This is a genomic window from Klebsiella spallanzanii (assembly GCF_902158555.1).
Taxonomy (GTDB): Bacteria; Pseudomonadota; Gammaproteobacteria; order Enterobacterales; family Enterobacteriaceae; genus Klebsiella; species Klebsiella spallanzanii.
In genome coordinates this window covers 288,358-403,700 of the sequence record NZ_CABGGS010000023.1, presented here as the reverse complement: position 1 = coordinate 403,700, position 115,343 = coordinate 288,358, and the positions used below count along the sequence as shown (strand labels likewise).

General features: G+C 54.0%; 101 protein-coding genes, 1 tRNA gene, 1 pseudogene and 1 riboswitch (2 of these 104 only partly in view). Of the genes and pseudogenes, 38 read left to right on the top strand and 65 right to left on the bottom strand.

Annotated elements, in window-relative coordinates; all coding sequences use genetic code 11:
- From FN082_RS16960 to fruB, 22 genes and pseudogenes are all read right to left on the bottom strand, one after another.
- Nucleotides 1–620, bottom strand: the beginning of a protein-coding gene (locus tag FN082_RS16960; protein WP_139536624.1) for a NupC/NupG family nucleoside CNT transporter. It extends 631 nt beyond the left edge of the window; 620 of the gene's 1,251 nt are visible here — the first part of the coding sequence; it begins with the start codon at nt 618–620; its stop codon lies beyond the left edge, outside the window.
- Between the two features lie 96 nt (nt 621–716).
- The gene (locus tag FN082_RS16955) at nt 717–1,652 is read right to left on the bottom strand and encodes a pseudouridine-5'-phosphate glycosidase (protein ID WP_139536625.1); all 936 of its coding nucleotides are present in this window, start codon (nt 1,650–1,652) and stop codon (nt 717–719) included.
- Nucleotides 1,645–2,580 (bottom strand): pseudouridine kinase, encoded by a 936-nt coding sequence (locus FN082_RS16950; protein ID WP_142981970.1) that lies wholly within the window; start codon nt 2,578–2,580, stop codon nt 1,645–1,647. The genes FN082_RS16955 and FN082_RS16950 overlap by 8 nt, the downstream gene beginning before the upstream one ends.
- A gap of 337 nt (nt 2,581–2,917) precedes the next feature.
- A pseudogene (locus FN082_RS16945) lies at nt 2,918–3,757 on the bottom strand (cytochrome c-type biogenesis protein CcmH); the annotation flags it as partial.
- Nucleotides 3,754–4,311 (bottom strand): DsbE family thiol:disulfide interchange protein, encoded by a 558-nt coding sequence (locus FN082_RS16940; RefSeq protein ID WP_142981968.1) that lies wholly within the window; start codon nt 4,309–4,311, stop codon nt 3,754–3,756. The gene FN082_RS16940 and the pseudogene FN082_RS16945, both read right to left, overlap by 4 nt.
- Nucleotides 4,308–6,233 carry a heme lyase CcmF/NrfE family subunit gene (locus FN082_RS16935; protein ID WP_142981967.1) on the bottom strand — a complete coding sequence of 642 codons (1,926 nt, stop codon included), beginning with the start codon at nt 6,231–6,233 and terminating at the stop codon, nt 4,308–4,310. The genes FN082_RS16940 and FN082_RS16935 overlap by 4 nt, the downstream gene beginning before the upstream one ends.
- Nucleotides 6,230–6,697, bottom strand: a complete 468-nt coding sequence (gene ccmE, locus FN082_RS16930; protein ID WP_142981966.1) for a cytochrome c maturation protein CcmE — start codon at nt 6,695–6,697, stop codon at nt 6,230–6,232. The genes FN082_RS16935 and ccmE overlap by 4 nt, the downstream gene beginning before the upstream one ends.
- Nucleotides 6,694–6,897, bottom strand: coding sequence for a heme exporter protein CcmD (gene ccmD / locus FN082_RS16925; RefSeq protein ID WP_142981965.1), 204 nt, complete (start codon nt 6,895–6,897; stop codon nt 6,694–6,696). The genes ccmE and ccmD overlap by 4 nt, the downstream gene beginning before the upstream one ends.
- Nucleotides 6,894–7,631: a heme ABC transporter permease gene (locus tag FN082_RS16920; RefSeq protein WP_139536632.1), complete on the bottom strand. Its 738-nt coding sequence runs from the start codon at nt 7,629–7,631 to the stop codon at nt 6,894–6,896. Before FN082_RS16920 ends, ccmD begins: the two co-directional genes overlap by 4 nt.
- A gap of 70 nt (nt 7,632–7,701) precedes the next feature.
- Nucleotides 7,702–8,370 carry a heme exporter protein CcmB gene (ccmB, locus tag FN082_RS16915; protein ID WP_142981964.1) on the bottom strand — a complete coding sequence of 223 codons (669 nt, stop codon included), beginning with the start codon at nt 8,368–8,370 and terminating at the stop codon, nt 7,702–7,704.
- Nucleotides 8,367–8,984: a cytochrome c biogenesis heme-transporting ATPase CcmA gene (gene ccmA / locus FN082_RS16910; protein WP_139536633.1), complete on the bottom strand. Its 618-nt coding sequence runs from the start codon at nt 8,982–8,984 to the stop codon at nt 8,367–8,369. The genes ccmB and ccmA overlap by 4 nt, the downstream gene beginning before the upstream one ends.
- A 19-nt stretch (nt 8,985–9,003) precedes the next feature.
- A complete protein-coding gene (locus FN082_RS16905; RefSeq protein ID WP_139536634.1) occupies nt 9,004–9,807 on the bottom strand; it encodes a cytochrome c1 in 804 nt (267 codons plus the stop codon).
- 2 nt (nt 9,808–9,809) lie between these two features.
- On the bottom strand, nt 9,810–10,970 hold the full coding sequence (locus tag FN082_RS16900; RefSeq protein WP_142981963.1) for a cytochrome b: 1,161 nt from the start codon (nt 10,968–10,970) through the stop codon (nt 9,810–9,812).
- A gap of 1 nt (nt 10,971) precedes the next feature.
- Nucleotides 10,972–11,523 carry a ubiquinol-cytochrome c reductase iron-sulfur subunit gene (gene petA, locus FN082_RS16895; protein ID WP_110272367.1) on the bottom strand — a complete coding sequence of 184 codons (552 nt, stop codon included), beginning with the start codon at nt 11,521–11,523 and terminating at the stop codon, nt 10,972–10,974.
- Between the two features lie 27 nt (nt 11,524–11,550).
- Entirely contained in the window at nt 11,551–11,991 is a 441-nt protein-coding gene (locus FN082_RS16890) for a pseudoazurin (RefSeq protein WP_139536636.1), read from the bottom strand.
- A 10-nt stretch (nt 11,992–12,001) separates the two neighbouring features.
- A complete protein-coding gene (locus FN082_RS16885) occupies nt 12,002–12,817 on the bottom strand; it encodes an ABC transporter ATP-binding protein (protein ID WP_139536637.1) in 816 nt (271 codons plus the stop codon).
- Nucleotides 12,814–13,881 (bottom strand): FecCD family ABC transporter permease, encoded by a 1,068-nt coding sequence (locus tag FN082_RS16880; RefSeq protein WP_110272364.1) that lies wholly within the window; start codon nt 13,879–13,881, stop codon nt 12,814–12,816. The genes FN082_RS16885 and FN082_RS16880 overlap by 4 nt, the downstream gene beginning before the upstream one ends.
- Nucleotides 13,882–13,949: 68 nt before the next feature.
- Nucleotides 13,950–15,002: an ABC transporter substrate-binding protein gene (locus tag FN082_RS16875; RefSeq protein WP_139536638.1), complete on the bottom strand. Its 1,053-nt coding sequence runs from the start codon at nt 15,000–15,002 to the stop codon at nt 13,950–13,952.
- Nucleotides 15,003–15,225: 223 nt separating this feature from the next.
- A riboswitch (cobalamin riboswitch) is annotated at nt 15,226–15,449 on the bottom strand.
- A 245-nt stretch (nt 15,450–15,694) separates the two neighbouring features.
- Nucleotides 15,695–16,201 carry a GNAT family N-acetyltransferase gene (locus tag FN082_RS16870; protein WP_371335933.1) on the bottom strand — a complete coding sequence of 169 codons (507 nt, stop codon included), beginning with the start codon at nt 16,199–16,201 and terminating at the stop codon, nt 15,695–15,697.
- Nucleotides 16,202–16,330: 129 nt separating this feature from the next.
- On the bottom strand, nt 16,331–18,019 hold the full coding sequence (gene fruA, locus FN082_RS16865) for a PTS fructose transporter subunit IIBC (protein ID WP_142981962.1): 1,689 nt from the start codon (nt 18,017–18,019) through the stop codon (nt 16,331–16,333).
- Nucleotides 18,020–18,035: 16 nt separating this feature from the next.
- Nucleotides 18,036–18,974, bottom strand: coding sequence for a 1-phosphofructokinase (gene fruK, locus FN082_RS16860; protein ID WP_004103928.1), 939 nt, complete (start codon nt 18,972–18,974; stop codon nt 18,036–18,038).
- Nucleotides 18,975–20,105 carry a fused PTS fructose transporter subunit IIA/HPr protein gene (gene fruB / locus FN082_RS16855; protein WP_139536640.1) on the bottom strand — a complete coding sequence of 377 codons (1,131 nt, stop codon included), beginning with the start codon at nt 20,103–20,105 and terminating at the stop codon, nt 18,975–18,977. It abuts the gene before it with no gap.
- A 332-nt stretch (nt 20,106–20,437) separates the two neighbouring features.
- On the opposite strand from fruB, the gene setB reads away from it, so the two are divergent.
- Nucleotides 20,438–21,619, top strand: coding sequence for a sugar efflux transporter SetB (gene setB, locus FN082_RS16850; RefSeq protein ID WP_139536641.1), 1,182 nt, complete (start codon nt 20,438–20,440; stop codon nt 21,617–21,619).
- 37 nt (nt 21,620–21,656) lie between these two features.
- Here setB and FN082_RS16845 read toward each other — a convergent pair whose 3' ends face one another.
- Together FN082_RS16845 and rihB are read right to left on the bottom strand one after the other, a co-directional pair.
- Nucleotides 21,657–22,907, bottom strand: coding sequence for a NupC/NupG family nucleoside CNT transporter (locus FN082_RS16845; protein WP_139536642.1), 1,251 nt, complete (start codon nt 22,905–22,907; stop codon nt 21,657–21,659).
- Between the two features lie 140 nt (nt 22,908–23,047).
- Nucleotides 23,048–23,980, bottom strand: a complete 933-nt coding sequence (gene rihB, locus FN082_RS16840) for a ribosylpyrimidine nucleosidase (RefSeq protein ID WP_139536643.1) — start codon at nt 23,978–23,980, stop codon at nt 23,048–23,050.
- Between the two features lie 127 nt (nt 23,981–24,107).
- Between rihB and FN082_RS16835 the strand changes: the two genes are divergently transcribed.
- Entirely contained in the window at nt 24,108–24,806 is a 699-nt protein-coding gene (locus tag FN082_RS16835; protein WP_139536644.1) for a transcriptional regulator YeiL, read from the top strand.
- 13 nt (nt 24,807–24,819) lie between these two features.
- Here the strand turns inward: FN082_RS16835 and FN082_RS16830 are convergent, their stop codons facing one another.
- Complete coding sequence (locus FN082_RS16830; RefSeq protein ID WP_142981961.1) at nt 24,820–25,071, bottom strand: YkgJ family cysteine cluster protein; 252 nt, start codon at nt 25,069–25,071, stop codon at nt 24,820–24,822.
- A 148-nt stretch (nt 25,072–25,219) separates the two neighbouring features.
- Between FN082_RS16830 and yeiP the strand changes: the two genes are divergently transcribed.
- The gene (gene yeiP / locus FN082_RS16825; RefSeq protein WP_139536646.1) at nt 25,220–25,792 is read left to right on the top strand and encodes an elongation factor P-like protein YeiP; all 573 of its coding nucleotides are present in this window, start codon (nt 25,220–25,222) and stop codon (nt 25,790–25,792) included.
- A 75-nt stretch (nt 25,793–25,867) separates the two neighbouring features.
- Here the strand turns inward: yeiP and uxuA are convergent, their stop codons facing one another.
- Nucleotides 25,868–27,058 carry a mannonate dehydratase gene (gene uxuA, locus FN082_RS16820; RefSeq protein ID WP_142981960.1) on the bottom strand — a complete coding sequence of 397 codons (1,191 nt, stop codon included), beginning with the start codon at nt 27,056–27,058 and terminating at the stop codon, nt 25,868–25,870.
- 207 nt (nt 27,059–27,265) lie between these two features.
- On the opposite strand from uxuA, the gene FN082_RS16815 reads away from it, so the two are divergent.
- From FN082_RS16815 to yejF, 9 genes are all read left to right on the top strand, one after another.
- Complete coding sequence (locus FN082_RS16815) at nt 27,266–28,732, top strand: mannitol dehydrogenase family protein (RefSeq protein ID WP_139536648.1); 1,467 nt, start codon at nt 27,266–27,268, stop codon at nt 28,730–28,732.
- Between the two features lie 120 nt (nt 28,733–28,852).
- Nucleotides 28,853–29,830, top strand: a complete 978-nt coding sequence (locus FN082_RS16810; RefSeq protein ID WP_142981959.1) for a CobW family GTP-binding protein — start codon at nt 28,853–28,855, stop codon at nt 29,828–29,830.
- A 36-nt stretch (nt 29,831–29,866) separates the two neighbouring features.
- Nucleotides 29,867–30,580, top strand: a complete 714-nt coding sequence (locus tag FN082_RS16805) for a phosphatase PAP2 family protein (RefSeq protein WP_185932127.1) — start codon at nt 29,867–29,869, stop codon at nt 30,578–30,580.
- 426 nt (nt 30,581–31,006) lie between these two features.
- On the top strand, nt 31,007–31,576 hold the full coding sequence (mepS, locus tag FN082_RS16800; protein WP_004103943.1) for a bifunctional murein DD-endopeptidase/murein LD-carboxypeptidase: 570 nt from the start codon (nt 31,007–31,009) through the stop codon (nt 31,574–31,576).
- A 185-nt stretch (nt 31,577–31,761) separates the two neighbouring features.
- Nucleotides 31,762–33,324 carry a cyclic di-GMP phosphodiesterase gene (locus tag FN082_RS16795; protein WP_142981957.1) on the top strand — a complete coding sequence of 521 codons (1,563 nt, stop codon included), beginning with the start codon at nt 31,762–31,764 and terminating at the stop codon, nt 33,322–33,324.
- A 70-nt stretch (nt 33,325–33,394) separates the two neighbouring features.
- On the top strand, nt 33,395–35,200 hold the full coding sequence (locus FN082_RS16790) for an extracellular solute-binding protein (protein ID WP_142981956.1): 1,806 nt from the start codon (nt 33,395–33,397) through the stop codon (nt 35,198–35,200).
- Between the two features lie 9 nt (nt 35,201–35,209).
- A complete protein-coding gene (locus FN082_RS16785) occupies nt 35,210–36,304 on the top strand; it encodes a microcin C ABC transporter permease YejB (protein WP_139536653.1) in 1,095 nt (364 codons plus the stop codon).
- Nucleotides 36,304–37,329 (top strand): ABC transporter permease, encoded by a 1,026-nt coding sequence (locus FN082_RS16780; RefSeq protein ID WP_142981955.1) that lies wholly within the window; start codon nt 36,304–36,306, stop codon nt 37,327–37,329. Before FN082_RS16785 ends, FN082_RS16780 begins: the two co-directional genes overlap by 1 nt.
- 1 nt (nt 37,330) lies before the next feature.
- The gene (gene yejF, locus FN082_RS16775) at nt 37,331–38,920 is read left to right on the top strand and encodes a microcin C ABC transporter ATP-binding protein YejF (RefSeq protein WP_142981954.1); all 1,590 of its coding nucleotides are present in this window, start codon (nt 37,331–37,333) and stop codon (nt 38,918–38,920) included.
- 3 nt (nt 38,921–38,923) lie between these two features.
- Here the strand turns inward: yejF and FN082_RS16770 are convergent, their stop codons facing one another.
- The 3 genes from FN082_RS16770 to rsuA all read right to left on the bottom strand — a co-directional run bounded on the left by FN082_RS16770 (nt 38,924) and on the right by rsuA (nt 41,511).
- Nucleotides 38,924–39,268, bottom strand: coding sequence for a YejG family protein (locus tag FN082_RS16770; protein WP_139536656.1), 345 nt, complete (start codon nt 39,266–39,268; stop codon nt 38,924–38,926).
- 330 nt (nt 39,269–39,598) lie between these two features.
- Nucleotides 39,599–40,795: a Bcr/CflA family multidrug efflux MFS transporter gene (locus tag FN082_RS16765; RefSeq protein WP_142981953.1), complete on the bottom strand. Its 1,197-nt coding sequence runs from the start codon at nt 40,793–40,795 to the stop codon at nt 39,599–39,601.
- The gene (rsuA, locus tag FN082_RS16760; RefSeq protein WP_139536658.1) at nt 40,792–41,511 is read right to left on the bottom strand and encodes a 16S rRNA pseudouridine(516) synthase RsuA; all 720 of its coding nucleotides are present in this window, start codon (nt 41,509–41,511) and stop codon (nt 40,792–40,794) included. Before rsuA ends, FN082_RS16765 begins: the two co-directional genes overlap by 4 nt.
- A gap of 149 nt (nt 41,512–41,660) precedes the next feature.
- Here rsuA and FN082_RS16755 point away from each other — a divergent pair, with 149 nt between their 5' ends.
- Together FN082_RS16755 and rplY are read left to right on the top strand one after the other, a co-directional pair.
- Complete coding sequence (locus FN082_RS16755; protein WP_139536659.1) at nt 41,661–43,418, top strand: DEAD/DEAH box helicase; 1,758 nt, start codon at nt 41,661–41,663, stop codon at nt 43,416–43,418.
- 137 nt (nt 43,419–43,555) lie between these two features.
- Nucleotides 43,556–43,840 carry a 50S ribosomal protein L25 gene (gene rplY / locus FN082_RS16750; RefSeq protein WP_139536660.1) on the top strand — a complete coding sequence of 95 codons (285 nt, stop codon included), beginning with the start codon at nt 43,556–43,558 and terminating at the stop codon, nt 43,838–43,840.
- A gap of 57 nt (nt 43,841–43,897) precedes the next feature.
- Here rplY and FN082_RS16745 read toward each other — a convergent pair whose 3' ends face one another.
- The gene (locus FN082_RS16745) at nt 43,898–44,494 is read right to left on the bottom strand and encodes an NUDIX domain-containing protein (protein WP_139536661.1); all 597 of its coding nucleotides are present in this window, start codon (nt 44,492–44,494) and stop codon (nt 43,898–43,900) included.
- Nucleotides 44,495–44,575: 81 nt separating this feature from the next.
- Here FN082_RS16745 and FN082_RS16740 point away from each other — a divergent pair, with 81 nt between their 5' ends.
- A complete protein-coding gene (locus FN082_RS16740) occupies nt 44,576–45,334 on the top strand; it encodes a DeoR/GlpR family DNA-binding transcription regulator (RefSeq protein ID WP_142981952.1) in 759 nt (252 codons plus the stop codon).
- A 64-nt stretch (nt 45,335–45,398) separates the two neighbouring features.
- On the opposite strand, the gene yejK is transcribed toward FN082_RS16740, so the two are convergent.
- Nucleotides 45,399–46,406 (bottom strand): nucleoid-associated protein YejK, encoded by a 1,008-nt coding sequence (gene yejK / locus FN082_RS16735; protein WP_139536663.1) that lies wholly within the window; start codon nt 46,404–46,406, stop codon nt 45,399–45,401.
- Nucleotides 46,407–46,584: 178 nt separating this feature from the next.
- Here yejK and FN082_RS16730 point away from each other — a divergent pair, with 178 nt between their 5' ends.
- The 5 genes from FN082_RS16730 to eco all read left to right on the top strand — a co-directional run bounded on the left by FN082_RS16730 (nt 46,585) and on the right by eco (nt 50,832).
- On the top strand, nt 46,585–46,812 hold the full coding sequence (locus FN082_RS16730; protein ID WP_139536674.1) for a YejL family protein: 228 nt from the start codon (nt 46,585–46,587) through the stop codon (nt 46,810–46,812).
- 19 nt (nt 46,813–46,831) lie between these two features.
- Nucleotides 46,832–48,592 carry an LPS biosynthesis-modulating metalloenzyme YejM gene (gene yejM / locus FN082_RS16725; protein WP_139536664.1) on the top strand — a complete coding sequence of 587 codons (1,761 nt, stop codon included), beginning with the start codon at nt 46,832–46,834 and terminating at the stop codon, nt 48,590–48,592.
- A gap of 77 nt (nt 48,593–48,669) precedes the next feature.
- Nucleotides 48,670–48,746 (top strand) — tRNA-Pro (locus FN082_RS16720).
- A 178-nt stretch (nt 48,747–48,924) separates the two neighbouring features.
- Nucleotides 48,925–50,031 (top strand): AI-2E family transporter, encoded by a 1,107-nt coding sequence (locus FN082_RS16715; RefSeq protein ID WP_139539105.1) that lies wholly within the window; start codon nt 48,925–48,927, stop codon nt 50,029–50,031.
- A gap of 309 nt (nt 50,032–50,340) precedes the next feature.
- Nucleotides 50,341–50,832, top strand: coding sequence for a serine protease inhibitor ecotin (gene eco, locus FN082_RS16710; protein ID WP_139539106.1), 492 nt, complete (start codon nt 50,341–50,343; stop codon nt 50,830–50,832).
- Between the two features lie 44 nt (nt 50,833–50,876).
- Here eco and mqo read toward each other — a convergent pair whose 3' ends face one another.
- Complete coding sequence (gene mqo, locus FN082_RS16705; protein ID WP_139539107.1) at nt 50,877–52,511, bottom strand: malate dehydrogenase (quinone); 1,635 nt, start codon at nt 52,509–52,511, stop codon at nt 50,877–50,879.
- Between the two features lie 278 nt (nt 52,512–52,789).
- Here mqo and FN082_RS16700 point away from each other — a divergent pair, with 278 nt between their 5' ends.
- Complete coding sequence (locus FN082_RS16700; RefSeq protein WP_139539108.1) at nt 52,790–54,037, top strand: SulP family inorganic anion transporter; 1,248 nt, start codon at nt 52,790–52,792, stop codon at nt 54,035–54,037.
- On the opposite strand, the gene mgtE is transcribed toward FN082_RS16700, so the two are convergent.
- The 6 genes from mgtE to FN082_RS16670 all read right to left on the bottom strand — a co-directional run bounded on the left by mgtE (nt 54,000) and on the right by FN082_RS16670 (nt 61,398).
- Nucleotides 54,000–55,436, bottom strand: coding sequence for a magnesium transporter (gene mgtE / locus FN082_RS16695; RefSeq protein WP_142461979.1), 1,437 nt, complete (start codon nt 55,434–55,436; stop codon nt 54,000–54,002). The two genes, FN082_RS16700 and mgtE, sit on opposite strands and share 38 nt — an antisense overlap.
- A gap of 168 nt (nt 55,437–55,604) precedes the next feature.
- A complete protein-coding gene (locus FN082_RS16690; protein ID WP_142981951.1) occupies nt 55,605–57,248 on the bottom strand; it encodes a multidrug ABC transporter permease/ATP-binding protein in 1,644 nt (547 codons plus the stop codon).
- A gap of 76 nt (nt 57,249–57,324) precedes the next feature.
- Complete coding sequence (gene alkB, locus FN082_RS16685) at nt 57,325–57,975, bottom strand: DNA oxidative demethylase AlkB (RefSeq protein WP_142466964.1); 651 nt, start codon at nt 57,973–57,975, stop codon at nt 57,325–57,327.
- Complete coding sequence (gene ada / locus FN082_RS16680) at nt 57,975–59,039, bottom strand: bifunctional DNA-binding transcriptional regulator/O6-methylguanine-DNA methyltransferase Ada (RefSeq protein ID WP_142981950.1); 1,065 nt, start codon at nt 59,037–59,039, stop codon at nt 57,975–57,977. Before ada ends, alkB begins: the two co-directional genes overlap by 1 nt.
- 72 nt (nt 59,040–59,111) lie before the next feature.
- Nucleotides 59,112–60,164, bottom strand: coding sequence for an FAD:protein FMN transferase ApbE (gene apbE / locus FN082_RS16675; protein ID WP_142461983.1), 1,053 nt, complete (start codon nt 60,162–60,164; stop codon nt 59,112–59,114).
- A gap of 103 nt (nt 60,165–60,267) precedes the next feature.
- The gene (locus tag FN082_RS16670) at nt 60,268–61,398 is read right to left on the bottom strand and encodes a porin OmpC (protein WP_142466958.1); all 1,131 of its coding nucleotides are present in this window, start codon (nt 61,396–61,398) and stop codon (nt 60,268–60,270) included.
- A 763-nt stretch (nt 61,399–62,161) separates the two neighbouring features.
- Here FN082_RS16670 and rcsD point away from each other — a divergent pair.
- On the top strand, nt 62,162–64,822 hold the full coding sequence (gene rcsD, locus FN082_RS16665; RefSeq protein WP_142981949.1) for a phosphotransferase RcsD: 2,661 nt from the start codon (nt 62,162–62,164) through the stop codon (nt 64,820–64,822).
- Between the two features lie 16 nt (nt 64,823–64,838).
- Nucleotides 64,839–65,489, top strand: coding sequence for a response regulator transcription factor RcsB (rcsB, locus tag FN082_RS16660; RefSeq protein ID WP_004103995.1), 651 nt, complete (start codon nt 64,839–64,841; stop codon nt 65,487–65,489).
- Nucleotides 65,490–65,531: 42 nt separating this feature from the next.
- On the opposite strand, the gene rcsC is transcribed toward rcsB, so the two are convergent.
- Nucleotides 65,532–68,378 carry a two-component system sensor histidine kinase RcsC gene (rcsC, locus tag FN082_RS16655; protein WP_142981948.1) on the bottom strand — a complete coding sequence of 949 codons (2,847 nt, stop codon included), beginning with the start codon at nt 68,376–68,378 and terminating at the stop codon, nt 65,532–65,534.
- A gap of 129 nt (nt 68,379–68,507) precedes the next feature.
- Nucleotides 68,508–71,141: a DNA topoisomerase (ATP-hydrolyzing) subunit A gene (gyrA, locus tag FN082_RS16650; RefSeq protein ID WP_142461986.1), complete on the bottom strand. Its 2,634-nt coding sequence runs from the start codon at nt 71,139–71,141 to the stop codon at nt 68,508–68,510.
- Nucleotides 71,142–71,325: 184 nt separating this feature from the next.
- Between gyrA and ubiG the strand changes: the two genes are divergently transcribed.
- The 4 genes from ubiG to yfaE all read left to right on the top strand — a co-directional run bounded on the left by ubiG (nt 71,326) and on the right by yfaE (nt 76,171).
- Nucleotides 71,326–72,054: a bifunctional 2-polyprenyl-6-hydroxyphenol methylase/3-demethylubiquinol 3-O-methyltransferase UbiG gene (ubiG, locus tag FN082_RS16645; protein WP_139539118.1), complete on the top strand. Its 729-nt coding sequence runs from the start codon at nt 71,326–71,328 to the stop codon at nt 72,052–72,054.
- Nucleotides 72,055–72,398: 344 nt separating this feature from the next.
- Nucleotides 72,399–74,684, top strand: a complete 2,286-nt coding sequence (gene nrdA, locus FN082_RS16640; RefSeq protein WP_139539119.1) for a class 1a ribonucleoside-diphosphate reductase subunit alpha — start codon at nt 72,399–72,401, stop codon at nt 74,682–74,684.
- A 102-nt stretch (nt 74,685–74,786) separates the two neighbouring features.
- Nucleotides 74,787–75,917, top strand: a complete 1,131-nt coding sequence (gene nrdB / locus FN082_RS16635; RefSeq protein WP_112213027.1) for a class Ia ribonucleoside-diphosphate reductase subunit beta — start codon at nt 74,787–74,789, stop codon at nt 75,915–75,917.
- Nucleotides 75,917–76,171, top strand: a complete 255-nt coding sequence (gene yfaE / locus FN082_RS16630; protein WP_002913017.1) for a class I ribonucleotide reductase maintenance protein YfaE — start codon at nt 75,917–75,919, stop codon at nt 76,169–76,171. The genes nrdB and yfaE overlap by 1 nt, the downstream gene beginning before the upstream one ends.
- A 210-nt stretch (nt 76,172–76,381) precedes the next feature.
- On the opposite strand, the gene FN082_RS16625 is transcribed toward yfaE, so the two are convergent.
- Nucleotides 76,382–77,572: an MFS transporter gene (locus FN082_RS16625; RefSeq protein ID WP_142981947.1), complete on the bottom strand. Its 1,191-nt coding sequence runs from the start codon at nt 77,570–77,572 to the stop codon at nt 76,382–76,384.
- A gap of 184 nt (nt 77,573–77,756) precedes the next feature.
- Between FN082_RS16625 and FN082_RS16620 the strand changes: the two genes are divergently transcribed.
- The 4 genes from FN082_RS16620 (at nt 77,757) to glpC (ending at nt 82,805) form a co-directional block, all read left to right on the top strand.
- On the top strand, nt 77,757–78,635 hold the full coding sequence (locus FN082_RS16620) for a LysR family transcriptional regulator (RefSeq protein ID WP_142981946.1): 879 nt from the start codon (nt 77,757–77,759) through the stop codon (nt 78,633–78,635).
- A 120-nt stretch (nt 78,636–78,755) separates the two neighbouring features.
- A complete protein-coding gene (glpA, locus tag FN082_RS16615) occupies nt 78,756–80,381 on the top strand; it encodes an anaerobic glycerol-3-phosphate dehydrogenase subunit A (RefSeq protein ID WP_142981945.1) in 1,626 nt (541 codons plus the stop codon).
- On the top strand, nt 80,371–81,630 hold the full coding sequence (gene glpB / locus FN082_RS16610) for a glycerol-3-phosphate dehydrogenase subunit GlpB (protein ID WP_142981944.1): 1,260 nt from the start codon (nt 80,371–80,373) through the stop codon (nt 81,628–81,630). Before glpA ends, glpB begins: the two co-directional genes overlap by 11 nt.
- On the top strand, nt 81,627–82,805 hold the full coding sequence (gene glpC / locus FN082_RS16605; RefSeq protein WP_139539124.1) for an anaerobic glycerol-3-phosphate dehydrogenase subunit GlpC: 1,179 nt from the start codon (nt 81,627–81,629) through the stop codon (nt 82,803–82,805). The genes glpB and glpC overlap by 4 nt, the downstream gene beginning before the upstream one ends.
- A 23-nt stretch (nt 82,806–82,828) precedes the next feature.
- Here glpC and yfaU read toward each other — a convergent pair whose 3' ends face one another.
- From yfaU to FN082_RS16575, 6 genes are all read right to left on the bottom strand, one after another.
- Nucleotides 82,829–83,632 carry a 2-keto-3-deoxy-L-rhamnonate aldolase gene (gene yfaU / locus FN082_RS16600; protein WP_142981943.1) on the bottom strand — a complete coding sequence of 268 codons (804 nt, stop codon included), beginning with the start codon at nt 83,630–83,632 and terminating at the stop codon, nt 82,829–82,831.
- A 14-nt stretch (nt 83,633–83,646) separates the two neighbouring features.
- Entirely contained in the window at nt 83,647–84,936 is a 1,290-nt protein-coding gene (locus FN082_RS16595; RefSeq protein WP_139539126.1) for an MFS transporter, read from the bottom strand.
- Between the two features lie 53 nt (nt 84,937–84,989).
- Entirely contained in the window at nt 84,990–86,195 is a 1,206-nt protein-coding gene (gene rhmD, locus FN082_RS16590; protein ID WP_139539127.1) for an L-rhamnonate dehydratase, read from the bottom strand.
- A 14-nt stretch (nt 86,196–86,209) separates the two neighbouring features.
- Nucleotides 86,210–86,992 carry an IclR family transcriptional regulator gene (locus FN082_RS16585; RefSeq protein WP_139539128.1) on the bottom strand — a complete coding sequence of 261 codons (783 nt, stop codon included), beginning with the start codon at nt 86,990–86,992 and terminating at the stop codon, nt 86,210–86,212.
- Between the two features lie 205 nt (nt 86,993–87,197).
- Nucleotides 87,198–88,394 (bottom strand): nicotinamide mononucleotide deamidase-related protein YfaY, encoded by a 1,197-nt coding sequence (locus FN082_RS16580; protein WP_139539129.1) that lies wholly within the window; start codon nt 88,392–88,394, stop codon nt 87,198–87,200.
- 86 nt (nt 88,395–88,480) lie between these two features.
- Nucleotides 88,481–89,023, bottom strand: a complete 543-nt coding sequence (locus FN082_RS16575; protein ID WP_139539130.1) for a YfaZ family outer membrane protein — start codon at nt 89,021–89,023, stop codon at nt 88,481–88,483.
- 269 nt (nt 89,024–89,292) lie between these two features.
- On the opposite strand from FN082_RS16575, the gene FN082_RS16570 reads away from it, so the two are divergent.
- Both FN082_RS16570 and nudI read left to right on the top strand, forming a co-directional pair.
- On the top strand, nt 89,293–90,741 hold the full coding sequence (locus FN082_RS16570) for a catalase (RefSeq protein WP_142981942.1): 1,449 nt from the start codon (nt 89,293–89,295) through the stop codon (nt 90,739–90,741).
- A gap of 393 nt (nt 90,742–91,134) precedes the next feature.
- Entirely contained in the window at nt 91,135–91,560 is a 426-nt protein-coding gene (gene nudI / locus FN082_RS16565) for a nucleoside triphosphatase NudI (protein WP_139539132.1), read from the top strand.
- Here nudI and FN082_RS16560 read toward each other — a convergent pair.
- Together FN082_RS16560 and tctD are read right to left on the bottom strand one after the other, a co-directional pair.
- On the bottom strand, nt 91,552–92,967 hold the full coding sequence (locus FN082_RS16560; RefSeq protein WP_142981941.1) for a sensor histidine kinase: 1,416 nt from the start codon (nt 92,965–92,967) through the stop codon (nt 91,552–91,554). The genes nudI and FN082_RS16560 overlap by 9 nt on opposite strands.
- Entirely contained in the window at nt 92,954–93,628 is a 675-nt protein-coding gene (gene tctD / locus FN082_RS16555) for a transcriptional regulator TctD (RefSeq protein ID WP_112213015.1), read from the bottom strand. The genes FN082_RS16560 and tctD overlap by 14 nt, the downstream gene beginning before the upstream one ends.
- A 135-nt stretch (nt 93,629–93,763) precedes the next feature.
- Between tctD and FN082_RS16550 the strand changes: the two genes are divergently transcribed.
- From FN082_RS16550 to FN082_RS16535, 4 genes are all read left to right on the top strand, one after another.
- Entirely contained in the window at nt 93,764–94,744 is a 981-nt protein-coding gene (locus FN082_RS16550) for a Bug family tripartite tricarboxylate transporter substrate binding protein (RefSeq protein WP_142981940.1), read from the top strand.
- Nucleotides 94,745–94,759: 15 nt separating this feature from the next.
- Nucleotides 94,760–95,191, top strand: coding sequence for a tripartite tricarboxylate transporter TctB family protein (locus tag FN082_RS16545; RefSeq protein WP_142981939.1), 432 nt, complete (start codon nt 94,760–94,762; stop codon nt 95,189–95,191).
- 11 nt (nt 95,192–95,202) lie between these two features.
- Complete coding sequence (locus FN082_RS16540) at nt 95,203–96,723, top strand: tripartite tricarboxylate transporter permease (protein WP_142466942.1); 1,521 nt, start codon at nt 95,203–95,205, stop codon at nt 96,721–96,723.
- Between the two features lie 204 nt (nt 96,724–96,927).
- On the top strand, nt 96,928–97,551 hold the full coding sequence (locus tag FN082_RS16535) for a DUF2238 domain-containing protein (RefSeq protein ID WP_139539138.1): 624 nt from the start codon (nt 96,928–96,930) through the stop codon (nt 97,549–97,551).
- A 1-nt stretch (nt 97,552) separates the two neighbouring features.
- Here FN082_RS16535 and menE read toward each other — a convergent pair whose 3' ends face one another.
- The 7 genes from menE to FN082_RS16500 all read right to left on the bottom strand — a co-directional run bounded on the left by menE (nt 97,553) and on the right by FN082_RS16500 (nt 105,109).
- On the bottom strand, nt 97,553–98,920 hold the full coding sequence (menE, locus tag FN082_RS16530) for an o-succinylbenzoate--CoA ligase (RefSeq protein WP_142981938.1): 1,368 nt from the start codon (nt 98,918–98,920) through the stop codon (nt 97,553–97,555).
- Nucleotides 98,917–99,882, bottom strand: a complete 966-nt coding sequence (gene menC, locus FN082_RS16525) for an o-succinylbenzoate synthase (RefSeq protein ID WP_139539140.1) — start codon at nt 99,880–99,882, stop codon at nt 98,917–98,919. Before menC ends, menE begins: the two co-directional genes overlap by 4 nt.
- On the bottom strand, nt 99,882–100,739 hold the full coding sequence (gene menB / locus FN082_RS16520) for a 1,4-dihydroxy-2-naphthoyl-CoA synthase (RefSeq protein ID WP_112213007.1): 858 nt from the start codon (nt 100,737–100,739) through the stop codon (nt 99,882–99,884). Before menB ends, menC begins: the two co-directional genes overlap by 1 nt.
- A 14-nt stretch (nt 100,740–100,753) precedes the next feature.
- Nucleotides 100,754–101,512, bottom strand: a complete 759-nt coding sequence (gene menH / locus FN082_RS16515; protein WP_142981937.1) for a 2-succinyl-6-hydroxy-2,4-cyclohexadiene-1-carboxylate synthase — start codon at nt 101,510–101,512, stop codon at nt 100,754–100,756.
- Nucleotides 101,509–103,179, bottom strand: coding sequence for a 2-succinyl-5-enolpyruvyl-6-hydroxy-3-cyclohexene-1-carboxylic-acid synthase (gene menD / locus FN082_RS16510; protein ID WP_142981936.1), 1,671 nt, complete (start codon nt 103,177–103,179; stop codon nt 101,509–101,511). The genes menH and menD overlap by 4 nt, the downstream gene beginning before the upstream one ends.
- Nucleotides 103,180–103,252: 73 nt before the next feature.
- Nucleotides 103,253–104,551, bottom strand: coding sequence for an isochorismate synthase MenF (menF, locus tag FN082_RS16505; RefSeq protein ID WP_142981935.1), 1,299 nt, complete (start codon nt 104,549–104,551; stop codon nt 103,253–103,255).
- Between the two features lie 96 nt (nt 104,552–104,647).
- Entirely contained in the window at nt 104,648–105,109 is a 462-nt protein-coding gene (locus tag FN082_RS16500; protein WP_139539144.1) for a GNAT family N-acetyltransferase, read from the bottom strand.
- 59 nt (nt 105,110–105,168) lie between these two features.
- Between FN082_RS16500 and rnz the strand changes: the two genes are divergently transcribed.
- Nucleotides 105,169–106,089: a ribonuclease Z gene (gene rnz, locus FN082_RS16495; RefSeq protein WP_142462006.1), complete on the top strand. Its 921-nt coding sequence runs from the start codon at nt 105,169–105,171 to the stop codon at nt 106,087–106,089.
- A gap of 48 nt (nt 106,090–106,137) precedes the next feature.
- Here rnz and FN082_RS16490 read toward each other — a convergent pair whose 3' ends face one another.
- From FN082_RS16490 to nuoM, 9 genes are all read right to left on the bottom strand, one after another.
- Nucleotides 106,138–106,668 carry a tyrosine-type recombinase/integrase gene (locus FN082_RS16490; protein ID WP_139539146.1) on the bottom strand — a complete coding sequence of 177 codons (531 nt, stop codon included), beginning with the start codon at nt 106,666–106,668 and terminating at the stop codon, nt 106,138–106,140.
- Between the two features lie 34 nt (nt 106,669–106,702).
- Entirely contained in the window at nt 106,703–107,212 is a 510-nt protein-coding gene (locus tag FN082_RS16485; RefSeq protein WP_139539147.1) for a fimbrial protein, read from the bottom strand.
- 12 nt (nt 107,213–107,224) lie between these two features.
- Nucleotides 107,225–108,268 (bottom strand): fimbrial protein, encoded by a 1,044-nt coding sequence (locus FN082_RS16480; protein WP_142981934.1) that lies wholly within the window; start codon nt 108,266–108,268, stop codon nt 107,225–107,227.
- 19 nt (nt 108,269–108,287) lie between these two features.
- Complete coding sequence (locus FN082_RS16475; protein WP_142981933.1) at nt 108,288–110,837, bottom strand: fimbria/pilus outer membrane usher protein; 2,550 nt, start codon at nt 110,835–110,837, stop codon at nt 108,288–108,290.
- A gap of 30 nt (nt 110,838–110,867) precedes the next feature.
- A complete protein-coding gene (locus FN082_RS16470; RefSeq protein ID WP_142462009.1) occupies nt 110,868–111,530 on the bottom strand; it encodes a fimbrial biogenesis chaperone in 663 nt (220 codons plus the stop codon).
- Nucleotides 111,531–111,592: 62 nt separating this feature from the next.
- Nucleotides 111,593–112,129, bottom strand: coding sequence for a fimbrial protein (locus tag FN082_RS16465; protein WP_139539151.1), 537 nt, complete (start codon nt 112,127–112,129; stop codon nt 111,593–111,595).
- 426 nt (nt 112,130–112,555) lie between these two features.
- Entirely contained in the window at nt 112,556–113,107 is a 552-nt protein-coding gene (locus FN082_RS16460) for a tyrosine-type DNA invertase (RefSeq protein ID WP_139539152.1), read from the bottom strand.
- A gap of 197 nt (nt 113,108–113,304) precedes the next feature.
- On the bottom strand, nt 113,305–114,762 hold the full coding sequence (gene nuoN / locus FN082_RS16455; protein WP_142981932.1) for an NADH-quinone oxidoreductase subunit NuoN: 1,458 nt from the start codon (nt 114,760–114,762) through the stop codon (nt 113,305–113,307).
- Nucleotides 114,763–114,768: 6 nt separating this feature from the next.
- Nucleotides 114,769–115,343, bottom strand: the 3' portion of a protein-coding gene (gene nuoM / locus FN082_RS16450) for an NADH-quinone oxidoreductase subunit M (protein WP_139539154.1). The gene runs 955 nt beyond the window's last position; the window shows 575 of its 1,530 coding nt (coding positions 956–1,530); the start codon falls outside the window, past its right edge; the stop codon is at nt 114,769–114,771.

Genomic DNA, 115,343 nt, shown 5'->3' with positions numbered 1-115,343 from the left:
AGCGAAGCAGCCAGCAGGTAGTCAATCGGTACGCCCATTCCGGCATAGCCGATCATCATCGACCCGGCGATTGACGCCATCCCGCTACAGATAGCGGTAAATAGCTCATTGCGGTTGAGCTTATCGATAAACGGTTTGACGATCGCCGGGATCTCGTTCTGCCCTAGAAAAATGGTCGTCACGGCGACAAACGACTCAATTTTGCTGATATTCAGCGCCTTCTGGAAGATTCCTCCAAGAATACGGATCAACAGCCCCATTACGCCGAGATAGTAAAGCAGGCTTATCAGCGCTGTGACAAAGATGATAGCGGGAAGAACGCGGAAGGCGAAAACAAAGCCCGCGCCGTCAAACAGCACATCCATCTTCGGGCCAACCAGCGAGCCAAAAATGAACGCGCTCCCGGCGTCGCTATAGGACATGACTTTATGCACCCCCAGCGCCGCCTGTTCGACCAGCCATTTGCCCGGCGGGAAATAGAGCATTATCCCGCCAATCACGATTTGCAGCAACAGCGCTGCCCCTACCGTTCTGATACTAATGCGTTTTTTATTCACTGACAGCACAAAAGCGATGGCCAGTAGTACCACCATCCCCAAAAGACTTCTCATGATGTCCATAATGATATCCTTACCTGGTGGAAAACCCGGCGTCAGGCCAGGCTTTCGGTATATTTGATATCGGGGCGGGCAACCGCAAACAGCCCGCAACTGTCGTCAGGCGATCTGCTGATACTCTTTGGCAATCTCGCAGGCCAGAATGGCGTTGTTAAAGACCAACTGAATATTGGACTTCAGACTGTCTCCGCCGGTGAGTTCAGCCACGCGGGCCAGCAGGAATGGCGTACTCTCTTTGCCCACCACGCCCTGCTCTTCCGCTTCCCTCACCGCCTGATCAATGGCGGCATTGATTTTCGCTTCCGGCATCGCGAACTGCTCAGGGATAGGATTCGCCACCACCATGCCCCCCTTCAGGCCAGACTGCCATTTCACTGCCATGGCTTTAGCGATGTCTTTCGCGCTATTAAGACGAATGCTCACATCAAATGGGCTGGTCCGGCAGAAAAATGCCGGTAGCGCTGAAGTTTGATAACCAATAAGCGGCACGCCGAACGTTTCTAAATATTCGGTGGTTAATCCAAGATCGAGAATAGATTTAGCACCGGCGCATACTACGGTAACATTCGTATTTGCCAGCTCCTGTAAATCCGCAGAAATATCGAAAGTGTGCTCTGCGCCACGGTGTACTCCGCCGATCCCACCGGTAGCGAAGACTTTAATTCCGGCCATTGCGGCAATAATCATGGTAGAGGCAACGGTAGTGGCACCATTTAATCCCGCAGCAACAACAAAAGGTAAATCCCGGCGGCTAACTTTGGTAACGTTATGTCCTTCACGGCCGAGCAGTTCAATTTCTTCACGGCTTAAACCGACTTTCATTACGCCATGAATAATCGCAATCGTTGCCGGTACGGCCCCCTGGCGACGAATGGTTTCTTCGACTTCCAGCGCGGTCTGCGCATTCTCAGGGAAAGGCATACCGTGAGAAATAATGGTCGACTCCAGCGCGACTACCGGTTGATTATTTTTTAATGCCTGCTGAACTTCCGCAGAAACCTGTAATAATTCAGAGGAAATATTTAATTCAGACATATTCTTTCTCCACTAACTTTTTTACGTTTGCGTAAGATAATTCAGGGTTATTGGTGAATTCCGATGAGAGCGCCAGGGAGGAACATCCCTGAGCAAACTTCACCGCTTGCGAAAATGAGCAGCCGTCAAGCCAACAGCAGGCAAGACCAGCCATCATCGCGTCACCGGCGCCGGTGACATTAACAACCTGAGTTTTTAGCGGTGCAGACCAGCCGCGTTCACCATCCTTTTCGCTGTAGTAAACGCCGTCGCCGCCCATGCTCAGCACCAGGCGCTTCAGGCCATGCTGGTGAAACCAATCGGCAACGCAGGCCACATCGTCGGTACCAGAAAGCGAGATTCCGCTCAGCGTTTCAGCCTCAATTCTGTTCGGTTTCAGCGTGTGAATACGCCCCAGGTGCTGGCTGATTTTTACACACTTCCAGGCCGAGACCGGGTCGACGAAAATGGGCGTTGAGCCGGTGTTTTCCATCAACCAGGAGAGTGCCAGTTCGCTAATATTACAATCAACGACAATGACCGCCGCATTGCAGATAAAATCCTGATGCTGCCTTAAAAACTCCGGCGTAATATGTTCAGTGATGCTCATATCATTAATCGCCACCAGCATTTCCCCGGTGTTATCAAGCAGCGACAAATAGCTCGACGTTCCCTCCCCCTGGATAACCTGACATTTATCAACATGCACCCCGGACTGGGCCGTTTGTTTTAATAGCGAATGACCATAAAAGTCATCACCGACAACGGATAATAGCCAGGCTGGTTTATTCAGCAAGGCAATATTCTGCGCAATATTCCGCCCTACTCCGCCTGGCGTGTATTTTATCTTTCCGGGATTAGAATCAGCATAGTTCAACGACACATTAGAATAGCCAGCAACATCCATATTGGCCGAACCAATAATCACAACATAATCATTTTCAGGCATATAAATACCTCCAGCACAGGATGCTGTAAAAATAGAATTATTTAATACAAAGAAATAAGTCTTCCTCTATTCAGATCAACAAAAGAAACATATGTTTGATTATGAACATGTGTTTATAATAAGCAATGAACTTTCAAAGTAAAGGGGATGTAAATAGGATTTTCATATGAACATGAACCCAATCACAGATTTCGGCCAGTATGGTTTTTAAACAGTTTAAAAATGCGAAGGAGAGCACATATGACGAGATTGATGCAAGGTCCCGGCTGTATACAGGAACGCTAACCGCTCACGCTATGAGGGGATTTTCTGATGAGAAAGGACCTGAGCTTAATCATTCTGCGCTCCAAAGGTTATCATTCGTTCCTGATGAGCGAGTAATCGCTTGCTTATAGCCCTGCGCCGCATCGCTATTATTTGGATCCAGCCGCCAGGCGTTGGCATATGACTGAGTCGCCATATCGACATTTCCTGATGCCATCCCGAGTCGACCAAGCATAACCCAGCCTTCTACACTACCAGGATCGCTATGCAAACGCGTACGTAAACCCAGCGCCAGGCGCGCCATCTCCTCTTGATTGAGCGGTTTTTCTTTCGGATACAGGACTCGTTTCAATAGAGTTGGCAGCTGCGCGGTCGCCTGCTGCCAGATTTTTACTTGCTTGTAACTACCGGTCTGGTAATAGCTGAGGGTCGCGACGATCAGCGCAATAGCGATCCCCGGAATATAAAAGGCAAATCCACCCTGTTTACTCTCCGCGTGAATGTCGTCAGGAAATGCTTCCTGCTTCAGCCGCACACGGCGGCGCGAACGGGCAAAAATAATCCAGCAACCAGTGGCGACAGCGGCAATCGGTAGCACCCACAGCAGAATAGTCAGCGGGGTTAATGGCGGATCGTAGGTGACGAAGTTGCCGTAGCGCACCACCATATAATCGATGATCTCCTGCTTACTTTTTCCCTCCTGCATCAGCTCATAAACCTTCTGCCGCAGGTCGGTGGCAATCATCGAGTTGGAATCGGCGATACTGTTGTTCTGGCATTTCGGGCAGCGCAACTGCTCAGTAAGCTGGCGGAACTGCTGCTCCTGAGCTTCATCCTTAAACGGCATGACGTCGATGGCGGCCAGCGCCGACCCGGAAACGATCAGCATCAGCACGCCCAGTAACACCCTCATTGCGCAGCCTCCCTGCTGTATTGCTCCCAAAGTGACCTGAATTCACACTCCCACACCCGCTCGTTGAGATCGCCCGCATGGCGATAACGAATAAATCCTTTTCCGTCGATCAGGAAGGTTTCCGGTGCGCCGGAAACCCCCAGATCCAGTCCCATCCTCCCATCGCCATCAAACAGGCTCAACGCGTAAGGATTTCCCAATACTTTCAGCCAGGTCATCGCTTTCTGCCGCTCGTCTTTATAGTTCATCCCCACCACGCGGATCCCCTGCACCGCGAGCTGATTCAGATACTGATGCTCGGCGCGGCAGGTCGGGCACCAGGTCGCCCAGACGTTGAGCAGCAGCGGTTTGCCTTGGATTAGCGCATCTGCCTGATAGTACTGCCCGGGATTCTCCAGCGACTCAAGACGAAAGGTCGGCACCGGTTTACCAATCAACGCCGACTCCAGGATGATCGGATCATCCCCTTCTGCATTGCGCGCCAGCTGCCACAGCATCAGCGCGGCGATGACCACAAAGATCATCAACGGGATCAACCGTAAACTGTGCTTCATGCGGCCTCCGGCACGGGCTGGCGATAGCGTGGATCGCACAGACACAACAGCCCGCCCAGCGCCATTAATAAACCACCCGCCCAAATCCAGCGAATAAACGGTTTGTAATACAGCCGCACGGCCCACGCGCCGTTGTCCAGCTCTTCGCCAAGGGCAGCATATAGATCTCGAGTGAATCCACCGTCAACCGCCGCTTCGGTCATCACTGAGCGGGTACTGTTATAAATACGTTTTTCTGCATGCAGTACCGCTTCCGTTTTGCCATTTCGCGTGACGCCAATCATGGCCACGCCGCCGCGATAGTTCGGCCCGGTCACCTCTTTGACTTCACGGAAGATGAAGCGATAATTATGAATTTCGATACTATCGCCAGCCTTCATTCGCACATTGCGCTCCACGCTGTAGTTCTGGCTGAAAGCAATACCGACAACCATCACTGCCACACCAACATGACCGGCGACCATCCCCCAGTAGCTGAGGGTCATCTTTGCGCCGCATGAAATACGCAAAGCCACTTCCGCCATCGCCAGTCCAAAGACCCAGCAGGCCATCGCCAACCCGACCACCGTCATGGCGACAATCTTGCTTTCAAATAGCCACGGCAGGAGCAGAGACAGCGCCAGGGTGCTCCCCATGGCGATAATCAGTAGACGCTGCAGCTTGCGTGGACGATCGCGTCCCCAGCGCACCAACGGACCGATGCCCAGCAGTAGCGCAAACGGAGCCATCAGCCAGCTGAACATGATGTTAAAAAACGGCATGCCGATGGAAATGCTACCCATCCCCAACTGTTTATGCACCAGCGGCAGCAGCGTCCCCAACAGCACCACCAGCATGGCGGTAACCAACAGGACGTTGTTACCAAGCAGCAGCGACTCCCGTGACCAGAGAGCGTTATTCACTCGCGCTCGCACCCTGTGCCCACGGATAGCGAACAGCAGCAGCGAGCCGCCGATAACTAACACCATAAACGCAAGAATAAACATCCCGCGCGACGGGTCAGAAGCAAAAGCGTGAACCGAAACCAGCACGCCGGAACGCACGAGGAAGGTTCCCAGCAGGCATAGCGAAAACGCGCAAATAGCGAGCAGTAGCGTCCAGGCTTTAAAACTGGCACGCTGCTCCGTTACAGCCAACGAATGCACCAGCGCGGTACCAACCAGCCACGGCATCAACGAGGCATTTTCCACAGGATCCCAGAACCACCAGCCGCCCCAGCCCAGCTCGTAATAGGCCCAAACCGAGCCCAACACAATGCCCAGCGTCAGAAAGGCCCATGCCGCCAGCGTCCAGGGACGAGAAAAACGCACAAAGGTGCTGTCCAGCCGCCCGCTCAGTAGGGCGGCAATCGCAAAGGCAAAAGCCACCGAGAAGCCGACATAGCCCATATACAGCAGCGGCGGATGGAAAATCAGTCCCGGATCTTGCAACAGCGGATTCAGGTCGCGTCCTTCAATCGGGAACTCCGGTAGCGTGCGGGTAAACGGGTTGGAGGTAAACAGGATAAACAGCAGGAAGCCGACGCTTATCATCCCCATTATCGCCAGCACGCGGGCGACGATATCGAGCGGCATGCGCTGACTGAACAGCGCCACGGCAAACGTCCAGCCGCTCATCAACAGCATCCACAGCAGTAACGACCCTTCATGTGCGCCCCAGGTTGCCGCCACGCGATACCACACCGGTAACTGGGTGTGAGAATTGCTGGTAACGTAATTCAGCGTAAAGTCGTTCACCACGAAGGCGTTGATCAGCACCATAAAAGCGCCCATTACGAGGAAAAACAACAGCCAGGCGAAGAGCCGGGAAGATGCCATCATTCGCCTATCGCCACGCACAACGCCCCACAGCGGGTAGATGGAGAGCAATAGCGCGATGCCGAGCGCCATGCACAGCAGTCCGTTACCGATTTCAGGCATCATGATGACTTGCTCTCCGGGCAACGATGGTGCTCCTGAATCGCTTTTTTCACTTCCGGCGGGGTGTAGTTTTCATCATGCTTAGCGAGTACTTCTTTCGCCAGCAGATGATTTTTCTCGCCCAGTTCCCCCTGCACCACCACGCCCTGCCCTTCGCGGAACAGATCCGGCAGAATGCCTTCATAACTGACGTCCACCGAGCCTTCAGCGTCGTAGATGCTGAAATTAACCTTCAGTGAATTTTGGTCGCGTCTAACGCTGCCGGGCATCACCATTCCACCAACGCGCAGGCGCTGGCCCACCATCGGCCGTTGCTGTGTTTCGCGCTTGCCATAAAGGATTTCACCTGGCGTATAAAACAGGTCGATGCTAGAGCGCAGCGCGTAGAGCACCAGCGTGATGGTCAGCGTTAACCCCGCCAGTACCGCGAGGGCCACCCACAGACGGTTGTTAAGCCGAATATTCATACCGCCTCCCGAGCCACGCGCATGCGGGCTTCGCGGGCTTGCTGTTGCGCCACGCTACGTAAAATCGAACGATGTTGTCTCGTCGTGTGTAGAACCAGCACCGCCAGCGGGATAACAGTCATCACTACCGCCAGCCAGATGTAAAAGGCATAACCACCCATGGCGAAGAAATCACCCCAGGTTGCAAATGCATTGCTCATCGGCGGCCTCTTTTTAAAATCAGCTCACTCACCCACGGGCGACGTTTTTCCATTAGCAAAATCAGGTTGCACATGCGCATCAGCGCCAGCGAAATAAACAGCAGCAGGTAGCCGATAATCGCCAGGCGCAGCGGCGTACGCATCGCCGGGGCAATGCTTTGCTGCATGTTGGTTGATCCCTGATGCAGAGTGTTCCACCACTCCACCGAGTAGTGAATAATCGGCAGGTTAACCACACCTATCAGTACCAGAATGCCCACCGCACGCCCGGCCAGACACCGATTGTTAAAGCCGTGCCACAGGGCAATCACGCCGACGTAAAGAAACAGCAGCACCAGTTCAGAAGTCAGCCTGGCGTCCCACACCCACCAGGTACCCCACATCGGTTTCCCCCACGCGGAACCGGTCGCCAGCGCAATAAAGGTAAAAACCGCGCCAACCGGTGCCATCGCCATCAGTGCCAGGTTGGCCATTTTCATCTGCCAGACCAGGCCTATAAACGCCGCAATTGCCATCAGCGCATAAATCCCCATCGACCACATCGCAGCCGGTACGTGCAGATAGATAATGCGGTAGCTGTCTCCCTGCTGGTAATCCGCAGGCGCAAAGCCGAATCCCCAGACCCAGCCCACAGTCAGCAACAGCGCACTGGCAATGCCCAGCCACGGGACCAGCCTGCCGCAGAGCAGATAAAGCTGCGGGGGATTCGCTAGTTGATAGAGTGTTTTCCACATAATTGAGTCACCAGAGCAGAAAATAATGAGTGCGTTGATAAAACTTTTACCGGATGGCGGCGCAAACGCCTTATCCGGCCTGCAAGCTAATACGTAGCGCAGCCGCCGTCGCAAAGGGGCTCAACGTTGCGCTGCCCGCCAGCAACGCGCCCAGAATCGCCATGTAATCCTTAACAGGCAGATGCATAGCAGCCGCCTCCATCGCGGCGGTCGCAAAAATCAGTAACGGAATGGTCAGCGGCAGCACCAGCACGCTCAGTAGCTCGCCTCCGCGCTTTAGCCCGATGGTCAACCCAACGCCCGGCGCGCCGAGAAAGCTCAGCGTCGGCGTTCCCAGCAGCAGGGTCAGTGCCATGATTTGCCAGCCGTAAACGTCCATTCCTAACAGCAGCGCCACCAGTGGTGAGAGGATAAGCAGCGGCAGGCCGGTCACCACCCAGTGGGCCATTACCTTCGCCAGTACCACCGCTGATAACGGCAGCGGCAGCAGCATCAGTTGTTCGAGGCTCCCGTCCTGTAAGTCGTCGCGAAACAGGCGCTCCAGCGCCAGCAGCGAGGAAAGCAGCGCAGCGACCCAGATAATCCCGGGGGCAATGCGTGCCAAAAGCTGCGGCTCAGAGCCAACACTCAGTGGAAACAACGTAATAACAATCAGGAAGAACCACAGCGGATTGGCGATTTCTGCACGATGGCGAAACGCCACCCTTAGCTCAAGACGAAAAATCCGCCACATCATCACCCAGCCTCCTCGCCGCTCAGCGCAATGCGGCGAATCTTATCGGTCGCCACGTTTATGGGCTGATGGGTGGTGAGAATGACAATGCCGCCCTGCTCGGTGTACTGCGCCATTCGTTGCGTCAGGCGCTCCACGCCGTTCACATCAATGGCGGTAAAAGGTTCGTCGAGGATCCAGAGCGTAGCGCGCGTCAGCCAGAGTCGCGCCAGGGCAACCCGGCGCTGCTGCCCGGCGGAGAGTTGATTAACGGGAATATCTTCGTATCCACCAAGACCCGCCTGAGCCAGCGCATTCATACATTGAGCTGCGTTACAGTCATGATGGAAAAAACGCAGGTTCTCTAGCGCCGAAAGCCGGGTTTTAATCCCTGGCTGATGGCCAATCCACAGCAGGTTTTGTTGATAGCTGTCGCGCACACGGTGCAGCGGCTGCGCCTGCCAGTACACTCCCCCGACGTCAGGGCGAGCCAGTCCGCTGAGCAACCGTAGCAGAGTCGTTTTCCCTACGCCGTTGCCCCCGGTAATTTGTATCCACTCCCCCGCTTTCACCTGGAATGATAAATCGCTAAACAAGATTCGTTCATCTCGCTCGCAGCGGAGCTGTCTGGCTTCAAGCATATTACCCACTCTCTCTCGCTTATTTCGGCGAACGTCTCTTCATTCGTCGTAAAACCCATAGCAATCCCAGCATCACGGTGAGGTAGCCCATGACGTAAATTCCCTGCTGTTTTCGCGCCCAGAGATCCGGATCCGCAGCCCATGCCAGAAAGGCGGTGACATCCCGGGCATACTGCTTTTCTGTTTCGGCTATTTGAGACGCCGTTTGCCAATGAATTTCGCCATCCGTAAGCGGCTTTGGCATATTAATCACGCCACCAGGAAAGTAGCGATTAGCCTTCATTTCAGGATCGTCGGGCCGGTAACCGGTTAATAGTGCGAAGACATAATCCGCCCCCTGATCCGTGTAGGGTAAAAAGGCATCAAACAGGAATTGCGGGAATCCGCGATCATATGATCGGGCCCGGACGATATAGCTCAGGTCAACGGGTTCAGTACCATTGTTAAGGTATCGCGCTTCCTGAACGTTAAGATATGGCGATATAAAACTGTCATTTAGCGTACCGTCCCGCTCGCCAACTTGGCCGTCATCCTGTATGTCAGGGAACTGATAGCCACTGGCGATACTTTTTGCTTCTTCGAGCGTGAGTTCCGGGCCGCCGGGTCTGGTCAGGGTGCGAAAAGTGAGGTATTTCATACCGTGACAGGCGCGACACTTCTCTTCATAAACCTGCATGCCGCGCCGAAGCTGATCTTTATCATACTGGCCCGTGATGCCGCTAAAGCTCCAGTCCTGCCGCACAGGCGTGGGCTCTTTCGCCCAAGTAGAACCCAGCTCTAAAAGTGACAGACACAAAACGCTGAATTTCAATAATCGCGTCATCTTCAGTCCTGTTTTTCCAGAAAACGGCGGCAGGGCAGCACGATTAAAAACCAGGCAAACCAGATCAGCGTTGAAAGCTGCGACGCCGCGCGGATCCAGCCCTCTTGATTGCGGAAACCGTCAATAAGGTCAGGTCCCACCAGCGCTTTTGTTCCCAGCCAGCCTAAAAAGCAGGCATTGATAACCCACAGCCAAAAGCCGCACTTAACCAGCTTGCTGTAGTGGCGAAAACGGGCCCGAGAGGAATCAAGCCAGGGCAAGAAATAGAAAATCAATACCGAGCCGCACATCGCGACTAACCCGGCGAATTCATTCGGAAAACATCGAAGCATCGAGAAGAAAGGAAGAAAGTACCATTCAGGTGCCACAATCGCTGGCGTAACCGTTGGATCAGCTGGGATAAAGTTATCTGCGCTGCTCAGGTAGTGCGGCGCGAAGAATAAAAACCAGGCGAAGAGCATCAAAAACAAGGTGATTTTGATGGCATCAAGATCGGTGATTTTATAATCAAACAAAAGCTTTCTGGACTCTTTCTCACTAAAGGTCTTCTTCATCGCCTGCGCAAAAGCAGACTGGACACTACGAACGTGGAAGATCGTCGCGACAACAATTGCGAAGGGAAGCATAAAGTGCAGAACAAAAAAACGGCCAAGCATCGGGGTACCTGGCGTATAGCCGCCGACCAGAAACGCATACAACGTATCGCCCACCAGCGGGATGGCCTGTGCAAAACGAGTAATGACGGTTGCCGCCCAGTAGCTTTTTTGCCCCCAGATGAGGCTATAGCCAAGAAGTGCGGTAATCATCAGCAAAATGTATAGCGTTACGCTAATCATCCACATTGCAACCCACGGCTTGCGATATACGTTGTAGTACATGCCGCGAAAAATATGTAGATAGCAGGCGAAGAAAAAAAGCGATGCGCCAGTGGCATGCAGATTACGCAGCAGTTCTCCGTGGCTTACCGTGCGCATAATATGCATGATGGAATCAAATGCCAGCTCAGCCGTCGGCACGTAAAACATCGCCAGTACGATACCGGTAAGGATCTGCACGCCGAGCATGACCAGCAGAATAGCGCCGATAGCAAATACCCAGAGTCCAGCAACCGATCGGGGAAAAGGGATACGCCAGCGGAGCGAATAAGCACGCGCGGTCGTCATCTCAGACTTCCTTAGCGCCGATGCGCACGGTCAGACCATCGGGATGAAAAGTAAAGTCGGGAACGGCCAGATTCGCGGTCGCCGGTCCGCGGGTAACGCGTCCGGAGGCATCGAATTCTGACCCGTGGCACGGACAAACCCAGCCCTGTCCGCCAGCTCTGGCATTTGGCACGCACCCGGCATGAGGGCAATATCCCTGAACAACAAGCCATTGGGGATAATCGGCATTAACCCTTTCGTTGTCTGCCTGTGGGTCAATGAGTTTATGGCTTTCGACATCCCGGGCAGCAGCTATCTCATCTGCAGTCCGATGGTGAATAAGAATGAGCTTGCCTTGCCAGACACGCCTAACGGTTTGACCGACAGCCACACCAGCAAGGGAGACATCGATCGGTTCATTTTCTCCGGCCGTCTTTTCATCCGGGCCCAGAGCGGATACCAGCGGCCAAACGGCAGCGGCAACGCCTGCTGCGCCAACGAATTTTGTCAGCCTGCACAAGCAGTCGCGGCGCTGCTCCTGAATTTCATCACCGGTATGTTTGTTATCCGCCACAGCGCAATTCTCCCTGAGTGTCGCGAGCTACTGCTTGTCGATACGTGAGTAGATATCCTGGAAGCGTTTATCGGCAATTCCCGGTGCTTTAAACGCGCGATAGCTGTCCGGCAGAGTGGCATCACCAACCTTAATCAACATCACCATGCCCTGCGCGTAGTGTGGCGTGCATTTGACGCCGTAAAATCCGGCATTGTCATATTTCACTTCGATCTCTTCATCGATTTTGCCCATAAATCCCGGATAATCCGCCGGAGACAGTTCCGGGATGGAGGCCGCGTTATGGCTTTTATGCTTACGGATAAACTTCACTGTATCACCAGGTTGGATCTCCAGGTAATCCGGCTCATAGATCATTGGCCCTGCCGTCCCGCGATTTTTCATTAACACTTCATGAGTTTGCGCGAAGACTGAAGAAGTGAAGGCCAGTAAACATAAAACTTTCAGACTCTGTTTGAGGTATTTCATCGATTCTTCCTTAGAATTCATCAGGTCTCTGATAACGAATAAAGCAGCTTGTACCGCCTGGTTCGCGTTCAACAATGGCGTCAATGCCAAACCAGGTGCTGAGGTGTTCCCGGGTAAAAATGGTGCCCGGAGCGCCCTGCATCACCATGCGTCCAGACTTCATCACGATGATGCGATCGCAAAACATCGCGGCATGATTCAGGTCGTGCAGGGCAGCAATTACCGTGAGCTTTTCACGTTTAACCAGGCTAAGCAGGCCAATCTGATGTTGAATGTCGAGGTGGTTGGTAGGTTCATCCATTAGCAACAACTGAGGCTGCTGTGCCAGCGCCCGGGCGATATGCAGGCGCTGTTTCTCTCCCCCAGAAAAGGTATGCCAGCAACGGTGCTGTAATTCGCGGAGATCGACCTTCCTCAGCATCTTTTGCACGATATCGTCATCTTTAGCGGACCAGGGAGAGAGCAGGCTAAGCCAGGGGGTCCGTCCCAGCGAAACGGCCTGCAAAGCGGTAATACGTTCACCTGTCTCAGCCTGTTGTTCGACCAGCGCCACCTGCTGTGCAAGATGGCGACGTGAGTAATGATGGAGTGCTTTGTGCTGTAGCGTGATGCGTCCAGACGTGGGTTTCAACAAACCTGCTAACAACGAAATGAGTGATGTTTTACCCGACCCGTTGGGGCCAATAATTCCGACAAACTCGCCGGGAGCCACCCTGAGCGAGACATCATCAACGATCGCTTTGCCTTTTACCTTCCAGCGCAGGTTACACGCCTCGATAACGACTTCAGCCGAGGCTAAAGGAGGCAGTACAGGATTGACGGTCATTTGGCCTTATTTCCTCTGATCAGGATGATTGAAAACGCGGGCGCGCCGACCAGAGCCGTGATCACACCTATAGGTAATACCTGTCCGGGCAGTAATGTGCGGGAGATAACATCGGCAATGATGAGAAAAATCGCCCCAATCAGTGCGCTAACTGGCAACAGGCGATGGTGTTGGTTACCAACCAACATACGGGCAGCGTGGGGGATAACCAGACCAACAAAGCCAATGGCACCGACGATGGAGACCATAATCGCCGTCATACCGGTGACAGCGGCAATAAGTACCGCACGGGTGCGTTTGACAGGAATTCCTAACGATGCCGCAGACTCAGCGCCAAAGGAAAAAGCATCGAGATGGCGGGCATAACAGAAGCACAGCGCGACACCGACCAGGGCAGTAGGAATGGCTAATACAACATCGGGCCAGCGCACGCCGCTCAGGTTACCCAACAGCCAGAACATAATACCGCGCGCCTGTTCGGCGTTTGCTGAGCGGGTGATGATCAGTGAAGTAATAGCGTTGAATAGCTGCGAACTGGCGATCCCAGCAAGAATGATTTGGGTTGTGATGCCACCACCTTGCCTGCCGCCTGCAGCCATCGCCAGCAGAGCGACGAACAGAAATGCCGTCAGCGCACCAATGAAAGCGCCAAATGACATACTGATGATCCCGGCCCCCAGACCGGTGAGCGCAACCAGTACTGCACCGGTGGAAGCCCCGGCGGAAATGCCCAGCAGATAGGGCTCAGCAAGCGCATTACGCAGTATCGATTGTAGCACTACCCCGGACACCGCGAGGCACGCGCCGCAGCAGGCAGAAACCAGGGCTCGCGTCAGGCGATAGTTCCAGATGATCCCGGCATCCAGCGCATCGACTGGATAGTCAGTATCAAGCAGACGATTTGCCAGCGTACTGAGTACATGCTGCCAGGGGATAAGCGTTTCGCCAATGGAGATCCCCGCCAGCAGTACGCAGCACATCAGCACACTAACCCAAATGGCATGTCCACCAACTCTTACCGCAAGCTGACCAACAGCGCGACGCATCCTGCGAGAATCACTCATGATTATATCTGCGTTCCTGAGTAACGGAGATGCGCTATGCCGGGCAAGGACATAGCGCAAAATGTAGATTAATGAGAGGCCTGCGGATGCGCTAAGCCATATTCAACCAGGGCATCAGCCAGTTTTTCTAGCCCATCAATAGTTCTGATGCCGGCGTTCATTGTTTGTACGTCAATGACAGGCAGGTGATTTTCCTTCACTGCAGGAAGTAGTTTGGCGACTGGGTCGGACTTGAGGTAATCCATCTTGACCTGCCAGTCATCGGCCGGGAAGCGGCGACGACTCATCTCACCGAGTACAATGACCGAAGGATTGGCTTTGGCAATGGTCTCCCAGCCTACCGTTGGCCACTCTTCGGCTGAATCAATAACGTTTTTCACGCCTAGCTTCTGAGCAATCCATGCGGCTGGACCAAACTTCCCTGCCACGTATGGATCAAGCTGCAGGTCGGCGCTGGAGAACCAGAATACTGCTGAGACATTTTTATCCATGCCGGAAATTTTATTTATCGCTGCTGCTTCACGCGCTTTAAGACTGGCAATCAGCGCATCGCCTTTATCCTGAACGTCGAAGATTTTTGCCAGATCAGCGACTTCCTGATACACCATGGCAATATCAAACATACCTTTACGGACGCCATCACCGCCATCTTCGTTATCTTTCGCGCAGTCGGCAGGCGCGGTGTAGACCGGAACGTTCAGTTCACTAAACTGCTCGTAAGAGGCAACCGTACCCGCAGGACCGATTTGCCACTCAAACTGGCTGGCAACCAGCTCCGGTTTTTTAGCAATAATCCCTTCAAAGCTGGGAATATTTTGCGCAATGACGTCCACCTTCTCGTTTGCCGCTTTATACGCATCAGGTACAGGGCCAAACCACAGCGAAGTTCCCACGACGCGATCGGCAAGCCCGAGCGAATAGAGAATTTCAGTGCTGTTCTGACCCACCGTCGCCACACGTTTAGGGGCCTGATTGAAGGTGATGTCGCGGCCGCAGTTTTTAATCGTTAAGGGATATTCAGTTTTTGCCGCACTGGCGACACTGGAGTTGAGTAGAAGAGTTACGCCTGCAATAATCAGAAGCGTTTTTTTAGAAGTGAAAGAAGTAAAATTAGCGTGCATTATCATCGTCCCGTTGATGCCAGATCTGAAGGTCTGGTCATGGCTCATTTCGTTCCATATATCGGGAGGAGACATGAAGATAGATGACATTGAATCGTGAAATTTAAGAATAAAGATATGCAAAAAATGCAAATAAGCCTTACTTAGCCAAAATTTTATTCATAAATACACTACTGCCTGCGTCAAATAATTCATCCCATGGACCATCCCGTCCACTAAATGGTATACAACCTTGTTGACAGCAGGTCTCCTGACTCACGGTAACCAGAATATCAGCCTTCCCATAAAGACAAACTTTACAGTGACCAGCGGTTAATTAACCGCACAAGGATATTCTGCATCCGCCTACAGTTGCGGGGGCAGTTATGGCATTGAATTTAACAATTCGCACCATATTCCTATTCAAATACAAAAATGTAATGAAATGCTGTCGAAAGCGACTCTAGCGGCAATTGTTAACAAGGTCAACCGTATGACGAAACAATCAAAACGTCACACCAACAGAAAAATAGCAATGAAATATAACAAGTTACAACAAAATCACTTATCAGAAAGTTATGCTTGAAAATAATCATAAAAAGCTAAATGAGAATTAATTGACACTGATCAAACTATATACTCGGTTTACTTACCTCAAATTAAATATATTGATCGCTATCAACAATGCGGCCAATTAGCGTTGGGTTCATTTATTAATGTGATCTTTCCATATGAACCAACTGCCATTTATCCTGCATATCCATCACAACGCTAAAATGATTACGCAACCAGAAATGATAGCCTCCAGGCAAAAAATGATGCGTGTGAAGATATAAGGTTTTGTATTGTTGCTGTCGACAGAATTCCTCAGCAAAAGCGATCAACTGACTACCAATACCCTGTCTGCGATAACGCTTATCCACATAACAGCGGCAAATTTCTGCGGTTTCAGACAAATTATAACGCCCGCGCAACTCAGCGAGCCTGTCATCATATTGACATACTGCCAGTGTAGCGATTAACTCCTGTTTTTCATCCCATGCGCAAAGCAGCAAATTCCTTTCCTGCGAAATATACTGCTGTTCGAGATTGAAAATATCCTCACCGGCAGAAGGTATTGATCTACCAGCGTTGAAGAACAGATTGAGGTGCTGAACAAGGAACGACTGAACTGCGGGAATATCAGCGTGAGTCATTTCACGAAGCGTAAATGGAAACATAGTATGGCTGGCTCAAACTAGACAAGGAAAAAGAATAATAACAATTCAGGCAGGGAAAACCACTAGCGTCAGAAACAATAAAAAAGGGCAGAGAAAACTCTGCCCTTAATGAAGGTATTACAAGGTCTATCAGGCTGCTTTTTCTTCCACCTGAACTTCAGGACGTTTCAGCACCGCGTAGGAGATACCTGCAACCAGCGTACCGACCACAATCGCCATCAGGTAACCGAGGACCGGTGTAATCGCGCCAGGGATCAACAGAACGAACAGACCGCCGTGCGGAGCCATCAGTTTCGCGCCAACCCACATGGACATCGCACCGGTTACCGCGCCGCCAACGATACAGCAAGGCAGGACGCGCATCGGGTCACGAGCAGCGAACGGAATCGCCCCTTCGGTGATAAAGCACAGGCCAAGAACCAGTGCCGCCTTGCCGCCTTCCTGCTGCGCTTTGTCAAACTTTTTACGCGCAATCAGCGTCGCCAGACCCAGCGCCAGCGGTGGCACCATACCCGCAGCCATAATAGCCGCCATCGGTGCATAAGTTTGCGTACTCAGCAGGCCAACACCAAACGCATAGGCTGCTTTATTCACCGGGCCGCCCATATCGGTACACATCATACCGCCAAGGATTGCGCCAAGCAGAACCGCGTTCGCTGTACCCATAGTTTGCAGCCAGTGGGTCAGACCTTCGAGGATCCCGGCAACAGGTTTACCAATCAGGTAAATCATCGCCAGACCCACGATCAGGCTGGAAACCAGCGGAATGATCAGAATCGGTTTCAGCGCTTCCATACTTTGCGGCAATTTCAGCTTCGTACTAATCGCTTTCGCCACATAACCAGCAAGGAAACCAGCGATAATACCGCCGATAAACCCAGACCCGGTGCTCACTGCCAGCATACCGCCGATAAGACCTGGGGTCAGGCCTGGACGGTCAGCAATAGAGAAGGCAATGAAGCCCGCCAGTACCGGGACCATCAGCGCAAAGGCTGAACCACCGCCGATTTGCATCAGCGCTGCGGCCAAGGTGTCTTTCACTTCAAAGGCTTTAATACCAAAAGCGAAGGAGAGCGCGATACACAGACCGCCCGCAACCACCATCGGCAGCATGTATGACACGCCGGTCAGCAGGTGACGATAGGCGCCCGCGGACTCTTTTTTGCCTTCAGCAGCGGCCTGGGATTTACCTGCTGGCTGATACGGTTTCGCTTCAACGACGGCTTTATCCAGCTCCTGAGCGGTTTTCTTCAGCGCCAGACCGGTTGTTGTGCGATACATCGGCTTACCGGCAAATTTCGCCAGATCCACTTCGATATCAGCAGCCACCACCACCAGATCCGCCTGTTCGACCTCTTCCGGGGTGATCGCGTTGCCCGCGCCGACAGAGCCACGAGTTTCAACCTTCACCCACCAGCCGCGTTTTTTGGCTTCGGTTTCAATCGCTTCCGCTGCCATAAACGTATGCGCGACGCCAGTCGGACAAGCAGTTACCGCGACAATACGTTTTGGACCGTTAGTTGCTGCCGGTAACGCAGCTGCAACCGGGGCGGTATAAGGCGTTGCATGGCTTTTGGCTTCACCGAGAAACAGTTCCGGGTGAGCAACGGCGCGATTAATATCGCCGAGATAAACCTTTTTGCCGTTCAGCGCGCTGTCAGCCGGCAGCGCCGTGCCCAGCACAATCGCCAGCTCAGCGTCGTTCGGGTTATCAATCAGTTCGAGTTGCGCTTTTTGCGCCGCAGTGCTTAACAGAGTCTTCGCCATATAGGCGCGAGCCTGTCCAAGCCCGGCATCAATAATCAGCAGCGTTTTCATTATGCCTCTCCTGCTGTTAATTAAAGGGTTGTAAGTCGACGCGCGCCATCATTGCGGCCAACTGGGTACGATCGGTAATACCGACATTGCTCTGACTCACCGCCAGCGCGGCAACCGCCGTTGCCAGGCGCAGCGTGTGCTCGCTGGACTCACGCATCAGCAGGCCGTAAATCAGGCCGCCAACCATGGAGTCACCGGCACCAACGGTGCTAACCACTTCAACTGAAGGCGGCTTAGCAATCCATTCTCCGGATGCGTTAACCCATAAAGCGCCTTCTTCACCAAGGGAGATAACCACGTGGGCAATCCCCTGCTCACGCAGCGCATGAGCGGCTTCAATCACGTCTTTCATTTCAGGCAGCTTACGGCCCGCCCAGATTTCCAGCTCGCGGCGGTTAGGTTTAACCAGCCATGGCGCCGCTTTCAGACCGGCAACCAGCGCTTCGCGGCTGCTATCAAAAATGATGCACGGGCACTGGCTACGCAGACGAGTCATCCAGTCAGTAAACGCTTCCGGGCTAACGCCGGATGGCAAGCTACCGCTCACGCAAACCATATCAAACTGACCCAGCCAGCTCAGGGAATCGTTAACAAAACGCTCCCAGTCGCCCGGCGTCACTTCAAAGCCGGAGAAGTTGAAGTCGGTGACTTCACCGTCTTTCTCCGTCAGCTTGACGTTGATACGGGTACGGCCCTGAACGACCTGAAAACGGTTAGCGATGCCCAGTTCACTGAACAGCTGCTGAAAACCATCCTGATTGTCTTTACCGAGAAAACCGCCAACGGTGACATCGATACCGAGATCTTTCAGCACTTTTGCAACGTTGATCCCCTTCCCTGCAGCATGCAAACCGGTCGTACGAACAAGGTTGACCTCGCCACGTTCAATTTCTGGGGTAAACCCCACCAGGTCATAAGCCGGGTTTAAGGTAATCGTTGCGACACGTCTGCTCATTTATGCGCCCTCCCCAAGGCCTGCGGCGATCGCTTCGCCAATCGCATCCAGCGCCTGTTGCGCATCCTCACCCTGCGCGGTAAAGCGCAAGCGGTGACCTTTCTTCACGCCCAGCGCCACAACTTTCATCAGGCTACGGCCATTTGCCGGTTTGCCCGAACCATCAAGGTTGGTCACGGTAATGTCGCTGGAGAATTGTTTAATGGTATTAACCAGCATAGTGCCCGGACGCGCATGCAGCCCGTGCTCGTTGCGGATAACGAATTCAGCGCTGAGAACATCTTCAGCAATCGCATCGTCGCTGGTCAGCAGCGCCAGCAGCGTGGCGCCATCAGCTTTCAGCAAGCGGTCAGCTTTTTTGTCTAGCAGCAAATTGCTCAGGCGATTAAGCACCGCTGTCGGCTGGTCATCGGCCATCGCGACGGTGATCAGCAGAGAAACCGGCTGCTCATCGCTGGTAAAGGCGTTTGCTGCACGGCTAACCGCAACGGCGCTGCGCAGGTTCCCTTCAGTACTGTCGTTCAGCCAGATGCCCTGGCCGAGGTTCAGCGGCTTTTCATTAATCGTACGAGTAACAAAGGACGCATCGACGGCACCGGCTTCTTTCAACCGCGCGGCGTTCAGCGCCTGCAGCGTCAGCAGATCGCCTGCGACAACGTCCAGAGTCAGCGTGTCGTTATCCAGCTTCAGCGCTTCGCTCTGCTTTTCACCCATCAGCAGGGCGCGCAGTTCTTCAGCGGTGGTGGCGGACTTAAGCTGTTCAGCAACGGAGTCGTCGCTCAGCACGTGGGTCAGCTGACGCAGTAGCCCAAGGTGTTCATCCGAGCTGGCGGCGATACCAATAGCGACATAAGCGGTCTGCCCTTCGCCCCAGGTCACGCCCTGCGGGAACTGATAAACCTGGACGCCGGTTTTCAGCACCTGATCGCGCGTATCGGTGGTACCGTGCGGAATGGCAATACCGTTACCCAGGAAGGTGGAGGTTTGCTGCTCGCGAGCCAGCATTCCGTTAACGTAGCCTTCAGCCACATTGCCCGCGCTGACTAGCGCAGAAGCAACCTGACGAATAGCCTCTTCTTTATTACCGGCCTGCTGACCGGGATGAATATCCTGCACAGATAACTGGAACATGGTTCTCCTCTCCTGCTGAATTGAATCGTTTCAGCTACTTTGAGAAAAAATGCGTCATCTACCTGCTGGAGAATCTCCCGATGACGCTGAAACGTTTCAATGAGTCTGTACCTTTATTCACCACCGCGCAAGAAAAGTTAGCATCCTGATAACAGAAATTAGAGATACAGCACACTTTTGCTGACAGCGGGCTTACATCATCGGCAAAACTTCAGCTTTTTGCTGAAGCAAAATTTTGAAACGTCTTTTTGATTTATTCGTGCCCTGGCACTGTTCATTTTCTGACTGACGGCGTAAACTCCGCGCGACTCTTGAAACCATTGAAAATCGACATGCAAAACAGTAGCGCCGCCCTGCCACGACGCGGGTTTGACTTAACCTCTTCCGCCTTCCTGATCGTCGCCTTCCTGACGGGCATCGCAGGGGCGTTACAAACGCCAACCCTGAGCTTGTTCCTGACCAACGAAGTTCACGCACGACCGGCGATGGTTGGTTTCTTTTTCACAGGCAGCGCGGTGATAGGCATTCTGGTGAGCCAGTTTCTTGCCGGGCGCTCGGATCGCAAAGGCGACCGCAAGCAGCTGATTGTCTTTTGCTGTTTAATGGGCGTGCTGGCCTGCGCGCTATTCGCCTGGAACCGTAACTACTTTATTTTGCTGTTTATCGGCGTGTTCCTCAGCAGCTTCGGTTCCACCGCGAACCCACAGATGTTCGCCCTTGCCCGCGAACATGCGGATAAAACGGGCCGCGAGGCGGTCATGTTCAGCTCAATTCTGCGCGCACAGGTGTCTCTGGCATGGGTCATCGGCCCACCGCTGTCCTATGCGCTGGCGATGGGTTTCGGATTCACGGTGATGTATCTCTGCGCGGCGGTAGCCTTTGTCGTCTGCGGCGCGATAGTCTGGTTTTTTCTCCCCAGCATGCGCAAGGAGCCAAAAGCAGCTACGGGTCATCTTGAAGCACCGCGAACCAACCGCCGCGATGCGCTGCTGCTGTTTATCATCTGTACGCTAATGTGGGGAATCAACAGTCTGTACATCATTAATATGCCGCTGTTCATTATTAATGAACTGCATTTACCGGAGAAGCTGGCCGGGGTGTTGATGGGAACCGCCGCCGGGCTGGAAATCCCGACGATGCTGCTTGCGGGCTACTACGCCAAACGTTTCGGCAAGCGTTTTCTGATGCAGGTCTCTGCGGTTGCCGGGGTGCTGTTTTACGTCGGTATGCTAACCGTACACACCCCCGGTCTGCTGCTGGCTCTGCAGGCGCTGAACGCCATTTTTATCGGCATTCTGGCCGGTATTGGTATGCTCTATTTTCAGGACCTGATGCCAGGCCAGGCCGGGGCGGCCACGACCCTTTATACCAATACGATTCGCGTGGGCTGGATTATTGCAGGTTCACTGGCGGGCGTGGTTGCGGAAATATGGAGCTATCACGCCGTATTCTGGATTGCGTTAGTCATGGGCGTGGCGACTCAGGTCTGCCTGTGGCGTATTAAGGACGTTTAAGACGCGCGGTGCACCGTTGATACGGTGCACCTTATTACTACGCCAGTCCAATAAAGAACCCGGCAATCGTGGCGCTCATCAGATTTGACAACGTCGCCGCAGCCAATGCCCGCATCCCAAGCTGCGCAATTTCAGACGCCCGCTGGGGCGCAATCGCCGAAAATGCACCAACCACGACCCCAATTGAGCCAAAGTTAGCGAAGCCGCACAGCGCAAACGAGATAATGGCGATGGTTTTCACCTCCAGCGAGCCCGGCGTTTGCAGGAATGGTGAAAAGTTGAGATAAGCCACGAACTCGTTAATCGCCAGCTTCTGGCCAATCAGGCTACCTGCCAGCGTCGCATCGCTCCAGTCAACGCCCATCAGCCACGCCAGCGGCGCAAGAGCGTAGCCAAAGATACCCTCGAGGGTAGCATGACCAAAACCGAACCAGCCGCCAATACCGCCAATCACGCCGTTGATCAGGGCGATAATGGCCACAAACACCATCACTACCGTCGCCACGCCGACGGCAATTTTCACTCCGGCCATGGCCCCGGTTGCAGCGGCTTCAATAACGCTTTTCGGCGGCGTTTCGGTGAATGAAAGGTTCTCAAAAGTGACCTGCGATACTTCCGTTGCCGGGCTAAGAAGGCGAGCGAAGAGGATCCCGCCGGGGATCGCCATCAACGATGCCGCGAGCAAATAATCAATCGGTACGCCAAGCCCGGCATAACCGATCATTGTCGATCCGGCAATCGAAGCCATCCCACTGCAAATCGCGGTAAACAGCTCATTGCGGTTTAAGCGGTCAATAAATGGCTTAATGATGGCCGGGATCTCATTTTGCCCAAGAAAAATAGTCGTCACGGCAACAAAAGATTCAATTTTACTGATGTTGAGTGCTTTCTGGAAAATACCACCAAGAATTCGAATCAGTATTCCCATTACGCCAATATAGTAAAGCAGGCTGACCAGCGCGGTAATAAAAATGATTTCCGGTAATACCCGAAAGGCAAAAATAAACCCGGAACCATCAAACAGGACATCCATTTTCGGCCCAACTAATGAACCAAAAATAAATGCGCTACCCGCATCACTGTAGGTCATGACTTTATGCACGCCGAAAGCTGCCTGCTCTGCCAGCCATTTTCCCGGTGGAAAATAGAGCATAATCCCACCAATGGCAATTTGTAGCACCAGCGCCGCACCAACGGTGCGTAAACTAATTCTTTTTTTATTTACTGACAGGAGAAAAGCAATTGCCAGTAATACCGCCATCCCCAGAACACTTCTCATTATATCCATAATGATTATCTCTTGATGCCAGCAAACCCGGCATTTACGCCAGGTTTTGGTATGTCTGATGTTATTGCGGGCGACACCTTACTTCCCGCCTGTTTTTATCGGGAGATAAAAGATATTCCACACGCCTGGTACAAAGTGAATTAGCGATACATCCGTACACACTCGTCAACTAAGCCCCAAAACCAGTTGGTATCAATAGTGATGCCTACTTTAGTATTTGGCGCTTTGCCGAGAACGCCCAGCTCGTCACATACCGTACGGCCATAGCAGGGACCGCTGTTAACATCGACTTCGACGTACATGTCACGAGTTTTGATACCCTGAGGATTTATCAGATAACCAATACAGGTGGCATCATGCACCGGGCCACCCGCTAAGCCATAATTTTCATACTGCGTTTTAAGGGTAAAATTCATGATATCGCTGAACAACTGCCCCGCCGGGCCGCCGGCTTTTTCCATGCGCGCAATAACATCAGCGGTGCATACGGTCTGGTTAGTCAAATCCAGGCCCATCATCACCAGAGGGACGCCGGAGCTGAATACAACTCTCGCGGCTTCCGGGTCGGCATAAATATTAAACTCCGCCGACGGTGTAAAATTTCCGGTACCGTAAGCGCCGCCCATGAGTACAATTTCACGAATTTTCGGTAAAATCGCCGGTTGCATACGCATGGCTACTGCAATATTGGTCAATGGTCCAACGGGTACCAGCGTAATGTCTCCATCGCTTGCCATTAGCGTATCAATAATATATTTAACTGCATGCGTACTTTCTGCTTTACGTGTCAGTGGAGAGAATACTGGGCCATCAAGCCCGGTTTCACCATGAATATTATCAGCGACAATTTGCTGACGCATAATGGGCTGCGGCATTCCCGCATAGACGGGGACGTTGATATCTAAATGTTGGCAGACGTTTAATCCATTAACCAGCGTTTTATCCAGCGTCTGGTTTCCTGCAACAATTGTTATACCTAATAAATCAATAGCAGGGTGTCTGGCTGCCATCATTATCGCAATAGCATCATCGTGACCAGGATCGCAATCGAGTATAATTTTTCTTTTTTCCATTTTTATTTCCTCTTTTCGCTTTTAAAGCATATTTATGTTATTACAGCAGGATTAACCAGGTAGCGTTTGCAGCATACAAGTGGAAAACCAATACTGAATATGAGAAATCTCATACCGGGAAGCGACCGTGAAAGAAATCCAAAATGAAAATCTCAAGCAGCAATTGATGAGCGATTCTGGCTATCAGGGAAAGTTTTCCGTAGAGGTAGTACGGGATACTCGATTGTTTCACGTGGTAGCCGGGGATTTTATCATCAGGGAAGGTGCCCAACCCGCGTACCTTTTTTACCTCGCGCGCGGTCGGGCAAAACTCTATACCACATCAGCTAACGGTCGGGTCTCACTGATAGACTTCTTTGGCGCGCCATGCTTTATCGGAGAGATAGAACTCATTGATAAACATCACCATCCTCGTGGAGTACAGGCGATTGAGGAGTGCTGGTGCCTGGCGTTGCCGATAGCCTCCTTCCGACCGCTTCTGCTCAACGATGTCGTTTTTCTGCGTAATCTCTGTATGGCGTTAAGCCAGAAAAATTATCGCAACATCGTATCGCTTACCCAGAATCAATCGTTCCCGCTGGTGAATCGTCTGGCGGCATTTATCTTATTAACTCAACACTGTGATATTTATCACGAAAAACATACCCAGGCTGCGGAATATATGGGCGTTTCATATCGCCATTTATTATATGTCATTGCGCAATTCAGTCAGGAAGGCCTGCTGGTTAAACAAAAATCCGGATACGCTCTCGGCAATAAGCAAAAACTTATCGCCCTCGCACGGGAGATGGATCCGGATAATAATTTTGCTGATTTATTGTATTAATCAGTTCGTGGCTTCAGGACGTGCTCTGTTCGAGATGAAGCAGCCAGGTCATCGCGTCATCGCGATTCGTCGCGCACATTTCCACTTCCGGCTTCAGGCTGGCGCACACTTTAGGCCTTAGCGGCGAGCCGAAAATGTTGCACAGGTTGTTTTCCGAGAGCTGTACGCAACGGGTGTTTGCCGGTTTGCCGTACGGCATACCCGGAATAGGGCTGGAGATAGAAGGAGCGATACAGCAAGCTCCGCAGTCAGGGCGGCATTCCATAATCGACTCTTCCGATAACGCTTTTGGCGAATCAGCCTAAACGTTTTACCTGAAGATAGCAAAACACACGAATTCCACTTGCCTGAAAGGCCCGGCGCGAGTAGTTTTACGCGATATTTTTGACCCTTTATGTGACAGGATTACTGCAATGCCAAGAGCAAACGAAATTAAAAAAGGTATGGTGCTGAATTACAACGGCAAACTGCTGATTGTTAAAAATATTGATATTCAGTCACCGAGCGCCCGTGGCGCAGCGACGCTGTACAAAATGCGTTTCTCTGATGTGCGTACCGGCCTGAAAGTGGAAGAGCGCTTCAAAGGCGACGACATCGTCGATACCGTCACCCTGACCCGCCGCTTCGTTGACTTCTCCTATATCGATGGCAACGAATACGTCTTTATGGATAAAGAAGATTACACCCCGTATATCTTCACCAAAGAGCAAATCGAAGAAGAGCTGCTGTATATTCCGGAAGGCGGAATGCCGGACATGCAGGTTCTGACCTGGGATGGTCAGTTGCTGGCCCTTGAACTGCCGCAGACCGTGGACCTGGAAATTGTTGAAACGGCTCCAGGTATCAAAGGCGCGTCCGCGAGCGCACGTAACAAACCGGCGACCCTGAGCACCGGCCTCGTGGTTCAGGTTCCTGAATACCTGAGCGCAGGCGAGCGCATTCGTATCCATATCGAAGAGAGCCGCTATATGGGCCGCGCGGACTAAGCACTGCTTTTCCGGCAATCATAAATAAAAGAGGACAGCCTGGTGACTGTCCTCTTTTTTACCACCGAGCTTGACCTACAGTAGTTCAGGATACTTCGTCATCTTCAACGCCAACTCAACGCCGCGAACCTCCGCCATCCCTTTTAAACGGCCAATCGCCGAATACCCTGGGTTGGTCTTCTTACGCAGATCGTCCAGCATCTGATGCCCGTGGTCCGGGCGGAACGGAATCGGACGCAGATCGCCAGCACGCTTACGGCGTAGCTCTTCGCTCAAAATTGCATTCACTACCGCTACCATATTCACGTCACCGGCCAGATGCGCGGCCTCATGGAACGTCTTCGGATTCGCTTCGCGGCAGGTTGAACGCAGATGCGTGAAGTGAATACGATCGCCAAATGTTTCAACCATTTTCACCAGATCGTTATCCGCGCGGACGCCGTAGGAGCCGGTGCACATGGTGAAGCCGTTATTAATGCTATCTACCGTCTCTTTCAGCCACTGCATATCTTCAATGGTCGATACAATACGCGGCAGGCCAAGGATCGGACGCGGCGGATCGTCCGGGTGAACCGCCAGCCGTACGCCAACCTCTTCACAGACCGGAACAATCGCACGCAGAAAATACGCCATATTTTCCCGCAGCTGTGCCTTATCAATGCTGTCGTATTCCGCCAGGCGAGCGCGAAATTGATCGAGGGTGTAGCCCTCTTCCGCCCCCGGAAGGCCAGCGATAATATTGCGGGTTAGTTTTTCGACTTCCGCTTCGCTCATCGCGGAAAAATAAGCCCGCGCCTGCTGCTGCTCCTCTTCGCTGTAATCCGCTTCTGCACCAGGACGTTTAAGGATATGCAGCTCAAATGCAGCAAAAGCGATTTGGTCAAAGCGCAGCGCTTTAGAGCCATCCGGCAGCTCGTATTCCAGATCGGTACGCGTCCAGTCGAGGATCGGCATAAAGTTGTAGCAAACGGTATCGATGCCGCAGGCCGCCAGATTACGGATGCTTTGCTGATAGTTTGCGATCCAGATGGCAAATTGCCCGCTATGGGTTTTAATCTCTTCGTGAACGGGAATACTCTCCACCACCGACCATATCAGACCTTTCTCCGCCAGCAACGCCTGACGCTTTTTAATCTCACCCACCGGCCAGACTTGCCCGTTAGCAATATGATGCAGCGCCGTCACGACGCCCGTCGCTCCCGCCTGTCGAACATCATCAAGCGATACAGGGTCATTCGGCCCATACCAACGCCAGGTTTGCTCCATCGCGATCCCCTTACAAAAGTTGTTATACCAATATGATGCTAATTACTGACAACTACCATACATCCTTCTCTGTGCCGATCAATTTATGCCGTTGGATTGATTGATCACGCTCACATCAAGCGGATAAATAAGGCTCACCAATTTAATTTGCTGTCATATAACTTTACACTGTCAATGTTAATTGTTGGTTAATCAGGTGTATTGATAATGAATACTATTGCTACAGCCACGCTGCCGGAAGGCGTGCAGCTTCCTCAATATGATCGCAGCCAACTGCGATCGCGTATTGTGCATTTCGGCTTCGGCGCGTTTCATCGCGCGCACCAGGCGCTACTCACCGATCGGGTGCTCAACGCCAGCGGCGGGGACTGGGGGATTTGTGAGATTAGTCTGTTCAGCGGCGACCGGCTGATGAGCCAGCTTCGCCAACAGAACCATCTGTTTACCGTGCTGGAAAAAGGCGCTAAAGGTAGTCAGCCGATCGTTGTCGGCGCCGTGCATGAATGCCTTAACGCGAAACTGGATTCACTGGCCGTCATTATTGAGAAATTTTGCGAACCGCAGGTCGCTATTGTTTCTCTGACCATCACCGAAAAGGGCTACTGCATCGATCCGGCCAGCGGCCTGCTGGACATGACGCAACCGCGTATTATCCACGATCTACAAAACCCGACGCTGCCGCAATCAGCCCCCGGAATTCTGGTCGAAGCGCTGGCGCGTCGCCGCCAGCGTGGGCTACAGCCGTTTACCGTGCTCTCCTGCGATAACATTCCCAACAATGGGCACGTGGTGAAAAACGCCGTACTGGGCATGGCAGAGAAACGCGACCCGGATCTGGCGATGTGGATAGCTGAACACGTCAGCTTTCCCGGCACCATGGTAGACCGCATTGTGCCAGCCGCAACCGATGAGTCGCTGGCGGAAATTAGCGCCACGCTGGGCGTGGAAGACCCCTGCGCAATCAGCTGCGAGCCCTTCATTCAGTGGGTGATTGAAGATAACTTTGTTGCCGGTCGCCCGGACTGGGAAACTGCGGGCGTACAGATGACCGATAACGTTTTGCCGTGGGAACAGATGAAGCTGCGGATGCTCAACGGTAGCCACTCGTTCCTCGCCTGGCTCGGTTACCTGGCCGGCCGCAAACATATTAGCGACTGTATGCAGGACCCGATTTTCCGCAACGCCGCATATCGACTGATGCTTGATGAACAAGCACCGACCTTATCTATCCAGGGGGTCGACCTGACAGCCTACGCTGACAGTCTGATCGAACGCTTCAGCAACCCGGCGCTAAAGCATCGCACCTGGCAAATCGCCATGGACGGTAGCCAGAAGCTGCCGCAGCGTATGCTTGACGGTATCCGTGTCCATCTTGCTCGTGGCAGTCAATGGCCGCTCCTGGCACTCGGCGTCGCGGGCTGGATGCGCTACGTCAGCGGTAGTGACGATGCGGGAAACGCTATCGATATTCGCGACCCATTGGCTGACAAGATACAGAAACTCGTTTCCACCAGCGATGAACAACAGCGGGTGGCTGCTCTGCTCTCGCTTGAAGAGATCTTCGGCCATGACCTGCCGCAAAATCCGCAGTTTGTTGCCCAAATCACCACCGCATGGCGTCAGCTTGCAACCTCAGGCGCTCGCCAGGCGATTGCCGCCGCGCTGAATTCTTAACAATTTCTGCTTTTAAGCGGACAGAGCGTCGTATCTGTCCGCGCTAGTGCTTCTCTTTTCCCCTTTTTTTCGTCAGGATAGTCTCAACTGTTACAACATTACATTTATCCTGGAGAAAAGGTGACCAAAACTAACTTGATCACGGGGTTTCTCGGCAGCGGCAAGACGACGTCGATCCTGCACCTGCTGGCCAATAAGCCCGCGGATGAAAAATGGGCCGTGCTGGTCAATGAGTTTGGCGAAGTGGGCATTGATGGCGCGCTGCTGGCAGAGAGCGGTGCGCTGCTTAAAGAGATCCCCGGTGGTTGTATGTGCTGCGTCAACGGTTTACCGATGCAGGTTGGGCTCAACACGCTGCTGCGTCAGGGTAAACCCGACCGCCTGCTGATAGAACCCACCGGATTGGGGCATCCTAAACAGATCCTCGATATTCTGACCGCTGCAGTATACGAGCCATGGATCGATCTGCGCGCCACCCTTTGCGTGCTGGACCCGCGTCAGCTGCTGGATGAAAAAGTGGTGACCAACGAAAACTTTCGTGACCAGTTGGCCGCCGCAGATGTCATTATCAGTAATAAAGCCGATCGCTCGACCGACGAAAGCCAACGTGCCTTTGCCGCCTGGTGGCAGGCATATGCCGGCGATCGCCAGTTTGTTAGCGCCACGCAGGGTAATATTGACCCGGCATTGCTTGACTTGCCGCGCCGCAATCTTGCGCCGCTCCCCGAAAGCGCCGAGCACGCGCACAGCCACGGACAGAAAAAAGGCCTTGCGGCGCTTAATCTTCCTGCTCACCAACGCTGGCGTCGCAGCCTCAATAGCGGCCAGGGCTATCAGTCCTGTGGCTGGATTTTTGACGCTGAAACCGTATTCGATACCGTAGGTCTGCTTGAATGGGCGCGTCTGGCACCGGTCGGACGAGTGAAAGGCGTCATGCGCATTACGGAAGGTCTGGTACGCATCAACCGCCAACAGCTTGATCTGCATATTGAGACGCAGAACGTCGCACCGCCGGATAGCCGCATCGAGCTCATTGCCGATAGCGAAACGGACTGGAACGCACTGCAGGCCTCCTTGTTGAAGCTTCGTTTAAGTTAAGGCGGCTATGGTTGCCGTCGTTTTACACAACACGCGATAGTTATGATTAAAAATCGAATTCCCCTTATCCTGCTGCTGAACGCGACGGGTATAGCGCTTTTTTGTTCATGGTACCTTCCTGTAAACCATGGTTTCTGGAATCCGCTGGACTCGGCGATCTTCTATTTCTTTAACCACCTGGTTGGCGTGAGCACTGCTTATACCTGGCTGCTGGCGATTATCAATAACCGCGCATTTGACGCCTGTTCGCTGCTGGCAATGGGTAGCCTGATGCTGAGCTTCTGGTTTAAAGAACAGAGCGCAGGACGCCGCCGGGTGATTATCATCGGGCTGGTGATGCTGCTGGCCGCCGTTATCATCAATCAACTGGCCCAGCATCTGATGCCGGTTAAGCGCGCTAGCCCTTCGCTCTCTTTCACCGACATTACCAAAGTGAGTGACGTGATCTCATTCCCGACTAAAGATGCTTCTAAAGATAGCTTTCCGGGCGATCACGGTATGATGCTGCTGATTTTCGCTTCTTTTATGTGGCGTTATTTTGGCCGCCGCGCATTTGCTATTTCACTGGTAATATTTGTGGTGTTCGCCTTCCCTCGGGTGATGATTGGCGCTCACTGGTTTACCGATATTGCCGTTGGCTCATTAACCGCCGTGCTAATTGGCGCGCCATGGGTGTTGATGACCTCGCTGAGTGACAATGTCATTGCTTTATTTGAGCGTCATCTTCCCGGTGGAAAAGTCAAAAATTAAACTCCTCTTTACAATTAATTAATATCATTCATAAGGGATCGTTCTGGGTCCCTTTTTTTATCCGCTCATTTTTTCTCATTCCGTATCATCTTCCTGTCACATTAATCATGATAAAAATGAGTAAATTGCGTATTTTTTGCCCACCATTGTCGCTAATTTGTCCTTTGCCGATGATTCACTTTTTGTCGCAAAAATACTTATAAGAAAATGCGCAAAACCGCTCGCCATCCCCCGTCCGATCGGGTAACCTCGATCTCGTTTTGCCTTTTCAGCAACATCAATTCAGAGAGTGAATAAATTTGTGCGTCAGGCCACAATTTTATGCTTAGGGAATTGTCTCATTGCGACCAGGTATTTAGGCTCTAACACGTTTGGCATTTTTTATAACGACATTGTCGTTAAGGACAACAAGGGATAACACACAGTATGGTCAAATCTCAGCCGATTTTGAGATATATCTTGCGGGTCGCGCCCGCGATTGCAGTTGCGGTTCTGCTTTCCGCGTGTAGTTCAAATAGTACCGCCAGGAATATGCATTCTGAGACGCTTGCTGTGGGTAGTGGAGATTTATCATCACTGCAAGCCTCTCAGGATGAATTTGAAACAATGGTCCGCAATCTGGACGTGAAGTCCCGTTTGATGGATCAATATGCTAGCTGGAAGGGCGTGCGTTACCGCCTCGGCGGCAGCACTCGTAAAGGCATCGATTGTTCTGCCTTTGTGCAACGTACTTTCCGTGAACAGTTTGGTCTGGAACTACCGCGCTCGACTTCAGAGCAGCAGGATTCTGGAAAATCCATCAGCCGTTCACAGCTGCGTACCGGTGATTTAGTCCTGTTCCGTGCAGGTTCCACGGGCCGCCATGTGGGTATCTACATCGGCAACAATCAGTTTGTTCATGCTTCCACCAGCAGCGGTGTGACAATATCCAGCATGGACGAGCCGTACTGGAAAAAGCGCTATAACGAAGCGCGACGCGTTCTGAGCCGCTCGTAATTTCTTCTGACGTTGGTTAATCCCTTGGCCAACGGAAGAAACAGAAAACACTGCCAAGGCAGTGTTTTTTTTTGCTTGTCCGCCAATGAACTTCGCAAAATAAGCTATGTCTTTAAGTGGGGATGGAAAAACGACTTTCTATGAACCCTTTGGCGCTAATCAACAACACGGACTGACTATAGCCTATGCCTACCCGTCACCTCTCTCCCCAGCGTAAAATCTGGCTGACCAGCGTATGCTTCGGGATTGCCGTCGCCCTGCTGGCCGGTAGCATTCAGTTTATGGTGATTTATCATAACCGGGCGGAGCGTTTCGACGTCATCATCAAAAATGTTCATACTTATCTGCAGGACTATTTCCGCGATTTAAATCAGACCATTGACGGCCTGCAGCCGCTGGTAGACCAACCCTGTGAGAACGTTGCTTCAGGCTTAACCGCCCATGCGGCATTCAGCCCAAACGTACGAGCCTTCCTGCTGGTTAAAAATGGCCTCGCGTTTTGCTCCTCTGCTACCGGCGCGATGAGCTCGCCCTTAACCCAGCTCATTCCGCAGCTTGATATCTCTAAAGCGGTCGATATGGCGATTTTGCCGGGAACGCCTATGATGCCAAAAAGCGCCGCGCTGGCAATGTGGGTGCGCAGCCCGCACGGCGGTAAAGACGGTATTTTTGTCTCAATTAATGCCAACCTGACGCCTTATATTCTCTACTCTGCCCGGCAGAATGATTTCAGCGGCCTGGCGCTGGCCATTAAAGACATCGCGATCTCCACCTTCAGCAATCGACTTATCGACCCGCAAACGCTGCTCTCACCGCCGATTCGCCAGACGCAAATTGATGGCCTCCCGCTGAACGTCTATCTCTACGCCAACAGCTGGCTGGGGGAAAATACCCAGTTCGCTCTGCTACTTGGCGTCGTGTGCGGGCTGCTGGCGGGACTTTTGAGCTACTACGTATTGACCATTAAATCTGACCCGCGCAAAGAACTTCTCCTGGCGATCAAAAACGATCGGTTTTACGTGGTCTATCAGCCAGTGGTCAGGTCAGATACGCTACAAATCAGCGGTATTGAGGTGCTGATGCGCTGGCGTCATCCAACGGCCGGGGAGATCCCTCCCGATGTGTTTATTAACCTTGCTGAAACCCAACAGGTGATTATTCCGCTGACCCGCCATCTGTTAAAACTGATCGCCCGTGATGCCCCTACGCTACAAACGCTCCTGCCCGTGGGCAGCAAACTTGGCGTCAATATATCCCCCGCTCATCTGCATTCCAGCAGCTTTCAGCAAGATCTTCAGCAGTTCGCCACCACCATGCCCACGAATCATTTTAGCGTGGTACTGGAAATCACCGAACGCGCAATGATCGACAAGAATCGTTCGCTGGAGAATTTCGACTGGCTGCATGAGCAAGGTTTCGAAATTGCGATCGATGATTTTGGTACCGGCCATAGCGCGCTCATCTATCTGGAGCGCTATAACTTCGATTATCTGAAAATCGACCGCGGTTTTGTCCAGGCCATTGGTACGGAAACCGTGACCTCTCCGGTACTGGATGCCGTCATCACCCTAAGCCGTCGCCTGAAGCTCACCACCGTCGCTGAAGGCGTGGAAACTCAGGAACAAGCTGAATGGCTGCGCGACCATGGGGTAAACTACCTGCAAGGCTACTGGCTCAGTAAGCCGCTTCCCCTGGAAGCGCTGATCGCCGCTCGCGATGAACCAGCGAAATATTTCACAACCCGCTGAGTGTCCTTTATTATTTGCTATCAGAGGTCAGGCCACTTCAGGCCTGTCATTGGAGGACGATATCCTGGTTATGTTTGTACGCATCAGCCTGATACTGCTGGCCTTATTTAGCCTGCAGAGCCGGGCGCAAACCATTAAAGAGAGCGATACGTTCGCCATTATCGGCGAACCGAAGTACGTCGCTGGTTTTGAACACTACGACTATGCCAACCCCGACGCGCCCAAAGGCGGCGCAATTACCCTCGCAGCCATTGGCACCTTTGATAACTTCAACCGCTACGCTATGCGAGGTAATCCCGGCATTCGCACCGAGACGTTATACGACACGCTGTTCACCACCTCTGACGATGAACCCGGCAGCTATTACCCCTTGATCGCCGAACACACGCGTTATGCCGATGATTTTTCGTGGATGGAGATAACCCTCAATCCACGCGCGCGCTATCACGATGGCAGCCCCATTACCGCCAGCGATGTCGCTTTTACCTTCCAGAAGTTTATGACCGAAGGGGTGCCGCAGTTTCGCCTCTATTATAAAGGCACCACCGTTAAAGCGATCGCCCCACTTACCGTACGCATTGATTTAGCCAAACCGGGCAAAGAGAACATGCTCAGCCTGATGACGCTACCCGTCATGCCGGAGACATTCTGGAAAAGCCATAAGCTCAGCGACCCGCTCTCTGCGCCGCCGCTGGCCAGCGGTCCGTATCGCGTGACCGCCTGGCGAATGGGCCAGTACATCACTTATTCACGCGTAAAAAACTACTGGGCAGCCGATTTACCAGTCAATCGTGGACGCTGGAATTTCGACACGCTGCGCTACGATTATTATCTGGATGACAATGTGGCTTTCGAAGCCTTTAAGGCTGGCGCTGTCGATCGCCGCGAAGAAAACGTCGCCAAGAACTGGGCTACCCGCTACGTCGGGCGTAACTTTACCCATGGCTATATTATCAAAGATGAATACACCAACACCTCGGCGCAGAATACGCAGTGGTTGGCTTTTAACATCCAGCGTCCGGTATTTTCCGACCGGCGGGTACGCGAAGCGATAACTCTCGCGTTTGATTTTGAATGGATGAATAAGGCGCTGTTTTATAACTCGTACAGCCGCGCCAATAGCTTCTTTCAGAACACTGAGTATGCGGCGCGCGACTACCCTGATGCCGATGAACTCGCCCTGCTGACGCCGCTGAAAAAAGAGATCCCAGCCGAAGTCTTCACGCAGATTTACCAGCCGCCGGTCTCCCGCGGCGATGGTTTCGAACGCGCCAATTTACTCAAAGCGGATGCCATCCTAAACCAGGCGGGATGGGTAGTGAAAAACCAGCGGCGGGTCAACGCGCAGAGCGGCAAGCCGCTACGCTTTGAGCTACTGCTTCCCTCCGGAAGCAGCGATCGCTGGGTCCTCCCCTTTCAGCACAATCTTCAGCGTCTCGGGATCGTCATGGATATTCGCCAGGTCGACAACTCACAGTACAGCAACCGCAAGCGCAGCCGGGATTACGACATGATGCCAAACGTCTGGCGCGCAACCCCCTGGCCCGGCACCGACCTGCAAATCTCCTGGGACTCCGAATATATTAACTCCAGCTACAACGCCTCGGGGGTACAAAGCCCGGCCGTCGACCAGCTTATCGCGCAGATTATTCGCTGGCAGGGTAATAAGGAAAAGCTGCTGCCGCTGGGCCGGGCTCTCGACCGCGTGCTAACGTGGAACTATTACATGCTGCCAATGTGGTATATGGCACAGGACCGAACCGCATACTGGGACAAATTCTCCTTCCCGCAGACCCGCGCGGTCTACTCTTCCGGTTTTGAAAACTGGTGGTACGACGCAAACAAAGCGGCCAGACTCCCCGCGGACAGACGCTAAGGAATTAAGATGGGTGCATATCTGCTCCGCCGACTACTGCTCATAATCCCTACCCTGTGGGCGATTATCACCATTAATTTTTTTATTGTGCAGATCGCGCCCGGCGGTCCGGTCGATCAGGCTATCGCGGCGATTGAATTTGGCGATCGCGGCGGCTTGCCCGGCGCCGGGGACAGCGGGATGAGCGCCAGCCACGCGCGTACCGGGGTCAGTAATATCAGCGACGGGCACTATCGCGGCGGGCGTGGACTCGACCCGGAGGTTATCGCCGAGATAACCCACCGCTACGGTTTTGATAAGCCAATCCACGTGCGCTATTTTAAAATGCTCGGTGACTATCTGCGCTTTGATTTTGGCGATAGCCTGTTCCGCAGCTCGTCGGTACTGCAGTTGATTAAGGACAGCCTCCCGGTCTCCATCACCCTGGGTTTATGGAGCACGCTCATTATCTATCTGGTGTCGATTCCGCTGGGGATCCGCAAAGCGGTCAGCAACGGTAGTCATTTTGACGTCTGGAGCAGCACGCTGATTATCATCGGCTATGCGATCCCGGCGTTCCTGTTCGCCATCTTGCTGATCGTCATCTTTGCCGGCGGCAGCTATTTCGATCTCTTCCCGCTGCGCGGGCTGGTATCCGCCAACTTCGACAGCCTGCCGTGGTATCAAAAGATCCTCGACTATCTCTGGCATATCACTCTACCGGTGCTGGCAACGGTGATCGGCGGTTTCGCTGCGCTCACCATGCTGACTAAAAACAGCTTTCTCGATGAAATCCGCAAGCAGTACGTCGTTACCGCCCGCGCCAAAGGCGTCAGCGAAAAACAGATCCTCTGGGGCCATGTGTTCCGCAATGCCATGCTGCTGGTGATCGCCGGGTTCCCGGCCACCTTTATCAGTATGTTTTTTACCGGATCGCTGCTGATTGAAGTGATGTTCTCGCTAAACGGATTGGGGCTACTGGGCTACGAAGCCACCGTTTCGCGTGATTACCCGGTGATGTTTGGCACGCTGTATATTTTCACCCTGATTGGCCTGCTGCTGAATATCGTCAGCGATATCAGCTATACGTTGGTCGATCCGCGTATCGATTTTGAGGGTCGCTAATGTCATTTTTTAGTCCCGTCAATCAGGCTCGCTGGGCGCGCTTTCGCCATAACCGTCGCGGCTATTGGTCGTTGTGGCTATTTTTAGCGCTTTTCGCCTGTAGCTTGTGCGCTGAGCTTATCGCTAACGATAAACCGCTGCTGGTACAGTATCGCGGCAGCCTTTACGTTCCGCTATTAAAAAACTACAGCGAGACCACCTTCGGCGGCAGCTTTGCCACCGCCGCCGACTATCAGGACCCGTGGCTAAAAAAACAGCTGGACGATAACGGTTGGGCGCTGTGGGCACCGGTACGTTTTGGCGCAACCACCATTAATTTCGCCACCGACAGTCCCTTTCCTTCATCACCGTCAGCGCTAAACTGGCTGGGTACCGACGCTAACGGCGGAGACGTGCTGGCGCGTATTCTGTACGGCACTCGTATTTCGATACTTTTCGGTCTGCTGCTGACCTTCTTCTCCAGCGTACTGGGCGTGATGGCTGGCGCTGTTCAGGGGTATTACGGCGGAAAAGTTGACCTCTGGGGGCAACGGTTTATCGAAGTATGGTCGGGAATGCCGACGCTATTTCTGATTATTCTGCTCTCCAGCGTAGTACAGGCCAATTTCTGGTGGCTGCTGGCAATTACCGTGTTGTTCGGCTGGATGACGCTGGTAGGCGTCGTCCGCGCTGAGTTCCTGCGCACCCGCAACTATGATTACATTCGGGCCGCTCAGGCGCTCGGCGTTAGCGATCGCGCCATTATTCTGCGGCATATGTTGCCTAATGCGATGGTCGCCACCCTCACCTTCCTGCCGTTTATTCTGTGCAGTTCGATAACCACTCTGACCTCGCTGGACTTTCTCGGTTTTGGCCTGCCGCTGGGTTCCCCTTCGCTGGGCGAGCTACTGTTGCAGGGCAAAAACAACCTCCAGGCACCGTGGCTGGGTATCGCCGCTTTTTTGTCGGTGGCAGTGCTGCTGACATTGTTGATTTTTATTGGTGAAGCGGTTCGCGACGCCTTTGATCCAGGTAAGGCGGTGTAGCATGACGCAACCTCTATTAGATATTGATAATCTCTCCATCGCCTTTCGCCAGCAGGGAGAAACCACCACCGTGGTGAGCGAGCTATCGCTGCAGATCGCCGTTGGCGAAACCCTGGCGCTGGTGGGCGAGTCTGGTTCCGGCAAGAGCGTTTCAGCGCTATCGGTGCTGCGGCTGCTCCCCTCGCCACCGGTCTGCTATCCCAGCGGTGATATCCGTTTTCACGGCCAATCGCTGCTTCACGCTGATGAACGCACCCTGCGCGGCGTGCGCGGTAACCGCATCGCGATGATCTTTCAGGAGCCGATGGTTTCGCTAAACCCGCTACATAACCTCGAAAAACAGCTGTACGAAGTGCTCTCTTTGCACCGTGGTATGCGTAAAGAGGCGGCGCGTGGGGAGATCCTCGACTGTCTGGATCGCGTCGGGATCCGCAATGCGCCCAGACGACTGGCCGACTACCCGCACCAGCTTTCCGGCGGCGAGCGTCAGCGGGTAATGATCGCAATGGCGCTGCTAACCCGTCCGGAGCTGCTCATTGCCGACGAACCTACCACCGCGCTGGACGTGTCGGTGCAGGCGCAAATCCTCGCGCTGCTGCGCGAATTGAAGCAAGAGTTAAATATGGGGTTGTTGTTTATCACCCATAACCTGAGTATCGTTCGTCAGCTCGCCGACCGCGTCGCGGTCATGCAAAGCGGCCACTGCGTGGAACAAAACGGCTGCCGGGAGCTGTTTTCCTCCCCCGAACACCCTTATACCCAGCGCCTGCTGGATAGCGAGCCGTCGGGCGACCCCGTACCGCTCGCTCCTGATGCGCCTGAATTACTGCGGGCTGAGAGCTTAAGTATCGCCTTCCCGATACGTAAAGGGATCCTGCGGCGGGTCGTCGATCATAATCGGGTGGTTAACGCCCTCAGCTTTCATTTACGTGCCGGTGAAACCCTGGGTCTGGTCGGTGAGTCAGGATCGGGCAAAAGCACCACCGGGCTGGCGCTTTTGCGCCTGATTCATTCCGATGGGGCCATCACTTTTGACGGAGAGGCTCTTCAGGGACGCAATCGTCGGCAAATGCTGCCGCTGCGCCGTCGTATGCAGGTTGTCTTTCAGGATCCTAACTCCTCGTTAAACCCACGGCTCAACGTGCTGCAAATCATTGAAGAGGGATTGCGCGTCCATCAACCGGCGCTTACTGCGGCCGAACGAGAGCGGGCGGTGATTCAGGTCATGCAGGAGGTCGGACTCGACCCGCAAACGCGCCACCGCTACCCCGCTGCCTTTTCTGGCGGTCAGCGCCAGCGTATCGCTATCGCCAGGGCGCTTGTCGTCAAGCCGCAGCTTATCGTGCTGGATGAACCGACGTCATCACTGGACAAAACCGTGCAGGCGCAAATCCTGACCTTGCTAAAGGCGTTACAGCAAAAACATCAGTTGGCCTATATTTTTATCAGCCATGACTTACGCGTTGTACGGGCGCTGTGTCATCAGGTCATGGTGCTGCGGCAGGGAGAAGTCGTTGAGCAGGGAGAGTGCGAGCGCGTATTTACCGCTCCGCAACAAGAGTATACCCGTCAGCTGCTGGCGCTGAGCTGACGGTTAAAATGGGTTGTTACCCGAGAAAGGCTCAGCAATCGCCACGCCGAAATTTTTCAGGCGACAGGTTGCGGCAAACTCGTCCTGACGATTAACAAACAGGCACGGTTCCCCTTCGCATTCAACAATAGAACAGTCTACTTCGATGTCGCTGAGCGCCTGGCTAAGTTTATGCATGACCGACCACGCGTTTTCGCCATCAGGGCTAAGTAATTTCAACGCCACGAGACTGTTTTCGCTCTGAGCACCGTTTTGCGGAATCGGTTCAACTCTTGAACCTGCAAAACCGGCCAGCCAGCGATAGCTCTGCGGCAGACGGTGTACGATAGAGAGTTGCAGTGTATTCACGTGTTTTCCCCGGAAGCAAAATACTTCACAATAATTTTACATTAATGCTAACACATTATTGACAAATAGTCCTGTTCCTACACAGAAAACGCTTACACCGATATCAGACTTGTGTTATTGGTTTGTAATGTAAAAGTTTATAATTGTGCAAATGGAACATCTTCGGGCTATATGTACCCGTTTCTGTGATCTAAAACAACTTTTTTATCGCAACAATGCGACTTTTTAAACGATTTGATTTTACATAAAACAAACAAATAGCCAAACCGTGAAGCCGGTTTCAGTTGATATGTATCAAAGAAGGGGGCGATATCGCCCCCTGAATGTGGCTCAGCGTGCGGCTTTGCGCCGCCTGCTGGCATAGAGATAGAACAGAATGGAACTGCTGGCGCAGAAGGCGATTGAAATCAGCATTGGCCAGGCAGTGGTAAAGGTTGCCATTGAGAGCAGCGCGCCGACAATCGCCCCAATCCCGAAACGGAAAGTCCCCGCCAGTGAAGATGCCGTTCCGGCCATATGCGGGAATTCATCGAGAATAACCGCCATCGCGTTAGAGGAAACCATCGAAACGCAGCCGATAAAAGCCGCCACGCCAAACACCAGCGCCCAAAAACCAACATCAAATAGCGCGCACACCACTATCCAGAGCGCCATCGCAAACTGGATCCACAGCCCTGCGCGAAACATATTCAGAGCCCCCACCCGCCGCACAAACCGGCTGTTGATCATCGTCATCACGAACAGAAAAACAACGTTCAGGGCAAAGTAGTAGCCAAAATGCTGCGGTGATACGTGGTTAATATTGATATAGACAAACGGACCGGCGCTGAGAAACGAAAACATCCCGGCAAAGCTAAACCCGCTCGCCAGCATATAGCTCAGCACCCGCTTGTGGCGAAACAGAGTGGCAAAGTTACCCAGCGTTGTATGTATATGGAACTTCTGTCGACGCTCCGGCGGTAAGGTTTCGCTAATGAAGAAGGCGATCATCGCGGAAGCCAGTAGCGCCGCCACAGCAAGGATCCAGAAGATCGCATGCCAGCTAAACCACACCAGCACCGCCCCGCCGACCATCGGCGCCACCAGCGGCGCAACGGTGGTCACCAGCATGACGAACGACATCATTCGCGAAAACTCTTCTTTCGGATAGATATCACGCATCAGGGCGTTAATCACCACGCTCGCCGCTGCCGCCGCCAGCCCGTGGAAGAAGCGCATGGTAATCAGCATATCGATAGTCTGCGACAGCGCGCAGGCCACCGCCGCCGCCGCAAATACCAGCGTACCGCCAAGAATAACCGGCTTACGCCCGATGCTGTCCGCCATCGGGCCATATAAAAGCTGGCCCACCGCAAAGCCCAGAATATAGGTGCTGAGCGTCATCTGCGCGCTGCCGTCCGGCACATTAAATTGCGCAGAGATCACCGGCAGCGCCGGAAGATACATATCAATCGACAGCGGCATCAACATGGCCAGAAGGCCAAGAATAAACACAATCCCTAACGAAGAATTCTGCTTTGCCGTCACGTTTTACTCCGCGCATGTTGGCCGCCGACGCTGGCAATTTCGTCTTCAGTCAGCGGGCGATATTCACCAGGGGCTAACGACTCATCAAGCATAATGTCGCCAATACGTTCGCGATGCAGGCCAACCACATGATTACCCACCGCGGCAAACATCCGTTTAACCTGGTGGTAGCGGCCTTCGCTAATGGTCAAACGGACTTCGGTCGGCGTCACCACCTCCAGCACCGCCGGTTTGGTCAGCTCTTTCTCATTGTGTAGCTGAACGCCTTTCGCAAACTGCTCAGCGGTAGTTTCATCCACCGGGTTTTCCAGTTCCACCAGATAGGTTTTTTCACAATGATGGCGCGGGGAAGTGATCCGGTGGGACCACTGACCATCATCGGTCATCAGCACCAGCCCGGTGGTATCAATGTCCAGGCGTCCTGCGGCGTGCAGCTTATGGGCGACGGGCTCATCAAGGAAGTAAAGCACTGTCGGGTGATCTGGATCGTCAGTGGAACAGACGTAGCCCTGCGGTTTGTTAAGCATGAAGTAGCGCGGGCCGTGCTGCTGAACCAGCGTGTTGCCGTCATACTCGACATCGTGCTCCGGCTGAAGCTTAAACGAAGTGTCTTTTACAATGTCGCCGTCCACGGTAACGCGGCTGCCGCGGATTTCACGCCCGGCAATAGCCCGGCTAACGCCAAGTTGCTGAGCGATAAACTTATCAAGTCGCATGAGATTTTTTTAGCCTGTAAGAGTGCTGGAGCGGGCAACGCGCCCGAAAAAAGAAGAATTTCATTGGTTAGTATAACGAGCTATTAACACCACTCAAGGGAAAAGATTCGTGGCATACTATTCGCGAGTTAATTAACCGCTATAAATTCATGACTTTTACACTACGTCCCTACCAAAAAGAGGCGGTCGACGCCACTCTGGCCTGGTTTCGCCGCCACCATGAACCCGCCGCCATCGTCCTGCCGACCGGCGCAGGTAAAAGCCTGGTCATCGCCGAGCTGGCTCGCCTGGCGCGCGGTCGCGTACTGGTCCTGGCGCACGTAAAAGAGCTGGTCGCGCAAAACCATGCCAAGTATTGCGCGCTCGGCCTGGAGGCGGATATTTTCGCCGCGGGCCTCAAGCGTAAAGAGAGCCACGGCAAAGTGGTGTTTGGCAGCGTGCAATCGGTGGCCCGCAACCTTGACCAGTTTCAGGGGGAATTCTCGCTGCTGATTGTCGATGAGTGCCACCGCATCAGCGACGATGACGACAGCCAGTATCAGCAGATCATCAGTCACCTTCAGCAGGTTAACCCCAATTTGCGCCTGCTGGGGCTGACCGCCACCCCCTTTCGCCTCGGTAAAGGATGGATTTACCAGTTCCATTACCACGGGATGGTGCGCGGCGATGAAAAAGCGCTGTTTCGCGACTGCATTTACGAACTGCCGCTGCGCTATATGATTAAGAATGGCTACCTGACGCCGCCAGAGCGGCTGGATATGCCGGTAGTACAGTATGATTTTAGCCGCCTTCAGGCACAAAGCAGCGGTCTGTTCAGTGAAGCTGACCTGAACCACGAGTTGAAAAAGCAGCAGCGCATTACACCGCATATCGTCAGCCAAATTGTTGAATTTGCGCAAACGCGCAAAGGGGTAATGATTTTCGCCGCCACCGTTGAACACGCCCGCGAGGTCACCGGCTTGCTGCCAGCGGGTGAAGCCGCTTTAATTACCGGCGAAACTCCTGGCCCCGAACGCGATCGCATTATCGAAGCGTTTAAGGCCCAGCAGTATCGCTATCTGGTTAACGTCGCGGTGCTGACCACCGGCTTTGATGCGCCCCACGTCGATCTCATCGCTATCCTGCGCCCTACCGAGTCGGTAAGCCTTTACCAACAAATTGTGGGTCGTGGCCTGCGCCTGTCGCCAGGCAAAACTGATTGCCTGATCCTTGATTACGCCGGGAACCCGCACGATCTTTATGCCCCCGAAGTCGGCACGCCGAAGGGAAAAAGCGACAACGTGCCGGTGCAGGTTTTCTGCCCCGCCTGCGGTTTCGCCAATACTTTCTGGGGAAAAACGACCACCGACGGCACGCTGATTGAACATTTTGGCCGCCGCTGCCAGGGCTGGTTTGAGGATGATGAAGGCCATCGCGAACAGTGCGATTTTCGCTTTCGCTTTAAAAACTGCCCGCAGTGTAACGCGGAAAATGATATCGCTGCCCGTCGCTGCCGCGAGTGCGACACCATTCTGGTCGACCCGGATGACATGCTGAAAGCGGCGCTGAAGTTGAAAGATGCGCTGGTGCTGCGCTGTAGCGGTATGGATCTTCAGCACGGTGCCGATGAGAAAGGCCCATGGCTGAAAATCACCTATTACGATGAAGATGGTGCGGATGTAAGTGAGCGCTTCCGTCTGCACACGCCCGCCCAGCGTACGGCCTTTGAGCAACTGTTTATCCGCCCACATACCCGTACACCGGGTGTACCGCTGCGCTGGATAACGCCCGCCGATATCCTTGCCCAGCAGGCGCTGCTGCGCCACCCGGACTTTGTCGTCGCCCGCATGAAGGGGCAGTACTGGCAGGTGCGGGAAAAAATATTTGATTATCAGGGGCGCTTTCGTCGGGCCAACGAGCTGCGCTAATCGGCTGCCCGGCTGAGGTTTTGGTTGCTGCAAAGGCGTTTGGCGGCTATAATGCCGCCCGCTTTTGCATTCGCAAAGCAGATAATCTGCCTGCTGCTGGGTCGCCTGTAGCAGGATTTATATATAGAGAGACATCAATGTTTACTATCAACGCAGAAGTACGTAAAGAGCAGGGTAAGGGTGCGAGCCGCCGCCTGCGCGCAGCAAACAAATTCCCGGCCATTATCTATGGCGGCGAAGCTGCTCCGGTTGCTATTGAACTGGACCACGACAAAGTATGGAACATGCAGAGCAAAGCTGAATTTTACAGCGAAGTTCTGACCATCGTTGTTGATGGCAAAGAAGAAAAAGTTAAAGCTCAGGCCGTTCAGCGTCACGCGTTCAAGCCGAAGCTGACTCACATCGACTTCGTTCGCGCTTAATCGCCGACTGAAAGTTGTATGGCAAGCGCCCCGGCCTGCAAGGTCCGGGGCGTTTTGTTATGGAGCTAACAGCGTCGATGCATTGAGCGCCAAATGCTGCAGCAGCATAATGGTTTTCGCATCGACAATTTCCCCTTCGCGAATGGCCCGCAGCGCTCTTTCCAGCGGCCACTCCAGCACTTCGATATCTTCCCCTTCGGTCGCCAGCCCGCCACCATCGCTAAAGCGATCATCGGCAGAATATTCGGCAATAAAAAAATAGAGTTTTTCCGTTACCGAACCCGGACTCATATAAGCGGTAAATACCGGCTCAATGCGCGTGACGCGAAAACCGGTCTCCTCTTCCGCTTCAGCGATAATGCGCTCTTCCGGAGAAGCGTTATCCAGCAATCCGGCAGCCGCCTCAATCAAGAACCCCTCGTGGCCGTTAATCCATACCGGGAAGCGAAACTGGCGAGTCAGCACTACCGTTTTATTTTCACGGTTATAGAGCAAAATGACCGCCCCGTTTCCGCGATCGTAGGCCTCGCGGCTTTGCTCCTGCCAGCGCCCATCCCGGCGTAATAATTCGAACGTGTATTTTTTGAGCGTGTACCAGTTATCTGAGAGTAGCGTTTCGCGGACATGGCGAACGCGGGGTACGTCAGCGTGCATGTATTTCCCCTTATAAGGTGACAGCAGGCAACATAACATGCATAATCGTGTATAAACAAGATAACTCATGAAGGTATTTTCATGCTTGCCAGCCAGAGAAAACAGCAGATTTTGCAGATCCTCGCTGAGGAAAAACAGGTGATGTCAGGCGATCTCAGCCAACGTTTTCGCATTTCGGAAGATTCGATTCGCCGGGATCTGCGCGAGCTGGCAGCTGAAGGAAAACTACAGCGCGTGCACGGCGGCGCATTGCCGGTTTCCGAAGCCATCGCGCCAATCGAAACAAGAAAAAACGTGCAAATAGCCTCGAAGCAGACCATTGCCCAGCGCGCAACTGAGCTTATTCAGCCCGGCCAGGTGGTGATTATCGACGGTGGAACTACGACCGGAGAGATGGTACGCCTGCTGCCAGATAACATGGCGTGTACGGTGGTGACCCACAGTCCGGGGATCGCCGTCGCGCTGGTGGAGAAACCGCTAATCGAGGTGATTTTGATTGGCGGCCGATTATTTAAACATTCGGTGGTCAGCGTAGGGGCAGCAGCCCTGGAAAGTATTTCTCGCATTAATGCCGACCTGTTTTTTATGGGCGTAACAGGCGTCCATCATCAAGCCGGATTGACTACCGGAGATTATGAAGAGTCAGGTATCAAGCGCGCACTCGCGGCGCGGGCTGCCGAAACGGTGGTGATGGCGTCGCAGGAAAAACTTAACTCCGCATCGGCCTTTGCCATCGGCGAACTGAGTCTCGTCAGCACGCTTATTGTCGATACACCGTTAGATGATGCCCTGCAACAGCAATTAGCAATAGATGGCGTAGAAATCCTCTATGCCTGTTAGCCTGGAACCACAGGCGTGCGCTAAATAAAAAAATCCCGACTCAACGCCGGGATTTTTCATTTATTTAGTTACCGCCAGAAGTCCGGCGCTGCAGCTGGTCGCGCAGATTTGGCGGCGTGCCCTTAATCGTTAAGGTATCCGTAGCCGGATCCCAGAACACGCGCTCACCCAACAGCATGGCATCAAAGTTAATGGTTAACCCACCGCCGCTACCGGCAAACTTGGTTAACTGGCGCAGAGTGCTGCGATCCGCCGGGAAGCTCTCTTCGAGCTCGTAGCCTTGTTCTGCGGTAAACTCCTGGAACGTCTTCTCGCTGACGCCCGCCAGCTCTTTGGACAGCGATTCCAGCTCAATTTCCTCTCCGGCCTGCAGCTGTTCGTTGCAGTAGCTGTAAACCTGCTGGCGCACGTTCTGACGCTCAGATTTATCCAGCTGCGCATCGGCAGCGAAATCATCCAGCGCCTGTAACAGGCCACGGTTCTGCGCTTTCGCATTCAGCCCTTCGCTGGCACCGAGGAAATCCATAAAGAAATCTGCCACTTTTCGCCCTACCCGACCTTTCAGGAAGGTCAGGTAGCGAGTTGATTCCGGATTGGTTTCCCATTCGGTTAAATCAATACGCGCAACAATATCAGCGTGATTAATATCCAGATAGTGGGTGGAGCTGATGTCCAGCTCTTCGTTGACGCGCATGCTGCTTAAGTTGTTCAGCACCGCCACCATCAGGTATTCCACCGCCAGATAGCGATACTGGCAAAACAGCACAATCCCCCCTTCAGCGAAAGGGTATTTTGCCAATTCATCGCGCAGGCGACCGGTCGCCGCGCGGCTGAACGGCAGGAACTCTTCTTCACCCTTACGCTGCTCGCGTAGCGCCTGCGCCAGCTCGCTCTCTTCAGTAAACAGGCCATAGGCTTTATTTTTTGCGCTGTAGACACGATGCAGCTCGGCCATCATTTCTACTACCGTCGCTGTCGGCTCCAGCAGTGACTCGCGCAGCACCAGTTCCAGATTTTGTTCATCACGTTTGATCAACTGATGCAGGGCAATCTGGTCGATATCCAGACTCATGTTAAACTCTCCTTTTAGACCGGGCGATATTCAACCACCGCCGGGACGACGGCGCAACCACCGCGTAACTCTTTGCGAGCTAAGCCGCGCGCTTTTGCGCCGTGGCGAAAAAATGCGGAAAAAAAGCTGCTGCTACGGTAATATGTTGCCCTTTCACGAACAAACAGATTTTGAGTTTATGCCGCAAATATCCCGCTATAGCGATGAACACGTCGAAAAGCTGCTCAGCGAGCTGACGAGCGTTCTGGAAACACATAAAGCGCCCGTTGACCTGTCTCTGATGGTGCTGGGCAATATGGTGACCAACCTGATCAATAGTAGCGTCGCGCCGGCGCAGCGTCAGGCCATCGCCCGTTCTTTTGCCCAGGCGTTGCAATCATCTATCAACGACGATCCGGCGCACTAAGGATAACGAACAACAGTATATGGTGACTCTTCGTCAGCCCTACCGAGAAAAAGTCTCCCAGATGGTCAGTTGGGGACACTGGTTCGCCCTGTTCAACATGTTGTTGGCTATGGTGCTCGGTAGCCGCTATCTTTTTGTCGCCGACTGGCCAACGACGCTTGCCGGACGCATTTTCTCGTACGTCAGCCTCGTTGGTCATTTCAGCTTCCTGGTCTTTACCAGCTATGTGCTGATCCTCTTTCCGCTAACCTTTATCGTCATCTCCCAGCGTTTGATGCGGTTTATATCAGTCATCCTGGCGACAATGGGCATGACGCTGCTGCTCATCGACAGCGAGGTGTTCACCCGTTTCCATCTGCATCTCAACCCCTTCGTTTGGGAACTGGTCATTAACCCCGATCAGAACGAGATGGCGCGCGACTGGCAGCTGATGTTCATTAGCGTTCCGGTTATTTTTCTGCTGGAAATGCTTTTTGCAACCTGGAGCTGGCAAAAGCTGCGTAGCCTGACGCGCCGCCGCCACTACGCCCGCCCGGTTGCCTGGTTTTTCTTTATTTCTTTTATTAGCAGCCACCTGGTTTATATCTGGGCAGATGCGAATTTCTATCGCCCTATAACCATGCAGCGAGCTAATCTGCCGCTTTCCTATCCCATGACGGCGCGCCGTTTTCTGGAAAAACACGGCCTGCTCGACGCCCAGGATTACCAGCGCCGTCTGGTGGAACAAGGCGCACCGGAAGCGGTCTCGGTACAATACCCGCTTAGCGACCTGCGTTATCGCGATCTCGGCACTGGCTATAACGTGCTGCTTATTACCGTGGATAACCTTAACTATTCGCGCTTTGAGAAAAACATGCCAGCGCTGGCCGGGTTCGCTAAAGAGAGCGTCAATTTTACCCAGCATATGAGCTCCGGCAACACCGCCGACAGCGGCATGTTTGGCTTGTTCTATGGTATTTCGCCGGGCTATATGGATGGCGTTCTGTCGGCACGCATTCCTGCGGCGCTGATTACTTCGCTGAATCAGCAAGGCTACCAGTTGGGCCTCTTCTCTTCTGACGGTTTTAGCAGCCCGCTTTATCGCCAGGCGCTGCTGTCCGATTTCTCATTGCCGGTCGCGAAAGCACAAAGCGATGAGCAGACAGCGAACCAGTGGATTAACTGGCTGGACCGTTATGCTCAGGACGAAAACCGCTGGTTCTCATGGGTTTCGCTTAACGGCACCACTTTTGATAATGGACAGCAGCAAAACTTTGTCCGCCGCTACAGCAATGCCGCTGGTGCGGTCGATGCACAAATTGGTCGCGTGCTGAACGCGCTGCGCGAAGCGGGCAAGCTGGACAACACGGTGGTTATTATTACGGCAGGCCATGGTATGCCGTTGAACCCTCAACATGATCAGTTTGGCTGGTCGCGCGAGCAGCTGCAGGTACCTTTAGTCATCCACTGGCCCGGTACGCCTGCTCAGGAGATTGCGACGTTGACGGATAATAAAGACGTGATGACGACGCTGATGCAACGGCTGTTGCACGTTTCCACACCGGCAAATGAGTATTCGCAAGGTGAGGATCTGTTTAGCGCCGCCCGTCGTCGCGCGTGGGTGACCGCCGCCAATAGCGATACGCTGGCGATTACCACGCCGAAAGTCACCGTCGTACTCAATCACAACGGTACTTACAGTACATGGAATAGCGACGGTGAGAAGGTTAAGGATCAAAAACCGCAGCTCAGCCTGCTGCTGCAGGTGCTAACTGATGAAAAACGCTTTATCGCTAACTGATTGATTATTTATGAATCAATCAGTCATTTCCCGACTTGCATTCAGTTGGGGAACGGGTAATATTGTTCCCCACAAATCGGCACGTAGCGCAGCCTGGTAGCGCACCGTCATGGGGTGTCGGGGGTCGGAGGTTCAAATCCTCTCGTGCCGACCAAATTATTCACCGATAACATCGGTAACCCCTTAAGAACCCGCACTCTCTTAGAGTCTGCGGGTTTTTTAATGCCTGAAATCACCCTCTGCTCTTACCCGATACGATAAGCGCTCTAATTGTAAATCGTGGAAAAGCTTCTATTATTTGACTGTATTCGTCATTTTTCTGAAGGATTTACATGAGAGTTAATGGACTTACAAAAGGATTTTTCATCCTGATCGTACTGATCGTCACCCTCGCTTTTTTCGACGTTCTCTCCCCCTATTATTCAGCCATTTTATGGGCAACGATTCTGGCGGTGATCTTCCATCCGGTTAAGAACAAACTGCGCGATCGGCTCGGCGAGCGTAACGGCCTGGCGGCCTTTCTGACGATAGTAATTATCTGCCTGATCGTGTTTACCCCGCTGGCGATTATTCTCTCGTCGCTGGCCTTTGAGCTGAACGTGGTTTACACCAAGCTGCAGCATAACGATACTCAGTTCCCGACGGTGGTAGCCAGCCTGTTTGCTCACCTGCCGGAGTGGGCCCGTAGCTTCCTCTCCGAGCATAATCTCGATAGCGCTGAACAAATTCAGCAGCAGCTTTCTGACGTTGCGCTAAAAGGCGGTCAGTACCTGGCCGGTAGCGCATTCCTGATTGGTAAAGGGACCTTCGGTTTTACCGTCAGCTTCGGCATCATGCTTTATCTGCTGTTTTTCCTGCTGAAAGACGGCCCATATCTGGTCAGGCTGATTCTCGAATCCTTGCCGCTGTCAAATCACGTTAAGCAGCATCTTTTCGCTAAATTTGCCGCCGTGGCCCGGGCGACGGTAAAAGGCACCGTTGCGGTCGCGCTTGCCCAGGGCGCACTTGGCGGGCTGGCGTTCTGGATAGTCGGTATTGATGGCAGCATTCTGTGGGGCGCTATGATGGCGTTTCTGTCACTCATTCCGGCGGTGGGTTCGGCGATTATCTGGATCCCTGCGGCCATCTATCTTTTCGCAACCGGTCAGATATGGCAAGGCGCTTTTATCGTCGGTTTCTTTGTGATAATCGTTGGCCTTGTCGATAACATTCTTCGCCCTCTGTTGGTCGGGAAAGATACCAAAATGCCGGACTACCTGATACTGATAACCACCATTGGCGGGATGGAAATCTACGGCATCAACGGTTTTGTTATCGGCCCGCTGATTGCCGCGCTGTTTATTGCCTGCTGGAACCTTCTTTCCGGGCGCGATCACGCCGGAAATATCGATGAGATCGATGAAGACTTCTTAGAAGAGGGAAAAAACCGCGAGGAGTAGCGCATTACCTTAATAAACAGGGGGCTTCCCCCTGTTCAACGCGATGACTTAGAGCCTATCCCAGTATGCGTAATTGGCGAAGACAGTTTGAACACTGCCCAGGTTCAAAATGGCAAGCAAAAAAGCCCTAATGGGATAGGCTCTTAAGTGATTACTTAGCGTAGCCCTCAAGTTGAGGCTGTTAACCCTCTTGCAAACCTGCAGAATTTATAACTATATATTATGAAAATTTTGGTAAATACCACTTATTATTCATCTTATAAATGCTACTCTTATGCTGTTCAGGAATGATAACAAAGGATTACCCACGTGAAAAAAATCACTACGTTTGCCATTTCCCTGCTGGCCGTTGCCTGCGTTTCCTCCAGCGCCCTGGCCGCAGAACAGCCGCTGGAAAAAATCGCCCCGTATCCTAAGGCGGAGAAAGGCATGAAGCGTCAGGTGATTCAGCTGCCGGAGCAGCAGGATGAATCAGCGTTTAAAGTTGAACTGATGATTGGCCAGACGCTGGAAGTCGACTGTAATCGCCATCGCCTTGGCGGCCAACTTGAAAGCAAAACCCTGGAAGGCTGGGGCTACGACTACTACGTATTTGATAAAGTCACTTCACCCGTCTCAACCATGATGGCCTGCCCGGACGGCAAAAAAGAGAAGCAGTTTGTAATGGCGGGCCTGGGTGATGCGGGAATGTTACGCTACAACAGCAAATTACCTATCGTGGTTTATACCCCGGCCAACGTTGATGTGAAATATCGTATCTGGAGAGCGGACGAGACCATCGGCACTGCCGTTGAGCGTTAATGCCTTGAGATAGAATCCGGCGGCCCGAGCCGCCGGAGAATGGGTTACAGCGCGATATCGGCGATAGGTTTTCCCTCCGGCAGCGGCTTCAGCTCCGCCTGCGGAACATCATCAGCAACCGTGAGCGGCTCATAGTGCAGCTCCAGAACCTCACTGGTCCACGCCAGCGCCTTTTCAATTTCCGCGGCGTTGCCATCCAGACGCGTACCATAACTAGGAATAATCGCTTTCAGTTTCGCCTGCCAGTCAGCTGAGTTGACCTTATCCTTGAACACTTTTTCCATCAGCTGCAGCATAATTGGCGCGGCGGTGGAAGCACCTGGCGATGCGCCCAGCAGCGCGGCTACGGTACCTTCATCATCGCTGACGACTTCGGTACCCAAACGCAGAACGCCACCCTTCTTCTTATCGCGCTTGATAATTTGCACGCGCTGACCGGCTTGCCATAGGCGCCAGTCTTCTTTACGCGCTTCCGGATAGTACTCACACAGCGCCGCATGGCGGTCTTTGTCTTTTTGCAGCACCTGGCTAATCAGGTATTTCACCAGATCGAAGTTGTCCAGACCCACGTTGAGCATCGGCATGATATTCGACGTATTGGTTGAAGCCAGCAGATCCCACAGCGAACCGTTTTTCAGGAAACGCGTTGAGAAGGTCGCAAACGGCCCAAACAGCACCACGCGCTTGCCGTCGATAATACGGGTATCGATATGCGGAACCGACATCGGCGGCGCCCCAACTTCCGCCTGGCCATAGACCTTCGCCAGATGGTGGTTAACCACATCCGGATTCTCGCACACCAGGAACTGTCCGCCGACCGGGAAGCCCGCGTACTCTTTAGCCTGCGGAATACCCGTTTCCTGCAATAGAGTCAGCGCCGCGCCACCGGCGCCAATAAAGATAAATTTAGCTTTGATCACCCGTTTCTGGTGGCGATTGTTGGCGTCCGCCAGCGTCACGGTCCAGCTCTTATCAGCGTTGCGCTTAAAGCGGCGCACCACGGTACCCAACTGGAGAGAGAAATTATCATGGGTTTGCAGCCCGGCGATCAGCTGACGGGTGATTTCGCCGTAGTTCACGTCTGTACCGACTTCCGTACGGGTGGCGGCTACTTTCTGCTGCGGATCGCGCCCTTCCATCACCAGCGGTGCCCACTGCTTAATTTGTTGATGATCTTCAGAGTAGCGAATGCCGCGGAACAACTCGCTTTGCTGTAAAGCCGCATAGCGGGCGCGCAGGAAGTTAACGTTGTCTTCACCCCACACGAAGCTCATGTGCGGCACGCTGTTAATAAATGACTTCGGCTTGTTCAGAATGCCGCGCGTCACCTGATGGGCCCAAAACTGACGAGAAATCTGGAACGATTCGTTGATATCAACCGCTTTATCGATATTGATTCCGTTGGCGGTTTGCGGCGTATAGTTAAGTTCCATCAGCGCCGCATGGCCGGTGCCCGCGTTATTCCATCCGTTCGAGCTCTCTTCCGCGACGCTGGACATCTGCTCGACCATGGTAATAGACCAGTCCGGCTCCAGTTCCTGCAGCCAGGTTCCCAACGTGGCGCTCATGATGCCGCCGCCAATCAACAATACATCCGTCTCTTGCTCATGGCGGGTGTTGGTCCGAGTGTTATTGGAACCAACCGCCTGTGAGCTGGGTACGGCCATCTTTTTCTTCATCGGATTTGAGCCTTACTTTACTCGCTTTTTTATTTAGCGCAGGTGAAACGATTCTCGGCTTCAAAGGTAACACTGAAGAAAAAAAATTTAAATATTGTTTAAATTTTAAGTTGAGTTTTGAGATCTGTTATAAAAATGTTTAATAAATGTGTATCACAAATCACATTTTGTACTGGTATCAGCGGCGCTTCCGCGCTATCATCCTCGGTTTTGTGACGGACCGCACGTAAGCAGCGTCTGTTGCCACGCCTCTTTTTTATATTCTGCGAACTTTTTTTATGCCACCAGTTTCTGACTCCGCAACTGCCAGTCGCGCTGGCACATTAGGCCAGATATTACGCTCTCCTGCGCTGCTGACGCGTGAAACCCTGGCGGGTGTACTGACCGCGCTGGCCCTGATTCCCGAAGTCATCTCCTTTTCCGTTATCGCAGGCGTTGACCCGAAAGTTAGCCTGATTGCCTCCGTGGTGCTGTGCCTGGCGATGTCGGTTCTGGGCGGCAGACCGGCTATGGTCACCGCAGCCGCCGGTTCTGTGGCGCTGGTGATCGGCCCGATGGTGCATCAATATGGCGTCGGCTATATTCTCCCTGCGGTTATTCTGGCAGGCATCATTCAAATTTTGTTTGGCATTTGCGGTATGGCGCGCCTGATGCGTTTTATCCCGCAGGCGGTGATGACAGGTTTTGTTAACGCGCTGGGGATCCTGATTTTTTTCGCCCAGGTTCCGCATTTCTGGAGTAAGCAGCCGCTGATTATTGGCCTGTTCGTGTTAACGCTGCTGATTGTGCTGTGGGCTCCCCGCTACATTAAGGCGGTTCCTTCTCCGCTGATTGCTATCGTTTTACTGACTCTGTTTACCGTTTTCAGCGGCCAGCTGCTGCCGACCGTTGGCGATGAAGGCCCCATGAGTGGCGGATTGCCGGGGTTAACCAGTCTGATGGTGCCGCTCGACTTAACAACGCTGCAAATCATCTGGCCCTGCGCACTGAGTATCGCTTTTGTCGGTCTGATGGAGTCGCTGCTAACGGCAAAACTGGTCGATGACCTGACCCACACCCCTTCCAGCAAAGCACGTGAGAGTGCCGGTCTGGGCATTGCTAATATTCTCGCAGGCTTCTACGGCGGTATCGCCGGGTGCGCGATGATCGGCCAGACCATCGTTAACGTTGAAATGGGGAAAGCGCGCAGCCGCGTTTCAACGATTGCCGCCGGTCTGGTGCTGCTATTGCTGGTAACGGGGTTAAGCGAAGTGATGGCGAAAATCCCGATGGCCGTTCTCGCCGGGGTGATGGTGATTGTGGCGGTTAAAACCTTTAGCTGGCACAGCATTCGTCCGGCCGAGCTGGCACGTAATCCATGGCCGGAAACGCTGGTGATGCTGGTGACCGTCGGCGCGACCGTCGGTACCAGCAATCTGGCGATTGGTGTCCTGGCGGGCCTGGTCTCGATGGCCCTGATCCCCCGTCGTCTGCGTACTAAAGCGCAGGCTACATCAGAAAAACCGTCGCCAACCCAAGAAAAATAAAGAACCCGCCGGTGTCGGTGATAGCGGTAATCATGACGCTGGAGCCGACCGCCGGATCGCGGCCCAGTTTAACCATCACCATCGGGATAATCACCCCCATCATCGCTGCCATCAGCAGGTTGAGCATCATCGCCAGCGTCATCACACCGCCGAGCTGCGGGTCATCGTACAGCCACCAGGTAATGGCCCCCATAATCCCGCCCCAGACGATCCCGTTGATCAGCGCAACGCCCATTTCACGCAGGATCAGAAAGGTGAAACTTCCCGGCTGAATATGCTGTAGCGCCATCGCCCGCACGATCATGGTGATCGTCTGGTTACCGGTGTTCCCCCCGATCCCGGCGACAATGGGCATCAGCGACGCCAGCGCAACCAGCTGGGATATAGTGTGTTCAAAACCATCGATAACGCGGGAGGCGATAAACGCGGTACAAAGATTCACCGCCAGCCAGGCCCAACGGGTCTTCACCGCCTTACTGACCGGGGCAAATACGTCGTCATCGTTACTCAGACCGCCCATCCGGCGTAAATCGTTATCCGTCTCTTCATAGACCACGTCAACAATCTCATCGATGGTCAAACGCCCCATCAGCTTGCCGTCAGCGTCAATAACCGCGGCGCTAAGTAAGTCGTCACGTTCGAACGTGCGCGCTACCTTTTCGGCATCTTCATGCGGCTGGAAGGTGACCGGGTCGCCTTCCATCACTTCCCCTACCCGCTTCTGAGCATCGTTGAGCAGGATCGTTTGTAGCTCCAGTTCACCAAGCAGCAGCTTATTGCGGGTGGTCACAAATAGTTTGTCGGTATTTTCCGGCATTTTGCCCAACCGCCGCAGATAGCGTTGTACCGCTGCAAGCGTGGCCTCCGGACGGACGGTGATGACTTCAAACTCCATTATCGCACCGACGGTATTGTCGGCGTAGCGCATCATCTGGCGAATGCGCGCACGCTTATCCGGCGGCAGCGTCGCCAAAAGACGTCCGGTCAGATCACGCGGCAGGTGTTGCAGCAGGTAGACCTGCTCATCGATATCAAGGTTTTGCAGAGCAAACAGCAGGTCGTGATCGCTCATCTCTTCGATGAGATCGCCCCAGACGCTTTCCGATGCTTCCAGCAGCACTTTACCGCGTTTGTCGTCGGCCACCAGTCGCCAGAGCGCATTACGGGCGTCGTAGGGCAGCGCTTCGAGCGCATCGGCGAGGTCCGGCGGCGGAAGATGGGAAACCAGCACTTCCACTTCCGCCAGATCGTCGGCAAGCGTACTGTCATCATAGCGTTCTGCCAGGGTTAATTTGCCCAGCAGCGAAGATGTAACGGCTTTATCGGTACTCAGTAACCATATGAGACGGGCGCGCTCTTCGTCGCGCAATCTGGCGCTTTTTTTGTGCAAAACGGACATCGGTCAGGCAATCCTTGTAAAAATATCTGTCAGACCAGCAGGCCGGAAGCCTTAAGCATAGCGCGAGGAGGGGGAAATAATAACCGCTATGAATTCAGTCGATGGAAAAAACAGCAGCCAGAGGTAATCCCGGAAGACGGCTAACGCCTCCGGGATGTAGTAAAGTCATCAGGCAGTACGGGCAACCGCATCGCGAGTCGCCAGCTCGCGCTCTTTTCCGGTTAGCTCAGAAAGTTGGCCACCGCGCATTTCCAGCAACCTGTCGGCATGCTGAAAGTAGTGGTCATCATGGCTGATAGCAAAAATGGTTTTCCCCATTTGCTGCATCAGCGGTAACAGCACCTGGTAGAATTCCCGGCGGAAATGCGGGTCCTGATCCGCCGCCCATTCATCCAGCATGATGATATCTCTATCCTCAGCCAGCGCCAGCAGTAACGCCACGCGCTTTTTCTGCCCTTTCGATAGCTTCAGATCGAGAATTTTGCCGTTATCCAGCTGGATTTTGTGGCTCATTTTCAGATATTCCAGCCACTTATCCACTAGCGCTGAATCGGCCGCTTTCCCTTCCGGCCCCAGCAGCCTGTCGAACAGCCAGACGTCGGTGAAAACCGCAGAGAATAGTTTGCGATAATCTTCCGGTTTATCCGCCGCCATCGGCTGCCCGTCCAGCAGGATCTGCCCGGAAACCGGCTGATACAAACCGGTCAGCAGCATGGCCAGCGTCGATTTCCCGCTCCCGTTGCCGCCAATCAGGAACACCAGCTCGCCGCGCTTTAGGGTCATATTAATCGGCCCTACCGCGAAGCTATTATCGGGATAATGGAACGCAACATCGCGCAGCTCCAGGGTTTGCCAGCCGGGGTGCGTCTGCGCCTGTGGAAATTCAGCGCGGTACGGCGCAAGAGAAAACTTATGCAGCTTGTTAAAAGCCACCTGGGCGCTGAGCAAAGTTGGCAGCGCACCAACAGCGGAAAGCAGCGGCGTACGCAGGAATAGCAGCGTCAACGAGTAGGTCGCCGCCACCGCCGTATCGGCCCAGCCCAGGCTATTAGCCATCCAGAAGACCAGGCCAATCGCGCCAAGCATCATGATATTCGACCAGTTAACCGCGCTCAGGTGGAAAGTGTCGGCGCGAACGATATGGTGCCGGTATTCGCGCGCGTCCGGGAGATAGAGCTGGTTAAAGACATATTCAGCGCGCTCACGGTTCAGGGTCAGCTCTTTGCGCCCCTCCAGCACCGTCTGATAATCATGATATAACTTGTCTTCGGTTTCGCGCAGTGAGGCCATATGCTTATAGACCCGCGATACCAGCATAAATCCGCCCCAGATGGTCAACGCCAGCCACAGCGCGGTGACCATCATCATTTTCCCCGATAGCCACGCCAGATATGCGGCGGAACCGAAGGTCAGAATAATTCCCTGCACCAGCTCCGGCAGACGCACGAAGGCAATGGTGATATTACGGATATCGCTGGTTAACCCCGCCAGCAACGACGCGCTGCCGATTTTCTCGATCTTCTCGATTTGGGTATCCAGAATGCGCTTAATAAATTCACCACGCAGGCGGTAGACAAAATGGTGGCCAAGCGTGGTCAGCGCCAGTTGCGAGCCGAGCGTGACCGCCATCAGCAGCAATAACAGCCCAAGGAATTCCGGCAAGACCGTCAGAGAGGTATCAACAATAGTAATCAGGCGCAGGTTAATGAAGGCGATAAGCCCAATACCCAGCGCCGCGCTGAGCAGGCTCAGGGCAATAACGGCGATAAAAGGCCAGCGATACTGACGCCAGACAAGAAGAAGAAGTTCCATAACAGCTAATCCGGGCAAGCAAAAACAGCGAGCAGTTTAAACTGCTTACTGATGACAGCAAGAATAATTCTTATTTTTATTCTTTATTACCAGCAAGACGGAACGTGAGGTTGTAACGACAGGGGCCAGTATCAGGATGAATCCCCTCTTTCAGCGGTTGAATACCGTGGTAAAACAGCCGCGATTCGCCGCCCCAGACCACCACGTCACCGTGCTCCAGCAGCACCCGCTGTAGCGGATCGTTACGCTGTCGGCCACCGAACTGAAATATTGCCGGAAGCCCGAGCGAAACGGACACTATCGGCGCGCGCAGATCACGTTCATCTTTATCCTGATGCAGCGACAGCTTTGTCCCCGGCTGATAGCGGTTGATAAGACAAGCATCCGGCGTAAACTGCGCATAGCCGCCAGCGGCGGCAGCCTCTGCGGCCAGCTCGAGGAAAAGCAGCGGCATCAGCGGCCAGGGTTTGCCCGTTAACGGATCTTCATGAGCGTACAGATAGCCATGCTGATTGGTAGTCCAGCCCAGTTTGCCGCAGTTGGTCATCGCCACCGACATCGTATAGCCGCCGGGGGTTACCATCTGGCGAAAAGGAGAGCAGTTGGCAATATCGCTAATAGCCTGCAACAGCGCCGGAGCGCGGTCGCGGACATAGCGGCGTAAAATTATCGCCCCCGGAGCCAGCGGTTCCTGCCAGGGCGGCGTATCGGCAAAAAGATCGAGCATCAGTTCTCCTCGGTTTGCGCCTCACGAGCCAGCAGCAGCGCTTTGCGCGCTGTTCCCCAACGATAGCCTGATAGCGCCCCTCCCGCGCGAACCACCCGGTGGCATGGGATAACCAGCGCCAGCTTGTTGGCGGCGCAGGCGCTTGCCACCGCTCTGACCGCGCGAGGGCGACCAATGCTTTGCGCGACCTGGCGATAGCTACGGGTTTCCCCCGCAGGGATCTGCCGCAGCGCCTGCCAGACCTGAAGCTGAAAAGCCGTGCCGCGCAGATCCAGCGGCAGCGAAATGGGCTGGCGATAGTCAGCAAGATGGGAAAAAACCTGCGCTACCCGCTGGCGAAAAACATCACCGCCCGGCAGCAGACGCGCATTGGGAAACAGGCTGGCTAATTCCTTATAGAGAGACACGTCATCATCGCCCGGCAGTACGGCGCATACGCCCCGTTCGCTCTCCGCCACCAGGCAACGCCCCAGCGGGCCATCGCCGCATATCCAGGTAATATCGGTATCTTCGCCACCGCGGCGAAACTGGCTGGCGGTCATTCCCAACGCAGCATCAGCCTGCTGATAGTAGCTGCTGTTATCCGGGAAACCGGCGGACAACGCCGCATCGATAACCTTCTCCCCCTGACCCAGCGCCTCGCGTAAGCGGCGAGCGCGCCAGGCCTGCTGCCAGGCTTTGGGCGTCATGCCGGTAACGGATTTAAAGAGGCGGTGAAAATGAAAGGGACTGACCGCCAGTTGCTGCGCCAGTGCTTCCAGCGTTATCGGCGTCTCCTGCTCCAGCAAACGACAGGCGGCGGCAACTTTATCCACCTTTTGCTGCTGTGGGTCTGTCTTTTCCGGCTGGCAGCGTTTGCACGGACGAAAGCCTTCCGCCAGCGCGGCTTCAACGTTGGGATAAAAGCGGATATTCTCCCGCAGCGCCCGCCGCGAACGACAGGACGGGCGACAGCAAATTCCGGTGGTCAGCACGGCAAACACAAACTGACCATCGGCGCGAGCATCACGTTCACACACCGCCTGCCAGCGGCGCTCGTCGGTATCAATCATTATCGGTTGCATAACGGACTCCTGCTGTAAGTGTAACTTCAGTCTGGGCCGAAATCCGTTAGCAAAAACCCGAAATCTTGCTGTTTAATTTTTCTCGCCAACGAGGAACGCGCGGAACTGCGGCGACATCCAGGTTTTGAACCCATCCCCGTCTTTGACAATCATATAGACCGCCAGCCCCTGTTCGCGTACCACGTCCTGCGCTTTCTCCGGCCCCAGCACCATCAATCCGGTATCCCAACCGTCGGCCTCCAGAGCCGTCGGGGCGATAACGGTCACCGACACCAGTTTATGATCGATTGGTCGCCCGGTTTGCGGATCGATAACGTGCGAAATGCGCTTGCCGTCCAGCTCATAATAGTTACGGTAGCTGCCGGAGGTGCTGATCCCGTGACCGTTAATATCGACGATCGCCTGCACCGCGTTTTCGCGATCGGTTGGCTTCTGAATGGCCACCCGCCACGGCTGCCCTTCGGCGTTCATTCCGCGACTCACCAGCGCACCGCCTACTGAAACCAGGTAACGCGAGATCCCTTCCTGCTCCATCAGACGCGCGAGATGATCGGCGGCATAGCCTTCACCTACGGTAGAGAGATCGACAAACAGATCCGGAATGTCTTTTTGCAGAAACTGCTTATTGGCCTGGTTAATCACCGTCAAGTGCTGTAGCCCACTGCGCGCTTTTGCGGCGGCAATTTGCTGCGCATCCGGCGTTTTTACCGGCTGTTTATCCGGGCCAAAACCCCACAGATTGACCAGCGGCCCGACGGTAATATCCATCGCGCCATGGGTTTTAGCCCCTATTCGCAGCGACAGCGTGACGATATCTGCCATCGCTTCGCTGACCGGCCACGGCGCGGTGCTCGGCGAGTGGTTAAAGCGCATCAGCGCTGAATCGTTCTTCCAGGTGGAAAGCAAACGATCGTCAGCGTCCAACTGAGCCTGAACTTTCTGGCGTAGATCCTCAGCCTTTGCATCATCAAGGTTCATCACGCTGACCCGCCAGAATGTGCCCATGGTTTTACCATCCAGCACGGTGGCAGCAGATTTTGGCGTCTGTGGAGAGGTGGCTGAATCACAGCCTGAAAGTAGTACGCAGACCCCAAACAGGGCGGCGCGGAAAAAAGTGATATCCATAAAAATTGGCTTCCTCTTACTGGGATTCAAAGAGTACACCAGCAAGGTTAAACCGGGCATAAAAAAAGGCGCCATCGGCGCCTTTTTCGAAACTTCAGCGTGCTTAGAACTGGTAAACCAGGCCCAGAGCAACGATGTCGTCGGTAGAGATGCTAGCATCTTTGGTGAATTTGTTGTCGTCCAGCAGGTTGATTTTGTAATCAACGTAGGTAGACATATTTTTGTTGAAGTAGTAGGTTGCGCCAACATCAACATATTTCAGGATATCCTGATCACCATAACGGCCGAGGTCCTTACCTTTAGACTGCAGGTAAGCCACGGACGGACGCAGACCGAAGTCGAACTGGTACTGAGCAACCACTTCAAAGTTCTGCGCTTTATTTGCAAAACCGATGTTACCAGTACGAGTTGCGTTATAGGTCTGGGAGTACTGAGTTGCCAGGTAGATATTGTTGGCGTCATATTTCAGGCCACCGGTGTAGGTTTCAGCGTTGTCACCTTCACCCAGAATGCGGCGAGAAATGTTGTCAGAGTCAGTATATCTGGTGTTGATGCTGTTCTGCTCAGAGGTACGTTTGGAGTGAGAATACGCGAAACCAGCGCTGATACCTTCCCAGATATCATAAGTTACAGCAGTGCCGTAACCGTCGCCATTCTGTTTGTTCCAGCCACGACCATTGTTAGTCGCGCCTTCACCGCTTACGCTGCCGTTTTTACCCTGGTACTGCAGAGCAAAGTTCAGACCGTCAACCAGACCGAAGAAGTCAGAGTTACGGTAGGTTGCCACGCCGTTAGCACGAGACTGCAGGAAGTTGTCAGAACCGTAGGTGTCGCCGCCGAATTCCGGCAGAACGTCAGTCCAGGAAGTCACGTCGTAGACAACGCCGTAGTTACGACCATAGTCGAAAGAGCCCGCGTCGCCGAATTTCAGACCTGCAAATGCCAGACGAGTCCAGGACTGATCGCTGGAGCTTTCGGTGTTGTTCGCCTGAACGTTGTATTCCCACTGGCCGTAACCGGTCAACTGGTCGTTGATCTGAGTTTCGCCTTTGATGCCCAGACGCATATAGGTCTGGTCGCCATCGGAAGATTTGTCGTCAGAGAAATAGTGCAGACCGTCGATTTTACCGTACAGGTCTAATTTGTTGCCATCTTTGTTATAGACTTCAGCCGCATTTGCTGCGCCCGCTACCAGCAGAGCCGGTACCAGGAGGGACAGTACTTTAACTTTCATGTTATTAACCCTCTGTTTGTTATATGCCTTTTATTATTGCCACTGCTTACTGATTACCCTTCTAATCAGTCGGCTATTTCATTGTGCTGCAAAATGCAGAATAATCCAACAAGAATATGATACTAAAACTTCTAAGATGTTTCTAAATGCGCACAAGATGTTTCAACATGTAAATACCGGGGAACTTTTTTTCTACTCACAAAGCTCATCAAAATAAGCACTAATAATCAAAAAATTAAAATTATCAATCAATGTCAATAAGTTACGCGCTTACATATCTATAGCACTGAATGGTAAAACAAAATTCTCATCTGAGACTAAAATTAATCCCGCTATCATCATTAACTTTATTTATTACCGTCATTCAGTTCTGAATGTCTGTTTACCCCTATTTCAACCGGATGCTTCGCATCCGGTTTTTTTTACCCTTCTTTACACATCTTTAATTATTCCCTGCTACCCACAACAATAAATAACGGTTATTAATCAAACAACTTACATCTGAAAGATAGGTTATATAGATAATTTCTTGTTATTTAGTGCTATTTCTCATGAAGGATACGTAAGTAATTGTACAAAATACCCAAAGCCGTACATCTTTACCTGCCCGATCGATTTAAGATAAATCTCAAGGCAAAAAACTCGGTGCATGATATTCAGATGTATGGATTTTGGGCGTTAACCTTTATACTGCTCGTAACATCTGCGGTTACCCTGAAGCAACCGTCCGTTTACAAACACTGACGAGTCGTACTCTCACACGATGACCCCGAAAAAATTTTCCCTCATCCCAGGCAACATTACTCGCTTCTTCATTCTCATGGTTGTCGTACTGCTGGCAACAATGGGGGTCATGATTCAAAGCGCCGTCAACGCCTGGCTGAAAGATAAAAGCTATCAGGTTGTCGATGTTAGCGATGACTTGCATAAGCGTATCGATACCTGGCGCTACGCCACCTGGCAAATTTACGACAACATTGCCGCAACTCCTTCCAGCACGACAGGAGACGCAGGTTTACAGGAAACGCGTTTAAAGCAGGACGTTTACTATCTGGAAAAATCCAGACGTAAAACCGAAGCGCTGATTTTTGGCTCCCACGACAGCTCAACGCTGGAAATGACGCAAAAAATCTCCAACTATCTCGACATTCTGTGGGGCGCAGAAACCATCCCCTGGTCTATGTACTATCTGAACGGGCTTGATAACAGCCTGATTCTGGTTTCAACGCTACCGCTGAAAGATTTGTCATCCAGCTTCAAAGAATCAACCATCAGCAACGTAGTGGAGTCTCGCCGGGCAGAAATGCTGCTCCAGGCAAATACCCTGGATGAGCGCGAAACCTTCTCTTCGCTGCGCCACCTTGCCTGGCAAAATGGCTACTACTTTACTTTACGCACCACCTTCAACCAGCCAGGCCATCTGGCGACCGTAGTGGCTTTTGATCTGCCGATTAACGATCTGATCCCTCCCAGCATGTCGCTGGAGAATTTCCGCCTTGAGCCTGACCCCTCGCAAAACATCACCAGTAATCCGGATAAAGAAACTGCCGACATTGTCAGCATCAACTTTAATGGCCCACAGATTGAAATTATCACCACCATTAATACCACCGGTATGCGCCTGGTATGGATGGTGCCTTTTAGCGAGCTGATTCTGGAGTCCTTACAGAATATTTTACTGCCGCTGCTGTTGACCATCGGTCTGCTGGCGTTAACGCTGTTCGGTTTTACCACTTTCCGCCACTACAGCGGTCGCAAAAGCGTCGCTGGCACATCGGTCTCTTCGGCAGCCAATAGTGAACTGCACGCCCAACGTGCAATTCATGAAGAAATTGTCTCTCTGTTACCGCTGGGGCTACTGGTTCATGACCAGGAATCCAATCGAACAATAATCAGTAATCCCATTGCCGATCATCTGCTGCCGCATCTGAACCTGCAAAACATCATTAATATGGCCGATCAGCACCAGGGGGTGATTCAGGCGACGGTGAATAACGAACTGTATGAAATCCGTCAATTCCGTAGCCAGGTCGCGCCTCGTACGCAAATCTTCATCATTCGCGATCAGGATCGTGAAGTTCTGGTTAATAAGAAACTCAAGCAGGCACAGCGTTTGTTCGAAAAAAACCAGCAGGGGCGTACCGCTTTTATGCAGCATATCGGCACGGCGCTGAAGCAGCCTGCGCAGACGCTAGCGGAAGAAGCCGCGGCGCTCGGCATTGCCGAAAGTAGAAAACTGGCCCAACATGCTGATGAACTGGTGCAGTTGGTAGATGAAATACAGCTGGCAAACCTGCTGGAGAGCGATAGCTGGAAGAGCGCCCAGGGGCTGTTCTCCATTCAGGAACTGATAGATGAAGTGGTGCCTGAAGTCCTGCCAATCATTAAACGCAAAGGCCTGCAGTTGCTGATCAACAATGCGCTCCCGGCGAATGAACAACGCTATGGCGATCGCGACGCCCTGCGCCGTACGCTTTTGCTTCTCATCCAGTACTCGGTGACCACCACGCCAATTGGTAAAATTACTCTGGAAGTGAGCAAGGAAGAGTCGGCAGACGATCGCCTGACCTTCCGAATTATCGATACTGGCAACGGCGTTTCCGGCAATGAAATCGATAATATGCACTTCCCGTATCTCAACGATACGCAGTCAGATCTCTACGGTAAAGCTAACGCCCTTACCTTCTGGCTCTGCGATCGCCTGACGCGAAAACTGGGCGGTCAGTTGAATATCAAAGCGCGCGAGTCTCTGGGTACCCGCTATTCTCTGCATCTAAAAATGGCGGCCAGTGAAGAAGAGCGCGATTCTGGAGAGCATCTGCTTGATGACGTCGTGGTATTACTTGATATTACCGCTAATGAAGTGCGCCGTATCGTCATGCGCCAGCTTGAAAGCTGGGGGGCAACCTGCATCACGCCGGACGATAGGGTAACAAGTCAACAATATGATCTCTTTTTGACAGATAATCCGTCTAATCTTACTGCTTCGGGCTTGCTTTTAAGCGATGATGAAGCCGGAATACGCAAAATTGGCCCCGGCCAGCTCCGCGTCAATTTTAATATCAGCGCCGCAATGCAGGAGGCTATCCTGCAGCTGATTGAACAGCAGCTGGCCGATGAAGAGGGCCACTCCTCCTCTCCAGGAAGTGAGAGTAACGCCGAACTGCATGCCAGCGGCTATTACGCGCTGTTTGCCGACACGGTACCAGATGATGTTAAGAGGCTGTATAATGAACTGGCAACGAGCGACTTCGCCGCGCTGGCGCAAACCGCTCACCGCCTCAAAGGGGCGTTTGCTATGCTAAATCTGGTACCCGGCAAGCAGTTATGTGAAACGCTTGAGCATCTGATTCGTGAAAAAGATGCGCAAGGCATAGAAAAATATATCAGCGACATTGACGTCTACGTCAAGAGCTTGCTGTAGCAAGGTAGCCTAATACATGAACAATATGAACGTAATTATTGCCGATGACCATCCGATCGTACTGTTCGGTATTCGTAAGTCACTTGAGCAAATTGAGTGGGTGAACGTTGTTGGCGAGTTTGAAGACTCCACGGCATTAATCAACAATCTGCCTAAACTGGACGCACACGTCCTGATTACCGATTTATCCATGCCCGGCGATAAATACGGCGATGGCATTACGCTTATCAAATACATTAAGCGTCATTTCCCGGATCTGTCGATCATTGTGCTAACGATGAATAATAACCCGGCGATCCTGAGCGCGGTACTGGATCTGGATATCGAAGGGATCGTCCTGAAACAGGGCGCGCCGACCGATCTGCCAAAAGCGCTGGCCGCGCTGCAAAAAGGCAAAAAATTCACCCCGGAAAGCGTTTCTCGTCTGCTGGAAAAAATCAGCGCCGGTGGTTACGGTGACAAACGCCTGTCGCCGAAAGAGAGTGAAGTATTGCGTCTGTTTGCCGAAGGCTTCCTGGTCACCGAGATTGCCAAAAAGCTCAACCGCAGTATCAAAACCATCAGTAGCCAGAAAAAATCGGCAATGATGAAGCTTGGCGTAGAAAATGATATCGCCCTGCTGAACTATCTCTCTTCCGTTTCTCTGAGTTCAACGGACAAAGACTAACGCCCCTCTTCCCGGATAGCAGATGCCATCCGGGAAAATCCTTTACTCCCTTCCTTTACGCACCCGTGCGGCGTAAACCGTCAAAGTCTGCTTAATAACATCCAGAGTGACGGGCTTGGAGAGGCAGCTATCCATTCCTGATTCAAGGCAACGCTGTTTCTCTTCCGCCAGCGCGTTGGCTGTCACCCCGATGACCGGCAACGTAAGCCCCAGCTGGCGAATGCGCTGGGTCAGGCGATAACCATCCATATTTGGCATGTTGACGTCGCTGAGCACAATATCAATATGCTGTTTGCTCAGGACATTCAGCGCATCGACCCCATCATTAGCCGTCACGCACTGATAGCCCAGAGATCCAAGCTGATCGGCCAGCAGGCGTCGGTTAATCGGATGATCGTCAACCACCAGAATCATCATGTCATCATTGCTGGCGGTTTGCGTATCCGGCGCGGATAGCGCAGGCCCATTTTCCGCATTAGCCACGGCAATATGGAAGATGCGTCCCAGCAGCGGCAGTAGCTCATGCGGCGTCGCCACGCTATGCAGCCACTCGCCAGGCGCACGCTCCTGCGCAATACCGATATGCCGACGACAGAAGATAATGGAAGCCACGCCGGACCAGGCAGCCTGCGTCTCGCTGTCGGTCAGCAGAATATCTTCCGATCCGGGCTCCTGCCCTTCAAAACGACGAACCGGGATGCCATGGAATTTCAGCAGAGACTCGACAAACAGAGCCAGCGAGCTGTTATCAATCGCCAGCCAGCAGCATTTTTCAGACAAGCCATTGATAATCGGCGGCAGCGTATTTTGTACGCCATAAAGCGGTATGCGAATAGTAAACCGACTGCCCATACCGGGTTCGGTTTCAACGGCAATATCGCCATCCATCATGCTGATAAGCTTCTCACAAATTGCCAGGCCGAGCCCGGTTCCCTGGAAGTTACGCTGCACGCCGGTACCGACCTGGAAGAACGGGTCAAACAGGCGTACGACCTCTTTCGCCGGGATGCCCTCGCCAGTATCGCGTACGCTGATCTGCAAATAGTCGCCTGCCCGTTCTACATGCAGGACGATACAACCGGTGTCGGTAAACTTAATCGCATTGCTCAACAGGTTTGAAATAACCTGCTGCAGGCGCATCGGGTCGCCGGACATCAGCTGAGGTACGTCAGGTTCAATAAAGCAGTACAATCCAAGCTGTTTACGCACCACCAACGGTAGATAGTTGGCGGAAATATGGTTCATCACTTCGCGCGGCGAAAATTCCCGCGGCTCAATTTTGAGCTGTTCAGACTCTATTTTTGAAAAATCGAGGATATCGCTAATGATTTTCAGCAGCAGGCTGGAGGAGTTGTTCATCGCCGTCACCAGACGGTCAACGCCCTTAGGCAACTCTTTGGTCTGCAATAAATCGAGGTTGCCGATAATTCCGTACAGTGGCGTACGCAATTCGTGGCTGACGGTGGCAAGGAACATGGATTTCGACTGACTGGCCTGCTCAGCGGCCTGGGCCATCTCCTGCAGCGACTCCTCCATCTTGACGCGCGCCGACACATCCACCAGTACGCAAATCGCCACGTTCTCATTACGGTAGCGCGAGTGCACAAAGCTGATTTGCAGGTTAGTATTATTGCTGGTCAGCACATCAACAAAATTCACCTGCTGACCGCAGATAATCTGCGTCAATCGCTGCCTGTCCTCATGCGTCAGCATGTTGAGATAGTTATGCGCCAGCTCGTTACTCAGGATATTAGTGCCGTCGAGCGTACGTAAAATACAGATACCTACCGGCGCAGAGGCGACGATTTTTCGGTTGAACTGCTCATGCTCTTCCAGCCGCTGAGCGTCATTCTCTGCCGGAATAAAGATGCGCCGTTCATACATCCGGGCAAGAGCAAAAAGGATCACCCCGGTTAGCAGATTGAGCACCACGGCGTTCAGTATCAACATCCGGATGCGTTCCAGTACCTGATCCACCGAGACCGAATACACAATGCTCAAGGAAGACGGCGACAAACTTTTTTTCATCGCCAGTTCACGAAAACCTGAGGTATAGCCAAACCATAGCCGCTCCTGCATCCACTTCGCGTCAGGCTTTATATTGCCGTCCGACCCGGCGAGGGAAATAAGCGATTGACCATTTTCATCAAGGATGGTCACGTTCATGGGCAGGCTACCCGGGGTAAAGAAACTTTCCATTCGGATAGTTTGCTCAACCCCAAGCATCGCCTGCAGACGATTAGCCACATAGATTGGGGTCAGCGCATAAAAATAGCCGACGCCGGGACGCACGCCCTGGCTTATCCAGAATAGATTGTTACCGCGCTCGTTTTGCGGCGCATCGCGATACTGTTCAATGCGCTGATGCAGAACTTTTAACGCCTGATCTCGTTCCAGCGGAATATCACGCAGGCCGAAATTGGCCATACACAGATTATCGCTGCCGATCAAAAAGATACGATTGAGGTCGTAGGCCGTAGAGAAATTATCGCGCCAGTAGCGCATAAACCACGCCAACGACTGTAGCGAATTACGCCAAGTGGTACTCATCAGCGCGCAGTCAGAATCCGGGTAGAGCGGTTCAAAATTAGGGATAGCAATCTCGCCGCGCTGGGCTGGCGTATCGCCGCCCTCACTGCCATCCATTGGCCGGTTACCCGCGACGTATTTCAGCTCTTTAATCACATCGGCCGTGCGCTGAATGTAGCGCTGCGCCTGATCGGCGTTAAGGTTAAATTCCTGACGAATTTCCGATTCCCGATCGTGCAGAGCATTAACAATGTAAAACACTGAGACAAAAGCGATCAGCATCCACAGCAGTACCGCCAGCGCTCTGAACAGGTAGCGTGAAACTTTTAACGTGGTATGGAAAGATGCTAGATATTTCAAGGTGGCGATGCTCGGCCGTCAGGACTCAACAGAATGGCGTTAAGGTAACGATAAAACAACACTCCCGCAACGGAAAACAAAAAGGGCCGGGGATAACCCCGACCCTTTCAGAACAATTACCGTAGAAGATTACTCTTCATCTTCGGCGATGTCGTCGTCAGTATCCGCTTCCGGCGCAATATCATCATCGCCTTCCGCCGCGCTACCGTCGATAGCATCCAGCTCTTCGTCATCCACCGGCTCAGCCACGCGCTGCAGGCCAACCACGTTTTCATCTTCCGCAGTACGGATAAGGATAACGCCCTGAGTGTTACGCCCCACAATACTGACTTCAGAAACGCGGGTGCGCACCAGCGTACCGGCATCAGTGATCATCATAATCTGATCGCAATCATCTACCTGCACTGCGCCCACCACGGAGCCGTTGCGTTCGGTGACTTTGATAGAGATAACGCCCTGAGTCGCACGCGACTTGGTTGGATACTCTTCAGCTGCGGTGCGTTTGCCGTAACCATTCTGCGTGACGGTCAGGATTGCCCCTTCGCCGCGTGGAATGATCAGAGAAACAACTTTGTCCTCGCCAGCCAGCTTGATACCGCGTACGCCGGTAGCAGTACGGCCCATCGCGCGGACCGCGTCTTCTTTAAAGCGCACAACTTTACCGGCAGCAGAGAACAGCATAACTTCGTCCTGACCGGAGGTCAGATCGACGCCAATCAGCTCGTCGCCTTCGTTGAGGTTAACCGCAATAATACCGGCTGAACGCGGACGGCTGAACTCGGTCAGCGCCGTTTTCTTCACGGTACCGCTGGCGGTAGCCATAAAGACGTTCACGCCCTCTTCGTACTCGCGAACCGGCAGAATCGCCGTGATACGCTCGTCGGCTTCCAGCGGCAGCAGATTGACGATCGGACGACCGCGCGCGCCGCGGCTGGCTTCCGGCAGTTGATAAACTTTCATCCAGTACAGACGACCGCGGCTGGAGAAGCAGAGGATCGTGTCGTGGGTGTTGGCCACCAGCAGGCGGTCGATAAAGTCTTCTTCTTTAATACGTGCAGCTGACTTGCCTTTACCGCCACGACGCTGAGCTTCGTAATCGGTAAGCGGCTGATACTTCACGTAGCCCTGGTGAGACAGCGTCACAACAACATCTTCCTGGTTGATCAGGTCTTCGATGTTGATATCAGCGCTGTTGGCGGTGATTTCCGTACGACGCGCGTCGCCAAACTGTTCACGGACCAGCTCCAGCTCTTCGCGAATCACTTCCATCAGACGATCGGCACTGCCCAGAATGTGCAGCAGTTCAGCAATCTGTTCCAGCAGCTCTTTGTATTCGTCGAGCAGTTTTTCATGCTCAAGGCCAGTCAGTTTCTGCAAACGCAGATCCAGAATCGCCTGCGCCTGCTGTTCGGTCAGGTAGTACTGACCGTCGCGTACGCCGAATTCAGGCTCCAGCCACTCAGGACGCGCGGCATCATCACCCGCGCGTTCCAGCATGGCGGAAACGTTGCCCAGATCCCATGAACGAGCGATCAAGCCTGCTTTCGCTTCCGCCGGGGTCGGCGCGCGGCGAATCAGTTCAATAATCGGGTCGATGTTGGCCAGGGCAATCGCCAGCGCTTCAAGGATGTGCGCACGATCGCGGGCTTTACGCAGTTCGAAAATGGTACGACGGGTCACCACTTCACGGCGGTGGCGTACGAACGCCGCAATAATTTCTTTCAGGTTCATAATCTTCGGCTGACCATGGTGCAAAGCAACCATGTTGATACCGAAGGAGACCTGCAGCTGAGTCTGTGAATAAAGGTTGTTAAGAACAACTTCACCCACGGCATCGCGCTTAACTTCGATCACGATGCGCATACCGTCTTTATCAGACTCATCGCGCAGCGCGCTGATGCCTTCCACGCGTTTATCTTTAACCAGCTCGGCGATTTTCTCGATCAGGCGCGCTTTGTTCACCTGATACGGAATTTCATGCACGATGATGGTTTCGCGACCGGTTTTCGCGTCAGCTTCCACTTCCGCGCGAGCGCGAATGTACACTTTACCGCGACCGGTACGATAGGCTTCTTCAATGCCACGACGACCGTTAATGATTGCGGCGGTCGGGAAGTCCGGGCCCGGAATGTGTTCCATCAGCCCTTCAATGCTGATGTCTTCGTTATCAACATAGGCCAGACAGCCATTGATGACTTCGGTCAGGTTGTGCGGCGGAATGTTGGTCGCCATCCCGACCGCGATACCGGACGAACCGTTCACTAACAGGTTCGGGATTTTGGTCGGCATGACGTCAGGGATCTTCTCCGTGCCGTCATAGTTATCGACGAAATCCACCGTCTCTTTTTCCAGGTCGGCCATCAGCTCGTGGGCGATTTTCGACATACGGATTTCCGTATAACGCATCGCTGCGGCGGAGTCGCCGTCAACCGAACCAAAGTTACCCTGGCCATCTACCAGCATGTAGCGCAAGGAGAATGGCTGTGCCATACGGACAATGGTGTCATAGACGGCAGTATCACCATGAGGGTGGTATTTACCGATGACGTCACCAACGACACGGGCAGATTTTTTATAGGCTTTGTTCCAGTCATTGCCCAATACGTTCATGGCGTATAGTACGCGACGGTGTACCGGCTTCAGGCCATCTCGGACGTCCGGCAGCGCACGGCCAACAATGACCGACATCGCATAATCCAGATACGAGCTCTTCAGCTCTTCCTCAATGTTGACCGGTGTAATTTCTCTCGCAAGGTCGCTCATCTAACCGCTATCCCTCTACTGTATCCCGGATTCAAAGGTCGCAAATTATAACACAGCCGCGGTGATACGGGTAAACCTATACCCAATGAATTTCGCGCCGTGACAGGGACAGGTATAGACGGTTTATTCATCGCGGAGGCCTGATATACTTGCCGGTCTGAACTGAACAGGAGTAATAGCGCCCATGAATGCCGAAAAACCGTCGGTGTCCCACAACGTTGACCATAATGAAATCGCTAAATTTGAAGCCGTCGCATCGCGCTGGTGGGATTTAGAGGGTGAGTTCAAGCCATTGCATCGCATTAATCCTTTGCGTCTTGGCTATATTGCGGAGCGCTCAGGCGGCCTGTTTGGTAAGAAAGTGCTGGATGTCGGCTGCGGCGGCGGCATCCTGGCAGAAAGCATGGCCCGGGAAGGGGCCACGGTCACCGGTCTGGATATGGGGTTCGAACCGCTGCAGGTGGCAAAATTGCATGCCCTGGAGAGCGGTATTCAGGTCGACTATGTCCAGGAAACCGTTGAAGAGCACGCAGCGAAGCATGCCCAACAGTACGACGTCGTCACCTGTATGGAGATGCTGGAGCACGTCCCGGACCCGCAGTCGGTGGTCCACGCCTGCGCGCGGCTGGTGAAACCCGGCGGACAGGTCTTCTTCTCTACGATTAACCGCAACGGTAAAGCGTGGCTGATGGCGGTCGTGGGTGCCGAATACGTGATGAAGATGGTGCCGAAGGGAACTCATGACGTGAAGAAATTCATTAAACCCGCGGAGCTGATTGGCTGGGTTGATCAGACTATTCTGAAAGAGCAGCATATTACTGGCCTGCATTACAATCCCCTGACCAACACCTTCAAGCTGGCTCCGGGCGTTGATGTTAACTACATGTTGCATACCAGCGCAAAAAGCGCATAGCGTCAGCCGTTTTTCTTATGGTAATTGCGCGGCATCAAGCCGCGTGATTTTGTCTTCCGATGAAGAAATCAGCACTCGATCAAATTTTCATTTTTTTTTCTGATTTATTGACATCTTCTCCAGGCCTTATGTGGCGTGGACTTAGCGATTATTACCCTTCCGCAACCTCAATTTAACGTCAAAATCAACTCTTGTACTCAAAAGAATCCTTACTAGAATACTCACCATATAGCGTTTCTTTTATCGACAACCCCCTACATATAGTATTTATCCACAGAGTTAGTCACAACGGCCATCTGTGGATAAGTGGGGGATATTTTCTTTCACGGACAGGTATAACCCACATGAATCAGAGTCTGCTGGTGACAAAGCGCGACGGTAGCACCGAGCGCATCAATCTCGACAAAATCCACCGCGTGCTGGATTGGGCGGCAGAAGGACTGAATAACGTATCCATCTCCCAGGTAGAACTGCGTTCTCACATCCAGTTCTATGACGGCATCAAAACGGCCGACATTCACGAAACCATTATCAAAGCCGCTGCGGATCTTATTTCCCGCGATGCGCCGGATTATCAGTATCTCGCCGCCCGTCTGGCGATTTTCCATCTGCGTAAAAAGGCCTATGGCCAGTTTGAGCCGCCGGCGCTGTTCGATCACGTCACGAAGATGGTGAAAAACGGCAAATACGATACTCATCTGCTGGAAGACTACACGGAAGAAGAGTTCAAGCAGATGGATTCGTTCATCGAGCACGATCGCGACATGACCTTCTCCTACGCGGCGGTTAAGCAGCTGGAAGGGAAATATCTGGTGCAGAACCGCGTGACCGGTGAGATCTACGAAAGCGCCCAGTTCCTGTACATTCTGGTTGCCGCCTGCCTGTTCTCTAACTACCCGCGCGAGACGCGTCTGGACTATATCAAGCGTTTCTATGACGCGGTGTCCACCTTTAAGATCTCGCTGCCAACGCCGATCATGTCCGGCGTGCGCACCCCAACTCGCCAGTTCAGCTCCTGCGTCCTGATTGAGTGCGGTGACAGCCTGGATTCCATCAATGCCACCTCCAGCGCGATTGTGAAATACGTTTCCCAGCGTGCCGGTATCGGCATCAATGCCGGTCGTATCCGCGCGCTGGGTAGCCCGATTCGCGGCGGTGAAGCGTTCCACACCGGCTGTATTCCGTTCTACAAACACTTCCAGACCGCAGTGAAGTCCTGCTCGCAGGGCGGCGTGCGCGGCGGTGCGGCGACTCTCTTCTACCCGATGTGGCATCTGGAAGTTGAAAGCCTGCTGGTGCTGAAAAATAACCGTGGTACCGACGCTAACCGCGTTCGTCACATGGACTACGGCGTACAGATCAACAAGCTGATGTACACCCGTCTGCTGAAAGGTGGAGATATCACCCTGTTCAGCCCGTCCGACGTTCCGGGCCTGTACGATGCGTTCTTCGCCGATCAGGACGAGTTCGAGCGTCTGTACACTCAATATGAGCAGGATGACAGCATCCGCAAACAGCGTATTAAAGCGGTTGAACTGTTCTCGCTGATGATGCAGGAACGCGCCTCTACCGGCCGTATCTACATTCAGAACGTTGACCACTGCAATACCCATAGCCCGTTTGATCCGGTTGTCGCACCGGTGCGCCAGTCCAACCTGTGCCTGGAAATCGCTCTGCCGACCAAGCCGCTGGACGATGTTAACGATGAAAACGGTGAAATTGCGCTGTGTACCCTGTCCGCTTTCAACCTCGGGGTTATCGATAGCCTTGATGAGCTGGAAGACCTGGCGGTACTGGCGGTTCGCGCTCTGGACGCCCTGCTCGATTACCAGGACTACCCGATCCCAGCCGCTAAACGCGGCGCGATGGGTCGTCGTACTCTGGGTATTGGCGTGATTAACTTCGCCTACTATCTGGCGAAGCACGGTAAACGCTACTCCGACGGCAGTGCCAACAACCTGACGCATAAAACGTTCGAAGCCATTCAGTACTACCTGCTGAAAGCTTCTAACGAGCTGGCTATCGAGCAAGGCGCGTGCCCATGGTTTAACGAAACCACCTATGCGAAAGGCATTCTGCCGATCGATACCTACAAAAAAGACCTGGATGCTATCGTCAGCGAATCCCTGCATTACGACTGGGAAAGCCTGCGCGAATCAATCAAAACCCACGGTCTGCGTAACTCCACGCTCTCCGCGCTGATGCCGTCCGAGACCTCTTCACAGATCTCTAACGCCACCAACGGGATTGAGCCGCCGCGCGGTCACGTCAGCATCAAAGCGTCGAAAGACGGTATCCTGCGTCAGGTGGTTCCGGATTACGAAAAACTGCAAAACGGCTACGAACTACTATGGGAAATGCCGAACAACGACGGCTATTTACAGCTGGTGGGCATTATGCAGAAGTTTATCGACCAGTCGATTTCTGCCAATACCAATTATGACCCGACGCGTTTCCCGTCAGGAAAAGTGCCGATGCAGCAGTTGCTGAAAGACTTACTCAACGCCTATAAGTTCGGCGTCAAAACGCTGTACTATCACAACACCCGTGATGGCGCGGAGGATGCCCAGGACGATCTGGCTCCGTCCATCCAGGACGACGGCTGCGAAAGCGGCGCATGTAAGATCTAAGTTATTTTTGCCGGGTGGCGCTACGCTTACCCGGCCTACGGTTTTGTAGGCCCGGCAAACGAAGTACCGCCGGGCGATACAATCTCAACAGGACTCACTTCAATGGCATACACCACCTTTTCACAGACGAAAAATGACCAACTGCTTGAGCCGATGTTTTTTGGTCAGCCGGTGAACGTCGCCCGTTACGATCAGCAAAAATATGACATCTTCGAAAAGCTGATTGAAAAACAGCTCTCCTTCTTCTGGCGCCCGGAAGAAGTTGACGTTTCCCGTGACCGTATCGACTATCAGGCGCTACCGGAACACGAAAAACACATTTTTATCAGCAACCTGAAGTATCAAACGCTGCTGGACTCCATCCAGGGACGCAGTCCGAACGTCGCTCTGCTGCCGCTGATTTCGATTCCGGAACTGGAAACCTGGGTTGAAACCTGGGCGTTTTCCGAAACCATCCACTCGCGCTCCTACACCCATATCATCCGTAACATTGTTAACGATCCGGCAGTGGTGTTTGACGATATCGTCACCAACGAGCAGATTCAGAAACGCGCAGAAGGGATTTCCAGCTATTACGATGAATTGATCGAGCTAACCAGCTACTGGCATCTGCTGGGCGAAGGCACCCATAGCGTGAACGGCAAAACCATTACCGTAAACCTGCGCGAGCTGAAAAAGAAACTCTACCTGTGCCTGATGAGCGTGAACGCGCTGGAAGCCATCCGTTTTTACGTCAGCTTCGCCTGCTCATTCGCCTTTGCCGAGCGCAAGCTGATGGAAGGCAACGCCAAAATTATCCGCCTGATCGCCCGTGACGAAGCGCTGCACCTGACCGGCACTCAGCATATGCTGAATCTGCTGCGTTCTGGCGTCGACGACCCGGAAATGGCGGAGATCGCCGAAGAGTGCAAGCAGGAGTGCTATGACCTGTTCGTGCTGGCGGCGCAGCAGGAGAAAGAGTGGGCGGACTATCTGTTCCGCGACGGCTCGATGATCGGCCTGAACAAAGATATTCTCTGTCAGTATGTGGAGTACATCACCAATATCCGCATGCAGGCGGTCGGTCTCGATCTGCCGTTCCAGACTCGCTCCAACCCGATCCCATGGATCAACACCTGGCTGGTGTCCGACAACGTGCAGGTTGCGCCGCAGGAAGTAGAAGTCAGTTCTTACCTGGTCGGGCAGATCGATTCCGAAGTCGATGCCGACGATCTGAGCAACTTCCAGCTCTGATGAAACGCATTTTTTTGAAAATTTCTGACACTCGTCTTGAGTGTCAGGATGAACATCCCTCCCTGCTGGCAGCCCTGGAATCGCACAATATCGACGTGGAGTATCAGTGCCGCGAAGGCTACTGCGGCTCCTGCCGCACGCGGCTGGTTTCCGGTCAGGTTGACTGGCTGACCGAGCCGCTGGCGTTTATCCAGCCGGGAGAAATTTTGCCCTGCTGCTGCAGGGCAAAAGGGGATATTGAAATTGAGATGTAATGCTTAGAGCTTATCCCAACAGTCGTTATTGGCGCAGACAGTTTGGACCCGGACAGCGCGCAGAAACCGGAGCGTACATTTAGTACGTGAGGATGATTCGCTCCGCTCACCCTTCGGGCCGCCCTGAAGGGCGTTCAAAACTCGGTGAGTTTTGTCTGAGCACTGCCCGAGTCCAAAATGGCAAGTGAAATAGCTCTGGTGGGTAGGCTCTTAATGTACTTTGTGCGCGGAGACCAGCTTAACGTCACCGCGTTTTTTCATCTGCAGGATATACAGCGCTCCGGCAAGCACCACCAGCACCGCCCCCATAAGATAAATTGAACGATAGCCCACACCATCCACCATCAGGCCCATCACAAAAGCGCCCAGCGCCAGCCCCGCGTCCATCGCATTAAAAAACAGCGAGTTCGCAACGCCAATCTTGTGTGGCTCTACTGAACTGATGATTTGCGTCTGGAATATCGGCGTGACGGAGCCATAGCCAATACCGATCAGCGCCCCGGATAGCACCATCGTCACGCTACCGTGGGTGTAGCCCAATACCACCAGGCCGACAGTGAAAGCGAACAGACAGGGATAAACCACATACTTCGGTCCTTTGCTATCGCAAACGTTGCCGGTAAAAGCGCGGCAAATCATCAGGAACACCGCATAGCACAGCAGGAAATTACTCGCCGCCGCCATCAGATCCAATTCGCGAGCGTACAGGGCGAGAAATGCAGAAACGCCAGCGTAAGCAAAGGTCATAAAGAAGGTGACCATAGCAAACGGCATTGCCGCGCGATCGAACATAGCAGCAAAACCCAGTTTCGGTTTTGCACCGTTAGCGTGGAGGATCACCGGTGGTACAGCCACGATAATGGCAAGTACGATGCTGACAAGCGAGACGCCGGTACACAGCCAGAAAGCTCCAATATAGGCGCTATGCCGCGCCATATTCAGGCCGATCCATGGCCCCACCACCATCGCCAGCCCCATGGCCAATGAGAAAAAACTGATGCCCTCTCCACGTCGGGAGGCCGGTATTAACCGCGCAGAAATCGTCCCCTTTACCGTGGTTATCACGCCGAAGGTGATACCATGAAGCACGCGAACGAATAACAATGCTTCAATGGAATGACAAAGAGGATATATCGCGGTCACGACCAAAAAGGCCAGAGAAGAAAGCATCAGAACCGTTTTATTCGAATATTTCCCTACCCACTGCCCGGCAAACGGTCGAATAACAATCGCCGCGACCAGGAAACATGTCACCAGTAACCCTGCTTTATCGGCGGTGGCGTTTAATTTGTCGGAAATATAAATAGGGAGTAAGGTCAATTGCACATAAAAAACAAAAAATATAATAAAGCTAATGATCGTAATTGCCCAAAAATCTTTAGTCCATAATCTCTCTTTCATCGATAAGCACCCAGTTTATACGGCGCGCAGCATCACATTCATCATGAATATTTTATTCATAGATATATTATCAACACAGATGATTGCGTACGTTATTTTGTGATTAAGTCCGTAGAAAAATGATAGCCGAATGATATACATTAGTAAAATTAATCGTATTAATGACTTTAATTAGAATAAACTAATGACATTCACACAGATAAACGCCCTGCTTATGGTCCTGGAATGCGGTGGATTTACCGAGGCAGGAAAGCGCTTGTATATGACTCAATCGGCCGTTAGCCAGGCCATTTCGGCGCTGGAAGAGGAGCTAGGCGTTGTCATCCTGGTCCGCGAACGACGCAAAACCATCACATTAACAGCAGCAGGGGAACGTATCGTTTTCCACCTGCAGCGCCTGAGGCATGAGGTCAATGCGGTGAAGGAAATTGCCGAACAGGAAAAACAATCTCCGCTACGGTTACTGCGTATTGGCTGTTTTCCCAGTATTTGCGCCTGTATTCTGCCGCAGGTTGTGCGCTATTTCGAAAGCAACTATCCACAAATAAAAATCATTCCTCATGAAGCCAATAGCGCAGAAATCATTGACTCCTTGCAACAGGATAAAATTGATATCGGATTTGTTCATTCCCCAACCCCAGGTATGTACTCACTCCCGATCTACAAAGATAAGTTCACCGTAGTGGTGCCGGAAAATCACCCTTTTGCACAACGGAATTCGGTGAAACTTGAAGATCTTTTTAACGAACCTCTGATTACCAGCACCGGTCGTTATGAATTAAGCATTATGTCACTCTTTAAAGAGCACAATATTACGCCAGAGATTAAATATGAATTTAATCATCCAGCAACGGCCATTAGTTTTATTCGCCAGGGGCTGGGGATCGCGCTACTGCCTGAACTGACGCTTAAAGCGCTGGAACACCCTTTGCGTTCCGTGGCTCTTGAGCCGGCCTTTTACCGGCATATTTCACTCATTGCCAACCACCCTCCGGTGGCGGGCAGCCCCTTGCAAATACTCAGTGAATGCCTCCATCAACTGGTCGCAGAAGGCAAAATTTAAACCGATCTGCTGCACAAAACGGCAATAAAACTTTCGCTTTAAGTTCGAATATGCTCGATATCAAACAAAAATAAATAAATGCGTGCCTTAATGATGTAAAACGAACATCGGAGGCACGGAATGAACTCTGCCGGCTCAGACTTTGAGGTCATCATTATTGGCGGCGGCGCAACCGGAGCGGGGATCGCCCGCGACTGCGCGCTGCGCGGCCTGAAGGTCGCGTTGGTTGAGCGCTACGATATCGCTACCGGCGCAACCGGCCGCAACCACGGTCTGCTGCATAGCGGCGCACGTTATGCGGTAACCGACAGCGAATCGGCGCGGGAGTGCATTAGCGAAAACCGCATATTACGCCGTATTGCCCGCCACTGTATTGAGCCGACGAATGGACTCTTTATCACCCTACCGGAAGATGACCTGGCATATCAGCAAACTTTTATGACCGCCTGCCAGCAGGCCGGTATTGATGCTAATCCTTTAACACCTGCCGAGGCGCTGCGCATTGAGCCAGCGGTTAACCCGGCGCTGCTCGGCGCAGTGCAGGTTCCCGACGGCACCGTCGACCCCTTCCGCCTGACCGCCGCCAATATGCTGGATGCCCGCGAGCATGGTGCAACGATCTTCACCGGCTGCGAAGTCACCGCCCTGCTGCGCAATGGCGATACCGTCTGCGGTGTACAACTTTACAATCATGCGCAGCGCCAGGCGCAAACGCTACGCGCCAACGTGGTGGTCAACGCTGCCGGGATCTGGGGGCAGCGTATCGCCGAATATGCCGATCTGCGCGTTGCCATGTTTCCCGCTAAAGGCTCGCTACTGATCCTCGACCATCGCATTAATCAGCAGGTTATTAACCGCTGCCGCAAACCGGCCGATGCCGATATTCTGGTACCCGGCGATACCATCTCGCTGATTGGCACCACCTCGATGCATATCGCTTATGATGAGATTGACGACAACCGGGTCACTGCCGCCGAAGTGGATATTCTGCTGCGCGAAGGCGAAAAGCTGGCTCCTGTGCTGGGTCGTACCCGGGTACTGCGCGCCTACTCCGGCGTGCGCCCGCTAGTGGCGAGCGACGACGATCCGAGCGGGCGCAGCGTCAGCCGCGGCATCGTTCTGCTTGACCATGCCGAGCGTGATGGACTGAACGGCTTTATCACCATTACCGGCGGCAAACTGATGACCTATCGCCTGATGGCGGAATGGGCCACGGATGCGGTATGCCGCAAGCTCGGGAATAGCGTCTCCTGTACGACCGCCGATACGCCGCTGCCCGGTTCGCAGGAGCCGGCGGAAACCACGCTACGCAAAATTATCTCCTTACCTGCGCCGCTGCGCGGTTCGGCTATTTATCGCCACGGCGATCGCACGCCCGCCTGGCTTGGCGATAGCCGTCAGCATCGCAGCCTGGTCTGCGAATGCGAGGCGGTTACCGCTGGAGAGGTTCAGTACGCGGTCGAAAATCTGGCGGTGAAAGATCTACTCGATTTACGCCGCCGCACTCGCGTCGGCATGGGTACCTGCCAGGGCGAGCTTTGCGCCTGTCGCGCCGCCGGACTGCTCCAGCGCTTCAGCGTGACGACGTCCGCCCAGTCTCTCACTCAGCTGTCAGAATTCCTCAATGAACGCTGGAAAGGTGTACAGCCCGTCGCCTGGGGAGATGCGTTGCGCGAAAGCGAGTTTACCCGCTGGGTCTATCTCGGCCTGTGCGGGCTAGAAAAGGAGAACCAGGATGAAGTTTGATTGCGTGATTATCGGCGGCGGACTTGCCGGATTACTCTGCGGCCTGGCGCTAAACCAGCGCGGCCTGCGCTGCGTGATTGTCAGCCGTGGTCAAAGCGCCCTGCACTTCTCTTCCGCCTCGCTGGATTTACTCTCGGCGCTACCGAATGGTGAAACCGTCACCGATGTCGCTCACGGTATAGTGCAGCTAGCCCGCCAGCTTCCTGAGCATCCTTATGCCAGACTCGGCGTCGAACGGGTCATGGATTATGCCACTCAAACCCAGCAGCTGTTCGCCGCCTGCGGTATCACCATGCAGGGGGATGCCCGCCAGCCGCATCTGCGCGTAACGCCGCTGGGTACCTTACGCGCGGCCTGGCTTTCGCCACAGGAGATAGCCACCGCGCCGCTACCCGCCAGCGGCGTTTGCCTGGTCGGCATCAGCGGATTCGGCGACTTTCAGCCATATCTTGCCGCCGCGTCTCTACGCCAGCACGGCGTTAACGCCGAGGCGCAAGAGATCGATTTGCCTGTGCTTGATGTTTTGCGCGATAGCCCGTCCGAATTTCGCGCCGCTAATATCGCTCGTCTGCTGGACGATGAAACGTACTGGCCCGCGCTGCTCGCGGCGCTGCGTCCGCTGGCCCAGGGGCGTCATTTAATTATCATGCCCGCCTGCTTCGGACTCGCCGACGGGCGGCTATATCACTGGCTCCAGCAGCATCTGCCCTGCCCGCTACGCCTGCTGCCTACTCTGCCGCCATCGGTACCCGGCATGCGCCTACACGCCCAGCTACAGCGGCAGTTCGTCCGCAGCGGCGGCACCTGGCTTAACGGTGATGAAGTGGTCAATATCAGCCACCAGGATGGCCTTGTTAACGCAGTCTGGACGCGCAACCACGGCGATATCCCACTGCGCCCGCGCTTTACGGTGCTGGCCAGCGGCAGCTTTTTCAGCAATGGCCTGGTCGCCGAACGAAACGACGTCCGGGAGCCGATTCTTGGCCTCGACCTGCAGCAGACGCTGCCGCGCGAAAGCTGGTACCAGCAGGATTTTTTTGCCTCACAACCCTGGCAGCGTTTCGGCCTGAGAACGGATACGGCACTGCGCCCGCAGCTTCATGGGGAGACGCTGGAGAATCTGTTCGCCATCGGTTCTGTGCTCGGGGGTTTTGACGCCATCGCGCTGGGATGCGGCGGCGGCGTCTGCGCGGTGACGGCGTTACACGTTGCGCATCTCATCGGTGAACTTGCCGGAGGTGAGTTATGAACGATACGCGCTTTGAACACTGCATTAAATGCACCGTTTGCACCACAGCCTGCCCGGTCAGCCGGGTCAACCCGCGCTATCCGGGGCCAAAACAGGCCGGTCCGGACGGCGAACGCCTGCGACTGAAAGACGGCGCGCTCTACGATGAAGCCTTAAAATACTGCATCAACTGCAAACGCTGCGAGGTCGCCTGCCCTTCCGACGTCAAAATCGGCGATATTATTCAACGGGCGCGCATTCAATACGGTCGGCAAAAGCCTGGGCTGCGCGATACTCTCCTCAGCCATACCGACCTGATGGGCACCCTCTCCACGCCGTTTGCTCCGCTGGTCAACGCCGCCACCGGGCTGATGCCGGTGCGCCGGATTCTGGATGCCGCGCTGAAAATCGATCACCGCCGCGCGCTACCCAAATATGGCTTTGGCACCTTCCGTCGCGCTTATCGTCAGTTGGCTGTACGGCAGGCGCAGTACACCGAGCAGGTGGCGTTCTTCCACGGCTGCTATGTGAACTACAACCACCCACAGCTGGGTAAAGATCTTGTTCGGGTGCTTAACGCCATGGGAATCGGCGTTCAACTGCTCAGCAAAGAGAAGTGCTGCGGGGTGCCGCTGATTGCCAACGGTTTTTTTGCTAAAGCGCGTAAACAGGCGCTCAGCAACGTCAGCGCAATACGGGAAAACAACCTGCCGATTATCGCCACGTCATCAACCTGCACCTTTACCCTGCGCGATGAGTATCCGCACGTGCTCGATATCGATAACCACGACATTCGCGATCGGATAGAGCTGGCGACCCGCTGGCTGTGGCGTCAACTGGATACCGGACGGACGCTGACGCTAAAACCGCTGCCGTTGAAGGTGGTCTATCACACGCCTTGTCATATGGAGAAAATGGGCTGGTCGCTGTATACCCTTGAGCTATTGCGGCTCATCCCTGGGTTGCAGCTTGAGGTACTCGACTCTCAGTGCTGCGGTATTGCCGGAACCTACGGGTTTAAGTCGGAGAACTACGACTCATCGCAGGCAATTGGCGCGCCGCTATTTCGGCAAATTGAGGAGAGCGGCGCGGACATAGTGGTGACCGATTGCGAAACCTGCAAATGGCAGATTGAGATGTCCACCAGTAAACGCTGTGAACATCCCATTTCCCTGCTGGCGCAGGCGCTGGCCTGAAACCAGCGCCTGCAAAGGGGAGACTAATAGCTCCCCTTCCCCTCCGCCTGTTCGACTACCGGTTTGAACATCGCCAGCCGTTTATCCAGCGCGCTGGTATAGAGATTGGTATCAACGCCCACGGCAACAAAGTTCGCCCCCCACTCCAGCGTTTTATGCGCCATCTCCGGGTCGACGGCCAGGAATCCGGCGGCTTTTCCGGCTGCGCGAATGCGCCGAATGCTCTGTTCAATAATCCGCTGCACTTCAGGATGCCCGGCATTATCGGGGTATCCCAGCGAGGCCGATAAATCAGCGGGGCCGATAAAGACGCCGTCAATACCTTCCACTTCGAGGATCTCATCCAGATTATCGAGGGCCGTTTTACTTTCCATCTGAATCAACAGGCACAGCTCATCGTTGGCCTTCGCCATATAGTTCTCCACCCGTCCCCAGCGCGCGGCGCGGGCAACCCCGGCTCCGACGCCCCGGGTGCCTACCGGCGGATAACGGGTCGCCGAGACAATTTCCCGCGCCTGTTCGGCGGTATCGACCATCGGGATCAGCAACGTTCTGGCGCCAATATCCAGCACCTGTTTAATCAGGCTGCGATTGCCCTCCACCGGGCGAATCACCGGATGGCTGGCGTAGGGGGCAATAGCCTGCAGCTGGTGATAAAGATCCTGGACAGTATTGGGCGCGTGTTCGCCATCAATCAGCAGCCAGTCGTAGCCTGAGGTAGCGGCAATCTCAGCCATATAAGAAGAGGTTGAGCTCAGCCACAGGCCAATTTGCGCTTCCCCTTTCGATAATCCCGCTTTAAATGGGTTCGATAAAATTGCGTTCATAGTTCTCCCTTAAATTAATGCTGTACGCTGCCAGCCTGCGGCACCGTGCGATTAACGCGCAGTGAAAAAATAATAACAACTCCGACAATCGCCACGCAGGCGAGCGTCAATAATCCGGCGGAATTACTGGCAAAAATCGTTTCGGCCCGAACGCGAATAATGGGGGCCAGAAAACCGCCGATAGCACCGAACAAGTTGACGAAACCAATGCCAGCCGCCAGCGCCGTACCGGACAACAGCTGGGTCGGCATGGTCCAGAAAACCGGCTGTACGGCAATAACGCCAACGGCGGCCACGCACAGCGCGATGATCGCCAGCACCGGTGAAACCAGCCCGGAGACCGCAATGCCAATTGCCGCCGCCAGCAGGGTGAATGCCGCGATATTACGCCGCTCGCCGGTGCGGTCGGAGTAGCGGGGAATCAGCCAGGTACCGAACAGCGCCGCAACCCACGGAATCGCGGTCACAACGGAAGCGACAAACCCCACTTTGGTGCCCAGCAGCGCGGCGACCTGGGTCGGCAGGAAGAAAATCAGGCCGTAAACCGCGACCTGAATGGTCAGATAGATAATCGCCAGTTGCCAGACGCGGCCGTTGCGCAAAGCATCGGACAACCGTGAAGTGACCTTTTTCTGCTCTTCGCTGGCCAGCTCGCTGATTAACGCCTGTTTCTCGGCGGACGTCAGGAAACGCGCATTTTGCGGCGTATCGTCGAGCCAGAAGAAGGTGAAGAATCCCGCGCCGACGGCAAGCAGCCCTTCAATGATAAACATCCAGAACCAGCCGGGATGCCCCATAAATCCATGCATTTCCAGCAGCGCGCCGGATAAAGGCGAACCGAGCGTTAATGCCAACGGCGCTCCCATATAAAACAGCCCCATAATGCTGGCACGGTTTTGCTGTGGGAACCACTGGGAGGTCAGGTAGATCATGCCAGGGAAAAAGCCCGCTTCGGCGGCGCCAAGCAAGGTGCGCACCAGTAGAAATTTCGCTTCCGTATCTGCCCACGCCATCGCTGCAGACAGAACGCCCCACAGCAGCGTGGTGCAGCCAATCCATTTTCTCGCGCCGAATTTGCGCATCAGCAGGTTGGCGGGTACCCCGAGAAAGGCGTAGACCACAAAGAAAATCCCCGCCCCCAGCGCATAGGCTTCATTACTTAGCCCGGTATCCAGTTGGTAGGTCTCTTTGGCAAAGCCAATATTCGAGCGGTCAAGAAATGCCAGTACGTACAGCGCCAGCATAAAGGGGATCAAACGGGCGCGGTTTTTCTTCACCACGCTCTCAAGCAAGGTGTTGCTCATCGTAATATCCTCAAAAAATGGGCCGCACATCAGCGCTGTGCGGCACGACGGGATCAGTGGCTATAAGGACGTTTCAGGTTGCAGTCGCGGTTCAGCTCAACGCCGAAGCCCGGTTTGTCCAGAACGGTTTTATGAATGCGCCCGTTTTGCGGCACCGGTTCGCCGACCAGAATCGGGTCAAACTGCGGACGCATTGTTGAGCAGTCCGGGCTGGTCATCAGGAATTCGCTGAACGGTGTGTTGGTAAAGGTAATGACCGCGTGGTGCGAATAGACCGATGATCCGTGCGGGACCACCAGCTGACCGCGCGCTTTAGCAATGGCGGCAATCTCTACCAGCGTGGTCAAACCGCCGCACCAGCCCACGTCAGGCTGCATAATATCGATGCCGGTTTCCGACAGGGTACGGAATGATTGCAACGTGCCATGGTGCTCGCCGCTGGTGACCATCATCCCGGCTGGCGCGTTGCGTTTGAGTTCGCGATAACCTTCGTACTGCTGCGGCGGCAGACACTCTTCGATCCACTTAAGGTTGTGAGGCGCGCAGGCGTGAGCCAGCTTAGTGGCGTAGTTAACGTCCTGGCTCATCCAGCAGTCCAGCATCAGCCAGAAATCCGGACCGCATTTTTCGCGCATGTCAGCGACCATCGCCGCATCTTTGCGGATCCCCGCATCGCCATCGTGCGGCCCCCAGTGGGTTGGCATTTTGCCGCCAATAAAGCCCATCTCTTTCGCCAGGTCCGGACGCGCGCCGGTGGCATAGAACTGAATTTCATCGCGCACCGCGCCGCCCAGCAGTTTATACACCGGCAGGCCAACCACTTTACCGAACAGATCCCACAGCGCCAGATCGATACAGGAGATAGTGTTCATCACCAGGCCGCCGGAACCAGAGTAGTACATGGTCGCGTTGAGCATCTGGTCATGGATCAGTTTGATATCGCTGACGCACTTACCTTCGATAAAGCGATTCAGGTGTTTTTCAACGATAAAGCAGCCCATTTCGCCCGCCGTTGACACCGCAAACCCGGTCTGCCCGTTTTCCGCTTCAACTTCGACAATCAGCGTGCCCAGAACGTTGATACCAAACGACTGGCGAGACTGCTCATATTGTTTGTACTTGCTCATCGGCGTGGCGATGTGATCGTCAATCCAGTGGTTGGCTCCCTGGTCGTGATAATCGCCGCCGCCAGCGCCTTTCTCTGCGGTAGCGCCGCCGATAAACCAGGCGCGAACGTGTTTAATTTTCGGTAGGGTCATGATTCTTCTCCTTGCTATGAGGCTTGTTGTTCAAAGGGGCTCTTCCACCCCAACAGACGTGAAATATCTTTAGCGCAGGCAATCGCCTTACCGGCGAGGTAATCACGATTGTCTTCATTGATTTGCAGGCGCGTGCCCACTACTGAGATAGCAGCGGTCAGCTCGTTATTGGCGTTAAATACCGGTGCGGCGACGCAGCGAACGTCGGGATAATCTTCGCCGTTATCGAAGCTCCAGCCTCTGGCACGAATGCGTCTTAGCTCATCGTGAAGCTGCTGAGCATTGATGATGGTGGTCGGCGTGGCCCGCTCCCAGCGCAGTTCGCTGATAATCGCCTCCTGAACCCGCTCAGGCTGCCAGGCCAGCAGGCATTTACCGATACCGGAACGATAAAGCGATAAGCTCTTGCCTTCATGTGAACGCACGCTGATGGTGGCCGGAGATTCGACCTTCAGAATGTAATAGGCATTGCCGTTATCGATGATACCCAGGTGGCAGAGCAGTCCGCACTGATCCATCAGTTGCGTCAGGCGCGGGCGCGCCAGTTCGCGCAGGTCCATTTTGCTCAGCGCATGGCCGGCCAGTTCAACCAATTTGGTCCACAGGCAGTAGTTGTCCTGGTTATCCATGCTGAGGAAGCGCTGTTTTTTTAACTCCCCCAACAGCAGGTAGGCGGTGCTTTTCGGAATACCCAGTTCGTCAATAATGGTCGCCGCGCTGCAGGGGCCGATGCGAGCGATCAAATTAAGAATATCAATGGCGCGGGTTAGCGCCGGGACTTTACTTGATTCCAACATACTGGACTCCAATCCTGAATACTGGAATCAGTGTTGCGGTTGTGGGCGCTGAAAATTGTGAGCAACTTCAAATGACGACGTTATTCCAGCAAGGTGGACATGCAGAGGGGGAAAAGTGCGAGATGACGCACAGAATATTTAAAAGTAAGTACAGCGGGTTGGACTAAATACAGCGCCGGGAGAGGATCCCGACGCCAGGGACGACTTAAACTGAAAGGGATTCGACGACGTTGATCCAGCCGTGCTCACCAGCCACCGGCTGGCCGTTTAGCCAACGACGCAGCATATTCAGGGCCATCATTGCACAGACTTCCTGGCGCACCTGTACGCTGTGGCGGTTAGTACTGAATTTTACCCGCAGCGCGTGTGTACCATCCGGCGTAGATAGCGCAAAGTTCAGGTGATCGCTTTCCTGACCGCTGACCGCCAGCGCCAGACCGGCAAAGTGTTTTTCGCGACGCTCCGCCGCCCAGCGCGCAGACTGCGCCAGGGTCTCTTCCTGGGCCGGGATCACTTCGCTGGCCAGCAGCGGCGCATTGACGCGTGAAAGCTGCAGTGCCAGCAGACCGCCGGTAAACTGCTCGCTCAACGTCAGGCTGAGCTGACGTTCCTGCAGGCGACGGGCAATCTGCGCGGGCAGGCCTTCAGTACCCTCGAAAATCACGCTTTCACCCGCCACTTTCTGCACTTCCGGCCACAGCGCCAGCATCGCTTCGCGCTGTTCAGCAGGCCCGGTCAGCTTCAGTTCGATAATCGGCATTGAGGAACGATAGCCCATCACCACGCCCGGCGGTAGCTGCAGATGGTCGAGGCTCTGCGCCAGCTCGCTTTCCGAGCGACCAAAGGTGGTCAAACGCAAGCACAGCGGCGCAGCAGGCAGCGGAAAACGTTCGCGCAGGCGCGGTAAAATTTCCTGCTCGATCATCACCTTAAATTCAGAAGGCACGCCAGGAGTGAAAAACATCAGGCAGCGATTAAGCTGCACGGCGAAACCGCAGGCGGTTCCGACCGGGTTATTGATCATCTCAGCGCTTTGCGGAATTTCCGCCTGCTTGCGGTTGCTGGCGGCCATCGGTCTTCCACGCTCGGCGAAGAAACGGGTCATCGCTTCCAGCCACTCTTCATGCAAAATCAACCCTTCGCCTTTAGCCGTGGCGGCAGCCAGCGCACTTAAATCGTCGCTGGTCGGCCCCAGGCCACCGTTAACAATCAGCACGTCGGCATGTTCGCTGCGCTCGCGTAAAATTGCCACCAGGGCGTCAAGATCATCACCCACGGTGTTACGACGCTTTAAGGGTAATCCTTGATTAAAAAAGAAATCCGCCAGCCACGCGGCATTGGTGTCAACGATTTGCCCATGCAGCACTTCGTCGCCGGTGGACAGCATTTCCACGTTTAACATTGTGAACTCCAGCCTGATAAGTCGGGATACTATATCGCAAAGTGGCTGGCGAAAAACAGGCGCGGCAGAATACCGCGCCGGAGAGATTAGAAGCTGGCGTTAACGCCGACGTACGGGCCATCGGCTACGGTGTTATCGCGGTTACCTTCTTTACCTGCAAGGTTAAGGTAACGATAACCGGCTTCGATGCTCAGAGGACGCATAATGGTAAAGCGCGCGCCGGCATTGGCTTCCTGATAGCTGTCGATACCGCTGGAGAGTGAATCCGGGGAGTAATAATATTCGCCAAACAGGCGGAAGCTGTCGCCAATTTTCCACTGCAGACCACCGCCAACCGCCGCCGCGTAACCTTCATCACCGGCCTTCGGGTTAGTATAAACGCCCTTTCCGCCAACGGTTGCGAGGAATGGACCCAGAGGAATGTTCAGACCCAGTCCCAGACCCGCAGCATCGCCATCATCATCGTTGTGCAGCCAGTTGCCGGTCACTGCCAGGCCAGTCGATTCCGTACCAAAACCAACCCCCAGGTTAGTGTAGTGCTCACCGGCCTGCCCGCTAACGCTTATCGCATTTGCCGCCGTTGAGACGAACATCATGCCGGCGAAAGCCACAAATATGCTTTTTTTCATTTTTATCTATCCAGACAATAAGAATAAGGAATTCCCGAAAAACCGCGAAATTGTACTGCCGAATGCAAAGGAATCAATGCGCTAAAGCGACCTTTACCATTGTGATTGTAACCAGTTGCTACCGGATATTTGCCAACGGCCGCGGATATCAAATCGATAGCCAGAGCCAGATTGCCCGCGCTGGCTATTTATTCTACAAATAGCGCTCAGCTTATTTTAGCCCTTCAGGGAAATGAATAAGTTACATAAAACTTTGTCAGGAGATAAAGATGAGCAAGAAAGGATTAACTACCGGCTCCGGCGCACCGGTTGTCGATAATAATAACGTTGTTACCGCAGGCCCTCGTGGCCCCATGCTGCTGCAGGATGTCTGGTTTCTTGAAAAACTCGCCCACTTCGACCGGGAAGTTATCCCGGAGCGCCGAATGCATGCTAAAGGTTCCGGCGCTTACGGCAAACTAACCGTCACCCAGGATATTACCCGCTATACGCGAGCAAAACTCTTCTCTGAAATTGGCAAAACTACCGACCTGTTCCTGCGCTTCTCGACCGTCGCCGGCGAGCGCGGCGCGGCTGACGCCGAGCGCGATATTCGCGGCTTCTCTATTAAGTTCTACACCGAAGAGGGCAACTGGGATCTGGTGGGCAACAATACGCCGATTTTCTACCTTCGCGACCCGCTGAAATTTCCCGACCTTAACCACGTTGTAAAGCGCGATCCGCGCACTAATTTGCGCAATCCAACATATAAATGGGACTTTTTCTCCCTGCTGCCGGAAACGCTGCATCAGTTGACGATTGATTTCAGCGACCGCGGTATCCCGCGCTCTTATCGCCATATGCACGGTTTTGGCAGCCATGCGTTCAGCTTTATCAATGCCGACAACGAGCGCTTTTGGGTAAAATTCCACTTCAAATCCCAGCAGGGGATCGCCAACCTGATGGATGATGAGGCGAAACGACTGGTGGCTGAAGACCGTGAAAGCTCGCAGCGCGATCTCTATGAGTCAATTGAAAAAGGCGATTTTCCGCGCTGGACCTTCTACGTGCAGATAATGCCGGAAGCAGAGGCCAGTCAGGTCCCTTACAACCCATTTGACCTGACCAAAATCTGGCCGCATAGCGATTATCCGCTGATTGAAGTTGGCGTGCTGGAGCTAAACCGTAATCCGGATAACTACTTCGCGGAAGTTGAGCAGGTGGCGATGAATCCGGCAAACGTAGTGCCTGGGGTAAGCTTCTCTCCTGACCGCATGCTACAGGGGCGGCTGTTCTCCTATGGCGACACTCAGCGTTATCGTTTAGGGGTTAATCATCATCAGATCCCGGTAAACGCTCCGCGCTGCCCGTTCCATAACTATCACCGTGACGGTGCGATGCGCGTAGATGGCAACAGCGGCAACGGCGCAACCTACGAACCCAACAGCTTTGGCGTCTTTCAGGAGCAGCCGGACTTTAGCGAGCCGCCGTTAAGCCTTGAAGGCGCGGCAGCCCACTGGGATCATCGGGAAGATGGCAACTACTTTAGCCAGCCGCGCAAACTGTTTGAGCTATTAAGCGAAGAGGAGCATCAGCGCATGTTCCAGCGAATAGCCGGTGATATGCGGGATGTCCCTGAGTTTATTCAGCAGCGGCAAATTGGGTTATTCAGCGAAGTACACCCCGACTACGGCACGGGCGTTGCCGCAGCCCTGAAAGCGTTAAAAGAGGCTAAATAAACCTTCACGGCAGTTGCTAAGGCTGCCGTTTTCTCTGGCATGAATCTGGTATGAAGCTGCTCTGAAATTTCCATCATATTCCGCTGCCGGAACTGATAAGACCCCGTTTTAGCCATTGCGCTAACATTTCTGCCGAGCGGCGGCTAGCGCCTTGCACGGCCTACAAAGACTATAATATCATCCGGTTATGCATTTTCCGTAGGCCCGGTAAGGCGCTAGCCGCCACCGGGCGGTTCCAGAAAGGTGCGCTTTGTCAGCAACGGGCGATACCTCTTATCCAGATGGCGCTGCATCACGGCAATGACATAACGCATCTGGTACTTGCTGTTTGCCGAGTCGACTCGCAAACTGGGCTATCTCAATGTTTACCCACGTCATCATTAAGGAAAAACCATGCGTCAAAGGACTATCGTCTGCCCGCTTATACAACATGAAGGCCACTACCTGCTGTGCAAAATGGCCGACGATCGCGGCGTGTTTCCCGGCCAGTGGGCGCTCTCCGGCGGCGGCGTGGAGCCTGGCGAACGTATCGAAGAGGCGCTGCGACGGGAAATTCGTGAAGAATTAGGCGATAAGCTTCAGTTAACCAGCATTACGCCATGGACCTTTAGCGACGACGTGCGGGTGAAAACCTATGCCGATGGCCGCCAGGAAGAAATTTATATGATCTACCTGATTTTCGATTGCGTTAGCGCCAATCGTGAAGTGACGATCAACGAAGAGTTTCAGGATTACGCGTGGGTGAAACCGGAAGATCTTTCCCATTATGATTTGAACGTAGCGACTCGTAAAACGCTGAGTCTGAAAGGCTTACTCTGAACGAGCGATCAAAAAGCGCAGCCTGACCTTCAGCCCGCCCAACGTTTCGCTGCGCAGCAGCTGCGGATGGCTGCGGTGCAGGCGCGCAATATCGCTGACCAGCGCGAGTCCAAGCCCCACGCCGGGGTTATCACCGACGTTTTCCAGGCGATGAAACGGCATCAGCGCCTGCTGAATCTGCGTATCCTCAATCCCCGGCCCGCTATCCTCAACGTCCAGCAGCACCGCGTTCCCATCGTAATGCAGGCTTAGCGTGACTATCCCTCCCGGAGGCGTGTAGCGGATCGCGTTATCCAGCAGATTTGCGCACAGTTCGCTCAATAGCACGCTATCCCCGGCGATCGATACCGCTGATGGCTCACCCTCATAACCGAGATCGATAGCTTTGCTTCGCGCCTGTTGAAGACGGGAAAAGCAGCTATTATGTACGATCTCCTGAAGATCAACTGGTGGGAAGGCGTGTTCCCCCTGTTCCTTCCGTTTGATGGTCGCCAACTGCAGCAAGCGCTCGGTGAGCAAAATCGTACTATCAAGTGTGCCGCTCATCGCTTCCAGGCTCTCTCGCCACAGTCGGGGATCGCTGCTCGCCAGCGCCACCGACGCCTGAGTTTTCAGCACTGCCAACGGAGTTTTGAGCTGGTGAGAGGCATCGGCGCTAAAGCGCTCCTGGCGGGAAACCATCACCCGCAGCCGATCGATATAGCGGTTAAAGGCGACGATCAGTAGCCGGGTTTCCGACCAGGGCAATAGCTCCGGTAGCGGCTTCAGCAGGCCGGGTTCACGCCGTACCATCAACGCCGAAAGCTGACGCATCGGCCGCAGTACGCGGCGCAGCAGCCAGCCGGTGAGCACCAGCGTCAACAGGACTAATAACCCCTGCGATATCCACGATGAAAAGAGCAATTGCCCTGCCAGCCAGCGCCGTGATTGCAGCGTTTCGGCGATATAAATTTCCGCCATCCCGACAATTCCTGCCTCGTTAACCGGCTGCAGCAGACGCGCTACGCGAATGGCCTGCCCGCGATACTCGGTATGATAAAACCACGCCAGCGCTGGATAGAGATCGGTGCGAGAGGTCGATGGCGGCATCGGCGGCAGGTCGTCAAAACCGGAAATCACCCGCTTCTCAGGATCGAGAACCTTATAGTACAGGCGATCGTTCATGTTCAGCTCGAAGCTATCCAGCACCACCCAGGGCACATTCACCTCCAGCTTACCGCCGCGCACCACCAGACGTTCCGCCACGGTACGGGCAGATGAAAGCAGCGTACGATCGTAAGCCTGAGTCGCCGCCTGCAGGGCGCTGACGTAGCTATTGAATGCTGATAGCCCCCACAGTAAAACCAGCGGCAGGCCGAGAAACAGCAGCAGTTGAGCAAAAAGCGACTGCGGTTTACCCCACCTCATCAGCAAGCTCCAGTACGTAACCCAGACCACGCAGCGTCGTGATCCGTACGTTGCTCTCCTGAAGCTTTTTCCGTAAACGATGAATATACAACTCGATACTTTCCGGGCTAACGTCGTCGCTCAGGCTGAAAACCTGCTCGAAAAGCTGCTGGCGTGATACCGGGCGCGTGCGGCGAAACATCAGCACCGTCAGCAAAGCCAGTTCACGCGGGGTCAGCGACAGCATCTGCCCACGCAGCAAAAAATAGCCTTCATCACGATATTCCAGTTCGCCGATCTGCTGGATCTCGTGCACTTGCCCCTCGCTACGCCGCAGCAGCGCCCGCAGCCTGGCATCCAGCTCTTCAAGCTCAAAAGGTTTCGGCAAATAGTCATCGGCCCCCACGTTCAGTCCTTTCACCCGATCCGCCACCGCGCTGCGGGCGGTCAGCAGCAAAACGGGAAGCGTCTGTCCACGTTTTCGCAGACGCTGCACCACTTCCAGCCCATCGAACCCCGGCATACCAATATCCAGCACCGCCAGCGCATATTTTTCGCTTTGCAACAGATGGTCAGCGGCTCGTCCGTCAAGTACGCAGTCTACGGCAAAACCGCTCTGCACCAGCGCTTTCTCCAGCCAGTGAGCCAGCTCACGGTTATCTTCAGCCAATAAGAGACGCATATCACATCCTGTAAAGTTGCTGCCGCATTGAAAGGGAAATGAAAGGTAACTGTTTTAACAATCACGCAACCGAACTACCACATGTCGGTTCACATAATCAGAAAAAACGTTCCCTGTACCCTATCGAGGAAGCCTATGAACATCTCGTTCCTTCGCCATCTGAGTGCCTTCGCTTTATGCCTTTGTACCGTCTCTGCTTACGCCGCCGAAGCGCCTTCCCGCACCGAATGTATCGCGCCCGCCAAACCCGGCGGCGGCTTCGATCTGACCTGCAAGCTGCTTCAGGTCAGCCTGATGGAGACCGGCGCTATCAAAAAACCGATGCGCGTCACCTACATGCCCGGTGGCGTAGGCGCGGTGGCCTATAACGCCATTGTTGCCCAGCGCCCCGGTGAACCCGGCACCGTAGTCGCCTTCTCCGGCGGCTCGCTGCTCAACCTGTCGCAGGGAAAGTTTGGCCGCTATGGCGTCGATGATGTCCGCTGGCTGGCCAGCGTCGGCACTGATTACGGCATGATCGCCGTGCGCACTGACTCCCCGTGGAAAGACCTGGCATCGTTTATGGCGGCGATGGAAAAAAATCCCGCCAGCATTGTCATCGGTGCTGGCGCGTCCATCGGCAGCCAGGACTGGATGAAAGCGGCGCTGCTGGCGCAAAAAGCCAACGTCGACCCGCATAACATGCGCTACGTGGCGTTTGAAGGCGGCGGCGAGCCGGTCACCGCGCTGCTCGGCAATCATGTGCAGGCGGTCTCCGGCGATCTGAGCGAAATGGTGCCTTATCTCCAGGGCAATAAAATTCGCGTGCTGGCGGTCTTCTCCAGCGAAAGATTGCCAGGCGCTCTCGCCAACGTACCCACCGCCAAAGAGCAAGGTTACGATCTGGTCTGGCCGATTATTCGCGGCTTCTTTGTTGGTCCAAAAGTCAGCGATGCCGACTATCAGTGGTGGGTGGAGGAGTTCAGCAAATTGCAGCAGACCGATGCGTTTAAAAAGCAGCGCGAACTCCGGGGCCTGTTTGAGTTCAACGTGAATGGCAAAGAGCTCGACGCGTACGTCAAAAAGCAGGTGGAAGACTATCGCCAGCAGGCGAAAGCCTTTGGCCTGGCCAAATAATTAACGGAGGTTGCAATGAGCGATCGTATTTTTGCCGGAGTATGGCTGCTGCTCTGCGTGGGTGGAATGTTTATCGCCTGGCAAATCCACAGCGAGTACGCCTATGAACCCGTCGGCCCCCGCCCTTTTCCGGTGGGTATTATCGGCCTGATGCTGCTGTGCTCTGTGCTGCTGCTCCTGCGTCGGCCCGATGTCATCACATGGCCGGGGTGTCTGGTTTTACAACGTTTACTGACGATGGTGGTGGCACTGGTGGTGTATGCGTGGGGCTTTGAGTGGCTGGGTTTTCCCTTGTCAACCGCGCTGCTGACCGCCGTTTTCGGCCTGCTGTTTGGCGCGACCTTACCCGCGGCTGGCGTTGCTGGCATCATCATGGGCATCGCGCTGTGGTACGTCTTTGACGCCCTGCTTGATGTCACCCTGCCGCTCGGCGTCTGGTTGAGTTAACGGAGAAATTTATGGATATCTGGATTTATCTGTCGCAGGGCTTTGCCGTCGCCATGACGCCAGGCAACCTGATGATTGCGCTGATCGGCTGCTTTGTGGGCACCATTGTCGGCCTGCTGCCGGGCCTGGGGCCAATTAACGGCGTAGCGATTTTACTGCCGCTGGCTTTTGCCCTGCACCTGCCTGCGGAGTCGGCGCTTATTCTGCTAGCGACGGTCTATATTGGCTGTGAATATGGCGGACGCATTTCATCGATTCTGCTTAACGTGCCCGGCGATGCCGCCGCCATTATGACCGCCATCGACGGTTATCCCATGGCGCAGCAGGGGCGCGGCGGCGTGGCGCTATCTATCTCTGCCGTTAGCTCCTTTGTCGGATCAATGATTGCTATCATCGGTATGATTTTGTTCGCCCCACTGTTGGCCCAGTGGTCGCTGGCGTTCGGCCCGGCTGAATATTTCGCGCTGATGGTTTTTGCCATCGCCTGCCTCGGCAGCATGATGGCGCAGAATCCGCTGAAGTCGTTCCTCGCCGCGTTAATCGGTTTAGGGCTGGCGACGGTGGGCGTTGATGCCAACACTGGCGTCTATCGATTCACCTTTGACAGCGTTCATCTTTCCGATGGCGTGCAGTTTATCGTGGTAGTGATTGGGCTCTTTTCAGTCTCAGAAATTTTGCTGATGCTGGAGAGCACCAGCGGCGGGCAGAAACTGGTCCGGAAAACCGGACGCATGCTGTTTAGCGCCAAAGAAGCGGGTCAGTGTGTGGGGGCAACGCTGCGCTCATCGGTGGTCGGTTTTTTTGTCGGCATCCTGCCGGGCGCCGGAGCGACCATTGCCAGCGCCATCACCTATATGACTGAGAAAAAGCTCAGTGGTAATAGCGACACCTTTGGTAAAGGCGATATTCGCGGGGTGGCGGCGCCGGAAGCGGCGAATAACGCCTCCGCCTGCGGTTCGTTTATTCCGATGCTCACACTCGGCGTGCCCGGCTCCGGGACCACTGCGGTGATGATGGGCGCGCTGACCCTGTACAACATCACTCCCGGTCCAGCAATGTTTACCGAACAGCCGGATATTGTTTGGGGCCTGATCGCCGCGCTGCTGATCGCCAACGTAATGTTGCTAATCATGAACATTCCGCTAATCGGCCTGTTCACCCGCATGCTCACCATTCCGCTGTGGTTTCTGGTCCCGGCAATCGCCGCCGTATCTGCGGTTGGCGTCTACGCCGTGCACAGCACCACTTTCGACCTGCTGCTGATGGTTGGACTAGGCGTACTCGGCTACATCCTGCGCAAAATGCACTTCCCGATGTCGCCGCTGATCTTAGGCTTCGTACTGGGCGAGATGCTGGAGCAGAATCTGCGCCGTGCGCTGTCGATTAGCAACGGCAACATGGCGATTCTGTGGCAAAGCGGTGTGACTAAAACGCTCCTGCTGCTGGCGGTTCTGGTTATCGTGGTTCCGCCGCTGGTGAAGTACTGGCGCAAGCGCCAGTTGATGACGAAAGGCGATCTTCCGGGGAGCTGACAGCATGCGCCCCCAGGTTCTTCATTGCAGCATCCGCTATCTTCCCGGTGGTACTGCGCTGACCGGGCTACGGGTCCCGTGCCGTCTGCGATCTGGTAGCCCGGACAGATGCACAGCATCGCCTCCGGGAAACAGCGTGCATCGTCATTGTATTTTCCCGGTATCCATCTGATAGTAACGTCTTTAAACTTCTGGCGATATATTATGACCACCACGGTTTCCGGCTCGTTAATCAAATTCGCGGCCCTGGCGCTTCTACTTATCCTTGTTTATACCGGCATCAGCGCGGGAGATAAGCTCACCTGGCTGATGGAAGTTACGCCGGTTATCATCCTCGTTCCTTTGCTGCTGGCAACGCACTCACGCTATCCGCTAACGCCGCTGCTGTACGTGCTGATTTTCTTCCACGCCATTATTTTAATGGTTGGCGGAATGTACACCTACGCCAAAGTCCCCATCGGCTTTGATGTTCAGGCCTGGCTTGATTTGAGCCGCAATCCTTACGACAAGCTGGGACACTTTTTCCAGGGGCTGGTACCGGCGCTGGCGGCGCGGGAGATTTTGCTGCGCGGCGGCTACGTTCACGGACGCAAAATGCTCGCCTTCGTGGTCTGCTGTATTGCGCTGGCGATCAGCGCCGTCTATGAGCTGATTGAATGGTGGGCAGCGCTGGCGCTGGGGCAAGGCGCGGATGAGTTTCTCGGCACCCAGGGCGATCCCTGGGATACCCAGTCTGATATGTTCTGCGCCCTGCTTGGCGCATTGACTACCGTTTTGCTACTGGGCCGTTGGCATACAAAGCAGCTACTCGGCGTCCAGCGTTCCTGAGCTATGGAATAGCCTGCTGATTTACCCAAGCACGTAGCGCCCGGCGGGAAATTTTAATACCGCCGGTTTTCAGCGTTTCAGGCAGCAGCAGCCAGCGCACCGGTTGCTGAAATCGTGCCAGCTTATCGGCGCACCAGAGTGCCAGAGCAGACAGGTCGCAATGCTCGCTACACTCCACCACCGCCACCGGCCGCTGGCCAAATTCGGCATCATCCAGCGGCACAATAAAAACCTGCTGAATCTGCGGATGAGCGCCAATTACCCGCTCCACCTCTTCCGGTTGAATGCCCTCCCCGCCGCTGAAAAAGAGATTATCCATCCGCCCGAGGATAGTCAGCTTACCGTTATCAAACCTGCCGCGATCGCGGGTAGCAAACCAACCGTGCTCATTAACCAGTGGAACTTTTTGCCCATCGCGCCAGTAGCCCTCAGCCATACTGTCGGCCCGCAACCAGACCTCACCGTCGACAATCCGCAGTTCGCGTCCCGGCAGTGGCTGCCCGACGTCCGCCAGGCCATCGGCCTCTTTGGCGCACACCGTAGAAGCAAACTCGGTCAGTCCATAACCGCACCAGCAGCGGATACCACGCGCCTTCGCCTGCTCGGTCAGCGCCACCGGGATCGCCGCGCCGCCCAGCAGCACCGCTTTTAACGACACATCGGCATCACCGTTAAGTAAACGCCAGAGCTGAGTCGGCACCAGAGAGGCGTGAGTACAACCCCGCAATGCCTGCTCCAGCGGCCGTTTGTCGCGCACCGTCAGGACAGCGCCCGCATGCAGCCAGCGCCAGAGAATGCCCTGACCGGAAACATGAAACAGCGGCAGCGACAGCAGCCAGTCATCCTGCGATGTAAAGGGGATCATCGCCAGCACGCCCCGGGCGCTGGCAAGATGCGCGCGAAACGCGTGGACCGCCGCTTTCGGTAGCCCCGTCGACCCTGAAGTTAAGGTCATGGACGCGATACGTTCTCCTTGCCAGGCAACCGCATGCTCGCCGGCCCCTGGCTGCAAAGCCAATCGATTAAGCTTTAGCGGCAGCTCGTCGCCGTTCAGCATCAGCGCATGACTCAGACCCAGCGACGGCAGCAGCTCTGCTAACAGGGGAGCAGGCAGCTGCGGGTTCAGCGGCAGGACGCGCGCGCCACATTGCAGGAGCGCCAGCCATGCCAGCAACGCATCAGGCTGGTTATAGCTCCGCAACACAACGCCATCGCCTTCGCTGACGCCCTGGGCGTAAAACCCTGCCGCCAGCGCATCAATTTGCGCGCAAAGTTCTCGCCAGCTCAGACTCTGCTCGTTCAGACGCAGCGCCTGCACCTCCCCCCGCAGCTCTCGCCAGCAGCGCCAGGGCCAGTCGTTAAATATCACAGCAGCGGCTCCAGCTCATCCACGGTCAGGCACGGCAGGTCGCTTTCCGGCCAGCGGCGCACCAGCTGACCGCGCATCAGACTCAGGGTATCGAGACCGGGAATGGTATCCGGCGTCAGCCAGGCGGCTATCCGCGCCAGCTGCGTCAGGCCAAGACTCGACTCAATGGACGAACTGATGACCGCCGTCAGCCCCAACTCATGAGCCTCAGCCACCTGCTGCTGCACTTTTTGCAGGCTTCCGGTCAACGTTGGTTTGATAACCACGGCCCGTAAACCCGGCTCGGCGGCAAACGCAAAGTCCGCCTCGCGCAGGCTCTCGTCCCAGGCGATAGCGATGCCTGTCTCTTGCGCAAAAGCGCGCGAGTCGTCGCGAGTTTTGCAGGGTTCTTCAAGGAAGGCGATACGCTCACGATATTGCGGATCGACGTATTTGGCGAACTGCCGGGCTTTTAGCGGCGTCCAGGCGCGATTGGCGTCGAGACGTAAAGTCAGATCGGGGATCGCCTCCAGCAGCAGATTCACCACCATGCCGTCACGCACCGCTTCATACAAGCCGACTTTGACCTTCGCGACTTTCTCGCCAGGCATCAGCGAAAGCTTCGCAAACAGCTCGTCCGGGTCGCCGGAACAGAGCGGTGCCGCACGATAATCCGCCGCCTGCGGCAGCTCGCCGTGCAGTTCCGCCAGCGCGCAGCTCACGCCAAAAGCCGCTGAAGGCTGCGTCGGCAGCGCGGCGTCTTCACCATCGCGCCAGGCTTGCGCCCAGGCAAGCAGCGCCGCCTGCGCTTCGTCCAGCGTTTCAAGGCTGAATCCCGGCAGGGGAGATATTTCGCCCCAACCTTCGCGCTGGCCGTCGCGCAGGCACAGGAGCAAGCCATCGCGGGTTTTTAACCGCCGTTCACGCAGCACCACACCCGCGTCCATCGGTAGCTGCCAGCGGTAAACCTGCGCCTGTCGCATTATGGATTCCGTTTAAATTTGCTGAAGTCCGGCTGGCGCTTCTGGTTGAACGCGTTGCGCCCTTCCTGACCCTCTTCGGTCATATAGAACAGCATGGTGGCGTTACCCGCCAGCTCCTGCAGCCCCGCCTGACCATCGCAGTCGGCGTTCAGCGCCGCCTTCAGGCAGCGCAGCGCCATCGGGCTGTTCTGCAGCATTTCGCGACACCAGCGCACGGTCTCTTTTTCCAGATCTGCCAGCGGAACCACGGTATTGACCAGGCCCATATCCAGTGCGGCTTTCGCGTCGTATTGACGGCACAGGAACCAGATTTCACGGGCTTTTTTCTGCCCAACGATGCGCGCCATATAGGAGGCGCCCCAGCCGCCGTCAAAGGAGCCAACTTTCGGGCCGGTCTGGCCGAAGATGGCGTTTTCCGCCGCGATGGTCAGATCGCACATCATATGCAGCACGTGACCGCCGCCGATGGAGTAGCCCGCGACCATCGCCACCACCGGTTTCGGACAGGTGCGGATCTGACGCTGGAAATCGAGCACGTTAAGGTGGTGAACGCCGGAGTCATCCTGGTAGCCGCCGTAGTCGCCGCGAACTTTCTGATCGCCACCGGCACAGAATGCCTTGTCGCCTTCACCGGTCAGGACGATGACGCCAATATTGTCGTCATAGCGGGCATCTGCCAGCGCCTGAATCATCTCTTTAACGGTCAGAGGACGGAATGCGTTACGGACCTGCGGGCGGTTAATGGTGATTTTAGCAATCCCATCCGCCGACTTTTGATAACGAATGTCGGTGTAGCCTTCAGAGCAGTCCTGCCATTCAACCGGGGCGTAAAGCATTGCTTCATCAAGAGAGATCATAAAGTGTCCTTCAGTTAACTCGCTAAAAACTGCGCCAGACAAGCAACTACCGCAGCAGGATTTTCCCGATGCGCGTTGTGTCCAGCATGATTAATCACGTGCGTGGTTGCGGATAACTCATCTGCGATGGCGCGAAACTTGCCATCTCTTTCGCCGCAAAGGTAATGAAATTGGAAATCACGAGTGCGTAATGCCCCACGGAGATCGGGCTGTTGACCCAGTGAGGTCGCCAGCAGCATCGCCGCCAACGCCGTGCCGTTATTACGGCTGCGCAACGCAACCAGCGCCGCGCGCTGGCGCTCATCAAGGGAGGCAAAGACCGGCTGCCGATACCAGTCGGCAAAGACCTGCGCCAACGGTTCAGAGCAAAAGCGTTCAGCCCAGACGGCATCACTACGTAGGCGCAGCAGACGCTGGTTGTCATCCTGCAAGCCCGGATGCCCGCCTTCGACGGCCAGCCCGCAGAGCCCTTTACGCGGCTGGCAGGCATAAAACATGGCTACCCTTCCGCCAAGAGAGTACCCCACCAGCCAGTACTTTAGTATGTTGTAACTATTGAGCGTATTCTTAAGGAGCTGGCAGACATCAGCAAAGTCGCTCACTTCAATATTCGCCGAACCACCGTGGCCTGGCAGGTCAATATACAAACGCGGATACGCGCTGAACGCCTGGCCCACCGTGCGCCACTCGTGGCTATCGCCGGAAAAGCCGTGCAAAAAGACCAGCCAGGGATAGCCGGACTGCCCGCGTTCAACCACCGCGTGCAGCGTCATAGTTGGCTCACCTGCGCCAGTAACTGCTGTAAAGTTTGTGCGCCGTCGGTTTCATTGACCACCATTTCGATTAGCGTTGCGCCAGGCCCTCGCCAGGCAACGTCTAACGCGTTCTCCAGTTCATCCCATCCCGCCGGGCGATGGTACGTCAGATTGAACATCGCCGCCGCGTGCTCGAAGTGGATATTCTGCGGCATCAGATAAAACTGGCTGCGCTGCTCCTGCGGCGTCGGCAGCAGAGAGAAAATCTGCCCGCCGTTGTTGTTGACGACAATCAGTACCAGCGGCGCTGAAGCCTGACGCATCAGCGCCAGCGAATTGAGATCGTAGAGCGCAGACAGATCGCCAACGATAGCCAGCGTTGGGCGAGCGCTGGCGCGCTGCACGCCGGTCGCCGTCGCCAGCAGGCCGTCGATTCCGCTGGCCCCACGATTACTGTAAACCGGGTAGCCTGCCGGTAGCTGCGACAGCGCGTCAATTAAGCGCACCGCCAGGCTGTTGCCGACAAACAGCTGGCCCTGCTCCGGTAGATAGCGATGAATGCGCTGTGCCAGCTGCGCCTCGCCGAAATCCTCGCTGCTGGCGACCGCCGCCTGCCACGCCCGGCGCGCCAGTTCAGGAATAACGACGGCCCACGGCTGGCGCTTTTCTGCCAGATGCAGCTCAAGCCAGCGATCGATAGGACAAATCAGGCGACGACCGCGATGCTGCGCAGGATCCAGACGCCCCGGCAGGTTATCCACCAGCCAGTACTCGTCAGGCTCGCAGGTTGCCTGCCACTGTAAAACGCGTTTGCCGGTCAGGCTACTGCCCAGTTGAACAATGATTTCCGCCTGCTCCAGCTCGCTCACCGCTTTACCGTTACCGAGCCACAGGTCGGCGCAGGGTAGCGGCTGGCCGGTTTGCGAAAGCACATCGCCAATCAGCGGCCAGCCGAGGGTTTTCGCCCACTCGGCAACCTTTTTACCTTCCTCAGCGCTCATTCGTCCGGCCACCACTACGCCGCGCTTTTGCCGCCAGAAAAACCAGTCACGCTGCTTTTCGCTCTCCAGATGTAGAGATTGACGCAGCCAGGGCTTATCGCTCTGCCACCAGTCGCCCAGCTGCTGTTGCCACTCGGTGCCGGTATCGTCCATATCGCCGTACAACGGTTCGGCAAACGGACAGTTGATATGCACGCCCCCGGAGTGCAGCGCGCCAAGCGCCTGATCAAGGGTCGATACCAGCCAGCGGGCAGGAATATCCTGCGACGGTCGCGGCAGCGATATCGTCTGCGACGGATGCGAGGCAAACATGCCCGGCTGGCGAATGGCCTGGTTCGCACCGCAGTCAATCAGCTCCGGCGGACGGTCAGCGGTGAGTAAAATGAGCTTTTCACCGGTCAACCCGGCTTCTATCAGCGCCGGATAGAGGTTGGCCGTCGCGGTGCCGGAGGTGACAATCACCGCCACCGGCTGACCGCTGGCCTTCGCCAGCCCCAGCGCCAGGTGGCCGAGGCCGCGTTCGTCAAAGTGAGTATGATGAATAAAAGCGCGGTTTTCCGCCGCCGCCAGGGTTAAAGGTGTTGAGCGTGAGCCGGGCGCAATGCAGATATGCTGCACGCCGTGGCGCGTTAAAGCTTCAAGGATCACCGCCGCCCAGCGTCGGTTAAATGCGCTTACTGACATGAATTTGTCCGGTATCAAATATTGAGGCTAAGTATAGATAATACAAAGTGATCGAGCTTTGATATGCATCGTTTTATCCAGGCTTTGTCAGCAGTAACGAACGCAATCCTGCGGCTTTATTTTCAATTTCCTGCCACTCTTGTTCGGGGTCCGAACCGCTGACAATTCCTGCCCCGGCGTACAATCTAAGCATATTGTGTTCTACTTTTGCCGAACGCAGAGAGACGCAGAATTCACTTTGTGCCAGCGATAGATAGCCAGCGGAACCGGCATACCAGTCGCGGGTAAAAGGTTCGTGGCGGGTGATAAAATCCAGCGCCGTTTGTCGAGGTAAGCCGGCAACCGCCGCCGTGGGCTGGAGCCGGTGCAGGCAGCGGGCATCATCGGGTTTATCCAGCGCGGCCCAAATACAGCGCCGCAGATGCTGTACTTTACGCAGGCGGACGATCTGCGGCGGCAGTACCTCCAGCGCGCGAGTCTCCCCCTGCATTCGCTGACAAATATCTTCCACCACCAGCATATTTTCGCGCTGGTTTTTATCATCACTCATCAGCCAGTCGCCTAAACGCTGCGCCTGGCACTCGTCTTCATGGCTGGCTACGGTTCCCGCCAGCGCTTCGGTACGCAGTAGCGCACCGCGACGCCGCCACAGTCGTTCCGGCGTGGAACCCAGGAAAGCTTCCTGTGAGGTAAAGGCCATCAGGTAGTGGAAGCAATTGAGGTTACTCCGGCGACTGGCGGCCATAATCACTCCGGCGTTTAACGGCGCGGCAAAATGCAAATCGGTGGCGCGAGACAATACCACTTTGTCCATTTCCCCTGCCGCTATCGCCTGAGTGGCCTGCATAATCAGCTCTCGCCACTGCGGATACGCCGGAAAATGCTGTTCGCTATGCAGATAAGGTATCGCCGTAGGCTGCGCTTGCCTGGTCGTTAACGAACGGAGGTATTCCCGCGCGGCACAGGCATCATCACGGAGCGAAGTATCGCTACACAGCACCAGACGTAGCGTGGCGTTACCGCCCAGCCGACGCCACTCCAGCCTCGGCAATATCAGCATGCCCCGCTGCGGGTCAAACGCGTTAAGGCCGCAAATCCGCAGGTCGTCGCGCCCCTGTCGCTGCAAAAAAGCGTGCGCCTGGTTCAGAGAAGAAAAGGTGATTACCGCCCCCAGCGCGGCCAGCTCTTCATCGCCGTTGCGCTGCTGCCAGTAGAATTGCGGCCAATGCGGCTGATGGCAGCACCACAACAGAGGGTCAAAAGCGTCATTCAGCGCAAAAGGGATATCGAAAATTCGCGTGCCGGGGGATGGCGGGAAATCTTCAGCCAGACAGCCGGACAGGCTTTCCAGCGCGGTGGAAATAGACAGCACGCAAACCTCCACGGAGTAAAAACCCCACATTATACGGGGTACTGCGGTGAAATAGCAGTACCCACGATGAGGGAGCGGCTTTAACCAACACGATGGTTAGTGGGTGGCAATTTCGCGCGCCATGCCGATATGTTTGATGCCGTCCTCGTCATAAACCTCGGTGACCGGCACAAAGCCGAAGCTGGCATAAAATTTTTGCAGATGCGCCTGAGCGCCAAGATAGATAGCCTTTTGCGGCCAGTGCTGGCGGCAGCTGGCCAGCGCCTGTTCCATCAGTTGATAGCCTAGCTTCTCGCCGCGCACCGCCGGGCTGACGATCACCCGCCCAATCACCACCGGCTCAAACTCATCATCGCTCTTGAGAATACGTGCGTAGGCCACCAGTTCATCGCCGCGCCAGCCGAGGAGATGGCGGTTTTCGCCCACCAGATCGTCGCCATCAACGTCCTGATAGGCGCAGGTTTGTTCGACAACAAACACCGCGCAGCGTAACTTGAGTACGGCATAGAGCTGTGGGACGGTCAGTTCGGCGTGGTGAAGATCCTGCCATGTAATCATCTGCTGTTCCTTAATTGGTATACTCTGTTTTTTGACTTACGCCCTAAGGACACTGGACGATGGAATTACTATTTTTGGGGACATCCGCTGGCGTGCCTACCCGTACGCGTAATATGACGTCGATAGTGCTGAATTTGCAACAGCCAACAGCGGCTGAGATGTGGCTGTTTGACTGCGGAGAGGGAACCCAGCATCAGTTCCTGCACACCCCTTATCATCCAGGCAAACTGAATAAGATTTTTATCACCCATTTACATGGCGATCATCTGTTCGGTCTCCCCGGCCTGCTATGCAGCCGCTCGATGCAGGGTAATTCACTGCCGCTGACGCTGTATGGGCCAAAAGGGCTGAAAGAGTTCGTCGAAACCGCGCTGCGCCTTAGCGGTTCCTGGACCGATTACCCGCTGACTATTGTCGAAATCGGACCGGGGCTGGTGTTTGATGACGCAGGCTACCGGGTGACGGCCTGGCCATTAAACCATCCGGTTGAGTGCTACGGCTACCGTATTGAACAGCACGATAAACCGGGCACTCTGGATGCCGCTCAGCTTATTGCCGACGGTGTGCCGCCAGGTCCGTTGTTCCACCGCCTAAAACAGGGTTTAACGATTGAGCTGGAAGATGGTCGGGTAATTGATGGCTGCAGGTATCTTGGCCCATCAACGCCGGGGAAAAAGCTGGCTATTTTCGGCGATACCGCCCCCTGCGCTGAGGCGCTGGAGCTAGCACGCGGCGTCGATGTCATGGTTCATGAAGTGACTCTCGAACAGGCGATGGCGGAAAAAGCTAACGGTCGCGGGCATTCATCCAGCCAGCAAACGGCGAAGCTGGCGCACGATGCGGGCGTCAGTACGCTAATCGCAACCCACTTTAGTTCTCGCTATGATGCTGAAGGCTGCCAGCGACTGCTGGCGGAGTGTCGGGCAATATTCCCGTCAACCGTGCTGGCAGAAGATTTTCTGGTTTATACCGTAGATTAAAAAAGGCGTAACGCGGGAGATAAACGCCACCCGCGATTACGCTAACAATTACTCTTCAGCATAGCTGTTATAACGCAGGATAGATTTTAAATTTCGATAGCCGAGATAATCCTGTATAGAGTCGTCATCAACACCTTTTTTACCCAGCTCATAGCCACAAGCATGACGCAGCATCCGCGGATGAATATTTTGCTTTAGCTTCGCCAGCTCGCAGCATTCGCGGATAATTTGATAGAAACGCTGGCGGGTCATCTGATTTCCCCGAGAGGAGATAAACAGTAAATCATTATGGGCCGGATAGCACTCTCTGGCCAGCAGCCAACGCTGTAGTGAAATAACCTCTTTCGGCTGCAAAGGGTGATAGCCAGAAATTCCATGACGTGAACGGCGAATATAAATCCGCTTCCTCGGAAGGTCGATATCTCGCAAGGTCAATGCTGTAATTTCATTAATTCGGCAGCCGTGTAAAAAGCACATTTGAATCATGCAGCTATTTCTTTCTGGATGAGAACAATAATGTGCGGCGAGCACCAGGCGCTCAACGTCTTTCACGCTAAGATATTCCGTTTCTTCCTGCATACGTCATTCCTTTTCATCCATTTAATACATAAAATTACTGATAGGTAAAAGTCAACTGCACCACTGATTCAAATTTTCCGACCGTTACCCCGCCCTGGGTTGAATATAAGCGAGCAGCCAGCGGGAATTCACCCTTGCCGGTACTGCCGTTAATAGCAATGGTCATTTGATCCTGATTTTTATAGGTTATGGAATGATCGGTACTGGTTATCTGCAGCGCGATATTCTGCGCCGCGTCGCTGGCGGCCATATTGGCGAAATGCGTCGCGTCATCGCCATCGGTGACACCATCAAACTTCACCGTCGCTTTGGTGGTTCCTGCCGGGCAGTTTTCTATATTTAAGCTAAAGGTTTTCCACTCCGAAGCATTGCCGGCCGTTTGCAAATCTATGTTCAGAAGCGTGCCAAAGTTCACCTCCTGATACTGGGTGTCGGTACTCACGTCACAGGGAAGAAAATAGATATTCCCTTTTACATTCAACGGTATTCCGCCCCAGGATGAAAAAACAGGCAGCAACAATACCAACCACAGCGCCTTTTTCATTATTTACTCCTGTTATTCAATTTCTGCCTGAATGGTTGCCGTGGCCGTAAACCCGCCGCCGTCGGGCAAGTTTCCGGTGGTATTAATCGGATAGATTTTCATGGTTGTATCCCCGGTCTGGGTTGAATAATTCAAATTGACCGGCAACAACCCTGAGATCACTGGAATTTTGGTTCCGGTAATATTTTCAATTCGTACCGCAATATCGCTATTGGTCGTCGCCAGCGCGGTGTTGTCATGACTATCCTGCGTCCCCTGGAATGAGAGAGCGATCTTTACCCCAGCGGAAATATTGGTACAGGCCACCGTCATATTTACCGTATGCGGGGTAAACCCTGTCGGCATCTGGCCTGACGTTTTAAAATTGTTGGCGGCAATATCGCCAAAATCGACGTTAATCGGTTGACCGGTATTTATTTCGCACGATTGGGGTACCGTAACGGAACCGCTCATGAAGATCCGCGTTAATGGAGTTGAACCATAGTTTCCAGAGATTCTCGTTCCGAAGACCTCCAGGATAACCGTCGGAGGGATGCTCACCTGACCAACAAATGGCCGGGTAAAATAGAGTGAAATATATCCCACTGAACCACTCTGGAAACTTGAACCACCCGAGTTGCAAGCAAAACCCTGGTTATTTTCATTACTTTTATTCGTAATAGGCGTCGGGAAATAGTCATTCACGCCCCCGGCAATATATAATTCGCTGGCAATTTCCAGATATTTATTTAGCTGGTAATAATTTACCCCACCTCGACTTTGCGTCGCAGCCAGTCCGGGAATCGAGGCTTTAAAATATGTAGGCCCAGTGTTATAGCTGCCACAATCACATTTTGCATTATAAGTTCCCCCGGTATTCCAACGATATAGACGAGGAAACGTCATCCCCGCCTGATTTTGCGCGGGATTAGTAAAGGTTTCAATAAATGAAAAGGTGTTATTAAATGGAGCATGACCAGCTGCAGTCGTCTCACACCACCCGGTAGCAGCCATCGCCTGCGGCGATATCGCCAGCGCCGTCAGGCCTGCTAATATTCCCCATGAAAATCGTTTCATTGTTTTTGCATCCTTTCGATTAGCGGCATAGCCCCTGGGCTACGATAACGCCGGTAAGGGTTTTTCCTGACGGCAGCGCATACTGAACCTGGCAGCGCTCTTGCGCGCCAGAACCCCATTTCACGTTAAGTGCCCCGTTAGACTCCAGCCCGGTCAGGTAGACCTGCCCGCCATCGCCAACGATAAAAGCCTGCTCTGACGCTGCGGCTCCGGGGATGCTGACCATGGCGCCGAAAGGTACCGGCTGACTATTCGCCCGGCGCACGGTCATCAGCACCCGATTACCGACGCTGGTGGCATAGTTTGCGCGAACCACCGCCCCACGGGTTGGCACCACCGTCTGGGTAGTGAGTTCAAGATCGACATCATCCGGCATCGTACTGGTATCAAGGGTCAGCGTATTCTTACGATACGGTGAGGTATAAGGCACTACGGCATAACCCCGCCAGTCGGTTCTGACGCCGGTCTGGTTGTTGACGCCAACGCCTGAAGCGCCTGGCGCTTTAACTAAAGCCAGGGTTTCACCAAAAGGCTGCCCCAGCGTCAGGCCATTTTCATGCGCCAGCACTCCGCCGCGCAGGGCGTAGTTCAGGCGATGGCTGTATTTATCGTGACTGTAACCGCCAGTCAGCTCAGCATAGGTCGCCCGCCAGTCGGCGTTAACGCTACCGCTCTCCCCTCTTCCCTGGCTGGTATACCCTTCCTGTACGCTCCAGCTCAGGTTATTACGCTCCAGCAAAGTGCCGGAGAGCCCCAGATTGTTGCTGGTTGAGCCATTTTTGCTGCTGTTCAGGGAGTAGTTGGCGTAAACCGGTTTTGGCAGCCATTCCCCCAAAGGCACGCTGATGCTCAGCGCGAACAGGTGATCTTCGTCATTACGCTTGCCGGTGCTCTGGTCGGTTGTATTACGGTTATAGCTGTAGTTCATGCTATAGCTGATGCCGCGCCAGCTGTTGTTGTAACCGACGCCAACGGATTCCATGGTACGCCCGCTGTTCCAGTAATCTTCACGGATATAGCTTAGCGACATCGACCCCATTTCTTCGCCGAGGCTCTGGCTAAGGGTCACTTCTCCCCGATTGCGACGCCGTTCGATCGAAGGGGTATAGTTGTCATCCCGATAGGTATCCAGCACCTCCTGCATATCCCAGTAGCCGCTGGTCGCATAGCGATATCCGGCAAGGGAGACGTTAGTGCCTAAGCCCGGGAGATCTTTGCTATAACGAACACGAACCGACTGACCGCTCTCTTTGTCTTGATCCTGGCGGTTAGACCAGGCCTGGGTGACATCTGTCGATACGGCGCCAAATTCACCGAGGTTTTTCCCCATCCCCAGCGCCAGCGACTGATATTTACTGCTAAATTGACCGCCGCCGTAAAGGGTCATCCCCCAGGGTAAACCGTAAATCGCCGTCGCCTGAGTGAGAGGCGTTTCGTCAATGCTATTGTCGTAGGCCCGGTATACACCGGAGGTGACGCTATATTTCAGACGACCCTCACGCTGCAGAACAGGAAGGGAAGCATAAGGCACAATCAGATTCTGCTCGCTGCCATCGGATTCTTTGATGGTGACCGATAAATCGCCCGAACCGCCGGTTGGATACATATCGGTGATTTCAAACGCGCCAGGAGCGACGTAGGTCTGGTAAATCTCATAGCCATTCTGACGAATAATGACCTGGGCATTCGTTCGCGCAATCCCGCGCACGACCGGCGCATAGCCGCGCAGGCTTTCCGGCAGCATATCGTCATCGGAAGCCAGCATCGCCCCACGGAAGGGAATGCCTTCAAAAACATCGGCGTCAGTGCTGCTGTCGCCCAGCGTCATCACCCCTTGCAGGGCATTAATATTGCGTTGAGCGTAGGTATAAACCGTATCCCAACTATTATTTGATTCGCCGCCGCTGCTATTACGCGCCCAGGTGGTGTAGTTGCGCAAACGCCACGGCCCGATGTTGATACCGGGGCGCAGGTTAACATACTGATTATCGCTGTCCGGCGTGTCGTTCTTACGCGACCAGTTATTTGCCCCGCTAAAAGAGTAGTTCAGCAGAAGAGCCGTTATTCCGTCATCCCATTGCTTAGGGTCAACCCACCCTCTTGCTGCGCTGGAAACCGCAGCCTGCGGGAAGCTTAATAACAGGCGCTGCTGACTAAAACGGAAATCAGCCTTTGCCTGCGGTATAACGCCCAAATCCGCGCAGTCCGCCGATTGACGGCCTAATTCAGGGAATTGCTTGACGCGCACGCCCCATTCGGCAAGTTCCTCAACTTTCAGACAGGGCTGTAATCCTGTCGCTCCCTGGACTCGACTCTGCTGAAAAGTCACATCCCTGGTATCCATAAAGACGTTATTGAGGTAAATATCGACCCGATAGGTTCCCGGCTGCTGCCCTCCGGCCTGTTCATAGGCTGATAAGTCCCTGACGCCCGTCTGCGGGCCATCCATTTCCAGTAGCGCCGGGTTAAAAACATCACGCGCCAGCGCATCATCACACCATGGTATCAAGGCAACGGCCAGAGCTCCGGCTATCCGGTTAAGCCGCCATTTGTTATAGTTATTTGTCATTGTCTCTGGAACTCCCTGGCCTGATAGCCTTTACAAATTAGCGTTATGCTGTGCGCCAATACCGCCGTAATCATTAATCAGTTTCCACCGCAAAGAGCCCGTGCTACCGCGCGGTAATTCAAAGCTTGCCGTCGCGCCAGGCGCCACCCAGTTGGCTTCTTTAACTTCTGCGCCACCGATTTTTACCTCGGCGAAATTCATATAAAACGCAGTGGGATTAGTGACCTGCAGCTTATTACCGCTGCGTGTCCAGCGGAGCTGTTCGGTGACCATTTCCGGCGTTCCCGCAACAGATTTAGGCCGGTAAATTAATTTGATACGCGTTTTAATGGCTATCTGTAGCGTATTGGCGCCAGCTTTCGCCTGTGCGGATGGAATCGCTTTGATATTCATCCAGAACATGCTTTCTTTGTTTTCCGGTAATCCGCCGCTATAAATCACCCGCAGGCGAGTCTGCTGTTCGCCGTCGAGGCGAAACAAAGGCGGCGTTAACAGAAAGGGTGTAGATCCGTTATTCGTCTCTACCCAGCTTTGAATGAGGTATGGCGTAGCATCATTATTCGTTACGCTCAGAGAGGCCTCTTTTTTGCCACCGGGATAAATCAGGCGCGTACCGCCGGTGACGACGCCCGCATGCGCCGCAGCGCCCACTAACAGCCATCCAGCCATCAGCACTTTCAGGTATCGTTTCATCTCCAGCTCCCTGGAAAAGCGAGCCGATTTCGGCTCGCTAGCACGGTCTAATAGACGGAGAATCAGTTGTAGCTGATAGTGAAGTTAGCGGTACCGTTAGCTTTACCAGCAACAACGGTAGCGTCAGTCTGGATATAACGAACGCGGAACGGCAGATCGATATTACCGGTTGACGGGATGGTCAGGCTGGTAGAACGGGTGAACAGCGGCAGGGTGCTGTTGGTGCTACCATCAACTAGTTGCAGAGCCACACCTTCAGCAACGTCAGGATCGGTGCCTGCGCCAGTCAGCTGCAGTTTGTCGTTGTCGCCGCCAACGTTATCGCCAGAGAACAGTACCGATGCTTTAGTCACGGTAGTCGGGCAGTTTTCCAGTTTGATATCGAAGCCTTGTTCTGCAGCGGTAGAACCAGTACCGGAAAACGCGGTCTTAGCAATCTGTCCCATCTGAACTTCCAGCGGGTTTGACAGGTCATTGACCACGTCACAGCCAGCATCGATGATGTCGCCAATAAACTTCACCTGACCGTCATCTGCCAGCGCAGCACCAGAGAACGTCGCGCAACCAGCAACAACAGCAGCAAGTAATGTTTTTTTCATGATTTATCCTTTTCAATGCAGTCAATGCATTAACTTAAAAAGCGCAATACCGTGCGCATCCTTTTATTTACGTTTGATATTAATTACGCAACAAAACATTGATCCATGAAATGGATATAATATTTGAAGTGGTCATTTTGTATCAATTTGACCACTTCAATTAATTGAAATATAAATTGCCAGGGAAGGCATTTTTGATTTTATATTTACCAGGAAAAACCCTAATAAACATGATAAAAAACTAAGGGGCGGGTCGAGGCATAAACCATACATGTTTCAAATTTATTTAAGCAAACAAATAACCACCAGCTATGATTAATATAAGGACATGAAAAACATAATAAAAAAAATTGTTAGACATAAATTGACATTGTTACGGGTCATGGATAGCATAGGAGTCAGTTTGATACAAAATGACTATTTCATTTACCAAACCTCCCTAAATCTCGCATCATTACTTGCCGTATAAATAACCGTATGCTGAATATTTCTGTGCCCCAGAAAATCCTGGATTAATCGCGTATCCACACCGTTATTAGCCAGCGCAAAGCCACATGCGTGACGCAGCATATGCGGATGGGCGTTGATTTCCAGCTGCGCATCCAGGCTCAGGTTCTTCATCATCTGATATATTCTCTGCCGCGACAAAGGCTGGCCATTGCGCGATAAAAAAAGCCACTCAGAATTATTTCCTGGATAATCCTTGCGCACACGCAACCACTCATTAAGTACCTTGACTTCTTGCTTATAAATAGGATGCGTAGTTGAAAAGCCATTTTTTAATCGTCGAATATAAATAACCCCGCTTTGAATATCGATATCAGATAGCTTCCAGTGCCGAATTTCGCTTACCCGACATCCATGGTTAAAACACATCCACAGTAAACAGACATCGCGCTCCGGGTTTGCCCCCCGTCTGGCCGCATCAACCAAACGCTGAACTTCTCCGACCGTTAAATGCTTACGCCTTGTTTTCATTCACTTTCTCCGTCTACAGAACACAATAGTATGCGTATTAATAATAGTACGGAAAATAAGAGTGGGAGGGGAAACGTAAAATGAGATTAATATGACAAACCGCATGAGAAATACGAATATTAAAGAAAATTCCCATGCGTTTTATGCTGATAAAAAAAGGACCGCCGAAGCGATCCTTTTTACACCGGGAAGTCAGGTTACATCAACGGCATCGCCAACTGCACGATGCTGATTAGCGGTTGCGGCCATACGCCGAGCACCAGCACCAGCACCGCGGAAATCAACACTACGATGCCCCCGGCGCTGTACTGCCAGTTAGACGGCGCATCGCGATTCAATTGCTCCGGCGCGCTCAGATACAGGCTCACCGCCACGCGCAGGTAGTAGTAGAGACCAATTGCCGAACCAACGACCACTGCCCCAACCAGCCACCACAGGTGCGCATGGACACCAACCGCCAGCACGTAGAACTTACCGATAAAGCCCAGCGTCATCGGAATACCGGCAAGAGACAGCATCATCACCGTCATCACCGCCGACAGGATCGGCCGATGCCAGAACAGGCCACGGTAGGAGTACAGAGAATCCGCATCCGGCCCGCGGTACGGGCTGGACATCAGGCTCACCACGCCAAACGCGCCGAGGCTGCTGAACAAATAACCGGCCAGATAGACGCCCACCGCTTCCATCGACATCTCGCCGCTCTGCAGAGCAATCAGCGCCACCAGCAGATAGCCAAGATGGGAAATGGAAGAGTAGCCGAGCAGACGTTTGATATTGGTCTGACTCAGGGCCATCAGGTTACCGAAGATAATAGACGCGAAGGCGATCAGGCCCAGCACCACGCGCACCGCCTCGCTATCACCCACCGGCATGTAGAGGAACAGACGCATCACCACGCCAAAAATAGCGATCTTGCTGGCGGTCGCCAGGAAGGTGGATACCGGAGCAGGCGCGCCCTGATAAACGTCCGGCGTCCACAGGTGGAACGGTACCAGCGACAGCTTAAAGCCGAGGCCGACAATCATCAGGCCAAGACCGGCCAGCAGCAGCGGCTCGTGCAGCATGCCATCCGTAAGACTCTGACCAAGCGCCAGGAAAGACAAGTTACCGGAGTTGGCATACACCAGCGCCATACCGAACAGCAGGAACGAAGAGGCAACGGCGGACAGAATCGTGTACTTGATACTGGCTTCCAGCGAGCGTTTCTGACGGAAGGCGTAGCCCACCAGGCCGAACAGCGGCAGCGAAATGAGTTCGATGCCGAGGAACAGCGCCGCCAGATGGTTCGCGCCCGCCAGCAGAATGCCGCCCAGCGCGGCAATCAGTACCAGCAGGTAGAACTCTTCTTTATTGTCCTTATACCCCTCAAGCCACGGGTAGGCAAAGGTGCAGGTTGCCAGACTCGCCAGCAGCACCAGCCCGGTATAGAGCATGGCGTAGCCGTCAACGCGAATCAGCGGCGTAACGTCCATTGCTCCGTTCTGACCCACGAACCAGAGTGAAATCAGCGCGGCGTTCAGGCCGAGAACCGACAGCGTGGCATTAAGGAAATGATTGCGTCGCCACGCAATGGAGAGCATCACAACCACCACCGTCAAGCCGACGATCAGCAGCGGTAGCAGTGCGATCAGTTGTTGTGGAGTTATTGTCATGGCGAATTACGGCCTTGTAGTAGAAACAGAATTAACAAACCACTGCTGAATATTGCTCATCGCAGAGTGCGAGGTGTCCAGAATCGGCTGCGGGAAGAAGCCCAGCAGCACCAGCAGAACAACCAGCAGCAGGATGATCGACAATTCACGCAGGGACATTCCCGGCAATTCTTTTGCGGCAATTTCGCTTTTTGCTTTACCAAAGTACGCGCGATGCAGCATCGACAGCGAGTAAACGGAAGCAAACACCAGGCCAAAGGTGGAAATAATGGTAATCACCGGCACGGTTTTATAGCTGCCGAACAGAATCATAAATTCGCCGACGAAGTTACCGGTACCCGGCATCCCCAACGTCGCAACGGCAAAGAACATTGATAGCGCCGGAAGCCACTTAATTTTGCTCCACAGGCCGCCCATCTGGCGCATATCGCGCGTATGCAGACGTTCGTACAGCTGGCCGCACAGAATGAACAGACCGGCTGCGGACAGACCGTGCGCAATCATCTGAATCACCGCGCCCTGATAAGCCAGCTGGCTGCCGGTGTAGATAGCAATCAGCACGAAGCCCATGTGGGAAACGG

Excerpts from the sequence above, each read along its gene's own strand:
- FN082_RS16955 (WP_139536625.1), bottom strand. The coding sequence starts at position 1,652 with ATGTCTGAATTAAATATTTCCTCTGAATTATTACAGGTTTCTGCGGAA.
- FN082_RS16950 (WP_142981970.1), bottom strand. The coding sequence starts at position 2,580 with ATGCCTGAAAATGATTATGTTGTGATTATTGGTTCGGCCAATATGGAT.
- FN082_RS16940 (WP_142981968.1), bottom strand. The coding sequence starts at position 4,311 with ATGAAGCACAGTTTACGGTTGATCCCGTTGATGATCTTTGTGGTCATC.
- FN082_RS16935 (WP_142981967.1), bottom strand. The coding sequence starts at position 6,233 with ATGATGCCTGAAATCGGTAACGGACTGCTGTGCATGGCGCTCGGCATC.
- ccmE (WP_142981966.1), bottom strand. The coding sequence starts at position 6,697 with ATGAATATTCGGCTTAACAACCGTCTGTGGGTGGCCCTCGCGGTACTG.
- ccmD (WP_142981965.1), bottom strand. The coding sequence starts at position 6,897 with ATGAGCAATGCATTTGCAACCTGGGGTGATTTCTTCGCCATGGGTGGT.
- FN082_RS16920 (WP_139536632.1), bottom strand. The coding sequence starts at position 7,631 with ATGTGGAAAACACTCTATCAACTAGCGAATCCCCCGCAGCTTTATCTG.
- ccmA (WP_139536633.1), bottom strand. The coding sequence starts at position 8,984 with ATGCTTGAAGCCAGACAGCTCCGCTGCGAGCGAGATGAACGAATCTTG.
- FN082_RS16905 (WP_139536634.1), bottom strand. The coding sequence starts at position 9,807 with ATGACGCGATTATTGAAATTCAGCGTTTTGTGTCTGTCACTTTTAGAG.
- FN082_RS16900 (WP_142981963.1), bottom strand. The coding sequence starts at position 10,970 with ATGACGACCGCGCGTGCTTATTCGCTCCGCTGGCGTATCCCTTTTCCC.
- FN082_RS16890 (WP_139536636.1), bottom strand. The coding sequence starts at position 11,991 with ATGAAATACCTCAAACAGAGTCTGAAAGTTTTATGTTTACTGGCCTTC.
- FN082_RS16885 (WP_139536637.1), bottom strand. The coding sequence starts at position 12,817 with ATGACCGTCAATCCTGTACTGCCTCCTTTAGCCTCGGCTGAAGTCGTT.
- FN082_RS16880 (WP_110272364.1), bottom strand. The coding sequence starts at position 13,881 with ATGAGTGATTCTCGCAGGATGCGTCGCGCTGTTGGTCAGCTTGCGGTA.
- FN082_RS16875 (WP_139536638.1), bottom strand. The coding sequence starts at position 15,002 with ATGCACGCTAATTTTACTTCTTTCACTTCTAAAAAAACGCTTCTGATT.
- FN082_RS16870 (WP_371335933.1), bottom strand. The coding sequence starts at position 16,201 with ATGTTTCCATTTACGCTTCGTGAAATGACTCACGCTGATATTCCCGCA.
- fruA (WP_142981962.1), bottom strand. The coding sequence starts at position 18,019 with ATGAAAACGCTGCTGATTATTGATGCCGGGCTTGGACAGGCTCGCGCC.
- fruK (WP_004103928.1), bottom strand. The coding sequence starts at position 18,974 with ATGAGCAGACGTGTCGCAACGATTACCTTAAACCCGGCTTATGACCTG.
- fruB (WP_139536640.1), bottom strand. The coding sequence starts at position 20,105 with ATGTTCCAGTTATCTGTGCAGGATATTCATCCCGGTCAGCAGGCCGGT.
- setB (WP_139536641.1), top strand. The coding sequence starts at position 20,438 with ATGCAAAACAGTAGCGCCGCCCTGCCACGACGCGGGTTTGACTTAACC.
- FN082_RS16845 (WP_139536642.1), bottom strand. The coding sequence starts at position 22,907 with ATGGATATAATGAGAAGTGTTCTGGGGATGGCGGTATTACTGGCAATT.
- rihB (WP_139536643.1), bottom strand. The coding sequence starts at position 23,980 with ATGGAAAAAAGAAAAATTATACTCGATTGCGATCCTGGTCACGATGAT.
- FN082_RS16830 (WP_142981961.1), bottom strand. The coding sequence starts at position 25,071 with ATGGAATGCCGCCCTGACTGCGGAGCTTGCTGTATCGCTCCTTCTATC.
- yeiP (WP_139536646.1), top strand. The coding sequence starts at position 25,220 with ATGCCAAGAGCAAACGAAATTAAAAAAGGTATGGTGCTGAATTACAAC.
- uxuA (WP_142981960.1), bottom strand. The coding sequence starts at position 27,058 with ATGGAGCAAACCTGGCGTTGGTATGGGCCGAATGACCCTGTATCGCTT.
- FN082_RS16815 (WP_139536648.1), top strand. The coding sequence starts at position 27,266 with ATGAATACTATTGCTACAGCCACGCTGCCGGAAGGCGTGCAGCTTCCT.
- mepS (WP_004103943.1), top strand. The coding sequence starts at position 31,007 with ATGGTCAAATCTCAGCCGATTTTGAGATATATCTTGCGGGTCGCGCCC.
- FN082_RS16795 (WP_142981957.1), top strand. The coding sequence starts at position 31,762 with ATGCCTACCCGTCACCTCTCTCCCCAGCGTAAAATCTGGCTGACCAGC.
- FN082_RS16790 (WP_142981956.1), top strand. The coding sequence starts at position 33,395 with ATGTTTGTACGCATCAGCCTGATACTGCTGGCCTTATTTAGCCTGCAG.
- FN082_RS16785 (WP_139536653.1), top strand. The coding sequence starts at position 35,210 with ATGGGTGCATATCTGCTCCGCCGACTACTGCTCATAATCCCTACCCTG.
- FN082_RS16780 (WP_142981955.1), top strand. The coding sequence starts at position 36,304 with ATGTCATTTTTTAGTCCCGTCAATCAGGCTCGCTGGGCGCGCTTTCGC.
- yejF (WP_142981954.1), top strand. The coding sequence starts at position 37,331 with ATGACGCAACCTCTATTAGATATTGATAATCTCTCCATCGCCTTTCGC.
- rsuA (WP_139536658.1), bottom strand. The coding sequence starts at position 41,511 with ATGCGACTTGATAAGTTTATCGCTCAGCAACTTGGCGTTAGCCGGGCT.
- FN082_RS16755 (WP_139536659.1), top strand. The coding sequence starts at position 41,661 with ATGACTTTTACACTACGTCCCTACCAAAAAGAGGCGGTCGACGCCACT.
- rplY (WP_139536660.1), top strand. The coding sequence starts at position 43,556 with ATGTTTACTATCAACGCAGAAGTACGTAAAGAGCAGGGTAAGGGTGCG.
- FN082_RS16745 (WP_139536661.1), bottom strand. The coding sequence starts at position 44,494 with ATGCACGCTGACGTACCCCGCGTTCGCCATGTCCGCGAAACGCTACTC.
- FN082_RS16740 (WP_142981952.1), top strand. The coding sequence starts at position 44,576 with ATGCTTGCCAGCCAGAGAAAACAGCAGATTTTGCAGATCCTCGCTGAG.
- yejK (WP_139536663.1), bottom strand. The coding sequence starts at position 46,406 with ATGAGTCTGGATATCGACCAGATTGCCCTGCATCAGTTGATCAAACGT.
- FN082_RS16730 (WP_139536674.1), top strand. The coding sequence starts at position 46,585 with ATGCCGCAAATATCCCGCTATAGCGATGAACACGTCGAAAAGCTGCTC.
- yejM (WP_139536664.1), top strand. The coding sequence starts at position 46,832 with ATGGTGACTCTTCGTCAGCCCTACCGAGAAAAAGTCTCCCAGATGGTC.
- FN082_RS16715 (WP_139539105.1), top strand. The coding sequence starts at position 48,925 with ATGAGAGTTAATGGACTTACAAAAGGATTTTTCATCCTGATCGTACTG.
- mqo (WP_139539107.1), bottom strand. The coding sequence starts at position 52,511 with ATGAAGAAAAAGATGGCCGTACCCAGCTCACAGGCGGTTGGTTCCAAT.
- FN082_RS16700 (WP_139539108.1), top strand. The coding sequence starts at position 52,790 with ATGCCACCAGTTTCTGACTCCGCAACTGCCAGTCGCGCTGGCACATTA.
- mgtE (WP_142461979.1), bottom strand. The coding sequence starts at position 55,436 with ATGTCCGTTTTGCACAAAAAAAGCGCCAGATTGCGCGACGAAGAGCGC.
- FN082_RS16690 (WP_142981951.1), bottom strand. The coding sequence starts at position 57,248 with ATGGAACTTCTTCTTCTTGTCTGGCGTCAGTATCGCTGGCCTTTTATC.
- alkB (WP_142466964.1), bottom strand. The coding sequence starts at position 57,975 with ATGCTCGATCTTTTTGCCGATACGCCGCCCTGGCAGGAACCGCTGGCT.
- ada (WP_142981950.1), bottom strand. The coding sequence starts at position 59,039 with ATGCAACCGATAATGATTGATACCGACGAGCGCCGCTGGCAGGCGGTG.
- apbE (WP_142461983.1), bottom strand. The coding sequence starts at position 60,164 with ATGGATATCACTTTTTTCCGCGCCGCCCTGTTTGGGGTCTGCGTACTA.
- FN082_RS16670 (WP_142466958.1), bottom strand. The coding sequence starts at position 61,398 with ATGAAAGTTAAAGTACTGTCCCTCCTGGTACCGGCTCTGCTGGTAGCG.
- rcsD (WP_142981949.1), top strand. The coding sequence starts at position 62,162 with ATGACCCCGAAAAAATTTTCCCTCATCCCAGGCAACATTACTCGCTTC.
- rcsB (WP_004103995.1), top strand. The coding sequence starts at position 64,839 with ATGAACAATATGAACGTAATTATTGCCGATGACCATCCGATCGTACTG.
- gyrA (WP_142461986.1), bottom strand. The coding sequence starts at position 71,141 with ATGAGCGACCTTGCGAGAGAAATTACACCGGTCAACATTGAGGAAGAG.
- ubiG (WP_139539118.1), top strand. The coding sequence starts at position 71,326 with ATGAATGCCGAAAAACCGTCGGTGTCCCACAACGTTGACCATAATGAA.
- nrdA (WP_139539119.1), top strand. The coding sequence starts at position 72,399 with ATGAATCAGAGTCTGCTGGTGACAAAGCGCGACGGTAGCACCGAGCGC.
- nrdB (WP_112213027.1), top strand. The coding sequence starts at position 74,787 with ATGGCATACACCACCTTTTCACAGACGAAAAATGACCAACTGCTTGAG.
- yfaE (WP_002913017.1), top strand. The coding sequence starts at position 75,917 with ATGAAACGCATTTTTTTGAAAATTTCTGACACTCGTCTTGAGTGTCAG.
- FN082_RS16625 (WP_142981947.1), bottom strand. The coding sequence starts at position 77,572 with ATGAAAGAGAGATTATGGACTAAAGATTTTTGGGCAATTACGATCATT.
- FN082_RS16620 (WP_142981946.1), top strand. The coding sequence starts at position 77,757 with ATGACATTCACACAGATAAACGCCCTGCTTATGGTCCTGGAATGCGGT.
- glpA (WP_142981945.1), top strand. The coding sequence starts at position 78,756 with ATGAACTCTGCCGGCTCAGACTTTGAGGTCATCATTATTGGCGGCGGC.
- glpB (WP_142981944.1), top strand. The coding sequence starts at position 80,371 with ATGAAGTTTGATTGCGTGATTATCGGCGGCGGACTTGCCGGATTACTC.
- glpC (WP_139539124.1), top strand. The coding sequence starts at position 81,627 with ATGAACGATACGCGCTTTGAACACTGCATTAAATGCACCGTTTGCACC.
- yfaU (WP_142981943.1), bottom strand. The coding sequence starts at position 83,632 with ATGAACGCAATTTTATCGAACCCATTTAAAGCGGGATTATCGAAAGGG.
- FN082_RS16595 (WP_139539126.1), bottom strand. The coding sequence starts at position 84,936 with ATGAGCAACACCTTGCTTGAGAGCGTGGTGAAGAAAAACCGCGCCCGT.
- rhmD (WP_139539127.1), bottom strand. The coding sequence starts at position 86,195 with ATGACCCTACCGAAAATTAAACACGTTCGCGCCTGGTTTATCGGCGGC.
- FN082_RS16585 (WP_139539128.1), bottom strand. The coding sequence starts at position 86,992 with ATGTTGGAATCAAGTAAAGTCCCGGCGCTAACCCGCGCCATTGATATT.
- FN082_RS16580 (WP_139539129.1), bottom strand. The coding sequence starts at position 88,394 with ATGTTAAACGTGGAAATGCTGTCCACCGGCGACGAAGTGCTGCATGGG.
- FN082_RS16575 (WP_139539130.1), bottom strand. The coding sequence starts at position 89,023 with ATGAAAAAAAGCATATTTGTGGCTTTCGCCGGCATGATGTTCGTCTCA.
- FN082_RS16570 (WP_142981942.1), top strand. The coding sequence starts at position 89,293 with ATGAGCAAGAAAGGATTAACTACCGGCTCCGGCGCACCGGTTGTCGAT.
- nudI (WP_139539132.1), top strand. The coding sequence starts at position 91,135 with ATGCGTCAAAGGACTATCGTCTGCCCGCTTATACAACATGAAGGCCAC.
- FN082_RS16560 (WP_142981941.1), bottom strand. The coding sequence starts at position 92,967 with ATGAGGTGGGGTAAACCGCAGTCGCTTTTTGCTCAACTGCTGCTGTTT.
- tctD (WP_112213015.1), bottom strand. The coding sequence starts at position 93,628 with ATGCGTCTCTTATTGGCTGAAGATAACCGTGAGCTGGCTCACTGGCTG.
- FN082_RS16550 (WP_142981940.1), top strand. The coding sequence starts at position 93,764 with ATGAACATCTCGTTCCTTCGCCATCTGAGTGCCTTCGCTTTATGCCTT.
- FN082_RS16545 (WP_142981939.1), top strand. The coding sequence starts at position 94,760 with ATGAGCGATCGTATTTTTGCCGGAGTATGGCTGCTGCTCTGCGTGGGT.
- FN082_RS16540 (WP_142466942.1), top strand. The coding sequence starts at position 95,203 with ATGGATATCTGGATTTATCTGTCGCAGGGCTTTGCCGTCGCCATGACG.
- FN082_RS16535 (WP_139539138.1), top strand. The coding sequence starts at position 96,928 with ATGACCACCACGGTTTCCGGCTCGTTAATCAAATTCGCGGCCCTGGCG.
- menC (WP_139539140.1), bottom strand. The coding sequence starts at position 99,882 with ATGCGACAGGCGCAGGTTTACCGCTGGCAGCTACCGATGGACGCGGGT.
- menB (WP_112213007.1), bottom strand. The coding sequence starts at position 100,739 with ATGATCTCTCTTGATGAAGCAATGCTTTACGCCCCGGTTGAATGGCAG.
- menH (WP_142981937.1), bottom strand. The coding sequence starts at position 101,512 with ATGACGCTGCACGCGGTGGTTGAACGCGGGCAGTCCGGCTATCCCTGG.
- menD (WP_142981936.1), bottom strand. The coding sequence starts at position 103,179 with ATGTCAGTAAGCGCATTTAACCGACGCTGGGCGGCGGTGATCCTTGAA.
- FN082_RS16500 (WP_139539144.1), bottom strand. The coding sequence starts at position 105,109 with ATGATTACATGGCAGGATCTTCACCACGCCGAACTGACCGTCCCACAG.
- rnz (WP_142462006.1), top strand. The coding sequence starts at position 105,169 with ATGGAATTACTATTTTTGGGGACATCCGCTGGCGTGCCTACCCGTACG.
- FN082_RS16490 (WP_139539146.1), bottom strand. The coding sequence starts at position 106,668 with ATGCAGGAAGAAACGGAATATCTTAGCGTGAAAGACGTTGAGCGCCTG.
- FN082_RS16485 (WP_139539147.1), bottom strand. The coding sequence starts at position 107,212 with ATGAAAAAGGCGCTGTGGTTGGTATTGTTGCTGCCTGTTTTTTCATCC.
- FN082_RS16480 (WP_142981934.1), bottom strand. The coding sequence starts at position 108,268 with ATGAAACGATTTTCATGGGGAATATTAGCAGGCCTGACGGCGCTGGCG.
- FN082_RS16475 (WP_142981933.1), bottom strand. The coding sequence starts at position 110,837 with ATGACAAATAACTATAACAAATGGCGGCTTAACCGGATAGCCGGAGCT.
- FN082_RS16470 (WP_142462009.1), bottom strand. The coding sequence starts at position 111,530 with ATGAAACGATACCTGAAAGTGCTGATGGCTGGATGGCTGTTAGTGGGC.
- FN082_RS16465 (WP_139539151.1), bottom strand. The coding sequence starts at position 112,129 with ATGAAAAAAACATTACTTGCTGCTGTTGTTGCTGGTTGCGCGACGTTC.
- FN082_RS16460 (WP_139539152.1), bottom strand. The coding sequence starts at position 113,107 with ATGAAAACAAGGCGTAAGCATTTAACGGTCGGAGAAGTTCAGCGTTTG.
- nuoN (WP_142981932.1), bottom strand. The coding sequence starts at position 114,762 with ATGACAATAACTCCACAACAACTGATCGCACTGCTACCGCTGCTGATC.